Source organism: Myxococcus sp. SDU36 (assembly GCF_030168875.1).
GTDB classification, from domain to species: Bacteria; Myxococcota; Myxococcia; order Myxococcales; family Myxococcaceae; genus Myxococcus; species Myxococcus vastator.
The window spans coordinates 3,849,946-3,961,782 of the sequence record NZ_CP077414.1 but is presented as its reverse complement, the minus strand read 5'-3'; the positions used below and the strand labels follow the sequence as shown (position 1 = coordinate 3,961,782).

Below are 111,837 nucleotides of genomic sequence, written 5' to 3'. Positions count from 1 at the left end.
GCATGCTGGGGTGTCGCTTCAACGCCAAGAACACGCTCGACAAGAACTACCTCCACCTGGCGGAGCGGCGCGGCCTCTGGCTGCACGCGGACACCGAAGTCACCTGGGTGCGGCCGCTGCCGGAAGGGGGCTACGAAGTCGAAGCGCTCCAAGGGGCGCGGCGCTTCTTCCGGAAGAAGGTGCGCTTCACCGCGAAGCAGGTCGTCTTCGCGGGGGGGGTGCTGGGCACCCTGGACCTGCTGCTCAAGTTGAAGGCGCGCCCGGACGGACTGCCGCGCCTGTCGGACCGGCTGGGAGACGGCGTGCGCACCAACTCCGAGGCGCTCGTGGGGGTGGTGAGCGGCCGCAAGGAGCAGGATTTGTCACGGGGCATCGCCATCGGCTCCATCCTGCACACCGATGCCCAGTCCCACCTGGAGCCGGTGCGCTACTCGGCGGGCTCGGGCTTCTTCCGGTTGCTGATGGCGCCGCAGGTGTCTGGCGCCACGATGCTCCAGCGCTTCGCGCGGCTGGTGGGCCTGCTGGTCCGGCATCCGCTGCGCTTCCTCAAGGCGTGGTTCGTCCCGGACTTCGCGCGGCGGACGATGATTCTGCTCTACATGCGCACCCTGGAGGGGCACCTGCGCATGAAGCGCTCGCGGCGGCTGGGGTTGAGCACGGCGCTCCAGGAGGGCCCGGCGCCGAGCGCCAACATGCCGGAGGCCTTCGACCTGGCCCGGCGCGTGGCGGACAAGCTGGACGGCTATCCGATGACCATCGTCAGTGAGACGTTGCTCGGCATCCCGACGACGGCGCACATCCTGGGCGGCTGCTGCATGGGTGACTCGGCGGAGACGGGGGTCATCGACTCGCGGCACCGCGTGTTCGGCCATGAGGGGTTGTACGTGGTGGACGGCTCCGCCATCTCCGCCAATCCGGGCGTCAATCCATCACTCACGATTACAGCGCTGGCCGAGCGCGCGATGACCTTCATTCCCGCGGCCCGGACGGCGCCGCGGGAAGAGGTGGACGCGCCCGCGGTGTCCGTGGCCGTGGGGACCCGCGCGAACTGAGCGCTACAGCCGGACCTGGAGCTCGTAGCGGCGGTTCTTCGCCTTCTTGGCGGCGGTGTCGTCGGGCTTCACCAGCGGCTTCTCGGAGCCGAAGCCCACGGCGATGATTTCGTTCCGGGGGATGCCGCGCGCGATGAGCTCCTTGACGATGGTCTCCGCGCGCTGCTCGCTGAGCTTCTTGTTCTTGGCCGCGTCACCGGTGGAGTCGGTGTGGCCGGAGACCTCGAACTTGTAGGACTTCAGGCCGGCGGCGACGAGCTGCTTCTTGGCGTCGACGAGCGCGTTGGTCAGCTTCTTGAGCTTGGCGTCGCAGCCGGCTTCGAGCGTGGCGGTGCCCGTCTTGAAGCTGCACTGGTTCTGCCGGCCCTCGTCCATCAGCTTGGTGTTGACGCGCTTCTCCACGGCGGACTTGCCGGCATTGCCCGCGGCCTTGGTGAGGGAGCCGAACCCTCCCTGCGCGGAGGCCACGCCGGGAAGGGTGAGTAGCGACACGGTGATGCACAGGGCCTTGAGCTTCATACGTGAGGACGCCTCCGTTAGCGTGGCGGTGTTCGCCGGGCGGGAGGCTGCCCGGGGGCCGCGCCTTCGTCCAGCGGCGCGGTGTCTCATGTGACGGGTGACGGGGGCCCGTCCGCCCGGCTGGTAAAACTTGCCTCGGTGCGTGAGGGGAGCAGCATGCCACCCCGGGTCCCTTCGCACAGCGAGGCAGGCGTGAGCAGCAGCAGGCGAACCGAGTGTTGGCGGCGGCTACTTTCAGGTTACCGGGTGGGCTCGGAGAAGAAGCCGGTGGAAGAGCCGGCGTCCGTCCTGAGTGACATGGACGCGCTGCTCCAGGACGAGCGGACTGACTACGACCGGGACTATGACCGCATCGTCTTCTCCGCGGAGTTCCGCTGCCTGCACGACAAGACGCAGGTGTTTCCGCTGTCCACGAGCGACTACACGCGCACGCGCTTGACTCACAGCATCGAGGCTTCCTGTGTCGGGCGCTCGCTGGGCGCGCTCGCGGGGCGTGGGTTGCTGGCGCGTGACGTGAAGGTGAATCCCTCCCATCTGGGCACCATCGTCGCGGCGGCCTGCCTGGCGCATGACATTGGCAATCCGCCCTTCGGACACTCGGGCGAGGCGGCCATCCAGCATTGGGTGTCACAGCGACTGGTGCCTCCAGATGGACGGCCGAGTCCGTTCGAGACGATGGCGCAGTGGAAGGACCTGGAGTCCTTCGAGGGCAATGCGCAAGGCTTCCGCATCCTCAACCGGCTCCAGTCGCGCGAGCGGCGGGGCGGCCTGCGCTACACGGCGGCGACGCTGGGGGCGATGAGCAAGTACCCGCGCGCGTCGGTGCTGCCGGGCGGGCGGGAGCGAGACAGGGCGCGCGTGTCTGAGAAGAAGTTCGGTTACTTCCAGGACGATGAGGCCCTGGCGCTGGAGGCGTACCGCGCGGTGGGGTTGGTGGAGCGTGAACTCGGTGTGTTCTCCCGGCATCCGCTGGCGTTCCTCGTCGAGGCGGCGGATGACATCTGCTACGCGGTCATCGACCTGGAGGACTCGGCGAAGCTGGGGCTGATTCCCATCAAGGATGCGTGTGAGCTGCTGGACGCGGTGCTGCCTCGGCCGGTGAAGGGGCCCGTGCGCCCGCCGCCGTCGCATCCGGAGACACGGCTGGCGCAGGCGCGAGCGCGGGCCATTGGCGAGCTCATCCAGGCGTGTGTGAAGGTGTTCCTGGATAACGTAGTGGCGATGGAGGAGGGGAAGTGGGAGACGCCGTTGGCCGCTGCATATGACGACGTGGCGAAGCCGTTGAAGGCCATCCGCCACCTCACGCGGCGCTACGGCTATGAGAGCGAGCGCGTGCTCCAGATTGAGAGCGCGGGCTTCAAGACGCTGGGCGGGCTGCTGGACATGTTCGCGATGGCGGTCGTCACCGACACGCCGAACCGCGAGGAGAAGAAGCTGCGGCAATTGCTGCCACTGGACCTCTTCCAACGTCCGGAGCACGCCCGGGACACGGCGGAAGAGCCCTCGTCCCGGGATGAGGCCATCACCGAGGCGGTGGCCCGGCTGTCGAAGTACCAGCGATTGCTGTGCGTGACGGACTACATCTCCGGCATGACGGACGGCTTCGCCGTGGAGTTGTTCCAGCGGCTGTCAGGCATCAAGCTGCCGACGTAGTAGACGTGACGTTGCCTTCCCAAAAGGGTGCCCCGGCGAGCATGCGCTGTTCTTTTGTGCCCAGGGCGGATTGGCTTCTGTTTTGATGTTGCGGCGTTGTCGAGGCGTTTGGGGCGACGAGGCGCTCTTTCAGGGACAGGGTTGCGTGCTTGGAGCGACTTCTGAGAGGTTAGTGGTTCGGCGCATCCGTTCAGGCCCGTCCAGTCAACGTTGAAGTTTTCAAATGATGCAGCGGTGTAATCCATCATCCGTTTGTTCGAATCATCGGATGGTCGCCTCTTTTACAGAGCGCGATAGCCTGCTGATGCCGTCTGGAGGGAAAGGACGTAAGGTGACTGCTATATGCTAGGTGTCTCACGCGTCGCCGCGGTCCTGGAATTGGGATGGACACGCGTTTTCAACGCCAGTACAGGATGTTGGACCGATGAGCCCCGCGTTCGTGGCACCTTCTATTTTGCGGCACGGACCGAAGGAGACATGACGCCCGCTCCCGAGAGGCGAACGCTCGAAGCGCATGGACCGTGCTGGGTAGATAGCGAGAATTCCACGGGCTGTCCGACGGGTACGAGCTATAAAGTCGTGCCTTCCCACTACTGGCCGCAGAGTGCAGGTTGGTCTCGGACGACCCAAGTATCGGTCGGTACCTCCAGCCAGAGCCGATGCTTCAGAAGCCGTTGTACGTCGCCCTTCAGGTCGGCTTGGGGCGCTTGATGTCGACGTATGCGTATGCGGGCAACAACCCGATCATCTTCTCCGACTCCACGGGTTTGGACTTGGAGGGCGACAAGGCATCCTGCTCGGCCGACGCCCTGAAGACCATTGAGAAGCTGCGGAACAAGATTCGGCAGGGCCTTCCCGCTGGTCACTGCAAGACGATTCTCGAGAACGCCAGGATCATCAAGCTCGTGAACAGCGATTCCGTGTTCACGATCTTCTGCACGAAGAAGGACAAGCTGCCTGCCTGCGGCGATAGCGGTGAGGGCTCACATCCCTGTGGCCAGGCGGACCCCGAGAACTACTGCGCTACGATCCGGGAGAAGAATCCGAAGTTTGGCTGTCCAGGGACGGCGCAGTCGGTGCTGCATGAGGCGGCTCACCTCTGCGGTTCGTGGCCCATCGGCACTCCGCACATCCAGGGACACGACAGATACTACAAGGCGATCGAGGCGTGCGCGGTAGAGATCGCGGGGAGCAAGTGATGCAGGGACGTTTCTTGACCTTGGTGTTCGCCCTCGTAATGGTAGCCTGTGCTGGTTCTCGTGCTCAGCGGACCGAGGGCTTCAGTCGAGGCTTGCTGTCCCGGCTCGTGGACGGCGGTTTTAGGATGAAGCAAGGCATCGTCCGCCCTGATGTCCCAACCACAGAACTACCTGCCAATTGCATCAAATATGGCGACCGCGCATACCAGTGCCTTGGGCATGATGTCGCTCGGCCGGTGGAAGTCAATCTCTGGCAGAACGGGACCATCAGGAGCGTTCTCCTCTGGAGAATGCAGGGCCCCGCGTTCTGGACCTGCGATCTCTTCAACTCGCTGTCCAGGGACTTCTCCGCCGTGCTGCGGCAACGTGGTTCTGGAGCAGACTGCGCCTGTAATGGAGTCGCCTGCCTTGCTGGCGGAACCATGCGCTCGTGGCGTGTGGGGCCGAGCAATCTGAAAATCATGCTGGCGACCTCGATGGAGGAGCCGCACGCGCCGGATGGCACCGCAATAGCCACGATTCTGATTACTGTGGTCGCCGCCGAGGATGGCGGCCTGGAGTCGAACACCGCCACGTCCCACTGAGCGGCTCAACCTGCTTCTTCCTCACCGCCCTCCTCCTTCGGGGCTCAGGCCGCTGAATCCAGCCCAGGGGTGTGCTCCAGCGCCCAGGTCCTGGTGAGGGGCCGCCGGGGTGCGCGCAGGGGGTGGGCGGTCTCCCTCTCCGTGCAGAGTGAAGCTGCTGGCGGGTAACTGTTCCTTCGCTCCATGACTTCTTGAGACGCCTCTCTGGGGGATAACCCCCTTGAGAGGTGGATGTGAAGAGGCATCAGAAGCAAGACAGGCGGAATCAGTCCCCCGCGACGGCAATCTGCCAGTCGCCTTCGGGGGTGATACCCACGCGCAGGCCAAGGTAGCTGCCCTGGTCCTTCATCCCCTCGATTTCCTCGTCCGGGTAGACGCCCTTGAGCGCGCCCCAGTCCTTGTCGGAAGTCGCGCCAGTGACGTGGACGGCAGGCCAGAAGTAGAGGTTGTCCTGCTTCGCGTACGGCAGGTTCAGGACCTTGACGATGCGCGCCAGCTCCGGGTTGCCCAGCTTCTCCGCTGCACGCCAGTACTCTCCCGCGTCGGTGCCGTCGCCGAAAGTGAACCGCACGGCCTTGCCATTCTCGTCCGCCAGGGTGTTGAGCGCCGTGTAATCACAGGCCACCGACGCGGCGATGATGCGCTGACGCATCGACTCCACGGGCGCTGGCAACGCCGGAGCGGCTGGCGCCACGCGCGGAGACAAGTTCGCCGCTGAGCAGGTGCCCTTCTCCGCGGCCGGCGCTCCCGTGTACTCGCCGACGCCCGAGTCGGCATTGGCGGCTCCCGCCGTTGCCGAACCCGGCACCGCGGCATCCGAGCTGCCCGCGCCCTGGGGCTCCGTGCTCGGGGCGGGGGAGGGTGTCTGTCCCTTGCCCGGTGCGGCAGGAATGACAGGCGCGGCGGCGGCACCGGAGTCGACTCCGGCGGCGGGGCTGGAGGTGCGCTCGGTGCAAGCGACGAGCGAGGCGGCAACACAGAGGGAAAGCAGTGAAGTCCGGTTCATGGCCCGCCCGTTGTAGTCCAGCGGACAGGCGGCAGGCTTCTGATTCCGTTACTCAGCCGCCGCCTTTGGGTGACTCGATGACGACGGCGAAGGGGTCGAAGGGCTTGTCATCCTTCTTCTTCGTGGTCGGCATCCCGTACTCGCCGGTGGGGTGTTCGGGCCGGACCGACGTGTACGGGTCTATCTTCACCGGAACACCAAACACCTTCGGGTTCTTCTTGGGTCCGTCGCTCATGCCGCCCATGCTACCGCAGCGGCCCCCGCCTGTTCGGCTGTACCGGCAAGGCGTCTTCTTGGGCATTCGGCCCGCCAGGGCGATACTTCCTGCCCATGTGTGGCCGTGTCACCGTTCGAACCTCTCCTGAGCAGATTGTCACCGGGCTGGGCCTCGCGGGCATCCGTACCGCCGTGGAGCGCCCGCGCTTCAATCTCTGCCCCACGCAGTTGATGCCCGTGGTGACCAATGATGGCGCGCGGATGCTGGATGCCTTCCGCTGGGGCCTGGTCCCGTCGTGGGCGAAGGACCCCGCCATTGGCAACAAGCTCATCAACGCCCGAGGCGAAACGGTGGCGGAGAAGCCCAGCTTCCGCTCCGCGCTCAAGCGGCGCCGGTGCCTCGTCGTGGTGGATGGCTGGTACGAGTGGAAGCAGTCCACGAAGCCGAAGACGCCGTTCCACTTCCACCGCAAGGACGGGCAGCTCCTGACGCTCGCGGGGCTGTGGGAGGCGTGGACCGCGCCCGACACGGGCGAGGTGCTCAACACCTGCACCCTCATCACCACCGGCCCCAACGCGCTGATGGCGCCCATCCATGACCGGATGCCCGTCATCCTTGAGCCGGCGGCCCAGGAGGTGTGGCTGCGTCCGGAGCCGCAGGAGGCCTCGGTGCTGCTCCCTCTGCTGGTGCCCTGCGCCGAGGAGTCACTGGACGTCTACGAGGTGTCGCGCGTGGTGAACTCCCCGGCGAACGACACCCCGGCGTGTGTGGAGCGCGTGGCCGCCTGAGCCGCGCGCCTCAGCCGCGGCGGCGGACCTTCGCGTCGAGGCTCCACGGCCCCGCGCCGATGAGCGCGATGCCGGCCATGACGGCGAGGTAGAGCAGTGCCAGCTCCATGCGGCCGAAGGGGTCCGCGCGGTGCCGGTAGAGCGCCACCACCATGGTGAAGCCCGCCATCGCCGCCGCCGGGCGCGTGAAGAGGCCCACGGCCACCAGCAGCCCGCCCAGGAACTCCGCCAGCGTGGCGCACCAGGCGAAGAACGTCGGGAACGGGAAGCCGAGCTGCGCCACGCCCGCCGCGAACCTGCTCATGTCGCCCGTGAGCTTGGACAGGCCGTGTCCCAGCGCCAGCGAGAGACCGAACACCACGCGAATCAACGTCAAACCCACCGCGGACTTGCCCACCATGCCATGGACCTCCCAGGTCGTCCGCGCATCCTCGCACGGCGGCGTGAGTCACGCTGCGTTACGCGGAGCGCTTGGGCGCGCGCATGTCGCTGATGGCCAGCGGGTGCCGGGCGCCCTGAGGCGAGACGAGCGCGGCGCCGAGCACGAAGTCCTGGCCCATGCGGAGCTCCAGCGTGGTGGGGCCCTTGTGGGTGGTGCGCCAGTCCAGCTCGACGCGGACGGTGCCCAGCAGCTCGCGGTCCACGGTGGTGGTGTCCAGCGCTTCGAACAGGGCGATGGAGAGCGGCCCGGGAATCATCGGCAGCTCCAGCGTCACGGACTTCGTCGCGGGCACGGGGGTGTTGGCGGGGATGACCTCGTGCTGCGCGCCACCGGGGACCATGATGCTGATGGGCATGGGCACCACGTCCGCCAGGCCCGAGATTCCGCGCGCCAGGTTCCGGCCGAGGATGGCCGCGCCCACCGCGACGCCGAGCTCCGGGTGGACCTCCTTGTCGGAGGACAGGCGCTTGAAGTGGGAGAAGCGCTGCCGGATGGCGGGCATGCGCGTCTGTCCGCCGACCAGGACGAGCTCGTCAATCTGCTCGGGCTTCAGTTGCGCGCGCTCCAGCACGTCGTCGCAGGCGGAGGCGGTGCGCTCGATGAGCTGGAAGACCATCTCCTCCAGGCGCTTGCGGGTGAGCGTGTAGTCGAAGTCGATGAAGCCGCCGTCCTTCTGGGCGATGCACGGCACGCGGAGCACCGTGGCGTCGCGCTGGCTCAGCGACATCTTCGCGGACTCGGAGGCGAAGACGAGCCGCTGCATCACCACCTTGTTCCCGCGCAGGTCGATGCCGTGCTTCTGCTGGAAGTCGTCCACCAGCATCTCGACGATGCGCTCGTCGAAGTTGGCGCCGCCCAGGAAGGCGTCACCGCCGGTGGCCAGCACCTTCACCACCTTGTTCTGCACCGCGAGCAGGGTGGCGTCGAAGGTGCCGCCGCCCAGGTCGAACACCATCACCGTCTGCTCGGGGTTGCGCAGGTTGGCGTAGTAGAGCGCCGCCGCCGTCGGCTCGTTGACGATGGCGCGCACCTGGAGCCCGGCCTGCTCCGCGGCGTGGCGGACCGCCGCGCGCTGGCGGCTGCTGGCGTGCGCGGGCACGGTGAGCACGCACTCGCGGAAGGGCGTTCCGGCGGCGTGGTTCGCCAGCGTGAGAATCTGCTGGATGATGAGGTGCGCCACGTCCGTCAGCGACGTCTGCTTCCCGTACATCGTCACGGCCGTGTAGCCGTCCTCGGCCTCCACGAGCTCGAAGGCGTACTTGTCCTTGTGCTGCGTGACGTACTCGGACTGGAAGCGGCGGCCCAAAAAGCGCTTGGCGCCGAAGACGGTGTGGCGCGGGTCGTCAATGATTTGCCGGCGCGCGGCGTGGCCGACGATGGCCTTGTCCGCCGCGTGGAACCAGACGACGGAAGGCAGCGTGACGCTCTTGTCCGTCACCGGAACGACGCGAAGCTTGCCGGCCTTGTCGAAGAAGGCCGCGGCGGTGTTGGTGGTCCCGAAGTCGATGCCAAGGATGGAGCCCGTACTCATCACCACGAACTCTCCCACGTCCCGTCGGCGCGTTCAGCCCCTGAAAGCGCCCCCACGCGCCGCGTGGGTGGGTCACTTGAAGCCCGGTGGCTCTTCGCTTCACTCCGTGGCGGCTGTGACAGCTCTGTTGCGAATCGCTGGTCTAGGTTGAATTCAGGTGAAATCACGCACTGCGGCTTGATGGAGGGGAATGTAGGTGGCAGTCTCCGCACTGTAGGTGGACTTTCCACGGACTCAGTGAGGACTTGCCATGACTGGAATTGATCGCTCTTCGTCTTCGAGAAGCTCCCAGCGGGAATCGCGGGTGTCTGGAGGGGACTCCGCTCGCGGCGTGCGGAACGAGGCGAACCGGCGGGAGGACGCGCGGCAGCCGGAGCAGCACCAGGCCAAGGGCTATTCGGTGAAGGACGGCTGGGATTCGCGGCCCGCCCATGCGGCGAAGCAGCTGCAACCGGCGGCCGAAGCCCAGGCTGTGCTGGCGGAGGGTGGAGTTGCCGCCGCGACGGAGCCTGACGTCGACTGGGACTTCATCGCCGAGCAGGAGGGGCGGGCGGTACAGGATGGCTATGTCCCGGACGCGACGGGCAGCAAGAGCGGCGTCACCGTGGGCACGGGCGTGGACCTGGGCGCGCGGGACATGGCCGACCTGGACCGGCTCGGCCTGTCGGACGCGCTGAAGACGAAGCTGGAGCCCTACCTGGGCAAGCAGGGCCAGGACGCCGCGGACTTCCTGGCGGAGAACCCGCTGAACCTGACGGCGGACGAGGTCAAGGAGCTGGACCGGGCGGTGAAGGGCGAGGCCCTGGACAACGTGGTCAATGAGTACAACACCGAGGTCGACCGCCTGAACGCCGCGGACGGTGGCAGCCGGCCGAGGTTCGCGGAGCTGCCGCGGGAGATGCAGACGGTGATTGCCTCCGTGGGCTTCCAGTACGGCTCGCTGAAGACGGCCACGCCCAACTTCTTCGCGCAGGTGACGGAGCAGCGGTGGGACGACGCGAAGGCCAACCTGGAGGACTTCGGTGACCGCTATCCGTCACGCCGGGGCCGCGAGGCGGACCTGCTGGGCGAGGGCATCGCGACCCTGAGCTGAGCCGCCAATTTCAAACGAGGCCCGGAGCGCGGTGGAGACGCCGAGGCTCCGGGCCTTTTCATGGCCGGTGGCATCACCTCGATGTCCACCCGGGCTGTGTGGGAATGAGAGGGAGCCGGTCGTCGGGGAGAATGAATGTCAGACAGTCACGATTCGCTCTGTCCCCGCCGCAAGCCCAAGGCCTTCATCTTCTTGTAGAAGTGCCCCCGCTCCAGGTCGAGCAGCCGCGCGGCCTCCGTCACGTTGTCGTGTGTATGGGCAAGCACGTACTGGATGATCTCCCGCTCCGCGTCCTCCACCTGCTCGCGGAACGTCCGGTCCGCGCGAGCCCGGAAGCCCACGGGCGCGGGAGGCGCTGGCACCACCGGGGCGGCGATGGCGGGCGCGGGCGTGCTGGACGCCAGGGCCACGGCTGCCTCCGACGCAGGAGGGGGCGGGGGGCTTGCGGGCGGCTCCACCGGGGCGGGCGGCGGCACGTTCCGGCCCCGGGGCAGCAGCTCCAGCGCTTCCGTCCGGCTGACGACGGGGCCCTCACACAGGATGGCCAGCCGCTCCACCAGGTTGCGCAGCTCGCGCACGTTGCCCGGATAGTCGTAGGCGCTCATCACCGCCAGCGCGTCGGGGGACAGCGTCAGCGGCCGGCGTCCATTCTTCGCGCAGGCCTCGTCAAGGAACGTCTTGATGAGGTCCGGCAAGTCCTCGCGCCGCTCGCGCAGCGGGGGCGAATGAAGCTGCACCACGTTGATGCGGTAGTAGAGGTCCTCGCGGAAGCGCCCGGCGGCAATCTCCGCCTCCAGGTTCTTGTTCGTCGCCGCGATGACGCGCACGTCCACCTTGAGCGTCTCCGCGCCGCCCACGCGCTCCAGCTCGCCCTCCTGCAACACGCGCAGCAGCTTGGCCTGCATCGCCTGCGGCATGTCGCCAATCTCGTCCAGGAAGAGCGTGCCCTCGTGGGCCAGCTCGAACTTGCCCCGCCGCACGCTCACCGCGCCGGTGAAGGCGCCCTTCTCGTGGCCGAACAGCTCGCTCTCGATGAGCTCGTGCGGCACCGCGGCGCAGTTGAGCTTCACGAACGGCTGCCCCTTGCGCTTCGAGTGCTGGTGCAGCGCCCGCGCGATGAGCTCCTTGCCCGTCCCATTCTCCCCCGTAATCAGCACCCGGCCCTCGGACGGCGCCGTGCGCTGGATGAGCGAGAAGATGCGCTGCATGGCCGGCCCGCTGCCCACCATGTCGTAGCGGCCCAACTGCGCCCGCAGCTCCTGGAGCTCCGCCATGGCCGCCTGGTGCTTGAGCACGTTGCGCAGCGCCACCAGCAGTCGCTCCCGGGCAATTGGCTTTTCCAGGAAATCCCTGGCTCCCAGTTGGGTCGCCTTCACCGCGGTGTCGATGGTGCCGTGCCCGGACATCATGATGACGGGCAGCTCCGGCTTCAGCTCGGTCAGCTTCGCCAGGGCCGTGAGGCCGTCCATGTCCGGCATCTTCACGTCCATCAGCACCGCGTCCACGGGACGGGCACTGACGACATCCAGGGCCACCTGCCCGCTGTTGGCCAGGTGCGTCTGGTACCCCGCCAGTTGGAGCGACTGGCTCAGGGTGAGGAGGATGTTCTTCTCGTCATCGACGATGAGGACGGAGGCGGGCATGACGGGCTTTCCCCGAGGCGGGCCATGGGGCGCGCCACACGCGGGTCAATCGTGACAATCTCACGGAAAATATTTGGACATTCAAGGGTTTCGGCGGCCGGGGAGGTGTCCAGGGAGGGACAAATGTTTTGACTCACCCCCGCCACTGAGACTACACGCCACCCACTACCCCGCGGGCGCGGGCGCGTTTTCGACTACAGAATTCTGGAGGAAATAATGCGTCAGATTTCCCTATTGGCGGGGCTCTCCCTCGCCGTCGCCATCATGGGCGGCTGCACCCCTTCCTATCCGAAGTGCAACGAGGACGAGCACTGCGCGGAGAAGGGCGAGGTTTGCGTCCAGGGCCAGTGCCAGGAGTGCGCCACCGACGCCAACTGCCAGGAGGGGTTCACCTGCCAGGCGAACAAGTGTGCCCCCAAGCCGCCTGAGTGCACCACCGACAGCGCCTGTGGCAGCGGCCGCATCTGCGAGGCCGGCAAGTGCGCCGAGGCCCAGTGCCAGGAGGACACCCAGTGCCCCGGCGGCGGCAAGTGTGAGTCCGGCCGTTGCCAGGCCCCCGAGAACACCTGCGCGTCCAGCGCTGACTGCGGCGAGGGCGAGGAGTGCCAGGCCGGCCAGTGCGTGACGGCCTCCGCGGACCGCTGCGACTGGAGCCCCGTGCCGTTCGGCTTCAACGAGTCCGGCCTGTCCGCGGACGCGCAGCAGCGGCTGTCCGACCTGGCCCAGTGCCTGAAGAGCGCGCCGGGCCGCGTCACCCTGGCGGGCCACGCCGACGAGCGCGGCACCGAGGAGTACAACCTCCAGCTCTCCAACCGCCGCGCGGCGTCCGTCAAGCGCTACCTGACGGACCTGGGCGTCCCGGCCAGCCAGCTGGGCACTGTGGGTTATGGTGAGAACCGCCCGGTGAACACCGCGTCGTCCGAAGACGCGTGGTCCGAGAACCGCCGCGTCGAGTTCCAGCGCTAGTCTGAGGTAGGCTGCGCGGGTGATGGCCGTCCAAGAGCCTGAAGCGCGTCAGTCCTATCTCGTCTTCGCCTGTGGCAGCAGCTGGTATGCGGTGCCCGCGGAGAGCGCGGTGGAGGTGGTCACCTTCCCCGAGCTCACGCGGGTGCCCGGCGCTCCAGCCCACCTGCTGGGCGTGTTCGCGCACCGGGGGGAAGTCATCCCCGTCGTGGACATGGGCCTGCTGGTGGGCGGCGTCAGTCAGGGTTCCCGGAGGGCGGTGCTGGTGCGCCTGCCACGAGGGACCCTGGCCCTCACGGCCAGTACGGTGGCCGGCGTCTCCCCGGTGACGGGCGCGCTGGAGCCCCTGGGCCCCACGGGCGTCCACGTCCACCTGCGCGGCCCCGCCAAGAGCGGCCCCCGGGACGTGGCCGTCATCGACCCGGAAGGGCTCTTCGACCACCTCAGTCAGGGAACCTGAGGCATGGAGCCGCCGGGCCACGTCCGGGGAATGCTCCTGTGCCATGCCGGTCCCCACCGGCTCGCCTTCCATGCGCACGAGGTGGCCTCCATCGCGTCGCCCGCCGGGCACGCGGCGGCCTCCGCGCGCCGGGCCTTCCATGAGACGGCGGGGGCCGCCCGGGTGCTGGTGTCCGCCTCGGGCGGGGCGGTGGGCGTGGACGCATTGGAAATCGACGCCGAGCCGCACCGGGTGCTGTCCGCGCCGCCGGTGGCGGTGCGCGCGTCGGGCGGCAGCCTCCAGGGCTTCGTGATGGCGCGAGGGGCGCTGTGGCCCCTGGTGGGCCTGGCGGACTTCGAGCGCTTCCTGCGCGGGCATTCAGGGGAGGGCGCATGACGGTGCCCGTGGGTTTGAGGGGCCTGGCGCGGTGGACCGCGCGTCCCGCGTTGTTGGGCAGCTCCCTGGGCACGGCGCTGGTGCTGCTGCACTGCCAGCTCACCGACACGGTGCCCGAGGGCACCTGGGGGCCCTTCCTGCTGCTGGTGGGCGTGGCGCTGTCGCTGGCGCTCTGGTTCACCGGCGTGCACGGCCGGCGCGCGCTGCGGGTGCTGTATGCGCTGGGCGAAGGGCGGCTGCCGTCCACGCACGAGGCCCTGCTCAAGGCGCTGCTGGAGGCGCGCTCCTTCCCGGAGCGCAGCTTCGCCTTCGTCCTCCAGTGCTGGCTGCTCGCCTCGCTGGGCGTGGCGCTCGTCTTCGTCCCGCTGGTGGGCGGGACGTGGATGCTGGGGATGCGGCTGGCGCTGATGGGCCTGTTCCTGGGGCCGCTGAGCGCGCTGTTCGTCTATTTGATGGTGGCTCGCCGCGCCCGCAAGGCGGTGGAGCGGGTGGCGGCCCAGGGCCTGTCTCCGCTGGAGGTGGTGGCCACCGCGCCGCCGCGCCGCCTGCACATCCGCCGGCGGATGGTGCTCTTCACGGCCATCGCCGTGCTCAGTCCGTCCTTCTTCATCCTCGACGCGTCGGTGACGCGGGCGATGGACGCGGTGGACGCGATGGTGGGCGCGCCGGACCCCGTCCAGCGCGAGGTGGCGGGGCGGGCCAGTGAGACGCGCGGGCTCGCGGTGGCCGGGCTGGTCGCGGTGCTGGTGATGATGACGGCCTACGTGGGCGGCGCCGTCATCGCCGAGCCGCTGCGCTCCATCACCGAGGACGCCACGCGCATCGCCCAGGGCGACTTCCGCCCGCCGCGCATCATCGCCGCGGAGGACGAGGTGTGGGCCACCTCCGCCGCCTTCGCGCAGATGCAGACGCAGCTGGGACAGGCGCTGGCGCAGCTGCGGCGCGCGGGCCTCCAGATTTCCACCACCACCGAGCAGCTGGTGGCCACGTCCGGTGAGCAGGAGTCCGGCGCGGATGAGCAGTCCGCGTCGCTCAACGTGACGAGCGCCACCACGGAGGAGCTGGCGCGCTCGGCGCAGCAGATCGCCGGCAACGCGGAGTCGGTGTCCGCCATCGCGGAGACGACCTTCGCCGCCGCGCAGACGGGACAGCGAGGCGCCGCCGCCTTCCTGGGCGCGATGCAGCGCATGAAGGAGGACAACCAGGCCATCGCGGACGCGGTGGTGCGGCTCAACAAGCGCGTGCAGCAGATTGGCAAGGTGGTGGAGTTCATCAATGAGATCGCCGACAAGTCCGACCTGCTGGCGCTCAACGCGGAGCTGGAGGGCACCAAGGCGGGCGAGGTGGGCCGGGGCTTCTCACTGGTGGCCGCGGAGATGCGGCGCCTGGCGGAGAACGTCATCCGCTCCACCAAGGCGATTGAGCAGCTCATCGCGGAGATTCGCGACGCGACGCACGCCGCCGTCATGGCCACCGAGGCGGGGCTGAAGACGACGGACGCGGGCACGGTGCTGGCCGCGCAGGTGGACGAAAGCCTGAGCCTCATCCTGGAGCTGGCCCGGCAGACGTCCCACGCGGTGCGCAGCATCTCCCTGGCCACGCAGCAGCAGCAGACGGGGACGGACCAGCTCGCGGCCGCCATGGGCGACATCCTCCGCGTCACCGAGCAGAACTTCGCGGCCACCAAGCAGATGGCGGCGGCCAACGGCGACCTGTCCACCCTGGCGCGTGATTTGAAAGACGCGGTGGAGCGCTTCAATGTCGGGCCGGGAGGTGACGCGTGAGCGCGCAGAAGGGTCCCAGGCGGGCCTCCTTCAGCCGGCACCTCATGGCGCCCGTTCCGCTGGCCAACCTGGTGGGCGCGGCCCTCAGCCTGCGCTTCGCCTCGCTGACCCTGGCCGAGCCGCTGGCGGGCCGGATGGACGTGCTGGGCATCCTGGGCGGCGCGCTCTGTGTGACGGCGCTGGTGTCGGGGGCCGCCGTGTCCCTGGGACGGCAGCGCACCCTGCGCGGGCTGGAGCGCGGGGACGTGCCCACCACGCCCCAGACGCTGGCGTCGGCGGTGGCGGAGGTGACGCGCGCGCCGGACGAGGCCTTCCTGGGCTCGCTGGGCCTGTGGCTGGTCACCACGCTGGCGCTGGGCGGGTGCATGTGGCTGGGCGTGGGCGTGGAGGTGGCGGTGGCCGCGCGCATCGCCGCGCTGGGCCTGCTCTTCGGGCCGCTGACCGCGCTGCTCGTGTACTGCCTCGTCGTGCTTCGTTCGCGCAAGGTGGTGCTGTGGCTGGCGGAGCTGGGCATGACGCACGCGCAGCTCATCGAGGCCATGCCCCGGCGCGCGGAGCTTCGCGCGCGGCTGGTGGCCTTCGCCTTCGTGGCGGTGGTGACGCCCGCGGTGCTGTCCGCGCAGCTCGCGTCGGCGCTGAGCAACCACATCTTCACCCGGCTCATGGCGGAGCGGGACGTCAGCCGTCAGCTGGTGTTGGCGCAGGAGCTCCGGGTCGATGCGCTGATGCAGGGAGGAGGCCTGGTGCTGCTCGTCTTCGCGCTGGCGCTGACGGCCGCCTACCTGGGCGGCACCATGCTGGGGCGGCCCCTCCGGGAGCTGTCGCGCGAGGCGAAGCGCATCGCCGAGGGCGACCTGGCCAGCCCGCGCGTGGTGCCCGCGGAGGACGAGGTCTGGGACGTGTCCGCGGCGTTCACCACCATGCGCGCGCACCTGGCGGACGTGATGTCGCAACTGCAGCGGGCGGGCGCGCAGATTTCGGCGACCACGGAGGAGATTCTCACCACGTCGGGACGCTACGAGGCGGGCGCGACGGAGCAGGCCAGCTCGCTGGACGAGACGAGCGCCACCACGGAGGAGCTGGCGCGTTCGGCGCGGCAGATCGCGGAGAACGCCGGCTCGGTGGCGGAGATCGCCCAGCGCACGCTGGGCGCGGCGCAGCAGGGGCAGGGGAGCGCGGAGGACTTCCTGGGCTCCATGGCGCGCATGCGTCAGGACAACAACGCCATCTCCTCCGCCGTGGTGCGGCTCAACAAGCGCGTTCAGCAGATTGGCAAAATCGTCGAGTTCATCAACGGCGTCGCCGACAAGTCGGAGCTGCTGGCGCTCAACGCCGAGCTGGAGGGCACCAAGGCCAGTGAGGTGGGCCGGGGCTTCTCGCTGGTGGCCGCGGAGATGCGGCGCCTGGCGGAGAACGTGCTGGAGTCCACGAAGGAGATTGAGGGCCTCATCGAGGAGGTGCGCGAGGCCTCCGCCGCCGCGGTGTCCGCCACCGAGGGCGGCGTGCGCGCGGTGGAGACGGGCACCACGCTGGCGCAGCAGGTGTCCGAGTCGCTGCGGCAGATTGTCGACCTGGCCGGACAGACGTCCTACGCGGTGCGCAGCATCTCCCTGGCCACGCAGCAGCAGCAACTGGGCACCGACCAGCTCGCCGACACGATGGCGGACATCCTCCGCATCACCCAGCAGAGCCTCAACGCCACCAAGCAGGTGACGACGGCGAACACGGACCTGCTCGTGCTCGCCAGGGACCTGCAGGGCGTGGTGGAGCGCTTCCAGATTGGGCAGGAGCCGCTGGGGGAGGAGGGCGGGTGACCCCGAGCGCGCGCCTGCTCAGGCAGTTCCGGGACCTGGTGACGGTGCGCCTGGAGCGCATCACCCGGTCCTTGATGGAGCTGGAGTCCGGCGCCAGCGCGGAGGCGGGGCGGGGGGTGCTGCGGGAGCTGCACGGCTTGAAGGGTGAAGCCCGGATGATGGGCTTCGATGACGTCAACGCGCTGGTGCACGAGATGGAGGAGCTGGTCCGCTGCACGGAGCCCCTTCGCTACGCGCTCTCACCCGTGTCCACGGATGCGTTGCTGACCACGGCGGACGCCGTGCTCGTGTTCTCCGGGACGCAGGTCGCCGACGAGCCGCCACCCTCGGTGGAGCGGCTCGTCGCGTGGTTGCAGGAGTGCGTCCGCTCCGAGTCGGTGCGGCTGCCGCCTGGACGTCTCGCGCCCGCGGCCACCGCGAGCCCCGAGGCCGCCGGCGGCGTGGGGACCCCAGGTGGCCCAGCCGCCTCCGTGCCGCCGAACCCGGTGGCTTCTCCGGGGCGGCTGTTGACGGTCCCCGTCGCGGAGGGGAGCCGGCCTCACGCGCCTTCACCGGGCCGAAGCGCGATGCCGAGCCTCGTCTCTCCGCAAGCCCCCGGTACCGCGGCGTCCTCCGGAGCGGGAGCCCGGGCGACGTCCTCTGCTCCGACGGCGAAGGGGGCCAACGGCCTCACGGCGCCCCGGCAGCCCGAGCCTCGGCCGGACACCGCGGTGCGCATCGGCGTGGAGAGCCTGGACCTGCTCACCAGCGCCGTCACCAACCTCACGCAGGTGGCGCGTCGCCGGGAGCTGGCCAATGCCCGGCGCCTGGCCCTGGCCCGTGAGCTGAGTCAGTTGGCCCGCGAGGCGGAGGACCTGGGGCCCGCGGGCGCCGCGCTGGCGGCCCGGCTGGGCTCGGCCAAGGAGATGGCCGCGGTGCTCCACCGCGAATCGAAGCTGCTCTCCAACGCGGAGCTGCGCGACCTGGGCATGCTGGTGGAGGAGGTGCAGACGCTGCGCATGCTGCCGCTCTCCGTCCTCTTCGAGCCCTACCCCCGCATGGTGCGCGACCTGTCCCGCGCGCTGGGCAAGGAGGTGGAGCTGGTCGTCGACGGCGAGGACACTCGCGCCGACCGTGCGGTGGTGGAGGCGCTTCGTGAGCCGCTGATGCACCTGGTCCGCAACGCCCTGGACCATGGCCTGGAGACGCGGGTGGACCGCGTCACGGCGGACAAGAAGCCGCGGGGCTGTCTCACGCTGCGCGCCGCTCGCGAGGGCAACCGCATCATCCTCCGCGTCGAGGACGACGGCATGGGCGTGGACCCCGTCCAGCTCCGCAAGGTGGCCGTGCGCCGGGGGCTGTTCGACGAGAGCGCCGCCAACGCCCTGTCGGACGCCGCGGCCCGTGAGCTCATCTTCCTGCCGGGCTTCACGTCGCGGGACGTCGTCACGGACCTGTCGGGCCGGGGCGTGGGGTTGGACGCGGTCCGCACCTCCATCCAGGCCCTGGGCGGCGACGTCGGGGTGGAGTCGGCACCGGGCTGGGGCACCATCTTCGAGCTGCGCGTCCCCGTCTCCCTCACCGTGGCCCCGCTGCTCTTCATCCAGGTGGGGACGGAGACGCTGGCCCTGAGCGCCACCCACGTCTCGCGGGCCCTGAAGGTGGACTCGGCGGACCAGTGCGAGGTGGCCGGCCGCCCGTCGCTCCTGGTGGAAGGCCGGGTGCTGCCGCTGGCCCCGCTGTCATCACTGCTGGGGCTGGGGCCTTCGCGGCCCGCCCTGGAGGGTGAGCTGGCTTTGGTGGTGAAGAGCCAGAGCGGCGCGGCGGCGCTGGTGGTGGACCGCGTCCTGGAGGAGCGGGTCCAGGCCATCCTCCCCTTGAAGGGCATCCTGGGCCGCTTCGGCCACCTCACCGGGGCCACGTCCCTGGCGGATGGGCGCCTGGCCATGGTGCTCTCGGCGGCCTTCCTCACCGCCAGCGCCCACCATGGCAATGCCCTGCCGCGTCCGCCCCCCTCGGTGGCGCCCGCCCCCGAGGCCCGGCGGCGCCGCATCCTCGTGGTGGACGACTCGCCCCTCACCCGGGAGCTCATCGCCAACCTGCTGGAGGCGGTGGGGTACGACACCGTCATCGCCTCGGATGGCGCGGAGGCCCTGGAGGTCCTGGACGCTCACTCCGTGGACCTGGTCGTCACGGATTTGGAGATGCCGGGGGTGAACGGCCTGGAGCTGGCCCGGCGCCTGAAGGGGCACCCCGTCCATTCGAGGCTCCCGGTCGTCATCCTCACCACCCGTGGGGGCGAGGAGGACCGGCGGCGGGGGTTGGCGGCCGGGGTGGACGGCTACATCACCAAGGGCGACCTGGTGCGCCAGGACCTGGTGGATGTGGTGCGGCGACTGCTGGGCTGACGGGCCCCTGCCGCCGAGCATGCGCCTCGTCCTCACCGACCTGGGACTGAGCATCCTTCGCGGGCCGGAGGTCGAGGCGCTTGCGGTTGATCCGGCCCGTCTGACCTCTTCGGCACGCCGTGGCTTCAGGGAGCCCGAAGCCACGGCGTCTCCGGTCCATCTCAGAAGGAGAACTGACCGCTGCTGCTCTGGGCGTTGATGTTCAGGCCGTACGCTACCCGGAAGAAGTCCTGGGTGAGCTGCTGCAGCGTGGCCCGAGGGTGCGGCGTCCCGTTGATGGTGGCGTAGCGCCAGATGCCCAGGCGCGAGGGCGGGGTGACGCCCGTGCCGCACTGGAAGTTGTCGAAGGCGACGGCCATCACATAGGAGCTGGAGAAGCGGCCCGTCCCGGTGTTGTTGCCACCCCAGCCGCGGTTCTTCACGGCGATATGGCTGGTGAGCTCCAGGGTGTGAATCTGGTGGCTGCTGGACGAGTACGACACGGTGTAGGCGCCGAAGCGTGCCGCGTCGTAGTTCGCATACATGTCCTGCGAGGTGGAGCCGTTGGTGCCGGAGCGGCTGACGAGCCCCGCGAAGGAGCGGATGATGCGGCTGATGAGGTCCCCGCTGATCTGCGTGTAGTCACCCGTCTTGATGATGGCGACGATATCGAGCGCCGACTTCACCAGGTTGGCCACCTCCGTGACGTTGAACGCGGTCTGGTTGGCGTAGTGGCTGACGGCCCCCAGCTTGTCGAAGAGCTTCTGCGAGGCCGCGCCGTTGGGCGGCGTGTACTTGAGCACGGCGCCATCGGCGACGGACGTGTGCGCCGCCTTGTCCCAGATGCCGCTGGTGTCACCATAGGCATACACGCGAGTCCCATACTCCGCGAACGGATACATGCGGGCGGAGCACGAGCCGCTGCAGGCCAGGCCCGTGGAGGTGACGCACGCCAGCTGCGTGCGCAACCGGGTGTAGTGCTGGCGGTTCCGGTCATGCCCGGACGCACCATGGTAGTGGTAGCGATACATGGACCCGGCGTGGGCGGCGCCCTCGGCGGTGGCGGTCCACTGGAACTCCTCCTTCACGTCCTTCCGGTTGGGCCACGCGCGCATGTCGCGGAAGCCCTCGTTCTCAGTGGTGCTGACGGAGGGGTTGGCGCTGATGGCGGCGAGGACGTTGCACTGGCAGCCGGACATGGCCGTCACCGTCTCGGGCGCCTGTGCCGACGAGCGCACCAGCTGCTGGTGCAGCAGCTCCGCCTCGGAGGCGAGCTGGGGCGCGTGCTGCTTCACATAGGAGACGAGGTCCACGGGCACCGCCGCGGTGCCGGACTTCTGGGCCGCGGAGGAGGACGTCTCCTGGGACCAGCGGGCCACCAGGTCGAACAGCTCGGGAGTGACCTCGGTCTGTTGGGCCTGGACCTCGGCGGCGGCGTCAGGCTCCGCGCCGCAGCCGGCCACCAGCAGGCCCGTGGGGAGCAGCAGGGAAGCGACGACACGCTTCAGGCGCTTCGACATGCTTCGATTCCTCCTTGAAATGGCACTCTCGCGAGGCCAGGGGGGTGGGAGCCCGCAGGTGTAGCAGGGAGCGTTGCAAGTATGGAATACCCTGCCTTGTCGGGGAGCCGGCTTCACGTCCGTGTTCTGCCCCGCCACGATGCGTCACGCTCCGTCCGAGCGCTTCATCACGTGGAGGGGGTTGTTGACGTGCCCGGCATCGAGCCGACGAACAACTTCGTCGAGCGCATCTTCACCGCAGTCGCCATGCTCAAGCTGCAAGAGCGGGGCGTACTGGACTTCCTCACGGACACGCTGCGCACGCACCGCCGGAGCCTGCCGCCTCCATCGCTGCATCCCCTTGCGGAGGTCCCTCAGCCCGCGCACGCAGCATGAGCCGGTGAACGGCTACACGACGCATACACCAAGGCCAGGGCGGCAAAGCTCTCCGGCTGTCGGTCATTCATGTGCGCTGAGTCGGATATGAAATGACCATGCTTCGAGCCGGTGCGTGTTGAGTGGTAGTCAATGATTGAATGCCAAGGGTCATCGGGGGTGTTGCTTTTTCGGAGAGAAGTTGGTTGTCATGAGAGGGTTGGGTGGCCGTGTCAGGGATTGCCGCCAAGGCCTCTCACGTATTCGACTTCGAGCAGCGCCCCGCGAGGTGGGGAAGTCTTCCTTGCATGTGCGTCCCAGCGTGACGCAGCTGCGTCCTGGTGCAACGCGGCGAGGCTCGGCTGCGGCCAGGTGGCAGCTCGCGCTCGAACGCGTGTCGTCGTGCGCAGCGGGTGGCATCCAAGTTGCTTGGTGACTCCGCGGAGGGCGCCCGGCGATGTTCAAGTATCTCTGTTACAAGGGCCACGCACTCAGGTCGTGGGTCGGTGAGACGTACACCGCCATCTGTCCCGACTGCGGCAGCAGCCGCATCGGGGCCCGCATCGACTCGCCGGGTGGCGAGCAAGGCTCACCGCAGGGCTCCGCCCCGCCTTCGCGGGGCAACGCGCCCGTCCTGACGCAGGTCATCCAGGGCGTGGAGGAGGTCGACGTCCTCACGCGGGACGAGTTCGACGCCAGCGGCGCCTTCGACTCGGTCCGGGCCCCGCGGCCCTTCCAGAACTACGCGCTCATCGATGACATCCAGGTCACCGAGGGCCGGGATGGTGACCGTTACGAAATCGTGTTCACGACGATTGACGTGAGCTGGTTCGACGCGCTCCCTGACTCCATGGAGGGAATGACGCCCGATTCCTGGCGCCTGTCCGCCCGGCGCTCCAAGCCCGCCCGGCTTGAGCTCATCACCTCGGAGACGCGGCTCCACCAAATCATCGACGGGACCAGCGGAGAGGTGAGCCTCCATGCCGGAAACTGGGTCTTGCTCGAGCTCGTTTCGTACGACCCGGAGACCTTTGATGGCCTGGGGCTTCCCGTGACGGTGTTCCCGAGCACCGGAGATCGCGTCGCGAGCATCGGGCTGGAGGGGCCCTATCCCACGCCCCACCTGATTGTCCGCATCGAGCGCATCCGTCCGACGTCGTTCGGCCTGCGCAAGCTGCACCGCTTCAAGCAGGCCATCTCCATCAAGGAGTGAGGTCCTTCCTCCATGCCCGGTCGACACGTCAAGACTCAAGGTGGGCTCAACACCCTGCTCACGCAGTGGTTTCCCGCGCCGCCCCACGACAAGAAGCCGTGGTTCGTGGTGGTGGCGGACATTGGCCAGGGCAACTGCAACGTCGTCTTCGATGTCGCGGGCAAGCCGCTGGTCTACTTCGACTTCGGCGGTGGCTTCGGGAAGAGCCGCCACACGTATCCGGACCCCGACCTCAAGTTCTGCTACCTGGCGTCGACGCGCTTCATCCTGTCCCACTGGGACCTGGACCACTACCAGACGATGAACCTCCTGCTCGCCAACAAAGAGACGTTCCACAACGCACCCTGGCTGGCGCCGGACCAGGCGTCCTACGACGTCGACAACGACAGCACGGCCACCATCGAGTGGAAGTCGAAGATCATGCGCGGCGTGGAAGCGGATGGCCTCCTCGAGGACCTCGCCAAGGTCGCGGACGTGCACCTCTGGCCTGACGAGCGCCCCGACAACGTCACCGTCCTGCGCGCGTCCGGCGAACACTTCCGGGTCATCAAGGTCACGGGCACCAACCGCAACAACCACGCGCTCGCGCTGCGCGTCAGCAACCCGAACGTCGCCAACGAATACATCCTCCTCACGGGGGATGCCGAGTACCAGGAGGGGACCTTCGACCATCAGGCGGACCAGCGGTGTGTCGGCCTGGTGGCGAGCCACCATGGCTCGCCGGTGGACCACCCGGCGGACATTCCCCGGCCCAAGCCCAACGTGGACGTGCTCATCGCGTATTCCTTCGGGTGGGGCAACGAGTATGGGCACCCGCATCAGGCCCGGGGGGTGCCGGCCTATGAGGGGCGCGGATGGCATGACGAGAGCCGCATGGACACGGGCGGCGCGGAGGTCGCGGCCAAGTACGCCGGACCGCGGGGCAACGTGGGCCTGACGTGGTCTGCCGGCCCCTTGGGACCCGGCGTGGTCGCGGCGCCTGGGGGCGCGCTGGAAATCAACCAGGCCGCCGTGGCCCTCATCGCCACGGCTGTCGCGGAGATTGATACCTACCAGGCGGCGGTGGCCCAACGCGGCGCCATCGCCGTGGCGGCGGCGTACCAGGCCGCTCGCGAAGCCGGAGCGCTCACGGTCGCCAGCGCCATGAAGACGCCCGCCGCGCTGCTGCCGCCCAAGACGCTGCTCGAGGTGGCCGGGGACCAGGGCACGGTGCATGCCTCCCTCCAACTCGCGTTGGGCGACGCGCCGGGTGACGGTGGCGCCGCGGACCAGGCCATGAGTCTGGCCCGGCAGTCCTTGGCGCACGCGGTGGTGGACGCGGTGATGATCGCCTCGGCCCGGGTGGACCAGGTGGTCCGCCAAGTGACCTCCGCGGCGGTCGACACGTGGGTCGAGGAGTTCAAGGCAAAGGACACGAAGGGCCGGGAGCCCACGCTGCCTGACCAGGCGAAGTACGCGCTCTCGAATGCCGCCGACTGCGCCGGCTCCTCGGATACGGAGGAGGATGCCAAGGCCGCCATTCCGGACAGCTTCGCTCAGCGCATCCATGACGCCGCACGCGCGTGCCAGAACGCGCACCTGCCCGCCAGCCTGGACGACATCAAGGCAGACATCGCCCTGGCGGTGACCCGGGCGGCGCTCGAGATGATTGGCAACCGCAAGAGCCGTCAGAGCCAGCCGCCCGCCGTGTCCGAGGAAGCGGTGAATGAGATGACGACGCTCCGCGCCGACCTGAAGGCCGCCATCGGGGCGGCCTCGGGTCTGGCGCCCTTCATTCCCCTCGACCCGAAGGCGAGCGCGCCCTCACAGCTCATCCACAACGAGAACGCGAAGATAGTCGCGCGAGTGGCGGCCCTGGCGGCGGCCGTGGGCGTGGTGCGCGGGGCGGCCCCGGAGGTGGCGGCGCGCGCCGGAGCCGCGGCCGCCCGGGTGGCGCTGGCGGCGGCCCATGGCCTGCCCCAGGTGGCGTGTCACCGGCACCCACGCGCCTGCGACAATGCCAAGGGGCCCTGCACGCTCTCCATCCACTCCGGCATCGGCATGTTCAAGCCGAGGGCGAAGGTCCAGGCCCCAGGCTTCGGTGACCCCCGCGGGCTGGCCTATGACAACCAGTGGAACCTCTACGTCGCGGACGCGGGCCGCCACTGTGTGTACAAGGTGGATGCGGCGGGAAACCGCACCGTCTTCGCGGGGGTGGAGAACACCGCGGGCAATGGAGCGGGGGGCCAGCTCGCCACCGCCACCCAGCTCCGCGCGCCCAGGGACGTGTTCTTCCACCCGGAGCGAGAGAGCCTCTTCATCGCGGACTCGGGCAACCACCGCATCCGCGAGGTGGAGCTGGCCACGGGCAACGCCACCCTCGTCGCCGGCTCTGGCACCGCCGGGTTCCAGCCTGGCACGGCCGCCGTCAACGGACGCTTGAATACGCCCTCCGGGCTCGCGCTCGACCTGGACAACAATGTCCTCATCGCCGACACCGGGAACAACCGCGTGCGCTTGCTGGACCTGGAGCACGGCCTGCTGCGGTCCGTGGCGGGTGATGGCAACACCTCGGTCCTGAACGGCCCGATGGGCGTCGCGGTGGATGACGTCACGGGGCACATCTACGTCGCGGACACCGGCAACCACCGCATCGTCCGGCTGGCGAAGGGAACGCACGCCCGGACCGTGGTGGCGGGGCTGGACACCGCCGCCGCGAATACCGGTGATGGACTCAAGGCCACGGATGCGCGCCTGAACCGGCCCCAGGCCGTGCGGGCCGACGTGGGCGGCCTGCTGTACATCGCGGATACCGGCAACCACCGCATCCGCCGAATCAACCTGAACGCGAATCCCCCTACCATGCACGCGGTGGCGGGGAAGGCGAATGGCACCACGGGCAACTCGCCCGACGGCGCGGCGTTGGCGGCGGTGGAGCTGAATGCGCCCAGAGGGCTCTACGTGGATGCGGCGAGCCGGAACGCGTTCGTGTCGGACGCCGTCAATACGAGGGTGCTCCGGCTGCTGCTCTGAGCGGGGGCTTCGCTCATCGCCCGGGCAGGTTCCGGCGCTCCGTGCCCCAGTCCGGCGTCCATGCGGCGGCGGCCTCCAGGCCGTCCTTTTGCTTCGCGTAGGCCTGCTCGAGGGCGCGCTCCGTGTCAGGGGTGACCGTGCCCGTGGGCTCCAGCCCGAAGCAGGACTGGAACTCGGTGAGGGCCTTCTTCAACTGGGACGCGGGGGCTGCGTCTGCGCCCGGGTCGAAGCCCAGGTTGGCGAGCCGCTGGCGAACGCCGGGGGAGAGCGTCACCGGCCGCAGCTTCTTCAGCCGGAGCTTGAGCACGCGCGGCTCGGACGCCCGGGCCTCGTCCGCCCAGAGTGACAGCGTGGCCTGCTCGACGTCGTCGGGCAGCAGGTGGTCAATGATGCCGTCCGGCGCAATCGTCCCGTCGAACCGGGTGGCGCCCGCTTCGACGCGGTAGGGCAAGCCGACCTCGGCCTTGAAGTAGGCGTCCCGCACCACCAGCCGCAGCCGCTGCCGGCGTCGGGCTTCGCAGGGCAGCACCGTTTGTCCCGGCTGCTGTGCCCCGGTGCCGGGCTCGGCCTGGATGTCCTGGTCCATGGCCGCGAAGCTGGTGGTGGGCTCATCCCGAGGCGTCATGACGGGGCTCCGCCAGTCTCGTGCATCTCGGCCTGCGCGTGCTCGCTCAGTTGGGTCAGCCGCGTGGAGATGGGGCCGGGTGCGGTGAGGTAGGCCCGCGCCCAGGGGAGGGCGGGGTCGGTGTCGAAGTGCTCGCCCAGGAGGAACATCAGGTTGAGGTAGCGCTCCAGGTCCGCCGTCCGGGAGGCGCCGTGGGCCCGTGCCCGCTCGAGGCCCAGGGTGACGCGTGCCGTCAGCCCCGCGGGCCCCAAGGTCTCGCACGTATGGGGCCAGAAGCGCCGCAGCCTGTCTTCGATGCGCCGGACGAAGGTTCCCTCCGCCGCGGCCGTGAACGCTTCGTGCTGCACCTGCCGGATGACGAGCACCGCCAGCCTCCTGAGCCAGGGGAGGAAGTGGCCTCCCCCGCGCGCCAACATGCATGAAGGATACCTGCCACTGAGTTCAGGTTTGACCCAGTTGCAATTGTACAAAACCAATCTCTATACCCGGGCCCTCACGAAGTCCTGTCATCACAGACAGGCCATGAGGGGGTCGTCATGACGCAGAGCACGAGGTGGGACGGCATCTGGAAGCGGATGCCTGGCATCCGGTTGTCGGCCGCGGCGCTGCTGTCGCTGACGGCGTGTGGTGAGACTGGCGCCGCGGAGCAGGAAGCGCTGGGGCAGAACGCCGCCGAGGCGAACGGCGAGTGCCAGGTCCAGCCGCCCTTCAACCCCAACTTCGAGCCGGAGCTGGAGTGGGCCTGGAGCGGAAGCCCCGTCCTGCCGACCCACGTCCAGGTCATGATGACCCCCATCGTCGTGGAGGTGAATGGCGATGGTGTCCCGGACATCGTCTTCAGCACCTTCGTGGGTAGCAACTACACCACCAACGGCGTGCTGCGAGCCATCAGCGGCGCCGACGGCGCCGAGCTGTGGACGGTGACGGACCCGGCCCTGCGCGTGCGCGGCGCCGCGAGCGTGGCCGGCGCGGACATCGACGGAGACGGCCTGGTGGAGCTGTGTGCCATTCCGGAGAGCGGCAATGGCATCCTCTGCTTCGAGAACACAGGCGCGTTCAAGTTCCGGACTTCCATTCCCGCGAACAACTGGGGCGGCGTGGCCTTCGCGGACCTGGAGGGCGATGGCCTGGTGGAAATCATCAATGGCAACCATGTCTTCAGCCACACGGGCGCGCTGAAGTGGGTGGGCGTCGACGGCATGGGTGGCCCCTCCGGCCCCCTCGCGTTCGCGGCGGACATCGACGGTGACGGACTGCAGGAGGTGGTCAACGGCCGGGCCATCTACCGGCATGACGGCACGCTCAAGTGCCGCAACACGAGCATCGGCAACGGTCTGTCCGGGGTGGGGAACTTCGATGGCGACTCCCACGGCGAGGTGGTGGTGGTGTGGTCGGGCCGCGTCTCGCTGCTGGATGACGACTGCACGCTGCTCTGGACCCAGAGCATCCCCGGTGGAGGGAACGGGGGCGCGCCCAACATCGCCGACTTCGACGCCGACGGGCAGCCGGAGATTGGCGTGGCCGGCGCCACGCGCTACGTCGTCTTCGAGACGAACGGCGCGGTCAAGTGGTCCAGCGTCACCCAGGACAACAGCTCGAACGTGACAGGCTCATCCACGTTCGACTTCGAGGGCGATGGCCGCGCCGAGGTCGTCTACGGCGACGAGCGCCGCCTGCGCGTCTACGATGGCGCCACGGGCGCGGTGCGCTTCGACGTGGCGCATTCCTCCGGGACGACCTACGAAAACCCCCTCATCGTCGACGTGGACGGTGATGACAACGCGGAGATTGTCGTCGCCTCGAACAACTATGCCTTCGCCGGCACCGCCGGCATCCGCGTGTACCGCGACCGTAGGGACGGCTGGGTGAACACGCGCCGCATCTGGAACCAGCACGCGTACTCCGTCACCAACGTCAACGACGACGGCACCATCCCCGCTCACCCCGTGGCCAACTGGCGCACCCCGGGCCTCAACACCTTCCGCGCCAACAGCCAGGGCTCGGGCGTCACCAGCCCCTACGCCGCGGCCGACGTGATTGTGACGGGGGTCTCCACCACCTGCGACCGGACGACGGGCACCCTCCTCCTCAGCGCGAACGTCCACAACCAGGGTGACGCCGCCGTCTCCGCCGGCCTCCGCGTGGCGTTCTACCAGGGCAACCCGGCCGCGGGTGGCACGCTGCTGGGCGTGGCCACCCTCCCTGCCGTGCTCTCCGCGGGCAATGGCGCGGTCGCCACCCTCGCGCTGGCCTCCGCCCCCGGAGGCACCGCCGAGCTCTGGGCCGTGGCGGATGACGATGGCACTGGCACCGGCCGCGAGACGGAGTGCGTGGAGACGAACAACGGCGGCAGCGCGCCCGTCAGCCTGGCCTGCTCCAGCAACGCGCCGCCCGTCGCGGTCTGCCGGAACGTCACCCTCCACGCGGAGGCCGCGGCCTGCGGCGCTCCGGCCAGCGTGGACGACGGCAGCCATGACCCGGACCACCAGCCCGGCCCCTTCTCCATCACCCAGACGCCCGCTGGCCCCTTCGGCGTGGGGACCCACACCGTCACGCTGACGGTCTCCGATGGACAGGCGACCGACACCTGCACGGCCACCGTCACCGTGGTCGACGTCACGCCGCCGGTCATCGCCTGCCCGGCCGAGCGCATCGTGGATGCCACGGGCGCGGAGGGCGCCTTCGTCACGCCCGCGGAGGCCACCGTCTCCGACGCGTGCGGCGCGACGGTCAGCGGCCCGTCCGCTGGCGTCTACCCCCTGGGCACCACGGCGGTGACGTACTCGGCCACAGACGCGGCGGGCAACAGCGCCTCCTGCGCCACGGCCATCCATGTGGTGGCCCGTGACGCGACCCCGCCCGCGTTCACCATGTGCGAACCGCCGCGCTACACGTCCGCCGCGCAGGTGAAGGCCTGTGGCTGGGCCGTTGCCAGCCCCGGTGGCGCGGCCATCAGTACGGTGCTGCTGTCCATCGACGGCGGGCCGCCCCAGCGCCTCACCCCGGACAGCGGCGGTGGCTTCGTCTTCAGCTGGGTGGACCTCGCGGAGGGCCACCACCTCATCACCTTCACCGTCATCAGCGTCGATGGCGGCATCACCACCCAGAGCCGGGAGGTGACGGTGGACCGCACCGCGCCCATCCTCCGTGTCCTCTCCCCGGCTCCGGATGAGCCCCAGTCCCCGGTGGTGGAGGTGCGCTCCGAGGTGACGGACCTCAGCCCGGTGCGGGTGACCGTCAACTGGGTCAACAGCACCGACGTGGGCGCGGGCACGAATGTCGCGTCCAACACGGTGACCCTGTCGAACCCCGGGCACAACGTCGTGCTCGTCCGGGCCACGGACGCGGCGGGCAACACCACCGAGCAGGTCGTGCTCGTGCTCGTCGAGTAGCGCGAAGTGAAGTGCGCGGGCCGCGCCGTCCTTCACGGCGGCGCGGCCCACCAGTCGCCTGCGCCCAGGCTACGGCGCCCGGTGCGGCTCACTCCACGGCGAAGTGATAGTTGGAGCCGTAGTTGTTGTCGTAGCGCACGCAGGAGCTGCGGTCCGTGTTGCGGAACCACATCTCCAGGTGGCGGGCGCCGGCCGGAGCGGTGATGGCCGCCGGCACGGACCTGCCGGAGCCGGTGACGACCGTCTCCTGGATGGGGCCGTTGTCGAAGCGGTACTGCGCGACAATCGCCCAGGCCGGGCCGTTGTACGTGGCGCGGCACTCGGGTAGGCGGGCCACGTCGTAGTTGACGATGAACTCCTGGCCGGCGCGCAGCGTGCCCGCCACGGGCTCGTCCCAGTTCGCGTTGAAGGAGAGGGTCGGCGCGCCGATGGGGAAGTGGTAGTTGCTCCCGTAGTTGGAGTCCCAGGCCTGGCAGCCCTGGCTGGAGATGTCGAACCACATCACCAGGGCGCCGCTCAGCCCCGCGGGGAGATGCAGGGTGCGCTGGGAGGGGTTGCCGTCCGGCGCGTGGCCGGCCACCCAGAAGCTCACCACCGGGCCGCGGTTCACCTGGACGTGGCCGGTGATGGTCCAGGTCGGGTTGCCCGAGGAGGTGGTGCCCCGGCACTGCGGCAGGCGGCTGGTGTCGTAGTTGACGACCACCGCGCCGCCCACGGGAATCAGCTCCACCGACGGCGTCTCGTTCCAATACCCATCGAAGGTGATGGAGGTGGGGGTGGTCTGCGCCGCGGCCGTGGACGCCAGCAGCAGCAGCGGCAGGAGGGAGGGAAGAAGTCGACGGACCAAGATGCGCTCCTTTTGAGCGGAAGAGGGACCGGACGGCGCTATCCCGCTCCCGCACATCAGGTCAATGGTCTGGCGCGGGACTTCCGCGTCTTGAAGGCTTGGCGCCTCGCGACGCATCCGGGGGCGCCGCGGGTCCGTGTCATTCTCCTGGACCCTCAGGCTGTCGCATTCGAACATGCCCGTTGAAGCCGCTGCCACCAGTGGGGTCCTCTTCGACAAGGAGTTCTCCGGATGACATTCATCTCGGACCGTTCGTGCGTCGTCCTCCTGTTGCTCATGGGGGGCTGTGGGACGGCGAAGCGGGTGCCGGCGCAGGTCTCTGCCCGCGTGGAGCCGGTCGCCGAGGCTCGCGCGGTGTGGTTGCCGGCGGGGCGCTTCGAGATGGGCTCCCCGGAGGGTGAGGCGGGGCGGGACGCGGACGAGGGGCCTCGGACGAAGGTCGCGCTCGAGCGATTCCAGATGGACGTCACGCCCGTGACGGTGCGCGCCTTCGCGGCGCGAGCCGGACAGGTGCGGGCGAAGGAGCCCCATGCACGATGGTGGACCGACGCGGAGACGCCGGCAGCGTGGCTGGGCCGCTGCAACCTGGGCTCCGCGCGCACGGAGCACCCCATGAACTGTGTGGACTGGCGGGCGGCACGGGCCTACTGCGAATTGGTGGGGGGCACCCTGCCCACGGAGGCCGAGTGGGAGTACGCCGCGCGCGCCACGGCTCCCGCCGCCTATTGGTGGGGCGCGGCGTTCGACGGGGCGCGTGTGGTGAGCTCGGTGGCCTGCGCGTCAAGAGGCTGTCAGGGAGGCACGGCCCCTGTGGTTCACGCCGGGTTGCGCTGTAACGGCTGGGGGCTCTGCGACATGGCGGGGAACGTGTGGCAATGGACCGCCACTGCCTATCGGGAGCAGCTCGGCGAGGCCACGCCCACGGAGCCCTCAGGCGTGCCGGAGAACCCCGTCCTCCGAGGGGGCTCCTGGCTCAATCACGTGCCGTCCTTGTTCCGGTCCGCGCATCGCGGTCTCGCCTATCCGCGGAACGGTTTGACAGGGGTGGGGTTCCGCTGCGTGCACCGGCGCCCTCCCAAGGTCATGAGCCGTCGAACCCATGAATGATTGGAGTCCCCGATGATGCTTTTTCGAATCATCCTCCCGGTTGCCGACATCGAGCAGGCAACTCGCTTCTACGCTCAAGTGCTTGGCCTTCCAGGGGAGCGCGTCTCCCCGGGCCGGCACTACTTCGCCGATGCGGACGCCGGCGGGGCCGTGCTTGCATGCTACTCGCCACGTGAGGATGGCGATGCCTCCGAACACGGCGAGACCTGGCGCCCGCATCCGTTCCAGTACGTGTACTTCTCGACCAGGGACCTCGAAGCCCTCCGCGAGCGCTGCCTTTCGGCTGGCGCTACCGCGGTGACGCCAGTCGAGCACATGCCGTGGGGCGAGACGCTGTTCTATGCGGTCGACCCATTCGGCAATCCCATCGCGTTCGTCGAATCCGGCACCGAGTTCCTCGGTGGCCGTCCCGCGCCATGACAGCCCGGCACGCGGCCGTGGCGGGTTGAGGCCAACGAACTGAAGGTGCGGTTGGCGCGGGGAGCGTCCCTTGCGGAGGGGGCTGAGCCCGCGTGCCTCGTGCCAGGGCGTGTGCGGGAACGGACAGCGACAGCGGGCGGCCCCGCGGGACGATGGCCGCGAGGGGCGTGGGATGCCGACTCATTGGCGCCACGGGTGCCACCGCATGCCTTCTCCCCAAGCCCACAGCTTCCGAGGCCCGCGCCGGGCGTGGACCCTCGCTGTCCGGGGCGCGCTGCTGTCCGTGCTGTGGGCGGTGCTCGTGGAGGCCCATCCGGAGGGGCTGTGGGTGGGGCTGGTGGCGGTGCCGCTGGCGCTGGCGGCGAGCCTGGCCTTGTCTCCACCGGGCCCCACGGGAGTCCGGTGGTGGGCGCTGCTGCGCTTCCTGCCGGGCTTCGCGCGGCGGGCGCTCACCGGGAGTGTCGACGTGGCGTTTCGGGCGCTTCGGCCGGGGCCGCCGGTGTCGCCGGGGTACCTGGACGTGCCGGTGCGGCTGCCAGGCCTGTCCTCGCGCGTGTTCCTCTCCAGCGTCGGCAGCCTCATCCCGGGGACGCTTGGGGTGGACCTGGACGAGGGCCGCCTCACGCTGCACCTGCTGGACGCGCGAGCGCCCGCGCGCGAAGCCGCGCTGGAGGAACTGCGCGCGCTGGAGCGGAGCGTGGCCGCCATCTTCGGCGTCGCTCCGGCGGGAGGGCCGCGGCCATGAGCGCGTTCTTCCTGGGCGTGGCGGTCGTCCTGCTGCTCAACGTCCTGGTGGGCCTGTGGCGGCTGCTGCTCGGGCCCACGGCGGCGGACCGGATGGTGTCCGCCAACCTCTTCGGCACCACGGGGGTGGCCATCCTCCTGCTGCTGGCGGAGGCGGAGGACCGTGGGCCGCTGCGGGACGTGGCACTGGTGCTGGTGGTGCTGGCCGTGGTGTCCACCGCCACCTTCATCACCCGGCCACCGCCCGCGCCCGAGGACCGGTCATGATGGCGCTGGCGCGAGACGTCCTCTCCTCCGCGCTCGTCGTGCTGGGCGCGCTGTTCTTCACCGCGGGGACGGTGGGGCTGCTGCGCTTCCCGGACGTGCTGTGCCGGCTGCACGCGGTGGCCAAGGCGGACGGTGCCGGGCTGGGCCTGGTGGCGCTGGGGCTGCTGCTGCGCGCGGAGTCCGTGGCCGCGGCGCTGAAGGTGTTGGCGGTGTGGCTACTGGCGCTGGTGGCGAGCGCCTCGTCGGGGCAGTTGGTGGGGCGCTTCGCGACGCGGGCGTCCGGACGGGAGCGGCCATGGACGCGGGACTGACGCTGGACGCGCTGCTGGCGCTGGCGCTGCCGCTGCTGGTCTGGCGGGCCGTCTCCGCCCGGGACGTGTTCCAGGCCTGCGTGGTGTTCATCGCATACGGGCTGCTGCTGGCGCTGGCGTGGGTGCGGCTGGGCGCGGTGGACGTGGCGCTGGCCGAGGCGGGGCTGAGCGCGGGCTTCACCGGCGCGCTGCTGCTGGACGCGGCGGTCCGGCTGGGGCGCGCGCGGGAGCGCCCGGTAATCTGGAGACCCTGGGTGGCGCTGCCGTGCGCCGCCGTGGGGGGGCTGCTGCTGTGGGCCTTGTGGACGCTGCCCGCGCCGTCCACGCGGCTGCCGGAGCTCTTGCGCGAGCGCCTGCCGGACAGCGGCGTGAAGAACCCCGTCACCGCGGTGCTGCTCAATTTCCGCGCCTACGACACGCTGCTGGAGGTGGGGGTGCTGTGGCTTGCCGGGCTGGCGGCCTGGGCCGTGCTGCCGGCGAGACCCGCGGGACCGGCGGACGCACCGGTGGACGCGGGCCCGGTGCTGCCGGCGCTGGCGCGGCTGGGCGTGCCGGTGGCGGTGCTGGTGGCGCTGTACCTCCTGTGGGTGGGCAGCAGCCTGCCGGGGGGGGCCTTCCAGGCGGCGGCGCTGCTGGTGGGCGCGGCGGTGGTGCTGCGCGTGTCGGGCAGGCTGCCGCCGGTGGTGACGGACCGGTGGCCCATGCGCCTGGGGCTGGTGGCGGGCACGGCGGTGTTCCTCGCGGTGGCGGTGGGCGCGGGCCTGGGGGGGCGGCTGCTGGAGTATCCGCGCGCCGCGGCCTACGGGCTCATCGTCCTCATCGAGGTGGCGGCCATGGTGTCCATCGCGCTGGTGCTGGCGGTGCTCTTCGCCGGACGGCGGGACGTGCCGGGGACGTGGCGCGGGGAGGCGCCGCGGTGAGCGCGGTGACGCTGTACCTGGGCGCGGCGGCGGCGGTGGTGGCCGTGGCCCTGTACGGGCTGCTGGCGCGGGCGCACCTGGTGCGCAAGCTGCTGTCCGCCAACCTCCTGGGCAGCGGCATCTTCCTGGTGCTGGTGGCCGTGGGGCGGCGCGTGGAGCCGCCGGACCCGGTGCCCTCGGCGCTGGTGCTCACCGGCATCGTCGTGTCGGTGAGCACCACGGGCTTCGCGCTGCTGCTGACGCGGCGGCTCCACGAGGAGACGGGCAAGGCGCACCTGCCCGAGGACGACGGCCCGGGCGGAGGCGGCGCCGCCGCGGGGTGACATGGCCGCGGACCTGTCGAGCGCATGGGTCTGGGTGCCGGTGGCCCTTCCGCTCGCCGCGGCGGGCGTGGCCTTCGTGGCGCGCCGGGCCGGGCCCGCGGTGGGGCTCTTCACGTCGGTGGCCCTGTGCGCGTGCGCGGCGGGGCTGGGGCTGGAGGTGTGGCGGGGCGGGCCGGTGCGCCACGCGGTGGGCGGGTGGGGCGCGCCGCTGGGCATCGACCTGTACGCGGACGGCCTGTCCGCCGTGGTGGTGGCGATGGTGGCCGGCGTGGGCGCGGGCGTCGCCGTGCATGCGTGGCGCTACTTCCCACCGGGCCATGAGCGCGACTTCTTCTGGCCGCTGTGGCTGATGCTGGCTTGCGGGCTGGGCGCGGTGGCGGTGGTCGGGGACGTCTTCAACCTCTACGTCGCCTTCGAGGTGACGTCGATTGCCGCTGTGGGCCTGGTGGCCCTGGGGCACGGCGCGGTGGCGCGCGTGGCCGCGGAGCGCTACGTGCTGGCGTCCCTGGGCGGCTCGCTGGTGTACCTGCTGGCGGTGGCGCTGATGTACGCGGAGTACGGCGTGCTGGACATGGCGGAGCTCGCCGCGCGGGTGCGGCCCTCGCCGGCCACGGGGCTGGCGCTGGCGCTGGCCATGGCGGGCCTGTCCGTGAAGGCGGCGCTGCTGCCGCTGCACGGGTGGCTGCCGCCCGCGCACGCCAGCGCCCCGGCGCCCGCCAGCGCGCTGCTGTCCGCGCTGGTGGTGAAGGCGGCGCTCTACGCGCAGTTGCGGCTGGGCTTCACCGTGTTCGCCGGGGCGCGCACGCCCGCGCTGGACGCGGCGCTGGGGACGCTGGGGGTGGGGGCCATTGTCTGGGGCTCGCTGCTGGCGCTGCGGCAGCGGCGGCTCAAGGGCGTGGTGGCGTACTCCACGGTGGGGCAGCTGGGCTACCCGTTCCTCGCCTTCCCCCTGGCGGGCACCGCGGGGGCGGGCGCGGCCCTGTCCGGGGCCGTCTACTTCCTGCTCGCGCACGCGTGCGCCAAGGCGGCGCTCTTCCTGGCGGCGGGCAACGTGCAGCGCGCACTGGGGCATGACCGGGTGGAGGAGCTGCGGGGCGCGAGCGCGGCGCTGCCCATGACGTTCCTGGCCTTCGCGCTGGCGAGCCTGAGCCTGATGGGGCTGCCGCCCAGCGGCGGCTTCGTGGCCAAGTGGCTGCTGCTGCGCGGCGCGCTGGAGGCGGAGGCCTGGGCGCTGGCGGTGGTCATCGTCGGCGGCGGGCTGCTGGCGGCGGGCTACCTGCTGCGGGTGCTATCGCTCGCGATGGCCGTGCCCTCCGGGCCTCCGCCGGCGGTGGCGCGGGTGCCGCGCACCCTGGAGGGGGTGGCGCTGGCGCTGGCGCTGGCGGCGGTGGCGCTGGGGCTGGTGTCGTCCGCGCCGCTGGCGCTGCTGGAGGTGGGGGCGCCGGAGCCACCGGGGGCGCCCAGGCGGAGGGGGCCATGAGCGGGTGGAACACCTGGCTGCCGATGCTGGTGCTGGGCACGTCGTTGGTGACGGGCGCGATCATCTTCTGCATGCCCGAGTCGTGGCGCCGCGCGCGCACGGCGCTCAACGTGAGCGGGGCCACGCTGAAGGCGGGCCTGGTGGCGGACATGGTGTGGGGCGTCTTCCATGGCCAGCGCTACGAGACGCGGCTGGGGCTGGGCCTGGGGCCGGGGCTGGAGCTGGTGCTGAGCAGCGACTCGCTGAGCATGCTCTTCGCCACGCTGTCTTCGCTGCTGTGGCTCGTCACGACGCTGTACGCGGTGGGCTACCTGGAGGGCACGCACCACCTGCGGCGCTTCTTCGGCTTCTTCAGCCTGTGCGTCACCGCGACCATGGGCATCTCCTTCGCGGGCAACCCCATCACCTTCCTCCTCTTCTACGAGCTGCTGACGGTGAGCACCTACCCGCTGGTGGTGCACGAGGGCACGGACGAGGCGTTGCGCGCCGGGCGCGTCTACCTGCGCTACACGCTGACGGGCGGGGCGGTGCTCTTCCTGGCGGTGGCCTGGCTGTACGCGCTGGCGGGGCCGGTGGCGTTCACCGTGGGCGGCGTGCTGGCGGGGCTGGGGTTGGGGCGGGGCGAGGCGGTGGGGCTGTTCGCGCTCTTCATCGCGGGGCTGGGGGTGAAGGCGGCGCTGGTGCCGCTGCACGGCTGGCTGCCGGCGGCCATGGTGGCGCCCGCGCCGGTGAGCGCGCTGCTGCACGCGGTGGCGGTGGTGAAGGCGGGAGCGTTCGGCATCGTCCGCGTCGTCTATGACGTGTTCGGCGTGCGCTACGCGCAGTCGCTGGGCGTGACGGACCCGCTGGCGGCGCTGGCGGCCTTCACCATCCTCTATGGCTCCGTGCGCGCGCTGTCGCAGCAGAACCTGAAGCGGCGGCTGGCGTACTCCACGGTGAGCCAGGTCTCGTACATCGTCCTGGGCATCGCCATCGTCGGCCCGGTGTCCACCGTGGCGGCCCTGTCCCACCTCGTCCACCAAGGGCTGATGAAGATAACCCTCTTCTTCTGCGCGGGCAGCCTGGGCAAGGGGCTGCACATCCACGAAGTGAACGAGCTCAAGGGCGCGGGGCGGCGCATGCCGTGGACGATGGCGGCCTTCTCGGTGGGGGCGCTGGGGATGATGGGCGTGCCACCCGTGGCCGGCTTCGTCACCAAGTGGTACCTGGGCCTGGGCGCGGTGAGCGAGCGGGGCCAGTCCTGGGCGCTCTGGGTGCTGGTGGGCAGCACGGTGCTCAACGCCACCTACTTCCTGCCGCTGCTGAAGATGGCCTGGTTCGACGCGCCGGACGCGGAGCACGCGGGCCCCGCGCCACGGTGGGAGGGCCACCCGCTGCTGCTCTTCCCGCTGCTCGCCACGGCGCTGCTGTCGCTGGTGGTGGGGCTGCTGGCGCACTCGCCCATCAGCCCGTTGTCCTGGGCCTGGCTCATCTCCCAGCGGGAGTTCCGGCCATGAGCGCCCGGGGCCTGCTGCTCGTCGCCGTCTTCCTGCCGCTGGTGGCCGCGGGGCTGGCGGCCGTGCGGGGGCCGCGGCGGTGGAGCGGCGCGTTGGCCTCGGTGGCGGCGCTGCCGGCGCTGGGGCTGGCGCTGGCGGCGGGGCGCTCGCCGTCGCTGGAGGTGGAGCTGCCGTGGCTGCTGCTGGGCACGCGGCTGGGGCTGGACGCCACCAGCCGGCCCTTCCTCCTGGCCACGTCGCTGCTGTGGACGGCGGCCGGGGTGTACGCGGCGAGCTACCTGGCGGAGGACCCGCGGCGGCACCGCTTCCACGCGCTGTTCCTGGCGGCCCTGGCCGGCAACCTGGGGCTGGTGCTGTCGCTGGACGTCGTCAGCTTCTACACGGCCTACGCGGTGATGAGCTTCTCCACCTACGGGCTGGTCATCCACGCGGGCGGGCCGGAGGCGGAGCGCGCCGCGCGGGTGTACATGGGCTTCGTCGTCTTCAGCGAGGTGCTGGTGCTCGCCGGCCTGGTGTTCGCGGTGGCGGCGGCGGGGGGCGCGCTGGACGTGCGCGCGGTGGCGGCGGGGCTGGGGGCCTCCGCCTGGCGTGACATGGCCCTGGGGCTGCTGCTGGCGGGCTTCGGGGTGAAGGCGGGCGTGCTGGGGCTGCACGCCTGGCTGCCGCTGGCGCACGCGCTGGCGCCCACCCCGGCGAGCGCGGTGCTCAGCGGCGCCATGCTCAAGGCCGGGGTGCTGGGCTGGCTGCGCGTGCTGCCGCCGTCCCCGCTGCCCTCGTGGGGCGCGGTGCTGGTGGGGGTGGGCCTGGCGGGAGCGTTCGCGGGCGCAGGGGTGGGCTTCACCCAGCGGCGGCCCAAGGCGGTGCTGGCCTACTCCAGCGTGAGCCAACTCGGCATCATCACCGTGGGCGTGGGCCTGCTGCTGTCGGGCGGCACGGGCGCGGTGGGGGCGGTGGCGCTGTACGCGGTGCACCACGCGCTCGCCAAGGGGGCGCTCTTTTTGGGCGTGGGCGTGGCACAGGCCGCTGACGGCCGGGCGCGGCGGTGGCTGCTCGGGGGGCTGGCCCTGCTGAGCCTGTCCCTGGCGGGGGCGCCGCTGACGGGAGGGGCGCTGGCGAAGGCGGCGCTGAAGGGCGCGGGGGCCGGCCCGGCGGTGTCGCTGGCATTGTCGGTGGCGGCCGTGGGCAGCACGCTCGTCCTGGCCCGCTTCCTGTGGCTGGTGCCGCGCCCGGAGGAGGGGCGCCACGCGCACGGCGGGCCGAGGTTGTGGGGGCCCTGGGCGGCGCTCACCGTGCTGGCCTTCGCGGCGGTGTGGGGGCTGGCGCCGGACAAGGCGGTGGCCAAGGTGCTGTCGGGGAACGGGGCCTGGGCGGCGCTGTGGCCGGTGCTGGCCGGGAGCGCGGTGGCGGTGGCGCTCTGGCGCTGGCGGCCGCGCGACGGGTGGTGGCTGCCGGAGGTTCCCACGGGCGACGTGGCGCTGGTGCTGCTACGAGCGGGCGCGTGGCTGCGGGACGTGGGGCGAAGGCTCCCGCTGGCGCGGCCACGGGTTCAGGGTCGCGTGCGCTTCGCGAAGACGTGGAGCCTGGCCAGGGGGCCCTGGGCGGAGGCCATGGAGGCGCGGCTGGGGGCCTGGCGTACGCTGGGGCTGGCGCTGCTGGTCCTCGTGGGGCTGTACGTGGTCCTGCTGGCCACGGGTTGAAGGGGGCGCGCATGAGCGCGTGGCAGGGGGGGGCTGTTCGTGGTGGGGCTGGGGTTGCTGGTGGGCGGAGCGGAGTTGCTGGTGAGGGGCGCGTCGAGCCTGGCCCTGGCGACGGGCATCTCCCCGCTGGTGGTGGGGCTGACGGTGGTGGCGTTCGGCACCAGTTCGCCGGAGCTGGCGGTGACCCTCTCCGCGAGCCTGCGCGGGCAGCCGGACCTGGCGCTGGGCAACGTGGTGGGCAGCAACATCTGCAACGTGCTGCTCATCCTCGGGGGGGCCGCGTTGGTGACGCCGCTGGTGGTGGTGCGGCAGTTGGTCTGGCGCGAAGCGCCCATGATGGTGGGCGTGTCCGGGGTGCTGCTGCTGATGTGCCTGGACGGCCGGGTGTCGCGCCTGGACGGCGCGCTGCTGGTGGCTGGGGGCGTGGGCTACACGGCGTGGACGGTGGTGGCCAGCCGGCCCGGGGCGAGGCGCTGACCCGGCTGGCCGCCATGGCCGCCCATGAGGTCCGCAACCCGCTGGGCGTCATCCGCGGCACCGTAGAGCTGATGCGCGAGCGCAGCGGCGCGTCCCTGGGCGAAGGGGAGCTGCGGCTGGTGGCCGGGGTGGACGCGGGTGGGGTGCGGGGGCGGGTGGAGGACGACGGGCCGGGGGGGCCGCCCGGGCTGCGCGAGCGCCTCTTCGAGGTCTTCGTGACGGGGCGGACCGAGGGGACGGGGCTGGGGCTGGCCCTGTGCCGACGGCTGGTGGAGTAGCACGGTGGCCCTGGTGGACGAGCCGCGCCGGGGCAGCACCTTCGAGGTCCGGCTCCCCGCAGCGCGGGGCAGGGAGGCCACATGAGACAGGCGCCGGGGCATGCTGGCCGCCGGGCCGGGAGAGGATGAAGCCAATGGCCCGGGTGCTGGTGGTGGATGACGAGGTGAAGCCTTCCTCACCGCCAGCGCCCACCATGGCAATGCCCTGCCACGTCCACCCCCCCTCGGTTGCGCCCACCCCCGAGGCACTGGAGGTCCTGGAGCTGGCCCGGCGCCTCAAAGGGGCACCCCGTCCATTCGAGGCTCCCGGTGGTCATCCTCACCACCCGTGGGGGGGGAGGAGGACCGGCGGCGGGGGTTGGCGGCCTGGTGCGCCAGGACCTGATGGAGGGGGGGCGGCGACTGCTGGGCTGACAGGCCTCCGCATTGGCTATACTCCCGGGCTCGCGCACGGGGTATGGACAGGGCATGGGCAAGAAAGTGTCGGTGCTGGTGGTCGATGACTCCCTCATCTGCCGACAGCTCATCTGCGAGGCGCTGAGCAAGGACCCCGATATCGAAGTCGTGGGCACCTGCGCGGACGGCAAGCAGGCCGTGGAGATGACCCGGGAGCTGCGTCCCCACGTCATCACCATGGACGTGGACATGCCCGTCATGGACGGGCTCACGGCCACCGAGCACATCATGGCCGAGTGCCCCACGCCCATCCTGGTGCTCACGGCCGACCCGCGCTCGCAGGCGCCGGAGCTGACGTACCGCGCGCTGGAGCTGGGGGCGCTCGCCCTGCAAATCAAGCCCGCCATCGACGCCGGGCCGGACGCGTGGAACCTGGTCCGCGAAATCCGGCTGCTGTCCTCGGTGCGCGTCATCCGCCACCTGCGCCGGCCTCAGCGCGGCCCGCTCTTGCCGCCTCGGGTGGCCACGTCGGTGCTGCCAGCGGTGTCCATGGGCGTGGTGGTGGTGGCGGCGAGCACGGGCGGGCCCCAGGTGCTCTTCAAGATGCTGTCGGAGCTGCCGGCGGACTTCCCGGCGCCCATCGTCATCGTCCAGCACATCAACTCCGCCTTCGCGGAGTCCCTGGCGGGGTGGCTGGCCGGGGCCAGCAAGCTGAAGGTGCGGCTGGCGCGGGACGGAGAGCCGCTGATGCCGGGGCACGTCCTCATCGCTCCGCCGGGGCAGCACACCGTCATCCCCTTCCGGGGGCGCGTGGGGCTCAAGCCAGGCGTGGAGCGGGACGGGCACATGCCGTCCGGCACGGTGCTGCTGGAGAGCGCCGCCCGCACCTATGGCCGGCGCGCGGTGGGCCTGGTGCTGACGGGCATGGGCGCGGACGGCGCGGAGGGGCTGCTGGCCATCAAACAGGCGGGTGGGCTGGCGGTGGCGCAGAACGAGGAGTCCTGCGTGGTGTTCGGCATGCCGGGCACGGCGGTGGAGCGCAAGGCGGTGGACCACCTCATCCACGGTGACGATGTCGCGGCGACGTTGGTGCGGCTGGCGCGGGGAGAGTCCCTCGCGGTGGGGCGCTGAGCCCGGGTGGCTGACGGCGCGCCATGGGCCGGAGTGCGCGCCTTCCTGTCGGCGCGGACGGGGATGGCCCTGAGTGGCCCCCAGGTCCGCCGGCTGGATGAGCGGCTGGCGGCGCGCAGCCAGGGCCTCACGCCGCACCAGTACCTGATGTTCCTCCAGTCCCCGTCGGGCGTGACGGACCTGGAGGACCTCATCGCCGCGGTGGTGGTGAACAAGACGGACCTCTTCCGCGACGAGGTGCAGCTCGCCGCGTTCCGGGCGCAGGTCCTCACCCCCCTGGTGACGCGGAATCGGCGGCCCCTGCGCGTCTGGAGCGCGGGCTGCGCCACGGGCGAGGAGGTGGCCACGCTGCTCGTCCTGCTCGCGGAGGCAGGGGCCGACCCGGACAGCACGGTGCTGGGGACGGACATCGCCGGGGACACCCTGCGCCGCGCGCGGTGGCTGGCCTACAGCCGGGAGCAGCTGCGCCGCGTCCCACCCGAGCTGCGCTCAAGGTACTTCGTCCGGTCCGGCGCGAGAGAAGCCCTGGCGCCCGCGCTGAGGGAGCGCGCGAGCTTCCAGTGCCACAACCTGATGGAGTCGCCGTATCCGGTGGCGCCAGGGGGAGGCGGCTTCGACGTCATCTTCTGCCGCAACGTCCTCATCTACTTCACCGAGGAGGCCTTCCAGCGCACCGTGGAGGCGCTCGCGCGGAGCCTGGCGCCCGGCGGCGTGTTGGTGCTGTCCGCGTCCGAGCCGCTGCTCCGGGTTCCGCCCACGCTGCGGGTGCAGCGCGGCGAGCAGGCCTTCTTCTACGTCCGGCCGGAGGAAGGGGCCTCCGAGGCGCCGCCTGCCCAGCACTCCTGGAGCGGCGCTGCGTCTCCTCCGAAGACGCGTGGCACGACCGCGCCCCCCGAGCGCGCCCGCCCCGACGCCCACCAGGGGCTCGCGGTCGTCACCACACCCGAACCCGGCCCGGAGGCCCGCGCGGAGGCGGACCTCCTCTTCGCGTGCGTGCTGGATGGCGCCGCCTCGGGGGTCTCCGACGCCGTGGCGGAGCGCGACCTGCGTCGCTGCCTGACGCTGGACCCGGACCACGCGGCCGCCCGGTACCTGCTCGGGCTGCTCCTGGAGCAGTGCCGCCGCACCGCCGAGGCGGCCTCCGAGTACCGCCGGGCCTTCCAGGCCCTGGAGTCGGGCCGCTCACGCCCCGTGGCCTTCTTCCTCAACCCCGACCGCCTCCGGGTGGCCTGCGCGCATGCTGCCGAACGGCTGGAGTTTTCCGTCAGGAAGCGGTGACCGGCCAGCCGGGCAGGCCCGTGGGGAGCTGGGACGGGGCGAGAGAAGTCCAGACGGGCAGGGCGTTTGCGCCTAAGATGGCGCCCGATGCGAAGCTTGGCGCTGATATCCCTGCTGGCCCTCCCTGGTTGCTTCTATCCCGCTGACCGCGGCCGCGCCCTCGAGGCGAAGGTCGACCGGCTCGGCACCGACTCCGCCCAGATTCAGACGGAGCTGAAGGAGACGCGCGAGCAGCTCGCCGCCACGCTCCCGAAAATCGACGAGAAGGTCGCGGAGGTCACCAAGGCCCTCAAGGGGCTGGACACCGCGGCGCGCCGCAAGGACGCGGACATCGGCGTGCAGTTCCAGAAGACGGTCGAGGACCTCGCCCAGCTTCGTGGCCAGGTGGAGACGTACCTCCACAAAATCACCGAGCTGGAGACGGCGCTGGCCGCGCAGGACCAGAAGCTCCTCGCCATGCAGGGCGAGACGGCGCTGAAGGAGGCCGAGGCGAAGAAGAAGGCCGAGGAGCTCAAGCGCCCCACGGACAAGAAGGCGTTCCTGGCGCTCGCCAAGGAGAAGGCCCAGGCCGGCGACGTGCTGCTGGCGCGCCAGCTCTACAACGAGTTCATGAAGAAGTGGTCCAAGGACCCGCTGGTGGGGGACGCCCACTTCGGCCTCGGTGAGACGTACTTCACCGAGTCCAAGTGCCGCGAGGCCCTCTTCGAGTACGGCAAGGTGCTGCAGGACTTCCCGAAGGCGGAGTCCGCGCCGGAGTCGTACCTGCGCTCGTCGGACTGCTTCGCCCAGCTGAAGATGAAGGAGGAGTCGCGGCTGGCGCTGGAGGAGCTCATCAAGAGCTACCCGAAGTCCGCCGAGGCGAAGACGGCCAAGGCGCGCCTCGCCGACATGGACAAAAAGGCGGCGCCCGCCAAGAAGGCCAGGAAGTGAGCCCGCGTCCGGTGAACCTGGCCGCGCTGGCGCTGCTGCTCCTGCTGCCCCTGGTGGCGGGCGCGGCGCCCAGGCAGCTCGTCCTCCTCTTCACCGGAGACAATGGGGGCGAAGTCGCCCCCTGTGGTTGACGGCACAACCCCTCTGGCGGTCTGGCCAGACGAAAAGTCGCGATTGAGAAGGAGCTCAAGCAGGGCGCGCCGGTGCTCGTGCTGGACGCCGGCAATGCGCTCTTCAAGAGCCGGGACAGCGCACTGGCGCCGGATGCCCGGGCGCGCGCGGAGCTCGTGCTGTCGCAGATGGACGCGCAGGGCACCGCGGCCATGGCCGTGGGCGCGAGGGACCTCGGGCTCGGCGTGGGCTTCCTCCGGAAGCAGACACGGCGGGCGAAGCTGAAGCTCCTGTCGGCGAACCTCGCGGACGCCCAGGGCAAGCTGCTGTTCCCCGCCTCGTTGGTGACGACGGTGGGCGGCGTGAAGGTGGGCGTGGTGGGCGTCTCTCCCGCCATGGCCAGACCCACGCCGGTGGGGCTCGCCGTTCCGGGACAGGCCCAGGAGCAGGTCCGGGGCCTGCCGGCGCAGCCCGCCGTGGCCGCCGAGGTGAAGCGCCTGCGTGAGAAGTCGAAGGTGGCGCTGGTGGTGGTGCTCGCGGCGGTGCCCCACGCGGAGGCGCTCCAGTTGGCCGACCAGGTGGAGGGCGTGGACTTCGTGGTGCAATCCCACGAAGGCCGGGGCCAGGGCATCGCCCAGCGGCAGGCTCAGGCCACCGTGATTCCCTCCGGGGCCCGGGGCCGCGAGCTGGCGAAGCTGGTGCTCCAGTTGGAGGGGACGGGCCGCTTCGCCGACGCCTCCGTGCAGGAGCGCACCCGGCAGCAGTTGCGCCTGCTCGAAGGCAACCTCACCCGGGCGAAGGCGCGGCACGCGGGCACGCGGGCTCCGGCGGAGCAGCGGCCCCTGGAGGAGACGATTGCCCGCCTGGAGGCCACGCGAGCGGCCTATGAGAAAGAGCTGTCCGGCGGCGCAACGGACGCCGGGCGCACGCATCTATTGTCGTACATCCAGCTCGGCAGTGACGTCCCGGCGGATCCGGCCGTCCAGAAATGGGTGGAGCGCGTCGAGCCCCCCGGCTCGGCGGCCCATTGAGTCGTGCTGGCCTTGTGAAGCGGCCCAAGCGCCATTATAAGCGCCGGCCATCCCTCAGCGCCGGACCTCCTACCCGCGGGCGGGTGGGGGCAAGGCATACTGGAGAGCGCCATGAAGTCCGACATCCATCCCGTCTACCCTCCGGCACGCGTGACCTGCGCGTGCGGCCACAGCGTGGAGACGAAGTCCACCCGCGGCTCGTTCTCGGTGGAAATCTGCTCGAACTGCCACCCCTTCTTCACGGGTAAGTACAAGCTCGTGGACACGGCCGGCCGCATCGACCGCTTCCGCAAGAAGTACGGCGCGTCGCCCACCTCCGCCAAGAAGGCGTAGGCCGCGAAGGGCCTCTCATGGGCCCCGCCACAGTCCAGGCAGTCCCCGTCGAGCAGGGTGTCGGAGGGCCTCCAAGCGAGGCGCTCCCGCCCTGCTCGCGGCGCTTCTACGGCCTGAATCACCCGTCAAGTTTCAGGGTGCTACAGGCCAGAAATTAGACGTAGCACCGAAGCGACCGCACAGTCCGCCGCGTCCACGACGAAGAGTCCGACGGAGGCGAGATGTCCGCGCACGCTGCAGCAGCCCCTTCCCTGAAAGTCGTCCGCCGTTCGCTCAACGAGAGCGTCTACGCGAAAGGGGAGGCCTATACGCTGCTGCACGGCGACAGCCTGGCGCTGATGTCGCAGTTCGAGCCCCAGACGTTCGACATGATTTTCGCCGACCCGCCGTACTTCCTCTCCAACGGCGGCACCACGTGCAAGGGCGGCAAGCGCGTCTCGGTGGCCAAGGGCGGCTGGGACGTGTCGCGCGGCGTGGAGGAGGACCACCAGTTCACCACCGAGTGGCTCGCGGCCTGCCAGCGCCTGCTCAAGCCCACCGGCACGCTGTGGGTGAGCGGCACCCAGCACGTCATCTTCAACGTCGGCTTCGCGATGCAGAAGCTCGGCTACAAGCTGCTCAACACCGTCACCTGGTTCAAGCCCAACGCGAGCCCCAACCTGGCGTGCCGCTACTTCACGCACTCCACGGAGCTGCTCATCTGGGCCTCGCCGAAGTCCGGCGGCAAGCTGCAGCACACGTTCAACTACGCGCGCATGAAGGCGGAGAACGGCGGCAAGCAGATGCGCGACGCCTGGGCGCTGCCGCCCTCTGGTGACGCCGAGCTGACGGCGGACGGCGAGGGCCGGCTGTGGACGCTCGCCGTCCCGCGCGGCGGCGAGGAGAAGGCCTTCGGCAGCCACCCCACGCAGAAGCCGGTGGCGCTGCTGGAGCGCATCCTGGAGGCGAGCTGCCCCCCGGACGCGCTGGTGCTGGACCCCTTCAACGGCAGCGGCACCTCGGGCGTGGCGGCCCTCAAGCTGGGCCACCGCTACGTGGGCATCGACATGGACGAGAACTACCTCGCCCTGTCGGAGAAGCGCCTGCGCGCGGCGGCGTCGAAGTAGCGTGTGTCCCGCCTCGCGCGCGCTCAGGCGCGCGACAGGATGAGCTCCACGCCCTGACGGGCGATGGGGTGGTAGCGCTCCCCGTGCTTCTTGAAGAGAGCGCGCGCCAGGCTCCGGTGCGCGTGCGACGCGGAGAGCACCCCGTACAGCGGCTTGAGGTACTTCATCCGGCCCACCTCGCCGAGGAACGTCTCGGTGCGGGCCACGGCCGGCTCCCAGCCCGCGCGCAGCGCCGACACCAGCCACGCCACCAGCACCTCCGAGTTGCGGCTCTGGGTGAGGCTGAAGCGCGCGTCGAGCTGCTGGAAGACGTCCCGCGGCGTCTGCTGGGGCAGTGACTCCAGGTAGAGCTGCCACTCGGCCGGCGTCCAGTCCTTCGCCTGCTCCGACGTGGGCACCTTGCCGCGCAGCGCGTCCAGGGTCTCCAGGCGCAGCGAGCGCGGTGACGGCGCCCCCGGGGGCACGCCGGGACGGTGCAGGTACGCCTCCGCGTCCACCTTCGTCAGCACCCCGGGCAGCTCCTTCTCCGCGAAGGCGACGAACTCCTCGGTGGTGAGCGCGCGGAAGCGGTAGGTGGCCAGGTAGCGGCGGAGGAACTCGTCGAAGGCGGGCCGCCCGGCCGCGTCCTCCATGGCGCGCAGCAGCAGGTAGCCCTTCTCGTAGGGAATCTGGGAGAAGGCCTCGTCCGGGTCCACGCCGGCCAGGTGCGTGCGCAGCGACGTGAGCTGCGGGTGCGCGCGGAAGTGCTGCAGCGCGGAGTCCAGCGCGCGGCGGCCCAGCGCGCCGTGCAGCGCCGACACTTCCGGACCGGCCAGGGCCTCCAGGATGCGGCGCTCGGCGAAGACGGTGAAGCCCTCGTTGAGCCAGAAGTGCTCGGCGGAGGCGTTCGTCACCAGGTTGCCCGTCCACGAGTGCGCCAGCTCGTGCGCCACCACGTTGACCAGGCTCTTGTCCCCGGTGATGAGCGTGGGCGTGAGGAACGTCAGGCGCGGGTTCTCCATGCCGCCGTAGGGGAACGAGGGCGGCATGGTGAGCAAATCGAACCGCTCCCAGTCATAGGGACCGAAGAGCGACTCGGCGGCGCGCAGCATGTCGTCCACGCCGGAGAACTCCTCCGCCGCCTCCTCCAGCAACTCCGGCTCCGCCCACACGCGCGAGCGCGGCCCCAACTCCTTCGGCGCCAGGCTGCCCACCGCGAAGGCGAGCAGGTAGGGCGGCACCGGCTGGGGCATCTCATAGTGCTCCTCCGCCTCCACGCCGTGCTCCTCGCGCCGCAGGAAGCTGGCGGCCATGACGGCCTTGAGCGCCTTGGGAATCCGCAGCGCCGCCGTATAGCGGATGCGGATGCGCGGCGTGTCCTGGAGCGGCACCACGCTTCGGGCGTGGATGGCCTGGCACTGACTGTAGAGGAAGGGGTGCTGCCCCCCGGCCGTCTGGGGGGGCGTCAGCCACTGGAGCGCGCTGGCGTGCGGCGCCGTGCGGTAGCGCACCGTGAACTGCCGCAGCCCCACCGGCAGCTCGATGCGCAGCCGACTGCCGAGAATCGGCTCGGAAGGGGCGAGGATGTAGGGCAAGGGACGACCCGCGGCGTCGACGACGTCACGGATTTCCAAATCCCGGGTATCCAGGTCCAGCGGCCCGGCCGAGGCTTCCTTGAGGGTGTGGGTGACCTCCGCGTGGAGCCGCTGCGTCTTGAAATCGACGCGGGCCCTCCAGTCCAGGGTTTCCGTCTCAGGCTGCGTGCTGTCGTTGTACGAGTGCGGGTCGAGGCGCGCCATGGAGGGCCGGTTTCTAGTCGGCTTGTCCTCTGGTGGCGAGCGCCCTGGCCATCCGAACCGATTGACTTTCGGGTCAATCGCCTACATTTGTGCAGTCCCCTCCTTCCCAACAGGGAGCCTTTCCCACATGACGACGCGGATCCGAAAAGTGGCTGTGCTGGGCGCCGGAGTAATGGGCAGCGGCATCGCCGCGCACCTGGCCAACTCGGGCGTGCGTGCGCTCCTCCTGGACATCGTTCCGCCCAAGGCCGCGCCGGGCGAGGACACCTCCTCGAAGGCGTTTCGCAACAAGTTTGCCCAGGGCGCGCTGGCCAACCTGCGCAAGCAGAAGCCCAGCCCCATCGTCTCCGCGGAGGTGTTCACCAACATCGAGGTGGGCAACTTCGAGGACGACCTGCACCGCATCGCCGAGTGCGACTGGGTGGTGGAGGTGGTGAAGGAGGACCTGAAGATCAAGCAGGACCTGTTCGCCAAGGTGGAGAAGCTCGCCCGTCCGGGCACCATCATCTCGTCCAACACCTCCGGCATGTCGATTGTGGGCATGACCGAGGGCCGCGGCGCGGACTTCAAGAAGAACTTCCTCGTCACGCACTTCTTCAACCCCGTCCGCTACATGAAGCTGCTGGAGTTGGTGGCCGGCAAGGACACGGACCCGGAGGTGCTGAAGACGCTGCACCGCTTCGGCGAAGAGGTGCTGGGCAAGGGCATCGTCTACGGCAAGGACACGACCAACTTCATCGCGAACCGCATTGGCGTGTACGGGATGATGCGGACCATCGCCGCCATGGACAAGGCGGAGCTGTCCATCGAAGAGGTGGACAAGATTTTCGGACCGGCCATGGGCCGCCCCAAGTCCGCCGTCTTCCGCACCGCGGACATCGTGGGCCTGGACACGTTCACCCACGTGGCGAAGAACTGCTACGACACGCTGACGCACGACGAAGAGCGTGACGTGTTCGCCAGCCCGGCGTTTCTCCAGAAGATGGTGGAGAAGAACATGCTGGGCGACAAGAGCGGCGGCGGCTTCTACAAGAAGCAGGGCAAGGAGATCCTCGCGCTCGACCTGAAGTCGCTGGAGTACCGGCCGCAGGCGAAGGTGCGCTACGACTCACTGGGCGCCGCGCGGGACATCGAGGACGTGCGCGAGCGCGTGGCCTCGGTGATGAACGCCGAGGACAAGGCGGCGAAGTTCGCCGAGAGCGTCACCCTGGACGTGCTGGCCTACACCAGCCGCCGCATCCCGGAGATCGCCGACGACGTGGTCAACGTGGACCGCGGCGTGCGCTGGGGCTTCGGTTGGGATTTGGGGCCCTTCGAGGTCTGGGACGCCTACGGCGTGAAGAAGGGCGTGGAGCGGATGAAGGCCCTGGGCCTGAAGCCGGCCGCGTGGGTGGAGCAGATGCTGGCCGCGGGCCGCACGTCCTTCTACGGCGTGGAGAAGGGCAAGGACACGTACTGGGACATCCCGTCCAAGTCCGTGAAGGTGGTGCCGGAGAACGCCCGCACGCAGCGCGTGGAGTACCTCAAGCGCGGCAACAAGAAGATCGCCGGCAACGACGGGGCCACGCTGTGGGACCTGGGCGACGGCGCGACGCTGCTGGAGTTCCACACGAAGATGAACTCCATCGATGACCAGATCATCGAGATGATGAACACCGCGCTGGACGAGACGGAGAAGAACCACAAGGGGCTCGTCATCGGGAACGACGGCTCCAACTTCTCCGCGGGCGCGAACATCGTGGCGCTGCTGTGGGCGGCCAAGAGCGGCGAGTTCGAGTCCATCCGCAAGCTGGTGACGGGCTTCCAGGCCGTCAATCAGCGCATGCGCTACAGCCCGGTGCCGGTGGTGACGGCGCCCTTCAACCTCACGCTCGGCGGCGGCGCCGAGGTGACGATGGGCGGCAACGCCATCCAGGCCAGCGCCGAGCTGTACATGGGCCTGGTGGAGGTGGGCGTGGGCCTCATCCCGGGCGGCGGCGGCAACATGCAGCTCTTGCGCAACGTGTACGGCCCCTTCGGCACGGACAAGGACTTCGACTTCTTCCCCTTCCTGAAGAAGATCTTCCTCACCATCGGCATGGCGAAGGTCGCCACCAGCGCCGAGGAGGCCCGTGAGAGCGGCTTCCTGACGCAGGCGGACGGCATCAGCGCCAACCGGGACTTCCTGCTGTCCGACGCGAAGGCCCGCGTGCTGGGCATGGCGGACGCCGGCTTCAAGGCGCCCCGTCCCTCGCGCTTCCGCCTGCCGGGCGTGAGCGGCGCGGCCACCATCGACATGATGCTCTACGACATGGAGCTCAACGGCCAGGTGAGCGCGCACGACCGGAAGATCGCCAAGAAGCTGGCGACCGTGCTCACGGGTGGCAACACCAGCCCGTCGCTGCTGGTGACGGAAGAGCGCTTGCTGGAGCTGGAGGCGGAGGCCTTCCTGAGCCTGTGCGGCGAGGAGAAGACCCAGGACCGCCTGCAGCACATGATCGAGAAGGGCAAGCCGCTGCGGAACTGACGGCCGGCCAGTATCCATAGGCTACTGAACCTGAGATTCGCTGACTGCCCGGGTGCCCCCCGGGCAAGGAGACATCAAAATGGCTGGTCGAGTCGTGATTGCCAGCGCGGTCCGCACGCCCTTCACCCGCGCCCACAAGGGAGAGTTCAAGGACACCCGGCCGGATACCCTGGCCGCTGTCGCCATCAAGGAGGCCGTTGCCCAGGTCCCCGGCCTGAAGCCGGAGGACATCGGTGACGTCGTCCTGGGCTGTGCCATGCCGGAGGCCGAGCAGGGCATGAACGTGGCCCGCGTGGCCACGCTGCTGGCGGGCCTGCCCGTCACGGTGCCCGCGATGACCATCAACCGGTTCTGTTCCTCCGGTTCGCAGGCCATCGCCCAGGTGGCCCAGGCCATCCAGGCGGGGATGTACGACGTGGGCATCGGTGGTGGCACCGAGTCCATGACGATGGTCCCCATGGGCGGCAACAAGGCGAGCGCCAACCCCGAGGCCATGGAGCGCCTGCCGGAGATCTACACCTCCATGGGCGCCACCGCGGAGAACATCGCGTCGCGCTACGGCGTGTCGCGTGAGGACTCGGACAAGTTCGCCGCCGAGAGCCAGCGCCGCGCCGCCACCGCGCGCGAGCAGGGCAAGTTCAACGAGGAGATCGTCCCCGTCACCACGACGTACTACGACGACGACGGCGCGGCGAAGGAAGTCACCGTCACCGTGGACACCATCCTCCGCCCTGAGACGACGCAGGAGGGCCTGGCCAAGCTGCGCCCGGCCTTCAACCCCAAGGGCGTGGTGACGGCCGGCAACGCGTCGCCGCTGACGGACGGCGCCGCCGCCGCGGTGGTGATGAGCGAGGCCAAGGCGAAGGAGCTGGGCGTCAAGCCGCTGGGCTACTTCGTGGACGCCGCGGTGGCGGGCGTGCCCCCGGAAATCATGGGCATTGGCCCGGTTCCCGCCGTCCGCAAGCTGCTGGAGAAGAACAAGCTCAAGGTCGAGGACATCGACGTCTTCGAGCTGAACGAGGCCTTCGGCGCGCAGGCGCTGTACTGCGTGCGCGAGCTGGGCATCCCCGCCGACAAGGTGAACCCCAACGGCGGCGCCATCGCCCTGGGTCACCCGCTGGGCGTCTCCGGCGCGCGCATGGTGGCCACCATCCTGCGCGAGCTGAAGCGCCGCAACGGCCGCTACGGCGTCGTCTCCATGTGCATCGGCGGCGGCATGGGCTTCGCGGCCCTCATCGAGGCGCCCAGGTAGTCACCGCTTCGGCGTGAGCCGCTGCTTCAAGCGCGGGCCTCGGGGGAAACCCCGGGGCCCGCGTCGTTGCGGGCTCAGCGCGCCGCCGCGGCTTCGTCCGGGTCGTCCACGGGGACGCCCGCCAGGCGCAGCACGCGCAGGGCGTTGGTGGTGTCCACCACGCCCTGGCGCAGCTTGTAGTCGAACAGCATCTTCCCGGCCTCCAGGTGGTCCCGGAAGTGGACGTTGACGACGTGCGCGCCCGGCTCGTCCGCGAGCACCGCCAGGGACAAGTCATGCGTCGTCACCGCGCCAATGGCGCCGGTGCCCAGCAGCAGGCGCAGCACCTCGCGCGAGGCAATCTGCCGCTCGCGGGTGTTCGTCCCCAGGAGGATTTCGTCCAGGAGGAACAGCACCTGCCCGTGCGCGGCCTGTGCCGCGTCCAGCACCGCTTTGATTCGCTGCACCTCCGCGTAGAAATAGGAGACGCCGCGCTCCAGCGAGTCCTTCACCCGCATGCTGGTGAGCGTCTGGAGCGGTGACAGACGGAAGCGCGTCGCGCTCACCGGCGCGCCGGCCAACGCCAGCACCACGTTGGCGCCCACCGCGCGCATCAGCGTCGTCTTGCCGCTCATGTTGGAGCCGGTGATGAGCAGCGCGTGCCGGGGGCCGGGCAGGGACACGTCGTTGGGGACCGGCGCGTCCAGCAGCGGGTGGCCCAGCGCCGTGGCCTCCACGCACGGGCCACTGGCGGCCATGACGGGCCAGGTGAAGTCCGGCCGGTCATGCGCGAGTCCCGCGACGCAGGACAGGGCCTCCAGCTCGGCCAGGGCCTCGAACCACTGACGCAGCTGCTTGCCGTGGGCCTCGCGCCAGCGCTCCAGCGCGAAGTGCGCGTGGATGTCCCAGAGCGTGAGCCAGTGAATCAGGGGGTGGAACTGGTGGCGCTTGAACTCGATGAAGGAGAACAGCCGGCTGAAGCGCTTGAAGTGCTCGGACACGGGCGGCTGGCCGGGCTGCTGGAGGCCGGACTGCAGCGTCTTCAGGCGCGGGTGCTCGAAGCGCTGGGCCTCCACGCGCTCGAAGATGGGGGCGTAGCGCACGAAGCCGCGCTCACCCACCTCCACGCCCTCGTCCATGACCCTCAACGGGCGGCGGGTGATGACGGCCACGCCCAGCTGCGCCGCAAGCCCCACCCAGAAGGCGGACTCCGGCAGCACCTCGAGCTTGCCCAGGACGTAGACGGCCAGCGTCACCAGGGGCAGCACCACCGCCACCGGCTTCGCCCAGCGGATGGCGTTCAGCTGCGGCCCCAGCTCCGCCCACTGGATGAACAGCGCCGGGTCCGCCTTCTCGCGCGAGGCGTCCCGCGCATCCACGCAGAGGTCCTGACGGAAGTCCAGGTTGGGCGCCAGCTCACGCGCGGCGCCCTGTCTGGCTTCGACCTCCGGGGCGGAAGCGGGGGTGGAGAGCCACGCCGCCAGCCGCTCCTCTCCGGCGCGCGTGGCCGTCTCGTTGAGGAGCTGGAAGAGGCTTCCCTGGCCGAAGACGTCCAGGTCCGGGGTGTACAGGTGGCTGGGGGACAGGAAGCGCTCCCCGCGCTCGGTGAAGTCGTGCCAGCCGGGCCCCAGTCGCGCCAGTCCGCGCTCGTTGAGCGTCACGTACAGCTTCGCTCGGGCTTCGCGGCGGAAGACCTGGTGGTGGAGGATGGCGAGCACGCCGTAGAGCACCAGCGCGGCGGCGCTGGCCCACCACCACACCTTGGGCAGACGCCCCGCCAGCACGAAGCCCGCGAAGCCGGCCGCGGCCAGGAAGGCGAGTGTTCGTAAATTGGCGTAGCGGGCGCTCACGCGGTCCAGGGCGGTCAGCTCCGCCTGCGCGGCGGCGCGGCGCTCGGTGTACGTACGATGCGGGGATGGGGGCTCGGCGGTGGCGGACACGATGGGCACGCATGCTGCGGTCGCGCGGCGTCCAGGGCAAGCGGCAGGTGCGATTGCGTGACGACGGGTCGACGAAGGCCCGTCCATTCCCCCGGTTCCAGGCCCGTTTCATGTCAGACCCGGCGCGTAGATTTGCCTTTGTCGGCGGTCACGAGGGGGCACCGGAATGAGCACGTCAGTCATTGATAACCGCGTCGAAGTCGTCTTCAGCTTTGACACCACCGGCAGCATGTATCCGTGCCTGGCGCAGGTGCGGAAGAAGCTGCGGGGCACGGTGTCCCGGTTGATGAAGGAGATTCCGGGCATCCGCATCGGCATCATCGCTCACGGGGACTACTGCGACGCGGGCTCCACGTATGTCACCAAGCTGCTGGACCTGACGGACGACGAGGGCGCCGTCGTCCGCTTCGTGGACCGCGTGGAGCAGACGGGCGGGGGCGACGCGCCCGAATGCTACGAGTTCGTGCTGCGGCAGGCGCAAAGCCTGTCCTGGACGGTCGGGTACACGCGGGCGCTGGTATTGATTGGTGACGACGTGCCCCACGGGCCTTCGCGGAATCCCCACCAGTTGGATTGGCGCAAGGAGGTGGCCGCGCTGGGGCGGATGGGCGTGCCGGTGTATGGCGTGCAAGCCCTGGCGCGCCGCCACGCGACGGCCTTCTACAAGGAGCTGGCGGAGAAGTCGGGCGGCTTCCACCTGAGCCTGGACCAGTTCGCCCACGTCACCGACCTGCTGCTGGCCGTCTGCTACAAGCAGTCCTCGGACGCGCAGCTCCAGTCGTTTGAGCAGGAAGTTGCGCGCGAGGGCCGCATGAGCCGCGGCCTCGATGTGATGTTCAGCACCATGCTCCAGCGCACGGCGCCGCCCCTCCATGGCGAGGCGGACCTGCGCGCGGTGCCTCCGGGCCGCTTCCAGGTGCTGGATGTGGACCGGACCCAACCCATCAAGGACTTCGTTCAGGAGAACGGCCTGGGCTTCAAGACGGGGCGGGGCTTCTACGAGTTCACCAAGACGGAGACCATCCAGGGCCGGAAGGAGGTGGTGCTCATGGACCGCAAGACGGGTGACCTCTACAGCGGGGAGCGGGCCCGGGAGATGCTCGGACTGCCGCCCGGGGAGACGGTCCGCATCCGGCCCGCCAGCCTGGAGAAGTACGTCGTCTTCGTGCAGAGCACCTCGGCCAACCGGAAGCTGATGGGCGGCTCGAAGTTCCTCTACGAGGTCGAGGACTGGGAGGGTGCCCGGTCCGCCGCGGCGTAGCGGCCGTGTTGCGTCAGTGGCTGTCGCCCCTCCCTGAGTCCGCTTCGGTGGGCTGCCTGAAGTACAGGGTCCGTGGCGCGTCCGCGCCCGTGAGGACGTCCCGGGTCAGCTCCAGGCGGAAGGAGCGCGGCACGTCGTTGGAGGCGGGTGGCGCGGGGGTGACGGTGAAGGCCGTGCTTCGCTCGGGCGCGCCCTCGGGGCGGATGTGGAGGTGGTCTCCGATGGCGGTGTACTGGAAGACGTGGAGGCGGCTGGCGGTGTCCAGGTGCTCCAGGTGTCCGCCTTCGTAGAAGTAGACGCGCTCCGTGGCGGGGTGGCGTTCGGGGGACGTCAGCCACTCGGCCACGCTCTGGCCTGTCCGCGCCGGGTCGAAGAGGTGGCGCTCGGCGGGGGAGGCCGCTTGCGTGAGGTTCTCTGCTGCGCCCTGCTGTTGTTCGAGCGCCGTGGCGAGCTCCCGCAGGACCGCTGAATCCCGTTCGGTGGCTTGATGGGCGCGCAGGGCTTGAAGGGCCTCTGGGCTGGCGTCGCGGCCCAGGGTTCGCACGGCCATCCGCCGGACCTCGGGCGCTGCGTCCTCAAGCGCGAGCAGAAGGGCGCGGTGGCCCACTTGTTGGCTGCTGTTCGCCAGGGCCAGGGCGATGGCCATCCGCACCTCGGCGTCGGGCTCGTCGCGCAGTCGCGCCATCAGCACAGGGGTTGCGTCCTGGGGCGCGGCATCCGAGGCCCAGGCCGAGACAGCGGCGCGTCGAACTCGCGGGGCCGCGCCCGACAGCTCCTTGCGAAGGGCCTCCCAGGCCTCGTGTCCACCGAGTCTGCCCAGCGCGGTGACGAGGTCGGCCCGTTCATCCTCGTCTCGCGTCCGGGCCAGCATCTCCAGCAGTGAGTCCGTCGCTCCGATGCAGCCGAGCTCCCCGGTGGCGAGGATGGCACGTCTCCGGAGTGACGACTCGGGCGCCTCCAGGAGCCGGACAACGGGGTCGCACGCGCTCGCGTCTCCACGCAGGACGAGTGCCTGGAGTGCCTGTTCCCGGACCTGCGCCGTGGACGCCGCGGAAAGCAGCGGCACGAAGACGCTGGCGGGAACCCGCGGACGGCGGGACAGCGCGCGGAGGGCTTCGAGCCGCACAACGTCGGCGGCATCCATGAGGGCCTGCACGAGGAGTCCATCCGTCGCCTCGCCTTCCCGCGCGAGCAGGGCCACGGCAGCGGCTCTGGTGGTGGCCTCCGAGGAGGCCAGGCCCAGGCGGGCCAGGGACTCGGCTTCAGGGAGCCGCAGGCGCTGCGCGGTGGCGAGCGCGCTTCGCTTCTCCTCCTCCGGCGCACGTTCGAAGCGCTCGCGGAAGAGGGCGCCCGCGGCCGCCGGGTCCATCCTCGCGAGCGAGTCCATGACGGCGAGCTGCACGGAGGGCTCGGCAGCGTTCAGGGCTTCCTGGAGGCCCTGCCAGTCCGTGTCGTCCCGCGAACGGGCCAGCGCCCGAGCCGCCATGGCCCGAACCGGCGCCGCTTCGTCATGCAGCGCGAGCCGGGCCAGCCCAAACGCATCAGGCGTGGCCAGCTCCCGAAGCGCACGCAAGGCCGTCATCTTCTCGGCAGGTGTGCCTGAGCGCAGCACGTCCCTGACGGTGTGCATGACGTCCACGCGCGCGCACAGCGCAGCGAGGTCTTCCTGCGTGCTCCCGGAGGGCTTTCCAGCCGCCCACCGCAGCAGCTCCAATGTCGACAGAGGTGCGCTCACGACACCGCCGTCACACGCGAGGCGAGGTGGGCGCCGGTGGCATCCCGAGTCCCGTTCATATGGCGCGTGAGAATGGCTGCTCCTTGTCGCCGCGCGCTCCGAAACCCGGCGGCGCATTCCGTGGAAGCATATGGAGGCCGACGTTAGCGTGCGTGCGTGCGCGTCTGGGTGACATTGCTGCTGGTGTGCGCGGGCTGTGGCGCCTTCGAGTTCCACCCCTATGAGCTCCGGGGGACCCACCGGGACTTGCATGCCCGCTCATTGGAGCGGCTGCTCGGAGCGGAACCGAAGCAGGCCTTTCGCTTCGCGGTGGTGGGCGACATGCAGTTGTTCCTGGATGACTCCGCGGCGGCGATGCGGGACCTGGAGCAGCGCGGCGTCGACTTCGTGGTGCAGATGGGCGACCTGACGGAGTTCGGCAGCACGCAGGAGTACGAGTGGGGCGTCGAGCTGCTGTCCCGCTTGAAGGTCCCGTTCTTCGTGGTCATGGGCAACCATGACGCGCTGGGCATGGGGCAGAAGCTCTACCGGCGCACCTTCGGGCCGGAGTCCTTCTCCTTCACGTATTCGGGCACCCGCTTCGTCTTCTTCGACTCCAACTCCCGCGAGTACGGCTTCCCGGGCGACATCCCGGACCTGCAGTGGCTGAAGACGGCGCTCGCGCCGGAGCCCGCGGTGCACAACACCTTCACCTTCTCCCACGTGCCTCCTGGGAACGGGGACTTTGACGATGCGCTCGTCGAGCCCCTGGTGAAGCTGCAGCAGAAGCAGGGCGTCGCCATCTCCTTCCACGGCCACGTCCACCAGTACCACGACGTCCAGGCGCACGGTGTCCGGTACGTCACCACCGATTCGATGAAGGGCCGGAGCTACCTCTGGGTGGACGTCGATGGCGCCTCGGTGCAGGTGCGGAGGGCCACCTTCTGATGGCCGCGCACGGGGGGCTCCGAGCCTCGCTGCTGGCGGCGTTGCTGTTGGCGGCGCGGGAGGCCCGGTCGGCGCCGGCGCACGAGGCGTCACCCTGGTACGTGCCCGACCATGCGGCGATGCAGCTCGCGGGCTCCATCGGCTTTCTCTCCGCGGGGCCGGGCTGGAGCTTTCGCGACGACACCGTGGAGACCGCGCTGCTGGTGGGCTGGGCGCCGCCCGCGTTGGCGGGGGAGGACTTCCTCACCTTCACGCTGAAGGGGCAGTGGCGGCCCTTCCGGCTCGCCGCGGCGGGGTGGGCCGTCCGCCCGCTCATGGTGGGCGCGATGCTCAGCTACACGGTGGGCGACGACTACTTCGCGGGCCTGCCCAGCCGCTACGAGCGGGGCTACTACTGGTTCCGCACCGCCCTCCGCCCCGCGCTGTTGCTGGGGGCCAGCGCGGGGCGCCCGGTGGAGGCGCTGAACCTGCGGCTCGTGGAGGGGTACTTCGAGCTCGTCGCCACCGACTACCGGCTGGTGCAGTTCGTCCGCAATCCCGCCACGGTGAATGTCGAACTCTTCACGCTCGCCCTGGGTGTGAAGCTCCGGTTCTGAAGCGGCGCGTGCGAGCGCCGCCCCGGGGCCTGTGACGAGGCGCCGTCAGTGCATGTCCGTGGCCGTGGCGGCATCGGGAAGCGTCGTCTCCGACGTCCCTCTCAACCGGCGGAGGATGTGCGGGGCCTCGGCCGCGAGGCGCTCCTTGCCATCGGCCAGGGGCCGGTCCCTCAGGTCGGTGATGACGGTGCCGGGCCGCCCCGCGCCGAAGTGGACCTTCAGCTCCTGGCTGATGAGCGCGTAGCGCGCCTCCCAGCCCACGGTGGTGAGGAGGTAGCGCCGCGGGTCCGGTCTCGTCATGGGGATGCCGTCACCCAGCATCGCCGGGCTGTGCGTGTCTCCCAGCAGGTCGAAGAGCGTGGAGACCACGTCGATGTGGCCGGTGACGGCGTTGACCTGGCCCACGGGAAGCTGCTCGTCGAACACGAGCATGGGCACGTGGAGCTGGGAGGCCGTCACGTCGCTGGCATGGCCCACGCGGCCGTGCTCGCGGAACTCCTCGCCATGGTCGCCGGTGAAGAGAATCAGCGGACGCGTGCCGCGCAGAGACTCGATGCGCGCCAGCAGCTCCTCGACCTTGGTGTCCACCTCGTAGGCCGCGTTCCACGCGCGGGCCTTGAGATGCTCGGGGGGCACGCGCGCCGTGGAGAGCCCGCCCTTGCCATTCCATGCGGGCGAGAAGACGGCGGAGCGCGGCGGGTAGTCGTAGTCGAAGTGCGTGCCGGCGAAGAACACGAACAGGAACAATGGCGTGTCCTGGGGCGTGGCCTCCACGGCCGCCAGCGCGTCGCGGACCATGGCCTCGTCCCGCGCGTGGCTGCGGCCCGTGTAGTCCGTGCGCAGGCCTCCCTTCACGTCTCGGAAGACGGTGTCCTTGAGGCCCATCCAGTCCACGGAGGACGCGGCGAAGAAGGACTGCTGGTAGCCGTTGTGGGCCAGGGCGGGGAAGAGGAGGGGCGCGCGGCCCGCGCCCACCACGGCATTGCGGCGCTGGGCCTCCAGCCCGAAGAACATGCTGAACAGCGAGTAGTCCGTGGAGCTGGCCGCGCTGTGGTGATGAAGGAAGCGCGTGCCGCTCCGCGCCCTGCGCCACAGGTTCGGCATGACGTCGGCGGTGAAGAAGTCGTCACGCAGGCTCTCCACCAGCACGACGACGATGTCGGGACGGCGGGTGAAGCGCACCGACGCCGGGTCGATGCTCGCCGCGGGCACGCCCGCCTCGGGGCTCACGCCCAGGCGCAGGCCGGACGCGGGCGCCTTGCCGGTGACGCGCGTGAGGAAGGTGTTCATCCGCACCGGTGCCTGGAGGGGCAGGGTGGTGGTGGCGTGCTGAACGGCGCCGCCATGGGCGAAGACGAGGGACGCGCTGACCAGTCGCTCGGTGGTGCAAAGGGCCGCCATCATCACCACCGTGCGCGCCACCCGGCGAGGGCCAAAGCCCCGGCGCAGGAACCAGATGCCCGCCGCCGTGTCGAGCGTGAGGGTGGCGACCATCGCCGCGGCCAGCAGCGCCAGCTCCGAAGAAGACAGCCCCGTCTCCGCCAGGGCGTGCGGCTGGAGCGCCACCGCCAGCACCAGGCCGTTGATGTGGAAGCCCAGCGAGTCGAGCACCAAGGCGTCCAGCCCGAGCAGCACGCCGCCCACCGCCGTCAGCAACGGGAGCGCGAAGCGGTAGCGGTGCCCGAGCAGCAACGCCAGGGGCAGGGTTCCAACGAAGGCCACCAGCCCCAGGAACAGCGCCTGGGCGAAGCTCCCCGCGAGCAGGAGGGGACGCAGCCCCGGCGCCAGCCGCTCCACGGCCACCCGCAGCGCGCCGCCGAAGTACATCAAGGCGACGAGCCCGTGGAGCAGGCACCACGTCAGCGCGGTGCTCAGGTAGGGCCGCGCTGCTTCGAAGCGCTGAAGAGAATTGGCGACCGCGGTGGACGCCGCGTCAGACATCCGTGACATTGGGCGGTGCAGATATTCTGGATACCGGAATTTCGCAAGCCTCAATGAAGTTCGGCGGCGCGTCCCGCTGATGGCGGCGTGCGAGGATGCCGCGCATGCCTCCGCGCAAGCTCGTCCGGCATCTGGTCTGGTTGGAGTCCTTCGCCGCCGCCGTGGAGGCGGGCAGCATCGAGGCCGCCGCCGAGCACCTGGGCGTGGCGCGCTCGGTGGTGAGCGAGCACGTCCGCGCGCTGGAGCTGGCGCTGGCGGATGGCGCACCGTTGTTGGAGCGCGGGCCCGGACGTCGCCTGCAGCTCACCGCTCGGGGGGAGCGGCTCTTCGCGGGCACCCAGACGCCGCTGCATCAACTGGACATGAAGCGGCTGCGTGACCTGGCCAGCGCCGAGCCCGTGGTGCGCCTGGGCCTCAACCCGACGCTGTCCTTGTCCCTGGTGGGCGACGTGGCGCGGGACGCCGCCGCCGCGGACCTCAAGCTGGTGCTCAGCTTCGGCGGGCCCCATGAGCTGACGCGCCAGGTGCAGACGCGGCAGCTCGACCTGGCGCTCGACTTCACGCCCCTGCCCACCCATGAAGGCGTGGAGTCGGAGTCGCTGCTGCGCATGTCCTTCGTGGTGCTCGCCGGGCCGGACAACGCGCTCACGCGGCAGGCCGCGGCCCGCAAGTCGCTGCGCGTGAAGGACCTGGAGGGGCAGCGCTTCGTGGACTGGCTGCGCGATGACCCCTACGGCGGCGCCAACAGCGCCCGCTTCGCCGCCCACGGCGTGACGGTGGAGGAGGTGGGGCGCGCGGAGAGCTTCCTCCTCCTCTATGAGCTGCTGCGCGCGTTCCGCGCCTGCGCCATCACTCCGGACCTGCGCCCCATGCACCCGTTTCCGCCAGACCTCCACGCGTGGCCCCTTTTGGAAGAGGAGCCCCAGGCCGTGGAGGTGGTCGCCTTGTGGCCCTCCGGCGCGCTCAGCCCCGGCGCCCGTCTGGTGCTGGACGGACTTCGCCGCCCGTCAGGCTAGTTCGACGCTAAAACGACGAAGATGTCGATTTATGTCGGATTTCCGTTCGACCGAAGAAGGGATATCTTCAAAGACTAGAAGATTCTGCCCGGGGTGAACGATGACGACTTCCACGGAACGGACGATTGCTCGCCTGCCTGCGCATCTGCGTCGCTACGTGGTGGGCCAGGACTACGCGGCGTACACGTCGCGGGACCAGGCCGTCTGGCGGAACATCCTGGGCTCCCTGAGGGGCCACCTGGCGGACAAGGCGCACCCCGTCTACCTGGAGGGCCTGGAGGCCACGGGCATCGGCTCGGAGTGCATCCCCAGTCTGGATGAGATGAATGACAAGCTCGCGGGCCTGGGGTGGGCCTGTGTGGGGGTGCGCGGCTTCATTCCGCCCGCCGTCTTCACGGAGCTCCAGGCGATGGGCGTCCTGGCGATTGCCGCGGACATCCGCACCCACGAGCACATCGAATACACGCCGGCGCCGGACATCGTCCATGAGAGCGCCGGGCACGCGCCCATCATCGCCAACCGCCGCTACGCGGAGTACCTCAAGGCGTGCGGGCTGGTGGGGTTCAAGGCCATTGCCAGCGTGGAGGACCAGGCCGTCTTCGAGGCCATCCGGAACCTGTCGGTGGTGAAGGAGGACCCGGACGCCAGCGAGGAGGAAGCGGCGCACGCGCAAACCCGGCTGGAGGCCGCCAGCGCGAGCCGCCGCTACGTCAGTGAGAGCACCCGGGCCAGCCGCCTGTACTGGTGGACGGCGGAGTACGGCCTCATCGGGAGCGTGGCGTCGCCGCGCATCTACGGCGCGGGGCTGCTGTCCAGCATTGGCGAGGCGCAGCACTGCCTGACGCCGGCGGTGAAGAAGCTGCCGCTGAGCGTGGCCTGCGCGGACATGGACTACGACATCACCCGCATGCAGCCGCAGCTCTTCGTGGCGCGGGACTTCGAGCACCTGTTCGAGGTGCTGGCGGAGTTCGAGTCCACGCTTTCGTGGAAGCGGGGCGGCGACTTCGGCCTGACGGAGGCGCTGCGCGCGCGGACCGTCAACCACCTGGTGCTGGCGGATGGCCGCGAGGTGACGGGCCGGGTGCTGGAGCTGCTGGCCGCGCCGCGCGCGGTGGCGCCGGGCCTGGGCACCGCGCTCGTCTGCATGGAGGGGCCCATCATGGCTTCGCGTGGCGGACGCTCCCTGGACGACAAGCCGTGGAGCGGGCCGGCGCTGGTGGCGTTCGGCGCGGGGGCGCTGCCGGAGCGCGGGCCCTTCAAGCTGTCGCTGGAGAGCGGGCTGGAGCTGGAGGGCTTCGCCACGGACGGCGGTCAGGTGCTGGCGCTGCGCGGCCGGCTGGCGGGGCGCGAGCTGGCGCTGCCCGCGGTGGCGAAGCTCTTTGTCAGCACGCACCTGTCCTCGGTGGCGGGCGGGCCTTCGGACCCGGAGACGTGGGATTGCTGGTACGGCGAGCTGAGCGCCTTCGCGGCGGGCGACGGCGAGGAGAAGGCCCGCACGCGCAAGGCCCTGGCGCTGCACCCGGCGCTGGCCGCGCTCTACCGCGAGGTCCGGAAGATGCGGGAGACGCACGCCGTGAAGCCGGAGCGGCTGAGCCAGATTGCCGCGGCCGCAACGGACTTCCCGGACGACTGGCTGCTGCGCGCCGAGGTGGAGGAGCTGCGCCGCCGCGTCTGAGTCAGCGCCCCCAGTCCTTCTCCTCCAGGCCCTCCCGGAGGACCCAGCGCAGGTGCTCGTCGAAGTCGAAGGTGCAGCCCGAGACGTCGGGCGCTTCGTCCAGCAGCCACGTCGCCAGCTCGAAGTCGTCGTGGCGCGCCGGGAAGATGAGCGGCCCGGTGTCGCGACGCAGCCCCGTGTCGAAGTAGTAGTAGTCGCTCACGTTCGTGGCGGCGACGTACTGGAAGGGGATGAGCCGCTCGCGGAGCTTCTTCTCGAGGATGGCGGCCTCCAGCTCATCCTCGTTGTCGCCGAAGCAGCCCTCCTCGATGGTCTCCCTGGACCACTGGAGCGCCTCCAGCAACTCGGTGGGATTCAACATCCGGGCCCGGTCGTGTCCCTGCCAGTCCACCGCGGACAGCAGGCCGTGCCGGGAGACGAAGTCGAGGTAGGGCGGGGGAAGCAACGCGCCCACCGCGGCCTCCAACCTGTGGAGGTCCTGGGTGGCCACCGGTGTCAGCGACACGGACCGGAGTGGGAGCTTCGTCTCGTGCTTCAGCCGCTCCTGGAGCGCGAGGATGGAGTCAATGGCGCCGGACATGCACGCCATCCTAACGCACACGCGCGGGCGCACCGTTCGCTGGAAACACCACGGGCCGCGGGCGCGGGGGACTACTTCTCCTTGCCGGCGATCTTCCGCAGGGCCTTCTGGTCCCTCACGCAGAGGATGCGGCCGACGTTGCCGAGCACGCCCTCGCGCTTCATCTCGTTGATGAGCGTGGACACGAAGGAGCGGGAGGCGCCCACGAGGTCCGCGAGGTCCTGCTGGGTGATGCCGCGCAGGTCCGTCTCGCCGCCGTGCGGGCAGCGCTCGCCGTGCGCTTCCACCAGGGTGAGCAGGGTGTCCGCCAGGCGGGCCGGAACCTCCTTGAACGTCAGCCCCAGCACGCGCTTGCGCAGGGCACGCACGCGCTCGGCGTAGGCGCGGACCACGTCCACCGCCAGGGCCGGGCGGGCCTCCAACTGGGCGCGGAAGTCGCGGCCCTCGATGCTCCAGACCTCCGCCTCACCGGCGGCGATGGCCATCTCCTCAATCGGCGTGCCCTCGGGGCGGAACAGCTCGCCGAAGAGGTCGCCCGGGCGGAGGATGGACACCACGGAGCGGGTGCTGTTCTTGCCGATGCGCATCAGGCGCACGCGGCCGGACTTCAGCAGGTAGACGCGGTCGGTGTTGTCACCGGGGCGGTAGATGGTCGAGTTGTGCGGGAAGGACTCGACCTTGAAGTACCCCTTGAAGTCGATGGCCTCCTGGCCGGGCACCAGCTTGTTGGCGGTGACCATCATCCCGGAGCTGGTCGTCTGCAGCGGCGCCACGACGTTGGAACCGATGGGGCCGAGGGGGCGGTTGAATCCGTGCATGGCATTACTCCTGGGAAGGAAGGGTGGGGAAGTCGGGCCGGCTGCTTCAGCGGCGAACGGGACTTCCCTTCTCCAAGCTTCGTGCCAACGGGAATTGAAGTGCCGCCGGGCGAACACCTCCTGAAATGCCGGGTACTTAGCGCTACAGGCCCGCACCAGCCCCCGTCCTGTGTCCAAAACCTGAAACAGAACGTTCAAACAGTCTGATCAATTTGAACGAAACGTTCAAACCGGGGGCATGAGTGTCGGAGCAGCGACACTGTCCAGGAGTGCTCAGGACGCATCCTTCACGGGGAAGGTGTGCACTGGAGTGCTCTGGCCCTGTGCAAGAGCGTACTTCTGGAGCTTGCGCTCCAGGGTGGGGCGGCTGATTCCAAGGATCTGGCAGGTGCGACCCTTGTGCCCCTTGGTGACGGTCATCGCACGGGCGATGAGCTGGCGCTCGGCCTCTTCCAGAGTGGGAATCAGGCTGGCGTCGTCCTCGGCCGGGGCGGCGAACATGGCCCCGGCGGTGTGCGCGGAGGCCGCGCGGCCCGGCTCCGGCGAGGGGTGGGGGGACTCCAGGGCGGGCAGGTCGTCACCGCGCAGGACGTCACCGGGGGCCAGCACCACGGCGCGAATGAGCACGTTCTCCAATTCGCGCACGTTGCCGCGCCAGGGCAGGCGGGTGAGGCGCTCCATGACCTCGCCGGGCACGCGGGTGACGCGCTTGTGGACCTTCTCGTTGATGCGCTCGAGCAGGTGCTTCACCAGCGGGGGGATGTCCTCGCGCCGCTCGCGCAGCGGCGGAATCTGGAGGGTGATGACCTTGAGGCGCTGGTAGAGGTCCTCGCGGAAGCGGCCGGCCTCCACCTCCTCCACCAGGGCCCGGTGGGTGGCGGCGATGACGCGGGCGCGCAGCTTGATGCGCTTGACGCCGCCCACGCGCTCGAACTCGCGCTCCTGGAGCACGCGCAGGAGCTTGGCCTGGAGCATCAGCGACATGTCGCCAATCTCGTCCAGGAACACGGTGCCGTCCTCGGCCACCTCGAACTTGCCCGGCTTGCCCGCGGTCGCGCCGGTGAAGGCGCCCTTCTCGTGGCCGAATAGCTCGCTCTCCAGCAGCGTGTCGACGATGGCGGAGCAGTTGATGCCGATGAAGGGCCGCGGCTCGTCGTAGGAGTAGTTGTGGATGACGCGGGCGATGAGCTCCTTGCCGGTGCCGCTCTCGCCCGTAATCAGCACGGTGGCGTGGCTGCCGGTGACCTTTCCAATCTCCTTCACCAACTGCTGCATCAGCGGGCTGGTGCCCACGATGTCGCCCAGGCGGGCGGCGGCGTTCTCCCGGTGGACCTCGTCCGCGCGGCGCGACAGCTGGCGGTACTCCAGCGCGCGCTCCACCACCAGATCCAGGGCGGCCGGGTCCGGGAAGGGCTTGTGGATGTAGTCGAAGGCCCCGGCCTTCATGGCCCGGATGGTGGTCTCCATGTCGTGGTACGCGGTGACCAGGATGATGCGCGCGTCCCCGCACAGGCCCTTCATCTCCTCGATGATTTCCAGGCCCGTGCGGTCCGGGAGCATCATGTCGAGGATGACCACGCTGGGCATGGCCTCCTGGGCGGCGCGCAGCCCGGCCGCCGCGCTGGTGGCGGTGGACACCTGGTAGCGCGGCTGGCCGTCGTCCTCTATCTCCTCGAAGTGCATCTTCAGCGTTTCGAGGAGCGAGACGTCGTCGTCGACGATGAGAAGGGTCTCCATGGCGCTCTCAGGTGGCGAACGTCAGCGTCAGCACCACGCCCGGCTCGGCGCTGCCCCGGGCGGCCACGTCTCCCCCCACGCCCATCATCACCCGGCGCAGGGCGGCCAGGGACAGCCCGGCGCCCCGGGCCAGCCGGGAGCCGAAGGGCTCGAAGAGGGAGCCGTTCTCCTCCGGGGGCAGGGCGGCGGCGGGGTCGTGGAGGACCATCTTCACCTGGTGGGGACCGCTCCGGCGCAGGGCCACCTCCACCGGGCTGCCCTCCGCCTGGCCCATGGCGACGTTGAGCAGCACCTGGGCCAGCACGGGCCGCAGCCGCGTCGGGTCCACCCGGACGCGGGGCAGGTCGGGCTCCTCGTCCACGAGGACCTCCACGCGCCGCTCGGCCAGTTCGGGGGCCACCATCTCCGTGGCCTCCTGCACCACCCCCCGCAGCGGATGGGCGTCCAGCTTCGGGCTGGTGTCGCGGCCGTATTCGGACAGGAGCCAGAGCATGCGCTCCATGGTGCGAATCTCCCGGTTGGCGATGGTGAGCCGCCGCTTGTCCCTTTCATTGAGGCCGGTGTTCCGGGCCAGCGTCTGCACCGCCATCTTCACCGAGGAGAGGGGGTTGCGAATCTCGTGGCTGAGCGAGGAGGACAGCCGTGAAATCTGCACCGGGGGGGCGCCGTCCAGCACGGCGTTGAGGTCCAGCACGGTGGCGCTGGCCTCGCCGCCGTCCAGTCCCAGGGACAGCCGGAGGGGGGACGCGTCCTCGCCGCCGAGCTGGGCGGAGACGAACTCCACCGCGCGGCGGTCCTCGCGGGCGCGGGCGTCCAGCTCACGGGCGCGCCTGGGCGACACGCCGAGGACCTCATGGAGCGGCTGCTCCAACAGGGCCCCCACGGGGCGGCGCAGGATGCTGGAGAGGTCGCCTTCGGCGCGTGTCACCCGCAGGCTTGGAGTCCAGGCGAGCATCGCGGCTTGCAGGAGATGGGTGTTCATTTGATGGGCCTGAAACATACCGACTAAGGTTCCGCGCTGTCCCCATGTCATCTACGGCGCGTTTTCCTAAGAACCTTGTGGCCTGCCTCCTCTTCATGTCCGGGGGCACTGCGCTCGTCTACGAACTCGTCTGGTCCAAGTACCTCGGGAATGTCCTGGGGAACAGCGGCCAGGCGCATGCCGTGGTGCTCGCCACGTTCATGGGCGGGCAGGCGCTGGGGGCATTTGTTTTCGGGCGGACAGCCGACCGGGCCAGGAACCCCCTGGCGCTGTACGGCCTGCTGGAGCTGGGCGTGGGTCTGTACGCGTTCGCCTTCCCCTATGTGCTCGACGTGCTGGGGGCGCTGTGGCTGAGCGTGGCCCCCTCCGTGCCGGAGGGCTGGCGGCTGGGGCCCCGGCTGGTGGTCTCCGCCACGTCGCTGCTGATTCCCACGCTGCTGATGGGCGGCACGCTGCCGGCCCTGGTGCGGCACTTCGCCTCCAGCCTGTCGGGGGTGCGCTACGAGCTGGCGCGGCTGTACGCCGTCAACAGCCTGGGCGCGGCGGTGGGCGTGTTCATCGCCGGGACGAAGCTGGTGCCCGCCATCGGCCTGTCCTCGTCGGCGGGGCTGGCCGCGGGGCTCAACATCTTGCTGGCGCTGGCCGCGTTGGCGCTGGCCCGGCGCTTCCCACCCGCGCTGATGCCGGGACAGACGCCTCCTCCGGAAGCGGGCGAGGCGGAGGTGTCCTATCCGCGCGTGGCGGTGCGGGCGGCGCTCATCGGCGTGCTGCTGTCGGGCTTCACCTCCATGCTGTACCAGGTGACGTGGATCCGCCTGCTGTCCATCGTCCTGGGCGCGTCCACCTACGCCTTCACGCTCATCCTCACCGCGTTCATCATGGGCATCGGCCTGGGCAGCTTCTGGCTGATGACGCGCAAGGGACAGGTGGACTCGCTGCGCCTGTTCGGCCGGCTCCAGGTCGCGCTGGTGGCCAGCATCTGCGTGGCGCTGCCGCTCTACGTCCGGCTGCCGCACCTGTTCCGCAAGGCGCAGTGGATGATGACGCGCTCGCTGGACACCTGGCCGCTGTTCCAGGTGCTGACCTTCAGCTTCTGCTGCCTGGTGCTGCTGGTGCCCACCTTCTTCATGGGCGCGGCCTTCCCGGCGGCGGCGCGCGTGGCCACGGCCAAGGTGTCCGAGGTGGGGCGCCAGCTGGGCGGCGTCTACCTGTGGAACACGGTGGGCACGATTACCGGTTCGGCGCTGGGCGTGCTGGTGCTGATGCCGTGGTGGGGCATGGAGGGCAACTTCATCGCGGGCGTGGCGGCCAACCTGCTCGGCGCGGGGCTGGCCTTCCACGCGGCGCCGGGCCGGCCCGCGCAGCCGGCGCGCGCCTTGTGGCCGGTGGCCGCCACGGCGGTGCTGGCGCTGGGGGTGCTGGGCGGGATGAGCGGCTGGGCGGTGCGGTTGTCGGGTATCGCCTCCATCCGCTCCCATGAGAAGCCGCCGGAGAGCTACGCGAAGCTGGTGGCGGACACGGAGGCCATCATCCGCCCCATCTTCTACCAGGACGACACCTTCGCCACGGTGATGGTGGCGGACGCGCCGGTGGAGAACCTGCGCTTCATGAAGCTCAACGGGAAGATTGACGCGTCCAACGGCGGGGACGCGGAGACGCAGGTCGTGGCCGGCCACCTGGGCGCGCTCCTGCATCCACGCGAGCCGAAGACGGTGCTGCTGGTGGGCGCGGGCGCGGCCATCACCGCGGGCAGCGTGCTGGCGCACCCCGTGGAGCACCTGGACATGGTGGAGATTGCCCCGGCCGTCATCGACGCAGCGCGCCTGTTCAAGGCGGACAACCGCAACGCGGTGGACGACCCTCGCACGCACGTGCACGTGGACGACGCCAAGACGTTCATGGCGCTGTCTCCGCGCAAGTACGACCTGGTGGTGAGCGTGCCCTCCAACCCGTGGGTGGCGGGCGTGTCCGGCCTCTTCACGCGGGACTTCTTCCAGACGGTGGACCGGCACCTGGCGGACGACGGCGTGCTGGTGCAGTGGATTCACACCTACGAGAGCAACGAGGACCTCATCAAGCTGGTGGTCCGCACCCTGCGCGACACCTTCCCGCACGCCACCACGTGGCTGGGGCCGCATGACCTGGTGATGGTGGCCAGCCGCAAGCCCCTGGCCTTCGACGCGGCGCGCTTGGCCGAGCGCATGGGACATCCGGAGGTGCGCAAGGACTTGTCCCGCGTGGGCATCAACGACGTGTTCGCGCTGCTGTCCAAGCAGGTGCACAGCGAGGCCGGCCAGCTCGAGTTCGCCGGTGAGGGGCCCATCAACACCGACGACCACAACCTGCTGGAGTACGCGTCGCCCATCGCCTTCTTCGTGTCGAACCTGGACGTGCGGGTGCGGGACGAGCGGCGCGCGCCGGAAGGGGCGGACCGCCTCTTCGTGCACGACTACGTCCAGCAGCACCCGCCCACCGCGGAGCAGGCCGCCGGGCTGTACCGGAACATCGAGCGCTACCACGCGCCCAATGACCCCATGGTGCGCGGCGCGGCCGCCCAGTGGCGGCGGCTGGCCCCCGACAGCCCCGAGTCCGCCCTGGCCCTGGGCAAGGCGGCGCTGGCCCAGCAGGATTTGACGCTGGCCGCCTCGCTCCTGGAGCCCGAGGTGGCGCGGGGGGGCCGCGAGCCCGCCCTGGTGACGGCGTACCTGCGGCTCGTCACGGCGCGGACCTGGGCCTCGCGTACCCTGTGGACGCCTGTCGGTGCCCTGCACGACACCGTGGCCCTGGGGCGCGAGGTCGCCTCCCGCCACCCGGACGACGAACACCTGGCTCGGGCGCTGCGCTCGCTGTGCGAGGCGCTGCCCCGTTCGAGCTGCGAGGGCACCGCCCCGGCGCCCGTCGCCGCCCCTGGGGGCCCCTGAAATGGGGCCGTGGATCAGCAGAAACGGGCCAATCGCCTGGAATCACTGAGAATTCCTGGCATCCTCCCGATGACGGATGGAGGTGCAGGTGGGATCTGCCCTAGGGTACGAATCACCCAAGCAGCAGGGTGTCTTTTCCACCACTGCAATCCCCGGAGAGTTCCATGAAGGCGATCTCGAAGAAGCAGCAGCTCCGCAAGGCTCGTGGCCAGGGCATGACCGAGTACATCATCATCGTCGCCCTCATCGCGATCGCCGCCATCGGCGTGGTGACCCTGTTCGGCGACAACATCCGCAAGCTGTTCGGCGCCTCCGCCGACGCGCTGGCCGGTAACGCCGCCGTCGAGTCCGAGGCGACCGAGCGTCAGCGCAACCTCGAGAAGAAGACCATCAAGACGTTCGGCCAGAACAACGCGTACTGAGCCGTGTCCTTCCGGGGGGAGCCAAACCTGCTTCGCGCGGGTGGCTCCTCTCGGGCGGCCGAGGTCGAGGGCTGAGTCGTCAGCCCCGTGCCCGGCCGGAAGTGGCAGCACCCCCGCCCAGGGGGTTGACCCTCACGCGACGTGAGGCCCTACACCTCCTCATCACGAGGTGGAGATGGCCCTGACGGTGAGCCAGGTCGCCCGGCTGGCGAAAATCAGCATCCGCGCGCTGCACCATTACGACGAGCTGGGCCTGCTGTGTCCTTCGGACCGCAGCGAGGCCGGCTACCGGCTCTATTCGCAGGCGGACCTCCAGAAGCTCCAGCAGGTGCTCTTCTTCAAGGAGCTGGGCTTCCCGCTGGAGGACATCCGCCGCATCCTGGGCGACCCCACCTTCGACCTGCGCACCGCGCTGCGGATGCAGCGGCAGCTCCTGACGGAGCGGGCCGCCCGTCTGGACGCGCTGGTGCATGCCGTGGACTCAGCGCTGGACGCGCTAGAGAAGGGGACGCACGTGGACAAGGACGCGATGTTCGAGGCCTTCGGCGACTTCGACCCCTCGAAGTACGAGGAGGAGGCGAAGCAGCGCTGGGGGAACACGGAGGCCTACAAGGAGTCCGCCCGGAGGACGGCGCGCTACAAGAAGGAGGACTGGAAGCGCATCAAGGAGGAGGGGGACGCCCTCTTCCAGGCGCTGGCGGACCTGCTCGCGGCGGGCACCAGCGCCGGGTCAGCCGCGGCCCTGGACCTGGCCGAGGCGCACCGGCGATACCTGGGCAAGTGGTTCTACGCGTGCCCGCCCGCCATGCACCGAGGCCTGGGGGAGCTGTACGTGGCGGACTCGCGCTTCATGGAGAACATCGACAAGGTGCGCCCTGGCCTGTCGCTGTTCCTGCGGGACGCCTTCGCGGCGAACGCGGAGCGGCAGGGGGCCGCCGCCGCGCCCCGCGGCTAGCTGAAGCCCAGCCGCTTCAACATCACCGCGCGGATGGAGGGAATCCGGAAGCGGTAGATGAGGGCGTCCGCGAAGTAGTGCGCCAGCACGCACGCGAAGCCCAGGGACGTCATGACGCGAAGCAGGGGATGCGTCTCCGCCATGCCCATGTTGCTGCCCAGCGCGCCGCGCACCACGCCCTGCTGGAGCAGGCCGTGCACCGCGCCCAGCGCCAGCAGGGGCAGCATGGACGCAATCATCGCCGGGACGATGAACTTCCGCGGCAGCCGGGGCGCGTCACCCTCGCGCGGCTCCAGCATCCGCGCGGTGAGCATGTAGTACTCCAGGCCGTGCATGCCGGGCAGCATGACGTAGCCCCAGGTGGGCGCCACCAGCACCAGCCCGGTCGCCGTCGCCATGGCCAGGAGGTAGAGCACCTTGGGCCCGCTGACAGCCTCCGCGCGCAGCACGGCGCGGAACAGCAGCATGAAGTAGCCCAGCCACACCGCCAGCAGCACCCCCAGCGCCCCGTGCGGCAGCACGTGGCCCTGGCCCACGTCCAGGTACGCCGGCGCGTCGGGACCGGGGGCCTCCGGCACGAAGAAGATGCGCACCAGCAGCAGCGTGAGCAGCAGCGGGACGTACATCTGCTGCAGCTTGCGTTCCAGCGCCGACGCGCCGGGCAGGCCCGCCTTGCCCGCGCGCAGCCCGTGGAGGGACCAGAGGCCCCGGTGCTGGGACAGGGTGTGGTGCGTGCCGAAGACGTTGAAAATCACCGCCACGCCATACGTGTGCGCCGTGCGCTCCGCGTAGAAGGTGAAGAAGAGCACCGTGCCCACCGCGAGCATGGCCAGCGAGCCCGCCAGCACCTGCCGGGGCTGCCCCGGAGCGGACGTCAGCACGTCCCGGTGCACCGCGAAGAGCAGGAACGTGAGGATGACGTGGGTGGCGTTGCCGAGCAGGTTCTGCGCCGTCCAGGCTGAGAGGCGGTGCGCGCCCTCCGCGGCGCCCGGGGCCAGCCAGACGTTGGCGGCCGCCGTGCACAGGGCCAGGGCCAGGGGCAGGGCGACGATGAGGGCATCCGCCCGCGGCGAGAAGAGCCACAAGCCTCGGAAGGCCAGCGCCCCTCGCTGAGAGGGAGCCGTCACGGGAGACGGGGAGTTCACGGCGGGGCTCAGCGGCGTCATACCGTACGGACCCTAACATGCTCGCGGGTCGCCGCGCCGCTCGCGCCGCGCCGGGCCCGTGGTAGAACAGGGCTTTCATGGAAGGCCGCCTGCTTCTGAAAGACTGTGCCGTGTTCAGGGCGGACGGACGCGTCCGCCATGGCATGGCCGTGGTGGTGGAAGGCAACACCATCCGCCGCGTGGCTCCGGACGCCCAGGTGCCCGTGCTGCCCGGGGACTGGGAGGTCGCCTGTCACGGCCGGCTGGTGGCGCCGGGCCTGGTGGACTGCCACACGCACCTCGTCAACGGCCAGCTGCTGCCGCCCACGGGGCACTTCCTGATGCTGCCGCCCCGCGAGCGCCTGGACCGGCTCCGGAGCGTGGCGCGCCTCCTCACGAACGAGGACGTGGAGGCCCTCACCCGCTACGCGGCGGCCCGTGCCCTGCGCCACGGCGTCACCCTGGCGGTGGAGCACCTGTCCTGCCAGGACGTGGCCGGCGGGCTCGCCGCTCAGGCGCGCGCCGCGGAGGCGGTGGGCTTGCGGCTGGTGACGAGCCACTCCACCCACGGGCTGGACGGCGCGGCGCAGGCGCAGACGTGGCTGGACGCCAACGCGGACTTCACGCGCGCGCAGCGGGACCACCCGCTGGTCCGGGGCGCGCTCGGCTTCCATGCGTCATTCACGTGTGATGACGCGCTGCTGCGCCGCATCGCGGAGCTGAGCCGGGTGCTGGACGCGCCCACCGTCTTCCACCTCGCGGAGAGCGAGGACGACCTCTCCTCCACCTACGCGCAGCACGGCAAGCGCGTAGTTCCGCGGCTGGATGCGCTGGGGCTGCTCGGGCCGCGGGCCATCGCGGGTTATGCGCGCGTGCTGGACAGCGCGGAGGCGGAGCTGCTGGAGCAGAGCGGGGCCTTCGTGGCGCTGGCGGCCCGGGGCGTGCGCACGCTGGAGCGGGGCGCGGACCCCATGGACGCGGTGCTGTCGCGGGTCCACCTGCTGGGGCTCGGCACGGGGGGCCATGGCAGCCTCCAGGACGAGCTGCTCGCCGCGCTGGTGGGCGTGCTGCGCATCTCCCGTTCGGGACGGATGCCGGACGTGGATGGCGCGGTGGCGCACCTGCTGGTCAACGGCCCGGCGGAGCTGTGCACGCGGCTGTTCGGCCTGCCCTCCGGGAATGTGGAGGAGGGGTGCATCGCGGACCTCGTCGTCTATGACGTCGTGCCCACCGCGGACCCGGAGACGGGCTATTCGCCCTATCTGATAGGGCAGCTGGCGCATTCACCGGTGGGGTGGACCATCGTCAATGGTCGGGTCTGTGTGCGGGAGGGCCAGGTGCTGGGGTTTGACTACGTGGCGCTTTCCCGCGCGGCGACCCAGGCGCTGGAGCGTGTCTGGACGCGCGCGCGTCTGGGCAGTTGAGCGGCGGCATGAGCGCATTGCCTTCTTCCCTGGTGGAGACGCTGCGCGCCTCGCGCGGCCGGCGTGGTCCGCTGCTGGGCGACGCGCGGACCACGGCCTGGCGCGTGGTGAACGCCGAAGCGGACGGCGTGCCGGAGGTGACGGCGGATGTGTTGGGTGACGTGTACGTCATCAGCCTCTATCGGGACTTCACGCCGGCGGAGGAGGAGACGCTGCTCGACGCGGCCGTGGCCGCCTGGGCGCCGCGGAGCCTCTACCTCAAGCGGCGTCCCCGGGAGGCGCGGATCCTGGCCAACGTGGCGAAGGAGTCGCTCGCGCCCGAGGCTCCCGCCCGGGGCGACGCGGTGGAGTCCTTCACCGCGCTCGAGAACGGACTGAAGTTCCTCATTCGTCCGGCGCAGGGGCTGTCGGTGGGGCTGTACCTGGACATGCGGTACACGCGGGCGTGGCTGCTGTCGCAGGCGCGGGGCCTCACCGTGCTCAACCTCTTCTCATACACCTGTGCCTTTGGCGTCGTGGCCATGGCGGGCGGCGCGAAGCGGGCGCTCAACCTGGATGCGAGCCGGCGCGTGCTGGAGTGGGGCGAGGAGAACGCGCGCCTCAACGGGCAGACGGTGGACCGGTACGACTACGTGGCCGGCGACGTGTTTGACTGGCTGAAGCGGCTGGCGAAGAAGGGGGAGTCCTTCGACATCGTCATCTCGGATCCGCCGTCGTTCTCCACGACGCGCAGCGGCCGGTTCTCCGCGGCGCGGGACTACGCTCGGCTGGCCGAGGCCGCCGCGCGCGTGGTGAGTCCGGGCGGGCAGTTGGTGGCGTGCTGCAACCACGCCGGGCTGCCTGCTCGCCGCTTCGAGGCCATGGTGCTCGAAGGGGTTTCCCAGGCGGGACGGCAGGGGAAGGCGCTGGGCTCGCTCGGGCCTTCCGCGTTGGACTTCCCTCCGCCGCCCGGGCAGGAACCCGCGCTGAAGGTGCACCGGGTTCAGGTCCGGTAGCAGGCGTGCGAGCGTCGACGACGGCGGTCCGTCAGGGCTGGGCTGGACGGGGTGTGCGTCGCCCAAGTTTGTTGCCACTCCGCGGCTCGGCACAGGTAGGCTCGCCGGGCCATGCCTCCCGCCGCCCCGCAGCGCGACACCGGCCGCTTTGGAAAGTACCGCCTCATCGACCGCATCGCCGTGGGGGGCATGGCCGAAATCTTCCTCGCGTATCAGCAGCAGGATGACGGCCGCGAGTCCCCCGTCGTCATCAAGCGCATCCGCCCGCACCTGTCCAAGCACACGGCCTTCGTGAAGATGTTCCTCAACGAGGCCCGGCTCGCCGCGCAGCTCAACCATCCCAACGTCGTGCAGATTCACGACCTGGGAAAGATTGCCGACAGCTACTTCATCGCCATGGAGTACGTGTCCGGCCGGGACATGCGCCGCGTCGTCCCCAAGGCGGAGGCGCTGGGGATTCCCTTCCCGCTGGTGTACGCGGTGAAGATTGCCTCGTGCGTCTGCGCGGGCCTGCACCACGCGCACACCAAGGTGGACCTGTACGGCAACCCGCTCAACATCGTCCACCGGGACGTGTCACCGGAGAACATCGTCGTCGCCTTCGATGGCTCGGTGAAGATTCTGGACTTCGGCATCGCCAAGGCCGCCAACCAGATGGAGCAGACGCGCAACGGCGAAATCAAAGGCAAGCTCAGCTACATGAGCCCGGAGCAGTGTCTGGGCAAGCCGCTCGATTGCCGCAGCGACGTCTTCTCCCTGGGCGTGGTGCTCTACGAGTGGCTCACCGGCTTCAAGCTCTTCACCGGCGAGTCCGAGGCCGCGGTGATGCGCAGCATCACGGACGGGAAGATCTACGCGCCGTCGTACTTCCGCGAGGACCTGCCGGAGCGCCTGGAGAGCATCCTGATGCGGGCGCTGGAGCGCGACCGGGACAAGCGCTACCTGACGGCCGCGCAGATGCAGAAGGACCTGGACGCCTTCCTGGACGCGTACGACTTCACGCCCACGGCGCTGCACCTGTCCAACTTCATCAAGCAGCTCTTCGAGGAGGAGCTGGCCGCCGAGCAGCGCCGCCTGGCCGTGCGCGCCGCCGCCGCGCCCACGTCGGAGGAGGCCCTGGAGCTGTCGGAGGTGGCGGACGCGCTCGACACCGCGAAGGCCATGCCCGCTCCGGAGCCGGAGCCCCCGGCCCAAGATGGCCGCACCGAGCCACGCACCCTGGCCGTGCCGCTGAGCCCCGCCGTCTCGGAGGCGCTGGAGGCGGTGGCCCGCCGCAACAACGTGCCCGCGGGCCGCATGGTGGCCGAGCTGCTCGAGTCCTGGCTCAAGTACCGCTGACCCATGCCCCGGCTGAAGCTGACGCTCGAATACGAAGGAACGCGCTACGTGGGCTGGCAGGTGCAGCCCAACGGGCCCTCCATCCAGTCCGTGCTGGAGTCGGGACTGGAGCGGCTGTTGGGGGCGCGGGTGTCGGTGGCGTCGGCGGGGCGCACGGATGCGGGCGTGCATGCCTCCGGGCAGGTGGCCTGCTTCGACGCGCCCCGGGTGTTGCCGATGAAGGCCTACGTCATGGGGCTCAATGGCCTGCTGCCGCCCGACGTGGCCGTGGTGGACGCGGTGGAGGTGGCCGAGGACTTCGACCCGCGCCGCTGGTCCCGGGGCAAGCGCTACCGCTACCGCGTGAGCAACCGGCGCACGCGCTCGCCCCTGCGGCGGATGACGCACTGGGAAGTCTTCGCGCCGTTGGACGTGGAGGCCATGCGGCGGGCGGCCGCGCACCTGCTGGGGCGGCACGACTTCTCCGCCTTCAGGGCCGCGGACTGCCAGGCGAAGCACGCGGTGCGCGAGCTTCGGAGCCTGACGGTGGAGGGCGCTTCGGGGGACGCCGTGTCCTTCGTGGTGGAGGGCACCGCGTTCCTGAAGCACATGGTGCGAAACCTGGCGGGGACGCTGGTGGAGGTGGGGAAGGGCCGGCGGCCCGAGTCCTGGGTGGCGGAGGTGCTGGCCTCCAAGGAGCGCAAGCGCGCCGGGCCCACCGCTCCGCCCCAGGGGCTGGTGCTGGAGGCGGTCTTCTACGGGGACGGCCCGCCTGCCCGCACGTCGAGGGGAACGGCCGACTTGGAAGAGGATGAGGGCTGAAGTGGAGTAGGCTGCCTGCCCGTGAGCTCCAAGACGAGTGTCCTCGAACCGCTGCGCGTCCGTGTCCGTCGCTTCCAGTTCATCATGGGACTGGGGTTCATCGCGCTCATCGCGGGGTCGATTCTGAGCGTGGCGCTGACGCTCCGGCTGAGCGTGCGCATCCAGGCGGTGCCCGTGGGCGTGCTGCGGTTGGCGCTGGCGGTGCTGCTGGAGAATCTGTGGGTGCTCGGGGTGTTGCCGGTGCTGTGCTACGGCGCCGCGCGGGTGATGGAGTTGCGTCCGTGGACCACGGCGGGCGGCGCGGCGCTCACGGGCGCCGTCTTCCTGAACGCGATGGCCTTCATCCAGAGTGGCGTGTACGGGCTGTGGGCCGGGGATGTCGGCTCGCTGTTCAGTCTGGCGGCCTTCGCCGGAGGTGTCGTGCTCAGCGCGCGCGCGGTGATGATGGGCCGGGACGCCGCGGCACAGCAGTCGGTGAAAACCCAGGTCAAGGCAGAGGAGCGCAAGTCCGAGTACGACGAGTTCCTCCGCGCGGCGGAGCAGGGCGGGGCGCGGCTGGAGCAGCGCGAAGCCCAGTCCACCGCCGTGGCTGGAGGCGCGCTCACGGGCGCGGCCCACGCGGCGACGGCTGCCCCCGAGGTGGCTCAGGCGCCCGCTGGCGATGCGAACGCCGCTGCATCGCAGGCGCAGGACCCCGGTGGCTCGGAGCCCATCGCGGCGGAGGGGACCGGCGCGGCGCCAGCGCGGTCCGCTGGCGCTTCGGAGTCCGACATCAAGGTAGACAAGGCCCCCTCGGCCTGAGTCCGCGCGGGCGGAGGGCCTTCACGCTACTCGCCGGACTCGGCCTCGCGGACGACGAGCACGTCGCACTTCGCCTCACGAATGAGGTCCGTCGCGACGCTCCCGAGCAATGCGAACGCCACCCCGGAGCGCGCCCGGGTGCCCAGCGCCAGCAGGTCCGCGCCCTGGTCGTCCACGAACTCGAGGACGATGGAGCGTGAGCCGCCGTTCTCCATCACCAGGTGGTACGGGACGTCGACCGCGTCGAGCTCCTGCTGCAACGCCTTGAGCTTGCGCTCCGCGGACGCCTTGAACGTCTGCTGGTAGTGCTTGTGCTCCTTCGTCGTCAGCCCGGGGAACACCGCGTACTCCAGCGGCACGTCATACGCGTGCACCAGCGTCAGCTCGGCGCCGGGCGTCATCAGCGTGGGAACGAAGCTCGCCGCGCGCTTGGACGCCTCGTCCGCGTCCACGGCCACCACGGGCCGGAGGTAGGGCCCGGGGGCGCGCCGGTTGACGATGAGCACGGGCAACTCGCCACCGCGGATGACGTTCTCCGCCGTGGAGCCCAGGAACATGTTGCGCAGCGGCTTGTCGCCATGCCGGCCCAGGATGATGAGCTCCGCGCCAAAGGCACGGGCCCGCCGCAGGATGGCCTCCACGGGCTTTCCTCGAGCGATGCGCGTCTCGACGGTGGCCGAGCGACCCTCGGCACGCAGCACCTTGCGCAGCCGCTCGGCGACCCGCTCCAGCTCGCGCGCGGTGGCCTGGAGCGCTCGGGTGCCCAGCTCCGCGGGCATGCGGCTGGGGAGGGCGTGTGTCACCAGCACCTTCGCGCCGTCCGCGAGTGGCAGGTGTCCAGCCCTGCCCACCGCGTGGGTGCTCGCCTCCGAGAAATCAGTGGCGAGCAGCACTCTGCAAAGTCGCCGCGGGAACGCCTGCTTTCGTGGTTTCACCCACGAGAATCTAGCAGGTTGTCTCGTGCCGACGGAACGCGCCGCGTTCTCCTGGGACGCAGCGGTGGAGGCCCCTCCGAGGATGTTGCCCAGGTGACCCCGCTACGACAACCAGGGCATCGACAGCCTGATGCTGGCGTACGCCGCCTCCGAATCCCCGCCCACGCTCATCATCTCCGACGTGAGCACGCAGAGCCCCGGATGTACGACGCCCCGGAGAACCCGACGAAGCGCGGCTGGGTGACGCTGAAGGGTGTCTCGTGGATGGCGTACGGGCTGTTCGCGTTGACGCTGGCCTCCCGCGGCCATCCTCGCGTGGCGCGGCTTTGAGACGGCCAGCCAGGGAAGGTGGGCGCCTCGCGACTCCTTCCTGTACCTCATCCCTGGCGTGCTGACCGCGGCGGTCGCCACGTCGCGGGTCTGGGCGCGGGCACGGCTCAACGACGTCATGGCGCTGCTGGACGACAGCCAGTTCACCGCCGTGGAGTCCGCGGGCGCGGCGACCCTCTACGAGCGGCTGCGCCAGCAGTGGGTGGTGCTCAACCAGGAGCGTGCCCAGCCCCAGGTCCAGCAGCCCGTGGCCGCCTGAGGTCCCCGCGGCGTGGGCGAGCCCGGGTGAATCAGGCGCTCGCGGCGCTCGCGGGCGCCCCCTCGTCCTCCGGGACGTGGCTCTCGGCGGCGTCCGCGGCGGCGATGCGGTCATCCAGCTCCCCGGTCAGCCGCTCGAAGGCTTCCTTGCCAATGGTGGCGGACTGGTAGGCCTTGAGCAGCGAGGCCTTCTCCACCATCAGGACGCGGCGGATGGCCTCCTGGTGCTCCTCTTCGTGGAAGCGCGTCGACTGCTGCTTGAGCGCGGCCAGCTCCTTCTCCGCGATGGACTCCTTCTCCTGGTAGTCCTTCTCCAATCGCGCCGCGACGTCTCCCGGAATCTCCCGGGTGCGGCGCATGCCCTCCAGCGCGGCCAGCGCCGCGTGAATGGTGCCCAGGCGGCCTCGGGCCAGCTCGTACTGCTCCTGGAACTCGTCCTTGAGGCCGGTGATGCGCAGCTTGCGCAGCAGCGGCGCCATGGTGAGGCCCTGGAAGATGATGGAGAGCACCACCACGCCGAACGTCATGTTCACCAGCAACTCGCGGTGGGCGAAGCTGGCGGGGAGGCCGAGCACCAGCACCATGGAGATGGCGCCGCGCAGTCCGCTCCAGGTGAGCACCGCGCTCCAGGCCCAGGGAATCCGCTCGGAGGAGAAGCGCAGCAGGGCGGACACGCCGTACACGACGAGCGCCCGGGCGACCATCACCACCACGTAGGCCACGAGGATGGGCTTCCATGACGCCAGCAGCGACTCGATGTTCACCTCCAGCCCGATGAGGAGAAACACCACGGAGTTGAGCGCGAAGGCCAGGTACTCCCAGAAGCTCGCCACCGCGATGCGGGTGGCCGGGCTCATGCCCTGGTTCGAGGCCCAGTTCCCGCACAGCATGCCGGCCACCACCGTCGCGATGACGCCCGAGTAGTGGAAGTGCTCGGCCACCACGAACGAGCCATAGGCCGCGATGACGGTGAGGGTGATTTCCACCATCGCGTCGTCCACGCGCTTGATGACCTGCGAGGCGGCGAAGCCCACCACGCTGCCCACCAGCACGCCCATGCCGAAGACCTTGATGAAGGTGACCAGGGCGCCGCCCACCGTGAAATGGGTGCCGGTGGTCGTCGCCACGATGAGCGTGAAGAGCACGACCGCCGCGCCGTCGTTCAGCAGGCTCTCTCCTTCCACCAGAAGGAGCAGCCGCTTGGGCGCGCCCAGGGATTTGAAGAGCGCGACCACCGCGATGGGGTCGGTGGCCACGATGACGGAGGCGAACACCAACGCGGACAGCATCCCGAAGCCCTCGACGAAGTGCAGCCCCTCCACCACGCCGATGAGGAAGAACGCCGTCAGGCCCGTGGCGGCCACGAGCCCGGGGATGGCCATGGCGTGGATGGCCAGCTTGTTCTTCCAGAACTTGCGGAACTCGACGTGGAAGGCCGCTTCGAAGAGCAGCCCCGGCAGGATGACGGCGAAGAGCAGCTCCTTCGTGAGGTGCGGCGGCTCGAACGCCTTGAACGCGCCCAACAGCACACCCGCGACGACGAGCGCGACCGTATAGGGGAATTTGAAGTACCGCGCGGCGATGGCCACGGCGGTCGCGATGGCGAAAATCAGTACGAAAGCCAACTCGAAGTGCATCGTCCCTTACCCGTCTGAATCAAGGCGCCGGACCATAGCGCAGGTGCGCTGAGCAGGGCCGGGTGCCGCTCTCGCGGAAGGCATTGCGAAACGCCAGGGTGAGGTGAAATGCAAGGCGGCATGGCCCTCGCCTGGCTGCTCTTGCCTTCCCGCGTGACGCTTCCCAGCTTTGAGCCATGTCCAGACACCCCCGCTCCAAGGGAGGACGGCTGAGCGCGGGTCTCAAGCTCATCGGGCCGCTCTGCGTCTCCGTCGGTCTGCTCGTGGGGCTGCGGCTGTTGGGGCCGCAGTATCTGGATCAACAGACGCTGTCAGGCTGGCTGCGACCCCTGGGCGCGCTGGCGCCCCTGGCCTTCATCCTGCTCCTCGCGGTGCGCCCGGTGACGCTGCTGCCCGGACAGCTCTTCACGGCGGTGGGCGGCATCCTCTTCGGCATGGCCGCGGGCACGGCCTATGCGCTCGTCGGGGCGCTGCTGGCCACGGGCCTCATCCACTGCCTGGCGCGCGGGCTGGGCCGCAAGCCCATGCGGCGGCTGGCGGGGGACAAGCACCCGCTGTTCCAGCGCGCGGCGCGCGAGCACGGCTTCCAGTTGGGCTTCCTGGCCTGCGTCAACTCGGTGGTTCCGGCGGATGTGATGCTGGCGACGGCGTCCGCGTCAGGCGCCCGCTACGTCCCCCTGGCGCAGGGCGCCGTGGTGGGCACCCTCCCCGGGACGCTGCTGACGGCGCTCTTCGGCAGCTCGCTGGGGCAGGGGAAGACGTGGATGACGGCCGTGTCCGCCACCGGCATGGGGGTGAGCCTGCTGCTGGGGCTCGTCCTGGGACGCAAGCTGATGCGGGAGCTGCTCGCGAAGGAGGCGCCCCTCGCGAGCGGCGAGCCCGGGCGCGTGCGCCCAGGCCCGGGGGACGCGCGGCCTACGGGTAGCAGGCGGCCTGGCGCAGCGCCGTGTCTTCCGGCAGCCCCAGCGCGACGTTGAAGTTCTGCACCGCCTGGCCGGCCATGCCCTTCACCAGGTTGTCGAGCGCCGCCATGACGGCCACCGAGCGGCCCTTGGTGGCCACCGCGATGTCGCAGAAGTTGCTGCCGGCCACCGCGGCGACGCGCGGCGTGCCCTCGACGATGCGCACGAACCTGGAGCCCTCGTAGTAGCGGCGGTACTTCTCCATCAGCGACGCCGTCACCACCGCGCCGCCGTGCTCGGGCCACTCGAACTGCACGGTGGCGAAGATGCCGCGCACCATGGGCGCCGAGTGCGGCACGAAGGCCAGCCGGTGCCGCTGCGCGCCGTGGGCCACCAGCATGACCTCCACCTCGGCCTCGTGCTGGTGCTCCAGCGGCTTGTACGCGCGGAAGTCGTGCGCGCGCGTCGGGTGGTGCGTGCCCTCACCGGGCAGCGAGCCGGAGCCGGACGAGCCCGTGACGCCGGACACCGCGAGCAGCCCCAGGCCCGGCGTGGAGGCGATGGGCAACAGCGCCAACTGCACCGCCGTGGCGAAGCAGCCCGGGTTGGCGATGCGCTTCGCCGTCTTCACCGCGTCGCGCTTCCACTCGGTGAGGCCGTAGGTGAAGGTGCCCAGCAGCTCGGGGGACGGGTGGGGCCGGCCGTAGGCGCCCGCGTAGCGGCCCGGGTGGTCCAGGCGGAAGTCGGAGGACAGGTCCACCAGCAGCAGGCGCTCGGCGATGCCGACCTCCGCCCACTGCTTCTCCAGGCCCGCGAACTGCCGGGCCAGGTCGCCGTGGCCCAGCGCGCTGAAGACGACGGGCTGCTGGCAGTCCGCCAGCCACTTCCAGTCGGGCTCGCCCTCGAAGCGGCCCTCCACCAGCCCGCGCAGGTGCGGGTGGACCTTGTGGATGGGCTCGCCGGCGTGGTGCCGCGACACCGCGCGGATGCTGCCCACCGCCGGGTGGCCGGAGAGGATGCGCAAGAGCTCGCCGCCGCCAAAGCCGGAGGCGCCCAGGATGTAGATGTTGACCTGCGTCATGACTTCCTCCCCGCGCCCAGCTTGGGGGCGAGCTTTTCCAGGATGAGTCCGCCCAGCGCCGCCGCGTCCGCGCGAGCGTTGCGGGCGGGGATGCCCACCACCTGCTCCACGAAGCGCACGCCCACGGCGTTGTCCGTGGCCGGCCCGGCCACCACGTCCACTTCGATGCCGTACGTCTCGCGCATGTGGCGCACGCCGCCGGACGCGCCCACCGGGTCGTTGGCGCACAGCACCCACGCGCCCGCCAGGCTCTTGAGCTCCGGGTCCGCCAGGATGCCCTGCACGCCGTACTCACCCATGATGCCGTCGCCCGTCTCCGCGACGATGACGTCCACGTTCTCCGCCGCCAGCTCGGAGAAGAGCACCCGCGCCACGCGCGCGCCCGTGCGGGGGCCCGTGCAGACGATGCCCGCGTCCGTGAAGTCCATCACCACGTCCGCGCCGGAGTCCTGCATGCTCAGCGTGTCGCGCATCAGCGACACCCCCGTCAGCTTGGCGCCGCCCACGCGGAAGCCCGCCTGCGCGAGCTTGCGCACCATGGCCGCCGCGGCGAACGTCTTGCCCGCGTTCATGCAGGTGCCCACCACGTAGACGACGGGGCACTTCACCGGCGCCGTCGTGCCCTTCAGCGCGCCGGAGGACACGTGCGCCGGCTGCCCGGTGCGCGACATCAGCTCCGGGAACTCCAGCACCTGGCCCAGCACCTCCGCCTCGAAGGGCAGGCCCACGCCGTGGTTGTGCGACGTGCACTTGCCGATGACGCCGCCCATGTTGAGCACGTGCAGCCGCTCGCCCACGGTGACGGACGTGGGCACCACGCCCTCGTAGCCGTGCAGCGCGTTGCGGTGGCCCAGCGCGCCCACGACGATGTCCCCGGCGTGCAGCGTCACCAGGCGCCCGTGCACGTCCTCGAGCTGGTTGTACGAGCTCTTCTCTCCGTGGATGCGCACGGCCACCACCGCGCCCTCCTCGGCCTTCACCTCGGGCGCGAGGTGGACCGTCCTGCCCAGGCCGAGGTTGCGGGTGACACTGCCCACCTTGTCGACGAAAACCTTCATGGCACCCTCACTTCGCCCGATGCGAGAGCATCTGCGCGACGCCGTACAGCTTGGCGAAGCCCGCCGCTTCCGAGCCGTTCCACAACACGTTGGCCTCTCCGTACGTCGCCACCTTCGCATCCATCAGCGAGTGCGGCGAACGCACGCCCTCCACCACCTGCGTGCGCGGGTGCAGCACCAGCCGCACTTCGCCCGTCACGCGCTCCTGCGACGAGGTGAGGAACGCCTCCAGGTCCTTCACCAGCGGGTCGAAGAAGTGGCCCTCGTGCAGCAGCGAGCCGTAGAGGTTGCCCATCGACTCCTTCCAGAAGAGCTGCTTGCCGGAGAGCACCAGCTTCTCCAGCTCGCGGTGCGCGGTGACGAGCAGGTGCGCCGCCGGCGCCTCGAAGCCCACGCGGCCCTTGATGCCCAGAATCGTGTCACCCAGGTGCACGCCCCGACCGATGCCGTAGGTGCGCCCCAGCGCGTTGAGCGCCTCCACCAGCTTCACGGGGCCCAGCTGCTCGCCGTCCAGCGCCACCGGGACGCCCTTCTCGAAGGAGACCGTGAGGGGACGGGGCTTCAAGTCCTGGGGCAGCTCGCCGCCGGGGAAGGCCGCCTCGGGCAGCGCCTTCCAGGAGTCCAGCGTCTCGCTGCCGCCCACGGAGGTGCCCCACATGCCCTCGTTGACGGAGTAGGCGCCCAGCTTCGGCGGCATGTGGACGCCGCGCTCGGCCAGGTAGGACAGCTCCTGCTGCCGGCTCAGGGCCAGCGTGCGGATGGGCGTGAGCAGCTCCAGCTCCGGCGCCAGCGAGCGGAAGGCCACGTCGAAGCGCACCTGGTCATTGCCCGCACCCGTGCTGCCGTGCGCCAGCGCCTGGGTGCCCTTCTCGCGCGCCACGCGGACCACCTCCACCGCCTGGCAGGCCCGCTCCGCGGACACGCTCAGGGGGTAGACCTGGCCGCGCAGCACGTTGCCCGCGATGAGGTAGCGCAGGTAGCCCTGGAAGAGCGTCTCGCGCGCGTCCACCGTCACGTGCTCCACCGCGCCCAGCTGCCTGGACAGCGCGGCGATGCGCTCCAGTTGCTCGGGCGGGAAGCCGCCGGTGTCCACCGTGACGGTGGTGACGTCATAGCCCTGCTCGCGCAGGTAGACGGTGCAGAAAGCGGTATCGAGTCCGCCGGAGAAGGCCAGCACCACGTTCTTCTTGTTGCTCATGATTCGCTCCTCACGGGGATGCCGTTCAAACCGTCCAGACGCGCCCGGCGGCGTCGGCCACCGAGCGGTGCGTCTCATCGAGCCAGGCGCGCGAGGCGGCCAGCTCTTCCCGGGCCTGGGGCAGGCCCAGGTTGCCGGCGCCACCCAGGTGGGTGGCCGTCAGGGCGCCGCGGTCTGGATGGAACGTTCCTTCCACCAGCTCGCGGCCCACCTGCTTGTAGGCGTCACGGAAGGCCTGTCCCTGGGCCACCAGCGCATAGGCGTGGTGCGCCGCGTACAGCGTGTCGTCGCTGGCGCGCGCCGCCGCGTCCGCCTTCACCTGGAGCGCCGGCACCAGCCGGGTGAGCACGTCCAGCAGCGCCTTCGTGGAGTCCAGCGCCGTCAGGGTGGGGGACTTCAGCAACTGGAAGTCGCGGTGGTAGCTGGAGGGCAGTCCGCCCGCGACGGCCTCCACCTGATGCGCCAGCCCGCGCAGCTCGCGGCAGCGGCCCCGGGCCAGCTCCACCACGTCCGGGTTCTTCTTCTGCGGCATGATGGACGAGCCCGTGGTGTACGCGTCCGGCAGCCCGAGGAAGCCGAACTCGTCCATGCTGTAGAGCTGCACGTCCCACAGCCACTTCTCCAGCGTGCCCGCCACCGAGCAGGCCCAGCCCAGCACCGCGGACTCATGACGGCCGCGTCCGTTCTGCACGTCGATGGGGCTGCGCTGCACGCGCGAGAAACCGAGCAGCGCGGCCACGTACTCCCGGTCGATGGGCAGCGGCACGCCGAAGCCCGCCGCCGCGCCCAGCGGGCAGCGGTCCAGCCGAGCCCACACGCCGCGCAGGGCCTCCAGCTCCTCCAGCAACCCCTCCGCGAAGGCCATGCCCCACAGGCCGAAGGTGGACGGCATGGCGCGGCGCAGGTGCGTGTAGCCCGGCAGCGCCACGCCCTGGTGCGCCTGCGCGAAGTCCAGGAAGGCCCCCGTCAGCTCCGCCGCCCGCGCGCCCAGCGTGAGCACCTCCTCGCGCAGCAGCAGGCGCAGGGCCAGCTGCACCTGGTCGTTGCGAGAGCGCCCCAGGTGGATGCGCTTGCCCGGCTCGCCCACGCGCTCCACCAGCGCCGCCTCCAGCGCGGTGTGGCCGTCCTCCTGCTCGGGGCGGATGACGAACGCGCCCGCGCGGGCCTCGTCGTGCAGCGCCTTGAGCGCCGTCACCAGGGCCTGGGCCTCCGCGTCCTTCAGCAGGCCCACGCGCGCCAGCATCCGCGCGTGCGCGGCCGAGCCGAGCGCGTCATGCGGCGCCAGCGCCAGGTCCACCACCGGATCATTGCCCACCGTGAAGCGGTGGATGGCCGCGTCCAGGGGAAGGCCCTTGCCCCACAGCGTGTCAGCCACGCGCCACCTCCTCGAAGTAACCCCGAACCAGTCGCGTGTAGAAGGCGGCGCCGGCGTCCAGCTCCGCCCGGGTGATGAACTCGTCCGCCAGGTGGCTGCGCAGCGTGTCACCAGGGCCCACCTTCACCGCGGGGACATCCCCCAGGAAGGCCCAGTCCGACGCCGTGCTGGAGCCCACCGGCTGCGCGCCCGACGCGGCCACCGCCGCGCGGACGATGGGCTGCTCCGCCGCCGTCGCCTTCGGCAGGTAGCGCTCCGAATGGACCTTCACCTCGCTCTTCAGCGCGCCCGCCACCTGCCGGGCCACCAGCGCGTGCTCCATGCCCGGCGTGGTGCGCAGGTCCACGAAGAACTCGCACACGTCGGGCACCTGGTTGCGCGCCAGCCCCCCCGACACCTGCGTCACCTGCGCCCGGGCCTCGCCCAGGAGCGGGTGGGGCGGAAAGCGCAGCTCGGCCAGCACCGCGATGTCCGTGGCCGCCAGGTGGATGGCGTTGGCGGCCTTCGTGGCGTGCGCGTGCGCGACGTGCGCGCTCTTGCCGTGCGCCGTGCAGCGAAGCAGCAGCATGCCGCGCTGGGCGGTGCAGGGCTTGAGGCTGGTGGGCTCGCCGACGATGGCGGCGTCCAGCGGACCCAGCCTTGGCAGCAGCGTCCCCAGTCCCTGGCCTCCCGTCTCTTCCTCCGCGGTGAACGCGAACACGACTTCAGCGCCCGTGGGCGCGCCTTCGGCGAGCAGCGCCTTCGCGGCGAGCAGCAGCCCCGTCACGCAGCCCTTGGCGTCGTTGCTGCCCAGGCCGTACAGGCGGTCCTCGCGCCACACGGGCGCGTGGGGCTCGTACGTCCACCCGGCGCACGGCTTCACCGTGTCCAGGTGTGAGTTGACGAGCAGCCGGCGCGGCCCGCTCCCCACGGAGAACCACACGTTGTGGCCCTGCCGCTGGACGCGCGCGCCCCAGCCCTCCGCCCACCCGGACACGGTGTCCGCGATGCGGCCCTCGTCACCCGACACGCTGGGGATGGCCACCAGCACCTGGAGCAGCTCCGCCGCCGTCATCCCACCGACCCCGCGGGCTTCTGGGCGTTCTCACGCACGACCATGGTGCCGCTGCCCTCGTTGGTGAAGACCTCCTCCAGGAGCGCGTTGGGCTGCACGCCGCTGACCAGGTGCACGCTGCCCACGCCGCCCACGAGCGCGTGGCGGATGGCGTGCGCCTTGGGCTTCATGCCGCCCGCGATGGCGCCGGTGCGCTCCATGGTGCCCAGGTCCGTGAGGTTGGCCAGCGTGACGAGCGACGACGGGTCGCTCACGTTGCGCAGCAGGCCCGGCACCTGGACCAGGAAGAAGAGCTTCTCGGCGGACAGCGCCACCGCCAGCGCCGCGGCCACGGTGTCCGCGTTGGTGTTGTACACGGCACCGTCCGCGCCACCCGAGAGGGGCGCGATGACGGGCACGTAGTCGGCCGAGCGCAGGTGCTCCACCACGCGGGTGTCCACCTGCTCGATGTCGCCTACCAGGCCGTAATCCACCAGCTTGCCCTCGGTGGCCCCGGCCTCCGTCACCATGACGGGCGGGCGCTTGCGCGCCTTGATGAGGCCCGCGTCCACGCCGCTCAGGCCCACCGCGGGCACGCCCGCCGCCTGGAGGTCCGCCAGCAGGTCCGTGTGCAGCTTGCCCGCGAGCACCATCTTCGCCGCGTCCAGCACGGGCGCGGAGGTGACGCGGCGGCCGGCCACCTTCTCCACCGGCAGGTGGAGTGCGTCACACAGCGCGTCCAGCTCCGGTCCGCCGCCGTGCACCACGACGGGGCGGATGGAGAAGGTCCACAGCAGGGCAATCTGCTCGCAAGCGGCGCGGCGCAGACGCGGGTCGCTCAGCATGGCGCCGCCGAGCTTCACCACGAACGTCTTGCGGCGGAACTGCTGCACGTACTTCGCCGCGTTGCGAAGGGCGGAATAGGGGTCGGGCGAAAGGGGCACGTGAGACCTCGAAGTCAGGAAAGGAAGTATGCGGAGGGACCGCTCAGCGCGAACGCAGCCAGTGCAGCAGCGCCCGCTGGACGTGGTAGCGGTTGCCGGCCTCGTCCACGACGCGGCTGCTCGGATGGTCCAGGACCTCATCGGCTACTTCCACGTTCCGGCGCACGGGCAGGCAGTGGAGGAAGGCCGCGTCCTTCTGCGCGCGCGACATCGTCAGGCGGGTGGGCATCCAACCGGAGTAGGACGCGAGCAGCGCGTTGACGTCGTTGGGTGAAAACGCCGCCGCGGCCGTGGGGCCCCACGACTTGGCGTAGACGGCGCGGCTGCCGGCCAGGGCCTCGTCCTGGTCGTGCGTATAGGTGACGCTGCCGCCCGTGGCCCTGGCGTAGGCCTCCGCCTCGGCGCGGACGGCCGGATGCAGGTCGAACCCAGGAGGGTGGGCCACGCGAACCTCACAGCCCGCCGCCGCCGCGCTCAGCAGGAAGGAGTTGGGCACGGCCTTGGGCAGCGGCTTGATGTGCGGCGCCCACGTCAGCGTCACCGGCAGCTTCTTCGTGCCGCCGAACGTCTCGCGCAGCGTCAGCAGGTCCGCCAGGCCCTGGCAGGGGTGCTCGCGCGCGGACTCCATGCTCACCACCGGCACGGTGGCCCACTGGCGGAACGCGTTGATGACGGGGTCCACCTCGTCCTCCTCGTCACCGCCACCCTGAGAGAAGGTGCGCACGCCCAGCACGTCCACGAAGCGCGACAGGACGGGCGCGGCCTCCTTGAGGTGCTCGGCCCGGTCCGCGTTCATCACCGCGCCTTCGCGGTGCTCCAGCTTCCAGACGCCCGCGCCCACGTCCAGGATGATGGCGTTGCCACCGCCGCGCAGCATGACGGCCTCGAACGAGGTGCGCGTGCGCAGCGACGGGTTGAAGAACACCATCCCCAGCAGCGTGTTGGCGAAGAGCGCGTGCTCCGGGCCCTTCTGCTTCCACGCCGCCGCCTGCGCGAGCACCGCCTCCACGCCTTCGGGCCCCAGATCCTTGATGTGCGTGACGTGCTTCATGGGCCTGTCCTCCCCGGCAGCGGCTGCCTGCATATTCGCGATGAATATGCGTGAAAATGCGTGCATTGCCGCGAAAAGGCGGCGGATATTATGCAGAAAGACGCGCCGCGCAAGCGTAATATTCGCAACAAGCACATGCATGTTCTTGCATGAATATTCACGGGGATGCATGTTGGTGGGAATGAACCTGGACGAGGCCATCCTGCGGCTCATCACCGAGCGGGAGATCGGCGATCAGGCCGTGCTGCAGCAGCTCCTGGAGGCGGAGGGCCAGGCGCCGAGCCAGTCGACGCTGTCGCGGCGGCTGAAGAAGCTGGGCGTGTTGAAGGTGGGCGGGCGCTATCAGCGCGCGCCGGCCCCGCCCGCGGTGATGCCGGAGCGGCCCCGCGTCACCATCCTGGAGGCGCCGCCCAATCTGCTGGTGATTCGGACGTCGCCGGGGTTCGCGCCGGTGCTCGCGCTGGCGTTGGACAAGGAGCGGGAGCTGCCGGGGCTCGCGGGGACGGTGGCGGGGGATGACACCATCTTCGTCGCGGTGACGGACCCGGCGCTGCTGCGCGACGTTCGCGCGGCGGTGGAGCGGCTGCTGTCGCTGGGGCCGTGAGGGGCGCGCCACGGCCCGACGTCAGCGGGTGAACGCCTCACGCTGTAGGCCTCTGTCGTTTCCCAACCCCTCCGGTCAGGGGAAACGTTGCGCCGTGGAGGGTATCTGCCCCAGTTTTCCAAGTTTTCTCGTTGAGAGCGTAGTTTCTGTGGGGGCGGCGGACCCGTCTGGCCTGGAGGTGAATGTGGGCATGTCGGAGCTGACAGAGCTACTGGACCACGCGCGCAAGGGCGAGCAGGGCGCGCGGGATGCGTTGATGGCGGCGGCCTACCAGGAGCTGCGGGACATGGCTCAACGGGCCATGTCCGACGGGGCCTCGACGCCGTCACTCCAACCCGCCGGGTTGGTGAAGGAGGCTTGGCTGCGCCTGTTCAGCGCGGGGGCCCCGCTGGAGGCGCGGCGTCACTTCTTCAGCGCCGCGGCGCAGGCCATGCGGCGGGTGATGGTGGACCGGGCGCGGCTGCGCCGGGCGCAGGTCCGCGAGGCCCGGCTGGAGCGGGTGAGCCTGGGGGACGTGGAAGCGGATGTCCCAGCGGGCTTGAGCATGGAGGTGCTGGAGCTGGACCGGGCGCTCTCGGAGCTGGACACGTTCCAGCCGCGGCTCGCGCGCATGCTGGAGCTGCGCTACTTCGTGGGCCTGGACCTGCTGGACACCGCCGCGGTGCTGGGCGTGTCACCCGTCACCGTGAAGCGTGACTGGGCCTACGTCCGGGAGTGGCTGCTGACGCGGCTGGGCAACTGACGGCCCGCGCGTCCACGCGGGCCGGGTTGTCATGAGGGGGCGTCGGGCTCAGCGCTTGCGGCGGGCCCGGCCCAGCAGCGCCAGCGCCGCCAGCCCCAGGGCCTGGACGCCCGCGCCGCCGCCGCTGCAACCACAGCCGCTGGGCGCGTCGCCCTTGTCCTCCGTCGGAGGCGGCGTGGGGGAGACCTGCAGCGACACGCTCCGCTCCGCCGTCTGGTTCGCCGAGTCCGTCACCCGCACCGTCAGCGGGAAGGTGCCGCTGGCGGTCGGAATCCCGCTGAGCACGTAGGCGCCGTCGCGCTGCTGAAGCGTCAGGCCGCCGGGCACGGTGCCGCCGCCCAGGCTCCACGTATACGGCGCCCGGCCGCCCTGGACGGTGAAGCGCGCCTCATACGCGGTGCCCTGGGTCGCGGACGCGAGCGCGTCGCTGGAGATGCTCAGCGTGCCCACCACGTCCACGCTGTACGTGCGCGCCGCCACACCGCCGCGCGCGTCGCGGACCCGGACGGTGACGGCGGTGCTGCCGGACTGCGCGGGCGTGCCGGTGAAGGTACCCGTCGCGGGAGTGAACGTCAGTCCCGAGGGCAGCGTGCCCTCCAGCTCGAACGTCAGGGTGCCCGAGCCGCGCGTGCTCAGCGCCACGTTGGCGGCCGTGCCCAGCCGGAACGGGGGCAGCGTCTCCGTGAGGAGCTCCGGCAGCGGCCAGGGGCGGCGCGTGGCCACCAGCAGGCGCTGCCGGCTCACCGCGACCACCGACGTCTCACCCGTGGCGAAGGCCGTGGACGCATAGTTGCCGCCCGCGCCCGTCGGGTGCGCCGTCCACTCCTTGCCATCCGCCGACACCTGCAGCTCGAACGAGGGCAGCTCCTGCACGCTCTGCGGGTCGACGGACGTCCAGCTGACGACGAAGCTCTGGTCCACGAACGCCACCACCGGCGTGAACGACGGCGCGTTGACGGGGTAATAGAGGTTCTCCACGTACGTCCAGGTGCTCCCGAGGTCCTCGGAGAGGAAGAAGCCGAACCTCGGCTCCTCCGCCTTGAGCGCCAGGCCCGGCGGAGGCGTCTGGTCAGGCTGAACGAAGGCGAGGAAGCGGCCGTTGCCGGCGGTGAGCTGGGCGATGGTGAGCCCGGACAGCGTGGCGGGCTGGAACACCTCCCAGGCGCCGCCAGCGGCCTGGGGCCGCACGAGGACGGGGAGCTGGGAGGGCGCGCCCGCCATCGGGTGGGCCACGGCGAGGAAGCTGCCCTGGCCGGGCACCAGCGTCACGACGTCATAGGCGCGGTCGATGCTCTCATCGGTCCAGCTCACGCCGTCCGTGGAGCTGGCGATGAGGCCCGCGGTGCCCACCGCGACCAGCCGGTTGCCGCTGAGCGCGAGCTCCAGGAAGCGCCGGCCCTCCGCCTCACCCTCGGGCGCCGGGTCCTGGTAGGCGGGGGCCCAGGTATGCGCGTTGTCGGACGAGACGACGATGCGCCCGTTCGACAGGCCGAACCACTTGCGCTGGGAGTAGACCAGCCGCTCCAGCGGGAGGGGCGACGTGGTCCCCTCCGACACGGGAACGAAGCCCGTCCACTGGCGCCCGTCCGGGGAACGCAGCAGCTCCGTGTTGCCCGTGGCCGCCGCCAGGAACGTCCCATTGCCGTGCCAGGCGTGCGTCACGGACGGCGTCACCAGGATGCCGGTGGCGACGCCCGCTTGCCAATCGTCGAAGGTGGTGGCGGGGGCCACGTTGACGTGGAGCGGGCGCTCCAGGCGTCCCGAGAAGTCCGTGGGCTGGTAGGGCGGCGCCTGCTCCCCTTCCTCCGGAGGCGTGACATCGCGGAACCCGCTCTGGTACCGCACCCGGTAGGCCCCCTGGGCCACCGCGGGCACGGGGAGCGTGAGCTGCGCGGCGGATTGGACCTCCTGGTTCGTCGTGGTCACGTCTTCCGACACCAGGCAGTGCCAGGTGGCGCCGTCGACCGGCCAGGCGGCCTGGGCCTCGGCGGAGAGCTCCGGGCCGCCCGGCCGCGCGGCGGTGGCCGCTGCGCCGGCATGGGTGTAGCTGCCGCCCGGCGCTTGCCAGCCCTGGGGCAGGGCGAGGCAGGCCACCAGTTGGCCGGTGCGCGCGGAGGTCTCCCCGGGCCCGAAGGTGACCTGGAGGCTCAGCGGGACGGAGGTGCCGCTGCGGACGGTGCCTTCGTGACTGACGAAGGCCTCGGACTGGCAGCCGGAGACGAGCCACCACAGCGAAGCCCCCAGCAGGGCTCGCAGGGAATGGTTGCGATTGAGCAAGGAGGACATCCTGTCGCGATGCGAGAGGAGGCCTGTCTACGGTTCCGCATTCCCCCGAGTCAAATCAGCGTGGGCCTCTCGCGCGCTCCGCCGCCGAGCAGGTGGCGGCCTGGGTGCAAGGCGCCGCGCGCTTCCTGGCCTTCACGGCTTGTCGAACAACTCCAGGGCGGCGGTGGTCAACGTGGTGACGCCCGTGCGCAGCGTGCGCTCGCGGTCCGGCGCGAAGAGCGGCGAGTGCATCGACGGCAACGCCGTCCCCTCGGTCTTCGCCTGGGCGTATTTCCGCGGCTCGGTGGAGCCGAGCCAGAGCATGACGGCGGGAACGCCTGCTCGCCCATACTCGGAGAAGTCCTCGCCGCCCATGACGGGGGGCGCCTCCTGGAGGTTCTGCTCGCCCAGGACGCGGGACACCGCGCCCACCAGCCGCCGGGTGAGGTCGGGGTCGTTGAAGGTGGAGGGCGTGCCCTCGGTGATGGCGACCTCGGGCGGCCGGGGCGCGCCGGAGGCCATGGCCTCCGCCTTGACGATGCGCTCGATGCCGTCCAGCAGGGCCTTGCGGACCTCGGGCTTGTACGAGCGCACGGTGAGGTGGAGCTTCACGTCATCGGGGATGATGTTGTGCTTGGTGCCGCCATGAATGGCGCCGACCGTCACCACCGCGGGCTCCAGGGGGTTCTTTTCGCGGCTGACGAGCGTCTGGAGTGACAGCACGACGCGCGCCGCCATCACCACCGGGTCCACGGTGGTGTGGGGATAGGCGCCATGGCCTCCCTTGCCATGTAGGGTGACTTCAACGGAGTCCACGCTGGCCATGGCATAGCCGGGGGTGAACTCCACCGAGCCCGCCGCGGCGGTGTTGACGTGGAGCGCCACCGCGAAGTCCGGCTTGGGGAAGCGCTTGAAGAGGCCGTCCTGGAGCATCCGCCGAGCGCCCGCGCCCACCTCTTCCGCGGGCTGGCCCACCAGCATCAGCGTGCCGCGCCACCGGTCCTTCGCGCGGGCCAGCAGCGTGGCCGTCCCCAGCAACGACGTCATGTGCACGTCATGGCCACACGCGTGCATGACGGAGGTCGTCGTGCCCGCGGCGTCCTTTACCGTCTGCTTGCTCGCGTAGGGCAGGCCCGTCTTCTCCTGGACGGGCAGCGCGTCCAGGTCCGCGCGCAGCATCACCGTGGGCCCCGGTCCGTTGCGCAGCAGGGCCACGATGCCGTGCCCGCCCACCTTGGGTGTCACCTCGAAGCCGAGCTTGCGCAGGCGCTCGGCCAGCTTCGCCGCCGTCCTGGCTTCCTGATTGGACAGCTCCGGCGTCTGGTGCAGGTCTCGGTAGAGCGCGTCCAGCGCGGGGTAGAGCGCGTCGAGCCCACCCAGCACGGGCGGTGTCTCCGCGGCGCGCACGCGGCCACCGGGCGCGGCCAGTGAGATGAGCAGCAGGGGAAGCAGGTGGGAGGTCTTCACGGGGGCCACTACAGCACACCTGACGTGCCGGAAGGGGACAGGCCCGCGGGTCCCGTTGCCCATGGATGTGTGGGATTGACGGCGAGGAGGCAGAGCGCGTCTGCTTCACGCATGCCCGAATCTGGTTCTCCCGCGGCGGCCGCGCTGCCCGGGGCGCGTCCGGTGGATGCCTCCGAGCGAGTCGTCTTGCTGGACGCCTTGCGTGGCTTCGCGCTCTGGGGCGTCTTCGTGTCCAACAGCCTCATGTGGCTGAGTGGCCGGGCCTTCATGCCCACGGAGGCCGCGTCCGAGCTGTACGTCCCGCTGCTGGAGCAGGTGGTCGGCTCCGTCTACCAGCTCTTCGTGACGCAGAAGTTCGTCACCATCTTCTCGTTCCTCTTCGGCCTGGGCTTCTCCATCCAGCTCGCCCGCGCGGAGGCTCGGGGCGTCTCCGCCGTGCCGCTCTTCAGCCGGCGGCTGCTGGTGCTCTTCGGCATCGGCCTGGCGCACGCGCTGCTGTTGTGGACGGGCGACATCCTCCACACCTACGCGATGGTGGGCTTCCTGCTGCTGGCCTTCCGAGCCCGCGCCAACCGCACGGTGCTGTTCTGGGCGCTGGGGCTCGTCACCGTGATGCCGTTCCTGGTGCCCGCCGCCATTCGCTACACGCCCATCCTGCTGCACGGCGCGGAGGCCGCGGCCGAGGCCGCGAAGGCCAGCCGGGCCCGGGACATGGCCTTGAAGGCCGACACCCTGCTGGCGCTGTCGAGCGAGTCGTTCTGGACGGCGCAGGCGGGCAACGCGCGGTTCTTCCTGGAGAACATGGGCGGCGGCTTCCGGCGCGTGCTCTGGATGAGCCTCATCCTGGGCCGCTTCCTGCTGGGGATGCTGGCGGGGCGTCTGCTCCTGTTGCAGGACGTGGAGCGACACCGCGCGCTGCTGCGCCGGATTCTGCGGTGGGGCCTGGCCGTGGGCCTGGTCATCAATGGCAGCGGGCTGGTGCTCTACCGCCTGCGCAAGGCCGGCGTGCTGGAGTGGGACCCGCAGGGGCCCTGGATGATGCTCCTCAACAGCATGCAGGAGCCGGGCTACATCGCCATGGGCGCGGCCTACGTGGCGGCCTTCGCGCTGCTCTTCCAGCGGGAGCGCTGGCGCCGCTGGCTGGGGGGCCTGACGCCGGTGGGCCGCATGGCGTTGACGAACTACCTGATGCAGTCCGCGGTGAGCATCTGGATTTATGACGGCTGGGGCCTGGGCTTCATCGGCAAGCTGCCCCCGTCGCGCATCGTCGTCATCTGCTGCGTCATCTTCGCGGCGCAGGTGGTGCTCAGCCACCTGTGGCTGGCGCGCTTCCGCTTCGGTCCCGCGGAGTGGCTGTGGCGCTCGCTCACGTATGGAAAGGCCCAGCCCATGCGACGTCCGGCCGGGGACGGGGACGCCCCCGGTGTCGCGGCCTCCTGACGCGAGGCGCGTGGGGCCGCTCAGAGCGATTCGAGGAACGTGAGCAGCGCCTGCCGGTCCACGAGCGGCAGGCGCGTGTAGCGCTCCTGGGCGGGCGCGGCCTCGCCGCCATGCCACAGCACGGCCTCTTCCAGGTTGCGCGCGCGCCCGTCGTGCAGGAAGCGGGTGTGGCCATTCACGACCTTCACCAACCCGATGCCCCACAGCGGCGGCGTGCGCCACTCGGTGCCAGAGGCGAGCCCGTCCGGACGCCCATCCGCCAGCCCTTCGCCCAGGTCGTGCAGCAGCAGGTCCGTGTACGGATAGATTTTCTGGTGCGACAGCTCCGGGAAGCCGGGCACCTCCGCCGTCTCGAAGGGCGTGGCGAGGTGGCAGCCGCCGCACCCGATGGCCTCGAACACCGCCTTGCCGCGCAGCGTGGCGGGCGCGCTCCAGTCACGCCGCTTCGGAGGGGCCACCAGCCGCGCATAGAAGAGGAGGGAGTCCAAATCCTCCGGGCTCACCTCGGGCGCGTCGGCGGCGTCCCGCGTGTCGTGTCCTTGCGCATGGGGATACAGCGTCGTGGTCAACCCCATGTCCGCTGCCAGCGCGTGCGCGACCTGCTGACGAAGCGTGGGCTGGTTGGCCTTCCACCCGAAGCGGCCCAGCCGCGTCTGGCCCTCCTCCACGTCCATCACCCGGTTCGCCCGGCCGGAGATGCCATCCTGGTTTCGGTCGTCCGGGTCCTCGTGGGCCAGCAGCGCCGCTTCGGGAACCGCCTCCAGGAGCCCCAGCCCGAAGTTCACCGGCGCGACGCGAGGCGAGAAGCGGACCCCGGCCTCGAGCGGTCCCTTCGTCAGGGCCGCGAAGGTGTAGCGCGGACGGAGCAGCGCGTAGGCCTCCCCCGAGGAGAACCTGCCGGAGACCTCGTCGTAGCGGACCTCGACGGTGCCCTCCGCGCCCGTCCCCTCCAGGTGCCGCACGTCGAGCTGGACGCCGTAGCGGGGATGGGGCCCGTGGCCCTCCGGTCCCGTGAGCTGGAACGCCAGCGAGACGGGCGTCTCCTCCGGGGAAGCGGGCGGCTGGCCGCGTCCGTCCTTCACGTGGCACGTCATGCAGGAGGCGGCGTTGAACAGCGGCCCCACCTGGACCGGTCCGTCTACGTCCGTCCAGTCGCGGTCGAAGATGCGCTTGCCGGCGTGGAACCCGGGCCAGCGGGCGCGCGCCAGGTTCATGGGCGAGCGCCCGAAGGCGTTCCGTCCCGGGTCCGGCACGGTGGTCGCTCCGCCGGACAGCTCCTCTCCGGGCTCCAGTCTGGCCGCGAGCTCCCCCAGCTCGAGCGGCGGTGGCAGCCGGTGCGTGTTCGCCCACAGGGCGACGAGCACGACGACTCCGACACAGACGCCCAGGAGGTACAGCCGCCCTTTCATCGAAGAGACTCCAGAAGACCCGGGATGGAACGGACTACCTGAAGGGCCCCGGGCAGGACGGCTTCCCTGCCCGGGGAGCTGCCCGTGCGTGGCACGGGCAAAGCAGCCTACTTGCTGCCCGCGACAATCGTCTCGCCGAGGATGGTGAACTCCTTCGCGGCGGCGTTCACGTCAATCCCCGTGAAGAGGTTGTACGGGTAGTGGCCGTTCTCAATCTCCTCGATGAACTCCACCTCGTCACCGCTGACGGTGGTGCCGTCCTCGAGCTGGACCTTGAATTCGCGGTCATCCGCGCGCAGCCGCCACCCGCAGGCGCCCACGTTGGACGGCTCCGCCATCTGCGCCACGCCGTTCTTCCAGAAGATGATGTCAATCTGGAAGAAGTCCGCGTGCGCGACGAGGTAACGGATGAAGTCCCACCAGTTGTAGAAGGTGATCATCCGCGCGGCGGGGTTCGTCGTCGAACCCTGCAACTGGCCGTCACGGTAGACGTTCATCCGGTAGTTCGAGCCGCCCGGCGCGCCGGTGAAGTTCGGCGTCACCTGCACCGAGCCCGGCTCGCGGCCCGCGCTGACCTGCAGGGTGCTGACCACCTGGTCCCCGGAGCGCGCGGCCAGGTGCAGGCCCCCGCGGTTGCCGCCGAAGTTGATGCCCGTCGTCTGCGACCACGACGACGCCCGCTGGAAGCGGCTGGCAACGCCGTCCGACTTCACATTCTCCAGCCCGGAGACGCTGATGCCCGACTCCGTCGCCTTCAGCTCCGCCGCGCCCGTCGGGCAGTGGGTGACGCCGTCGAAGCGCGTCACACAGCCGCTCTTCGCGTCGGACTCGGCGGAGGCCATGCTCGCGGAGTCCTGTGCCTCGTCCCCCTGACATCCGGCTGCGACGCTCAGCATCGCGACTGCCAGCAGGCGGCTCGTCATCTTCATCTCCATGATGTCCTACCTCGGTGCGTTGTGGATGGGGTGTTGCACCCCTGCCGCAATGCACCGTTCACGCCACTCCGGACGCGGCGTGCCCGCCCTCGGTGTCAGAGGGGCGGCGCGCGTCGCGGTGTAGCGCGGCTCGTTACAAACGGGCGCTGGCTGTACCCAGCGCCGTTACAAGCCTGAGCGGCGGGCTCACTCCGCCGCTGCGAGCCGCGCGTGCGCCTGCGCCGTCAGCTCGAAGGAGCGCAGCCTCGCGGCGGGGTCGTAGACCATTCCCGTCACCATCAGCTCATCGACCCGCGTGAGGCGGATGAACGCCGCCAGTCCCTGCTGGACGGCGTCGGGCGCGCCGATGACGGAGTACTTCAGCGCATGGTCCGCGCTCGCGCGGTCCACGGGAGATGCCACCGCGTCGATGTCATCCACCGGCGGAGGAAGCTGACCGGGTGTGCCGCGGCGCAGGCGGATGAACTGCTGCTGCACGGACGTGAAGAGGCGCTGTGCCTCCTTGTCCGTCTCCGCGGCGAAGACATTCACGCACGCCATGGCATACGGCCGCTGGAGCGACTCGGACGGCTTGAAGCGCTCCCGGTAGATGTCCAGGGCCTGCAGCAGGGCATCCGGCGCGAAGTGGGAGGCGAAGGCGAACGGCATGCCCAGCATCGCCGCGAGCTGCGCGCTGAACAGGCTGGAGCCGAGCAGCCAGATGGGCACCCGCAGGCCCGCGCCCGGCACCGCCTGGATGAGCTGGCCCGGCTCGGTGGGCTCGAAGAAGGACTTCAGCTCCACGACGTCCTGGGGGAACGTGTCCGCGCTCGCCGCCAGGTCCCGCCGCAGGGCGCGCGCCGTCAGCATGTCCGTGCCCGGCGCCCGGCCGAGCCCCAGGTCGATGCGCCCCGGGTAGAGCGTCTCCAGCGTGCCGAACTGCTCCGCGATGACCAGCGGCGCGTGATTCGGCAGCATGACGCCGCCCGAGCCCACCCGGATGTGCTTCGTCCCCCCGGCCACGTAGCCGATGACCACGGACGTCGCCGCGCTGGCGATGCCCGTCATGTTGTGGTGCTCGGCCAGCCAGAAGCGCTTGAAGCCCCAGTCCTCCGCGTGCCGCGCCAAATCGAGCGTGTTCCGGAGCGCGTCTGCCGCGGTGGAGCCCTGCGTGACGGGCGAGAGGTCGAGGACGGAGAAAGGAATCATGAGGCCCCTCCTAACGCCGTCCCTGGGGCCTCCGCTTGCCCATGAACAGGGTATGCCGCGTCCCCTGGGTGCCATGGGCCGCCGGGTGCAGCACCTGGACGGTGAAGCCCGCCTGCTCCATGCGGCGCTCGAAGGCGGGGGAGGGCCCGGCGCTCCACACGCCCAGGACGCCTCCTGGCCGCAGCGCCTGGACGGCGTGGGCCAGCCCCACGCGCCCGTAGAGGCCGTGGTTGTCGGGGTGGGTGAGGGCGGTGGGGCCGTTGTCCACGTCCAGCAGGATGGCGTCATACGCGCCGGACTGACGGGCCATGTGCTTGCCCACGTCGAGCTCCACCACGGTGACGCGCGCGTCCTCCAGGGGCGCCCCGGCCAGCGGCGCGAGCAGCCCCCGGTTCCACGTCACCACCACGGGGAGCAGCTCCGCCACCGTGACGCGCGCGTCGGGGCCCAGCCGGTCCAACACGGCCCGGGCGGTGTAGCCAAAGCCCAGCCCGCCCACGAGCACCCGGACGCCGCTTCGGCCCGCCAGCCCCTCGCAGCCCGCGTTTGCCAGCGCTTCCTCGGAGCCGTGCTGCCGGCTGGACATCAGCGTCTGTCCCCGCACGCGGAAGACGTACTCGTCTCCGCGCCGGACCAGGGTGATTTCCCCCACGTCCGGGACCTCTGCGCGCTCCAGCGTCTCCCAGGGCTTCATGGCCGGGCTCTTCGCGCGGAGGCGGCCCGGCGTCAAGCCATGACGCCGGGCCCCACCACACCTCCGTGTCCGCCCGGGCTCAGGCCGAGCGCTTCACGTTCTTCGAGGCGTCCACCAGCACCTTGGCGAAGGTGAGCCCGTCCGGGCCCACATCCGCCTGGATGTGGTCGCCCGGGACGAACTCGCCGCCCAGGACCTTGAGGGCCAGCGGGTCCAGCAGGTTCTTCTGCACCGCGCGCTTCAGGGGCCGCGCGCCGTACGTCGGGTCGTAGCCGCGCTCGGCGAGCAGCTCCCGCGCCTTCTCCGTCAGCTCCAGCGTGAGCCGCTTGTCGGCCAGCAGCTTGGACAGCCGCGCCAGTTGCAGGTCGACGATGCGGTAGATGTCCTTCTTGCGCAGCGGCTCGAAGAGGACGACCTCGTCCACGCGGTTGAGGAACTCCGGCCGGAAGTGCGCGCGCAGCGCGTCCATCACCTCGTTGCGCGTGCGCTCGTCCAGCTCCTCCTTGCCCGCCATGCCGACCTGGATGTCCTGCGAGCCGATGTTGGACGTCAGGATGAGCACCGTGTTCTTGAAGTCCACCGTGCGGCCCTGGCTGTCCGTCAGCCGGCCCTCGTCGAGAATCTGGAGCAGCACGTTGAAGACGTCGTGGTGCGCCTTCTCGATTTCGTCGAAGAGGACCACCGTGTACGGCCGCCGGCGCACCGCCTCGGTGAGCTGGCCGCCTTCCTCGTAGCCGACGTACCCCGGCGGCGCGCCCACCAGCCGGGCCACGGCGTGCTTCTCCATGTACTCGGACATGTCGATGCGGACCATGGCCGAGTCGTCATCGAAGAGGAACTCCGCCAGCGCCTTGGCCGTCTCCGTCTTGCCCACGCCCGTGGGGCCCAGGAAGATGAACGAGCCGATGGGGCGGTTGGGGTCCTGCAGTCCGCTGCGCGCGCGGCGCACGGCGTTGGACACCGCCTCAATGGCGCTGCGCTGGCCAATCACCCGCTTCGCCAGCCGGTCCTCCATGTGGACCAGCTTCTGGACCTCGCCCTCCATCAGCCGCGAGACGGGGATGCCCGTCCACTTGGCCACCACCTGGGCGATGTCCTCCGCGTCGACCTCTTCCTTGAGGAACTTCTGGTTCTTCTGCAGCTCGGCCAGCTTCTCGTTCTGCGCCTTCAGCTCCTTGTCGAGCGAGGGGATGACGCCGAACTTCAGCTCCGCCGCGCGGTTCAGGTCGCCCTGACGCTCGGCCGCGGCCTGGTCGTTCTTCGCCTTCTCCTGCTTCTCCTTCAGGCTCCGGATGGCGCCGATGGCCGCCTTCTCCGCGTCCCAGTGCACCTTGAGCGCGTTGAACTTCTCGCTCAGGTTGGCCAGCTCCTTCTCAATCTGGCCCAGGCGCTCCTGCGAGTGCGGGTCCGTCTCCTTGCGCAGGCCCTCCCGCTCAATCTGGAGCTGCGTCATCTTCCGGCGTACGTCGTCCAGCTCCGTGGGCATGGAGTCGATTTCGATGCGCAGGCGGCTGGAGGCCTCGTCGACCAGGTCAATGGCCTTGTCCGGCAGGAACCGGTCCGCGATGTAGCGGTGGCTCAGCGTGGCGGCGGCCACCAGGGCGTTGTCCTGGATGCGCACGCCGTGGTGCACCTCGTAGCGCTCCTTCAGGCCGCGCAGGATGCTGATGGTGTCGTGCACGCTCGGCTCGCCCACCACGACGGGCTGGAAGCGCCGCTCCAGCGCGGCGTCCTTCTCGATGTGCTTGCGGTACTCGTCCAGCGTGGTGGCGCCAATGCAGTGCAGCTCGCCGCGCGCCAGCGCAGGCTTGAGCATGTTGCCCGCGTCCATGGCCCCCTCGGCCTTGCCCGCGCCCACCAGCGTGTGGAGCTCGTCGATGAAGAGGACGACCTCGCCCGCGGCGTCGGCAATCTCCTTGAGGACGGCCTTGAGGCGCTCCTCGAACTCGCCGCGGTACTTCGCGCCGGCCACCATGGCGCCCAGGTCCAGGGACACCAGGCGCTTGTTCTTCAGGCCCTCCGGCACGTCGCCGTCGACGATGCGCCGCGCCAGCCCCTCCGCGATGGCCGTCTTGCCCACGCCAGGCTCGCCGATGAGCACGGGGTTGTTCTTGGTGCGCCGGCTCAGCACCTGGATGCACCGGCGAATCTCCTCGTCACGGCCGATGACGGGGTCGAGCTTTCCGGAGCGCGCCGCCTCCGTGAGGTCGCGGCCATACTTCTCCAGCGCCTGGTAGGTCGACTCGGCGTCCTGGCTCGTCACGCGCCCGGAGCCGCGGACGTCCTTGAGGCCGGACAGCACGCGCTCCCGCGTCACGCCCGAGGACTTCATCACCTCGCCCACCGCGCCCTTGTCGTGGGTGAGCGCGAGCAGCAGGTGCTCCGAGGAGATGAACTCGTCCTTGAGGGCCTTGGCCTCGTCCTCGGCCTTGTCGAAAGTCTTGAGCAGCCGCTGGCCGAGCAGCGCGCTCTCGCCACCCTGCATGCGGGGCAGCTTCTGGAGCGCTTCGCCGAGCCGCGCGGCGAACAGCTTCACGTCCGCCCCAATCTTCCGGAGCAGGGGGTCGACGATGCCGTCCTTCTGGCCAAGCAACGCCGCGGCCAGGTGCTCGGGCTCGTACTGGGGATTATCCGCCCGACGGGCCAGGCTCTGACCCTCGTGAATCGCCTCTTGCGCCTTCACTGTGTACTTGTCGAGTCGCATGTCTCCAACGTAAGAGTCGGACACCCCTTGGCAAGCAGCGCACGTGGCGCGACGATTTTGCTTGCCCTGAATTTGTTTGACCTCCTGGAAACCACCTGCTTTTCAAGGTGCGGGAGTTGCCAGCGGGTATGATGCCGGGTATAGGCGGCGCCCAATCCCCTGGGGGGCTGACACTGCAAGCGCACGGCGGATATCTCCTGAGACTCGAAAGCTTCGGCGGCCTGGAGCTGCTCCGGCTGGCGCGTGAAGCGCTGGCGCTGGACGGCGCGATGGGCGCGACGGGGCTGAAGGTGTCCGTCAACCGGCGCCGCAAGGTGGTCCGTCTGGCGTACGTGGCACCCTTCACGGCGGGACGGCAGGGCGCGCACTGGTATGCGGCCCACCATGCGCTCCCCCGGCTGCTCTCCCGGGCGGCGAACGCCGCCGTCCAGGCCTACGTCTATGACCCGGACGAAGGCGAGCAGGTCATCGCGTACGGCAACGGCCGGCGCGTGGGCGGTGAGCGGGTCGTCTACGAGGACGTGGAGCTCCCGGTGCCGCTGGACCAGATGGACGACGCGGCCTTCAAGCACATGCAGGAGCGCTGGCCGGTGGGGCACCTGGCCTACGTGTTCGGCCTGACGCGCAAGGAGCTGCTGCGGCTGCCGCGCGTGGCCCCCAGCCACGAGCTGTCGCTGGAGGGCCGTGACGCCGAGGGCGCCGCCATCCTGGAGGCCCTGCTGCCGACCTGCCAGGTGACGCTGCCGGAGTCCGACGCCCTCTAAAAGGAGGGCTACTCCTCCTGCGGCCCGTCCTGCACGGCCACGGCCTCGCGGACGCCCTGGCTGCGGAAGTACTGCCCCAGGAACGCGAAGGTGCCCGCCACCACCACGGTGCCGAAGATGGCGCTCCCCGCGCCCATCGCGCTCAGGATTTCACGAGAGGCCTCGACGGTGATGTCCGGTGGGAACTCGGGCATCTTGCTCATCGGCTCCGCCAGCGCCGCGAACAGGCGCTGCTTGGCCACGGACATCTGCGCGCCGTCGATGGTGCGCAGCCCGGCGGCGATGATGGCCGCGCGGCTCAGGACCCGGCGCATGGCGTCGCGGGGCAGGTTCTCCGGATTCAGCATGCGCGCCGCGGACACGCTGACGAAGGCGCAGGCCACGGCGAGCAGGCCCAACAGCACCGCGCGGGGCTCCCGCATGGGCTCCAGCGCCGCGTAGTAGACCTCGAGCGTCTTCGCGTCGAGCGCCGGGGCGCCGGGAATCCGAGGCAGCTCCTGCTCCATCCGGAGCGAGCGCGCTTCGTAGAAGTTCACCATCTCGACGGCTTCCATCAGCGCTGCCCAGCCCGTGAGGATGGAGAGCACGAGGCCCACGATGGCGGCGAAGCGGATGCCGCCGGGCAGGCCCTTCCTTCCAGAGTGCTTCACCGCTTGGTCGCCTCCACGTAACGCAGGCGGAGGTCCGCGAGCAGCCCGTCGAAGAGCTTCTCTTCCTCGGCCGTGAGGTTGCCCCGCGTCTTCACGCGCAGCATGGACAGGAGGTCCAGGTTCTGCCGGGCCAGCGGCAGGTCCTTCGCCTTCTGACCCGTTTCAGGATTGGGCGCACCTCCCAGGTGGATGAGCACCGCGGTGCCCAGCCCCACGATGAAGGTGCTGAAGGAGATAGACTCCTCGGACGCGGAGCGCGCTTCCCCCCGCATCACGAAGGTCTCGCCGCGCTTCCCGTCCTCGGAGCTCATGCGGAGACCGGCCCCTCGTCGTCGGGGGTCTCGTTCGAAGTGGTGTCGGCGGCGGCGTCGCCCTCGTCGCCCTCGTCGCCCTCGGCCTCGTCGTCGTCCGCACCGGCCTCGGCGGCGTCGCCATCCGTCGACTCCGCGGCGGCGGACGTCACTGCCTCGTCGCTGTCGTCGGACGTATCGTCGTCCTCATCCTCGTCGTCGAAGTCATCCTCTTCGTCGTCGAAGTCGTCGGCGTCGTCGTCGAGCATGTGCGTCTCCACGGGGACGGACTTCTCCGCCACGTCGGGCAGGCCCTGGAGATGGCGCTCGTACTCCGCCTCGCCGAGCTGGCCAGAGCGCACGTACCGCTCCGCGGTGCGCTTATCGAGGTACTTCGGGTCCGCCGAATCCGCCATGGTTCAAATCCTCAGAATTGCTTGGAAAACAGCGCGGCACCTTATAGCAGGGTGGCCATCTGTCAACGCCGCCGTCCCGCCTTCCAGAGCCGATGAACGCACCGTCCCGCCCGCACCTTCCCCGCGGTCTCTACCTGCTGTGTGACGACGCCGTCCTGCCGGAGCTTTCACTGGCGGACAAGGCGGCTCGCCTGGTGGCCGGGGGGGCCCGGGTGGTGCAACTGCGCATGAAGCGCACCCCGGCCCGTGAAGCGCTGGCCGCCGCGCGGCAGGTGGTGGCGCTGTGCCGCCGGGAAGGCGCGCTGTGCCTGGTGAACGACCGGGTGGACCTGGCGCTGCTGTCGGACGCGGACGGCGTCCACGTGGGGGATGAAGACGTGCCCGCCCAGGATGCGCGCGCGCTGCTGGGGCCTGGCCGTCTGGTGGGCGTCACGGTGCGAGACGCGGCGGGCGCGCGGGTGGCGCAGGCGGCGGGGGCGGACTACGTGGGCCTGGGGCCCATCTTCCCCACGTCGACGAAGCAGGTGCCCGCGCCGGTGCTGGGCCTGGAGGCCTTCGCGGCCGTGGTGCGTGACAGCCCGCTGCCGGTGGTGGGCATTGGTGGGGTAGGGCTGGCGAACATCGCGAGCGTGGCGGCGGCCGGGGCGTACTGCGCGGCGGTGGTGTCCGACGCGCTGCTCGCCGCGGATATCACCGAGCGTGTGAGGCGGCTGGCGGGCGCGTTTGAACGGGGTCGCGCCGGGGCATAGCCTCGACGCCAGGAGCTTCCATGAACAACCATCCGCGTCACCACGGGCCGGCGCCGCGCCGCCCCAACATCGGCATCACCCCGGACTGGAGTCCCGCTGGAGAGCAGCCCTTTGCCCGCTACGAGCTGAAGGTGCCGTACGCAGACGCCGTCCTGCGCGCGGGGGGGCTGCCCTTCGTGTTGCCGTACTCGGACGAGCCGGCCTGCGTGGAGTCCTACCTGGACCGCATCTCCGGGGTGCTCGTCACGGGCGGCGCGTTCGACATCCCTCCGTCTGCCTACGGCGAGGATGCGCGCGAGGGCCTGGGGGCGCTGAAGGAAGGGCGCACCGCCTTCGAGGCGGCGCTCATGCGCGGCGCGCTCAAGCGCAACATGCCCGTGCTGGGCATCTGTGGCGGCATGCAGTTGCTCAACGTCATCCTGGGCGGCACGCTGTACCAGGACATCGGCCGTGAGGTGGAGGGGGCCCGCGAGCACGAGCAGAAGCACGACCGCGCCCACCCGCAGCACCCGGTGGACGTGAAGAGCGGCACGTTGCTGGCGGAGGCGGTGGGGCATGGCCAACTGATGGTCAACTCCACCCACCACCAATCGGTGCGCGGCGTGGGCAAGGACGTGACGATTACCGCGGCGGCGCCGGACGGCGTGGTGGAGGCCATCGAGTCCTCCGTGCACACCTTCGCCGTGGGCGTGCAGTGGCACCCCGAATACATGTCCACGTCCATTCCCGTGCACGTGGGGCTCTACAAGGCGTTCGTGCAGAAGGCGCGCGAGCACCGCCGGTGAGCGCTCGCGTCCTCCTGCTGGCCGGGCTGGAGCCCACGGGACGGGCGGGGCTGCTGGCGGACGTCGCCGCGGTGCGCGCGCTGCGGGGGCAGCCGGTGGCGGTGCCCACCGCGCAGACGGCGCAGGGGGTCCGCACCTTCACCTGGACGGCTTCTCCGCCGCGCGTGCTGTCCGCGCAGGTGGCCGCCGCGCGCGAGCTGGGGCCGGTGCACGCGGTGAAGTGCGGCATGGTGCCCGCTCGCGCGCAGCTCGTGGCCGCGCAGCGGGCCTTGGAGGACACGGGCGCGTGGTGGGTGGTGGACCCGGTGGTGCGCACCTCCCGGGGCGAGCCGCTGACGCGCCTGTCCGCGCGGGCCTACCTGGCCCTGGCCGGGCCGCGCGTGGTGCTCACGCCGAACCTGGACGAAGCGGGCTGGCTGCTGGGGCGCCCCGTCGCGCGCACGGTGGCCGACGCCGCCGAGGCGGCTGAGGCCCTGGCGCGGTACGGCTTTGGCGCGGTGCTGGTGAAGGGCGGGCACCTGCCGGACACGCAGGGGCTGGGGGACGTGCTGGCGACGCCGGGCCGTGTGCGGGTGCTGGAAGGCCGGAGGCTGGCGCGCGCGCCCGAACGCCGAGGCACCGGGTGCCGGCTGGCCTCCGCGCTGGCCACGGAGCTGGGCAGGGGACGCACGCTGGAGACGGCGGTGCGGACGGCCCGCGCGCTGGTGGTGCGCTACCTCAGGACGGGCACGGAGTAGGGCGCCGCGCTACTCGCTCCGCGACCGGCTCTCGAAGCGGGTGTACTCGGCCAGGAACACCAGGTCGATGGAGCCGATGGGGCCGTTGCGCTGCTTGGCGACGATGAGCTCCACGGGGATGACGGTGTTCGACTGCTGCGCTGGCTGCGCGTCGGGGCCTTCGTCATCCGCCACCTCGCGGTGGATGAACATCACCACGTCGGCGTCCTGCTCGATGGAGCCGGACTCACGCAGGTCGGACAGCATGGGCTTGCCGCCCTTGCGGTCCTCCACCTTTCGGCTGAGCTGGCTGAGCGCGATGATGGGCACCTCCAGCTCCTTGGCGAGCTGCTTCAGCGCGCGGGAGATTTCGGCGACCTCCAACTGGCGGCTCTCCACCTTGCCCTTCTGATGCATGAGCTGGAGGTAGTCGATGACGATGAGCGACAGGCGCGGGTCGCGCTGCTTCACGCGGCGGGCCTTGGCGCGCAGGTCGAACGGGGACAGGCCGCCCGAGTCGTCGATGTAGATGGGCGCGTTGTAGAGCGCGCCCGCCATCTCCTGGAACTTCTCCTCGTCGTGCGGCGACAGCCGGCCGCCACGCAGCTTCTTCATGTCCACGCGCGCGGTGGAGGCCAGCAGACGCATCAGCAGCTGGTCGGCGGGCATTTCCAGGCTGAAGATGCCGACGGCCTTGTTCTCCTTCAGCGCCGCGTGCACCGCGATGTTCATCGCGAAGGACGTCTTGCCGATGCCGGGACGCGCCGCGAGGATGATGAGCTCGCCGGCGTGCAGGCCGGTGAGCTGGTTGTCCAGGTCGATGTAGCCGGTGGACAGGCCGGTGATGCCCGTGGCCGCCGCCTTCATCTTGTCGAGCAGGTCGAGCGTGTGCTCCATCAGCTCGCTGACCGGGCGCAGGTCGCCCTCGCGCTTCTTCTCCGCGAGGAGGAACACCTTGCGCTCGGCCTCGTCGAGCAGCACCTCCAGCTCGCCCGTCTCCTGGCTGGCGAGGTCTTGAATCTCCCGGCCCGCCTGGGCCAGGCGGCGGCGGATGGCCTGGTCCTTGACGATCTGCGCGTACTGGACCGCGTTGGACGCGATGGGCACCACCTGGTCCAACCGCATCAGGTAGGCCGGGCCGCCCACCGACACCAGGTGGCCCAGCACCTTCAGCTCCTCGGCCAGCGTCAGGTGGTCCACCTGTCTCGACTGGCCGTCGAGCTTCAGCATCGCCTCGAAAATCTGGGCGTGGGCGGGGCTGGAGAAATCCTCAGGGTGGACGACCTCGCCTACCGACGCGATGAGCGTGTTGTCCGCCAGCACGGCGCCCAGCACGGCGCGCTCCGCGGCGAGGTCCTCGTGGACCTTCCGACCCTCTCTGAACTCGTGGACGTTCTCCATGGCGGCCCGCCCACTCTACAGGCAGGGCTGACACATCCAAATTCGCTACCACAGCCCTGTAGCAGCGCCGCTTACCCTTCCAGTCCCCGCTGCTGGAGGAGCGCCGCACGCCAGGGACGCGAAAAGGCCGCCCGGGTTGCCCCGGACGGCCCTCTCTCACTTCAGTGAAGCCCGCGCGGAGGATTACTCCGGCAGGACCTCGAGCTTGATCTTCGCGACGACTTCGCGGTGCAGGCGCAGCTCCACCTCGTAGTTGCCCAGGGCCTTGATGGGCTCGGGCAGGTGGATGTGGCGGCGGTCGATGCTCTGACCCTCGGCGGCGACCGCCTCCGCGATGTCCAGCGCCGTGACGGAGCCGAACAGCTTGTCCTGGTCGCCCACGCGGCGCTTGATGCTGACCTTGATGGCGCCAATCTTCTTCGCCTGCTCCTCGGCCGCGCCCTTCAGCTTGGCGTTCCGAGCGACGATGACCGCCTTCTCATGCTCCAGCTGGCGTAGGTTCTGCTCGCTGGCCAGCACCGCCTTCTTGCGGGGCAGGAGGAAGTTGCGGCCAAAGCCGTCCTTCACGGTGACGAGCTCCCCGGACTTGCCCAGGTGCTCGATGTCCTCACGCAGAATGACCTTCATGTTCAGTCTCCTGTGCGGACCGGCGGACTAGCCGACCACCGCGTTGTAGGGGAGGAGCGCGATGCCACGGGCGCGCTTGATGGCCACCGCCACCTCGCGCTGGTGCTTGGCGCAGTTGCCGGAGATGCGGCGGGGGATGATCTTGCCGCGCTCCGTGACGAAGTACTTCAGCGTCGCCTGGTCCTTGAAGTCCACCGACGCGTTCTTCTCCGCGCAGAAGCGGCAGACCTTCTTGCGGCCGAACCCGCGGCCACCGCCGCGCTTGTCGTCGTCACCGCCCAGCCCGCCGCCGCGGTCGCCGCGATCACCACCGCGATCACCACCGCGGTCACCCCGGTCACCACCGCGCGAACCACCACCGCCGAAGCCACCACCGCTGCGGGCGGGGGGGGCAGAGGCCGTCTTGCTATCCGTTCCGTTGCTCATGAGCGTTCTCGTATCCTGGAATGGTCTCTAGCGAATTGACCCAGGCGGCCCTCAGGCCTCCTCGGTCGACTCCTCCTCGGAGTCGCCGCTCTGCTCCTCGGCACGGAAGCCACCCTCGCGCTCCGCGGGAGCACCCGGGCGGGCCTCCTCCACGTCGCCGGCCAGCTTCACGTCCTCGAGCACCGGACGCGTCTCGGGGTCCACCTCGTCCGCCAGCTTCACGGAGATGTAGCGGGTGACCTCGTCCAGGTTGCGGAGGTTGCGCTCGATTTCCGCCACCAGCTTCGCGCCGCCCAGGAAGTGGGTGTGCACGTAGATGGCGCGGGGCTGCTTCGCCACGGGGAACAGGGTCTTCTTCTTGCCCCACACCGTGAAGCGAATGACCTTGCCACCCTCACGGGAAACGATGCCGCGGACGCGCTCCTTGAGCTTGTCCACGTTGTCGTCCGTCAGGTCCGGCTTGACCAGGAAGATGGTCTCGTACTCACGAAGCCGCGTAGCGGCCTGCGTCTCAGACATTGTTTTCTCTCCCCTTGGGGTCGAGTGCCCTCCGGTGAATCCAGAGAGCGGGGAAACGGCCAGCGGACCAGAAGAGGCCCACCGCCGGGGACGGGAAACCGCGCGCCCGTCACCTTCGCGCTACGTCCCGTGTACCAACACGGGAAGCTGAAAAAGAACATCCCACCGGGTCATCCCCGATGAGGGAACGGGCCTTCTATGGGGGGGCCCCCGCCAAGTCAAGCGGCCGGGCGCCCTGTCCGTCGGCCGGAGGGGGGGCCGCCTCAGGCCTTCCGGTTGAACCGGTTCATGGCCACCGACAGGCCTTCGCGAAGCCAGAGCTCCGTCATGTCCATGGCCCGGTCGATGAGCGTCTCCAGCTCCCGGCGCTCGCCGTCGTCGAAGTTGGACAGGACGTAGCCGGCCACGCGCTCGCGGGCGTTGGGGCCCTCCGGCTTGCCAATGCCGAAGCGCAGGCGGATGAAGGCCTCGTCGCCCAGGCTGGAGACGATGCTCTTGAGGCCGTTGTGGCCGCCGCTGCCACCGCCGGCCTTGAGCTGCAGCCGGCCCAGGGGCAGGTCCAGCTCGTCGTGGATGACGAGCACGTCCGCCACCGGCACCTTGAAGAAGCGCGCCGCCTCCGCGACGGAGCGGCCCGACAGGTTCATGAATGTCTGGGGCTCCACGAAGAGGACACGCTCGCCCGCCAGGGTGCCCTGGCCGACCCTGGCCGCGAACTTCTCCTGGTTCAGCGCCGCGCGTGCCCGGGACAGCAGCGCCTCCACCACCATGAACCCGATGTTGTGCCGGTGCCGCTCGTACTCGCGCCCCGGATTGCCCAGCCCGACGATGAGCTTCATGACGTGGCTCCCGAAACGAGAAACGGGGCCAGCCCCTTGCCGGGCCGGCCCCGCTCCAGAAGGACCGCTGAAGGCGACAGCCTACTTCTTCGCCGGGGCCTTCGCGTCCTTGGCCGGCGCCGCCTTCGCGTCCTTGGCCGGCGCCGCCGTCGCGGCAGCCGCCGCGGCCGGACCCGCCTCCGCGGCCTCCGGCGCGCTGATGACGGCCAGGGTGTAGTTGACGCTCGTCTTCACCGACACGCCCTGGGGCAGCTTCAGGTCGTTGATGTGGAGCACCTCGGCGATCTTCATCGCCGTCACGTCCACCTCGATGCGCTCGGGGATGGCGGCGGGCAGCGACCAGACCTCGATTTCACGGCGGGCCTGGGTGAGCAGACCGCCGTCCGCCACGCCCTGCGCGCGGCCGGTGAGCACCAGCGGCACGTTGACCTTCACCTGCTCGTTGGGGTGCACGTGCAGGAAGTCGGCGTGCAGGATGGCGCGGGTGACGGGCTCCATCTGGTAGTCCTTCAGGAGCACCTGGCGGTCGCCGCCCTCCACCTTGATCTGGATCAGGGTGTTGAACTTGTGCGGGGTGTTGATGGCCTGGCGG

At 70.4% G+C, this 111,837-nt stretch carries 103 protein-coding genes and 1 pseudogene (2 of these 104 cut by a window edge); 60 read left to right on the top strand and 44 right to left on the bottom strand.

Going from position 1 to position 111,837, the window contains the following annotated elements:
* A protein-coding gene (locus KGD87_RS15540) for a GMC family oxidoreductase (RefSeq protein WP_284668194.1) crosses the window boundary here: on the top strand, nt 1-1,052 show its 3' portion. Its footprint begins 565 nt before the window's first position; the window shows 1,052 of its 1,617 coding nt (coding positions 566-1,617); the start codon falls outside the window, past its left edge; the stop codon is at nt 1,050-1,052.
* 3 nt (nt 1,053-1,055) lie between these two features.
* On the opposite strand, the gene KGD87_RS15535 is transcribed toward KGD87_RS15540, so the two are convergent.
* The gene (locus tag KGD87_RS15535) at nt 1,056-1,571 is read right to left on the bottom strand and encodes an OmpA family protein (protein WP_176419201.1); all 516 of its coding nucleotides are present in this window, start codon (nt 1,569-1,571) and stop codon (nt 1,056-1,058) included.
* 246 nt (nt 1,572-1,817) lie between these two features.
* Between KGD87_RS15535 and dgt the strand changes: the two genes are divergently transcribed.
* From dgt to KGD87_RS15520, 3 genes are all read left to right on the top strand, one after another.
* On the top strand, nt 1,818-3,224 hold the full coding sequence (dgt, locus tag KGD87_RS15530) for a dGTP triphosphohydrolase (RefSeq protein ID WP_284668193.1): 1,407 nt from the start codon (nt 1,818-1,820) through the stop codon (nt 3,222-3,224).
* A gap of 611 nt (nt 3,225-3,835) precedes the next feature.
* Entirely contained in the window at nt 3,836-4,423 is a 588-nt protein-coding gene (locus KGD87_RS15525; RefSeq protein ID WP_284668192.1) for an RHS repeat-associated core domain-containing protein, read from the top strand.
* 125 nt (nt 4,424-4,548) lie between these two features.
* Complete coding sequence (locus KGD87_RS15520; RefSeq protein WP_284668191.1) at nt 4,549-5,007, top strand: hypothetical protein; 459 nt, start codon at nt 4,549-4,551, stop codon at nt 5,005-5,007.
* Nucleotides 5,008-5,272: 265 nt separating this feature from the next.
* Here KGD87_RS15520 and KGD87_RS15515 read toward each other — a convergent pair whose 3' ends face one another.
* The gene (locus KGD87_RS15515; RefSeq protein ID WP_284668190.1) at nt 5,273-6,013 is read right to left on the bottom strand and encodes a hypothetical protein; all 741 of its coding nucleotides are present in this window, start codon (nt 6,011-6,013) and stop codon (nt 5,273-5,275) included.
* A gap of 52 nt (nt 6,014-6,065) precedes the next feature.
* Nucleotides 6,066-6,248: a hypothetical protein gene (locus KGD87_RS15510; RefSeq protein ID WP_284668189.1), complete on the bottom strand. Its 183-nt coding sequence runs from the start codon at nt 6,246-6,248 to the stop codon at nt 6,066-6,068.
* Between the two features lie 95 nt (nt 6,249-6,343).
* Between KGD87_RS15510 and KGD87_RS15505 the strand changes: the two genes are divergently transcribed.
* Nucleotides 6,344-7,018: an SOS response-associated peptidase gene (locus tag KGD87_RS15505; protein WP_284668188.1), complete on the top strand. Its 675-nt coding sequence runs from the start codon at nt 6,344-6,346 to the stop codon at nt 7,016-7,018.
* 10 nt (nt 7,019-7,028) lie between these two features.
* Here KGD87_RS15505 and KGD87_RS15500 read toward each other — a convergent pair whose 3' ends face one another.
* Both KGD87_RS15500 and KGD87_RS15495 read right to left on the bottom strand, forming a co-directional pair.
* The gene (locus KGD87_RS15500; protein WP_284668187.1) at nt 7,029-7,418 is read right to left on the bottom strand and encodes a DoxX family protein; all 390 of its coding nucleotides are present in this window, start codon (nt 7,416-7,418) and stop codon (nt 7,029-7,031) included.
* Nucleotides 7,419-7,476: 58 nt separating this feature from the next.
* Complete coding sequence (locus tag KGD87_RS15495) at nt 7,477-8,991, bottom strand: Hsp70 family protein (protein ID WP_284668186.1); 1,515 nt, start codon at nt 8,989-8,991, stop codon at nt 7,477-7,479.
* Nucleotides 8,992-9,322: 331 nt separating this feature from the next.
* Between KGD87_RS15495 and KGD87_RS15490 the strand changes: the two genes are divergently transcribed.
* Nucleotides 9,323-10,084: a pesticin C-terminus-like muramidase gene (locus KGD87_RS15490; protein WP_284668185.1), complete on the top strand. Its 762-nt coding sequence runs from the start codon at nt 9,323-9,325 to the stop codon at nt 10,082-10,084.
* Nucleotides 10,085-10,230: 146 nt separating this feature from the next.
* Here the strand turns inward: KGD87_RS15490 and KGD87_RS15485 are convergent, their stop codons facing one another.
* On the bottom strand, nt 10,231-11,727 hold the full coding sequence (locus KGD87_RS15485) for a sigma-54-dependent transcriptional regulator (RefSeq protein ID WP_284668184.1): 1,497 nt from the start codon (nt 11,725-11,727) through the stop codon (nt 10,231-10,233).
* A 216-nt stretch (nt 11,728-11,943) separates the two neighbouring features.
* On the opposite strand from KGD87_RS15485, the gene KGD87_RS15480 reads away from it, so the two are divergent.
* Genes KGD87_RS15480 through KGD87_RS15455 form a run of 6 tightly spaced genes read left to right on the top strand, consistent with a single transcriptional unit; the run spans nt 11,944 to nt 19,510 of the window.
* Nucleotides 11,944-12,693, top strand: a complete 750-nt coding sequence (locus tag KGD87_RS15480) for an OmpA family protein (protein WP_284668183.1) — start codon at nt 11,944-11,946, stop codon at nt 12,691-12,693.
* Between the two features lie 22 nt (nt 12,694-12,715).
* Nucleotides 12,716-13,150: a chemotaxis protein CheW gene (locus KGD87_RS15475; RefSeq protein WP_284668182.1), complete on the top strand. Its 435-nt coding sequence runs from the start codon at nt 12,716-12,718 to the stop codon at nt 13,148-13,150.
* Between the two features lie 3 nt (nt 13,151-13,153).
* A complete protein-coding gene (locus KGD87_RS15470; protein ID WP_284668181.1) occupies nt 13,154-13,525 on the top strand; it encodes a protein CrdC in 372 nt (123 codons plus the stop codon).
* Nucleotides 13,522-15,309: a methyl-accepting chemotaxis protein gene (locus KGD87_RS15465; RefSeq protein WP_284668180.1), complete on the top strand. Its 1,788-nt coding sequence runs from the start codon at nt 13,522-13,524 to the stop codon at nt 15,307-15,309. Before KGD87_RS15470 ends, KGD87_RS15465 begins: the two co-directional genes overlap by 4 nt.
* Nucleotides 15,306-17,123, top strand: a complete 1,818-nt coding sequence (locus KGD87_RS15460; protein WP_284668179.1) for a methyl-accepting chemotaxis protein — start codon at nt 15,306-15,308, stop codon at nt 17,121-17,123. Before KGD87_RS15465 ends, KGD87_RS15460 begins: the two co-directional genes overlap by 4 nt.
* Nucleotides 17,120-19,510, top strand: coding sequence for a hybrid sensor histidine kinase/response regulator (locus KGD87_RS15455; RefSeq protein ID WP_284668178.1), 2,391 nt, complete (start codon nt 17,120-17,122; stop codon nt 19,508-19,510). The genes KGD87_RS15460 and KGD87_RS15455 overlap by 4 nt, the downstream gene beginning before the upstream one ends.
* 161 nt (nt 19,511-19,671) lie before the next feature.
* On the opposite strand, the gene KGD87_RS15450 is transcribed toward KGD87_RS15455, so the two are convergent.
* The gene (locus tag KGD87_RS15450; RefSeq protein WP_284668177.1) at nt 19,672-21,009 is read right to left on the bottom strand and encodes a hypothetical protein; all 1,338 of its coding nucleotides are present in this window, start codon (nt 21,007-21,009) and stop codon (nt 19,672-19,674) included.
* 183 nt (nt 21,010-21,192) lie between these two features.
* Between KGD87_RS15450 and KGD87_RS15445 the strand changes: the two are divergent.
* The 3 genes and pseudogenes from KGD87_RS15445 to KGD87_RS15435 form a co-directional block, all read left to right on the top strand.
* Nucleotides 21,193-21,384 (top strand): annotated as a pseudogene (locus KGD87_RS15445) (IS66 family transposase); the annotation flags it as partial.
* A gap of 436 nt (nt 21,385-21,820) precedes the next feature.
* Nucleotides 21,821-22,576 (top strand): hypothetical protein, encoded by a 756-nt coding sequence (locus KGD87_RS15440; RefSeq protein WP_284668176.1) that lies wholly within the window; start codon nt 21,821-21,823, stop codon nt 22,574-22,576.
* Nucleotides 22,577-22,588: 12 nt separating this feature from the next.
* Nucleotides 22,589-25,588 (top strand): NHL domain-containing protein, encoded by a 3,000-nt coding sequence (locus KGD87_RS15435; RefSeq protein ID WP_284668175.1) that lies wholly within the window; start codon nt 22,589-22,591, stop codon nt 25,586-25,588.
* Nucleotides 25,589-25,601: 13 nt separating this feature from the next.
* On the opposite strand, the gene KGD87_RS15430 is transcribed toward KGD87_RS15435, so the two are convergent.
* Nucleotides 25,602-26,213, bottom strand: a complete 612-nt coding sequence (locus KGD87_RS15430; protein WP_284668174.1) for a peptidoglycan-binding domain-containing protein — start codon at nt 26,211-26,213, stop codon at nt 25,602-25,604.
* Entirely contained in the window at nt 26,210-26,629 is a 420-nt protein-coding gene (locus tag KGD87_RS15425; protein WP_284668173.1) for a hypothetical protein, read from the bottom strand. The genes KGD87_RS15430 and KGD87_RS15425 overlap by 4 nt, the downstream gene beginning before the upstream one ends.
* A gap of 120 nt (nt 26,630-26,749) precedes the next feature.
* On the opposite strand from KGD87_RS15425, the gene KGD87_RS15420 reads away from it, so the two are divergent.
* Nucleotides 26,750-29,605, top strand: coding sequence for an FG-GAP-like repeat-containing protein (locus KGD87_RS15420; protein WP_284668172.1), 2,856 nt, complete (start codon nt 26,750-26,752; stop codon nt 29,603-29,605).
* A gap of 88 nt (nt 29,606-29,693) precedes the next feature.
* On the opposite strand, the gene KGD87_RS15415 is transcribed toward KGD87_RS15420, so the two are convergent.
* Nucleotides 29,694-30,452 (bottom strand): DUF6209 family protein, encoded by a 759-nt coding sequence (locus KGD87_RS15415; RefSeq protein ID WP_284668171.1) that lies wholly within the window; start codon nt 30,450-30,452, stop codon nt 29,694-29,696.
* Nucleotides 30,453-30,683: 231 nt separating this feature from the next.
* Between KGD87_RS15415 and KGD87_RS15410 the strand changes: the two genes are divergently transcribed.
* The 19 genes from KGD87_RS15410 to KGD87_RS15320 all read left to right on the top strand — a co-directional run bounded on the left by KGD87_RS15410 (nt 30,684) and on the right by KGD87_RS15320 (nt 46,288).
* Entirely contained in the window at nt 30,684-31,559 is an 876-nt protein-coding gene (locus KGD87_RS15410; protein WP_284668170.1) for a formylglycine-generating enzyme family protein, read from the top strand.
* A gap of 12 nt (nt 31,560-31,571) precedes the next feature.
* Complete coding sequence (locus tag KGD87_RS15405) at nt 31,572-31,979, top strand: VOC family protein (RefSeq protein WP_284668169.1); 408 nt, start codon at nt 31,572-31,574, stop codon at nt 31,977-31,979.
* 205 nt (nt 31,980-32,184) lie between these two features.
* On the top strand, nt 32,185-32,724 hold the full coding sequence (locus KGD87_RS15400; protein WP_284668168.1) for a Na+/H+ antiporter subunit E: 540 nt from the start codon (nt 32,185-32,187) through the stop codon (nt 32,722-32,724).
* Complete coding sequence (locus KGD87_RS15395; RefSeq protein WP_284668167.1) at nt 32,721-32,990, top strand: MrpF/PhaF family protein; 270 nt, start codon at nt 32,721-32,723, stop codon at nt 32,988-32,990. Before KGD87_RS15400 ends, KGD87_RS15395 begins: the two co-directional genes overlap by 4 nt.
* Nucleotides 32,987-33,301, top strand: coding sequence for a cation:proton antiporter (locus KGD87_RS15390; RefSeq protein ID WP_284668166.1), 315 nt, complete (start codon nt 32,987-32,989; stop codon nt 33,299-33,301). The genes KGD87_RS15395 and KGD87_RS15390 overlap by 4 nt, the downstream gene beginning before the upstream one ends.
* Nucleotides 33,286-34,221 carry a hydrogen gas-evolving membrane-bound hydrogenase subunit E gene (gene mbhE, locus KGD87_RS15385; protein ID WP_284668165.1) on the top strand — a complete coding sequence of 312 codons (936 nt, stop codon included), beginning with the start codon at nt 33,286-33,288 and terminating at the stop codon, nt 34,219-34,221. Before KGD87_RS15390 ends, mbhE begins: the two co-directional genes overlap by 16 nt.
* The gene (locus tag KGD87_RS15380) at nt 34,218-34,544 is read left to right on the top strand and encodes an NADH-quinone oxidoreductase subunit K (protein ID WP_284668164.1); all 327 of its coding nucleotides are present in this window, start codon (nt 34,218-34,220) and stop codon (nt 34,542-34,544) included. Before mbhE ends, KGD87_RS15380 begins: the two co-directional genes overlap by 4 nt.
* A 1-nt stretch (nt 34,545) precedes the next feature.
* Nucleotides 34,546-36,024, top strand: a complete 1,479-nt coding sequence (locus KGD87_RS15375; RefSeq protein ID WP_284668163.1) for a complex I subunit 5 family protein — start codon at nt 34,546-34,548, stop codon at nt 36,022-36,024.
* Nucleotides 36,021-37,520 carry a proton-conducting transporter transmembrane domain-containing protein gene (locus KGD87_RS15370; protein ID WP_284668162.1) on the top strand — a complete coding sequence of 500 codons (1,500 nt, stop codon included), beginning with the start codon at nt 36,021-36,023 and terminating at the stop codon, nt 37,518-37,520. The genes KGD87_RS15375 and KGD87_RS15370 overlap by 4 nt, the downstream gene beginning before the upstream one ends.
* Entirely contained in the window at nt 37,517-39,217 is a 1,701-nt protein-coding gene (locus KGD87_RS15365; RefSeq protein ID WP_284668161.1) for a complex I subunit 5 family protein, read from the top strand. The genes KGD87_RS15370 and KGD87_RS15365 overlap by 4 nt, the downstream gene beginning before the upstream one ends.
* Nucleotides 39,218-39,256: 39 nt before the next feature.
* Nucleotides 39,257-39,694 (top strand): sodium:calcium antiporter, encoded by a 438-nt coding sequence (locus KGD87_RS15360; RefSeq protein WP_284668160.1) that lies wholly within the window; start codon nt 39,257-39,259, stop codon nt 39,692-39,694.
* Nucleotides 39,655-39,972, top strand: a complete 318-nt coding sequence (locus tag KGD87_RS15355) for an ATP-binding protein (RefSeq protein ID WP_284668159.1) — start codon at nt 39,655-39,657, stop codon at nt 39,970-39,972. The genes KGD87_RS15360 and KGD87_RS15355 overlap by 40 nt, the downstream gene beginning before the upstream one ends.
* A gap of 468 nt (nt 39,973-40,440) precedes the next feature.
* Complete coding sequence (gene cheB / locus KGD87_RS15350; RefSeq protein ID WP_284668158.1) at nt 40,441-41,499, top strand: chemotaxis-specific protein-glutamate methyltransferase CheB; 1,059 nt, start codon at nt 40,441-40,443, stop codon at nt 41,497-41,499.
* A gap of 6 nt (nt 41,500-41,505) precedes the next feature.
* Entirely contained in the window at nt 41,506-42,777 is a 1,272-nt protein-coding gene (locus tag KGD87_RS15345; RefSeq protein WP_284668157.1) for a CheR family methyltransferase, read from the top strand.
* Nucleotides 42,778-42,864: 87 nt separating this feature from the next.
* Entirely contained in the window at nt 42,865-43,707 is an 843-nt protein-coding gene (locus KGD87_RS15340) for a tetratricopeptide repeat protein (RefSeq protein WP_284668156.1), read from the top strand.
* Complete coding sequence (locus KGD87_RS15335) at nt 43,704-43,838, top strand: hypothetical protein (protein WP_284668155.1); 135 nt, start codon at nt 43,704-43,706, stop codon at nt 43,836-43,838. Before KGD87_RS15340 ends, KGD87_RS15335 begins: the two co-directional genes overlap by 4 nt.
* A gap of 72 nt (nt 43,839-43,910) precedes the next feature.
* A complete protein-coding gene (locus tag KGD87_RS15330; RefSeq protein WP_284668154.1) occupies nt 43,911-44,849 on the top strand; it encodes a metallophosphoesterase family protein in 939 nt (312 codons plus the stop codon).
* Between the two features lie 111 nt (nt 44,850-44,960).
* The gene (rpmE, locus tag KGD87_RS15325) at nt 44,961-45,182 is read left to right on the top strand and encodes a 50S ribosomal protein L31 (RefSeq protein ID WP_163781613.1); all 222 of its coding nucleotides are present in this window, start codon (nt 44,961-44,963) and stop codon (nt 45,180-45,182) included.
* A 221-nt stretch (nt 45,183-45,403) separates the two neighbouring features.
* Complete coding sequence (locus KGD87_RS15320; RefSeq protein ID WP_163781615.1) at nt 45,404-46,288, top strand: DNA-methyltransferase; 885 nt, start codon at nt 45,404-45,406, stop codon at nt 46,286-46,288.
* A gap of 23 nt (nt 46,289-46,311) precedes the next feature.
* Here the strand turns inward: KGD87_RS15320 and KGD87_RS15315 are convergent, their stop codons facing one another.
* On the bottom strand, nt 46,312-48,066 hold the full coding sequence (locus tag KGD87_RS15315) for a M1 family metallopeptidase (RefSeq protein WP_284668153.1): 1,755 nt from the start codon (nt 48,064-48,066) through the stop codon (nt 46,312-46,314).
* A 127-nt stretch (nt 48,067-48,193) separates the two neighbouring features.
* Between KGD87_RS15315 and KGD87_RS15310 the strand changes: the two genes are divergently transcribed.
* A complete protein-coding gene (locus tag KGD87_RS15310) occupies nt 48,194-50,572 on the top strand; it encodes a 3-hydroxyacyl-CoA dehydrogenase/enoyl-CoA hydratase family protein (RefSeq protein ID WP_284668152.1) in 2,379 nt (792 codons plus the stop codon).
* Nucleotides 50,573-50,651: 79 nt separating this feature from the next.
* A complete protein-coding gene (locus KGD87_RS15305) occupies nt 50,652-51,824 on the top strand; it encodes a thiolase family protein (protein WP_284668151.1) in 1,173 nt (390 codons plus the stop codon).
* Nucleotides 51,825-51,898: 74 nt separating this feature from the next.
* Here the strand turns inward: KGD87_RS15305 and KGD87_RS15300 are convergent, their stop codons facing one another.
* The gene (locus KGD87_RS15300; protein WP_502888026.1) at nt 51,899-53,830 is read right to left on the bottom strand and encodes a MutS-related protein; all 1,932 of its coding nucleotides are present in this window, start codon (nt 53,828-53,830) and stop codon (nt 51,899-51,901) included.
* A gap of 79 nt (nt 53,831-53,909) precedes the next feature.
* Here KGD87_RS15300 and KGD87_RS15295 point away from each other — a divergent pair, with 79 nt between their 5' ends.
* Nucleotides 53,910-55,004, top strand: a complete 1,095-nt coding sequence (locus KGD87_RS15295; RefSeq protein WP_284668150.1) for a vWA domain-containing protein — start codon at nt 53,910-53,912, stop codon at nt 55,002-55,004.
* A gap of 13 nt (nt 55,005-55,017) precedes the next feature.
* Here KGD87_RS15295 and KGD87_RS15290 read toward each other — a convergent pair whose 3' ends face one another.
* Nucleotides 55,018-56,739, bottom strand: coding sequence for a HEAT repeat domain-containing protein (locus tag KGD87_RS15290; protein WP_284668149.1), 1,722 nt, complete (start codon nt 56,737-56,739; stop codon nt 55,018-55,020).
* 156 nt (nt 56,740-56,895) lie between these two features.
* On the opposite strand from KGD87_RS15290, the gene KGD87_RS15285 reads away from it, so the two are divergent.
* Together KGD87_RS15285 and KGD87_RS15280 are read left to right on the top strand one after the other, a co-directional pair.
* Nucleotides 56,896-57,666, top strand: a complete 771-nt coding sequence (locus tag KGD87_RS15285) for a metallophosphoesterase family protein (protein WP_284668148.1) — start codon at nt 56,896-56,898, stop codon at nt 57,664-57,666.
* A complete protein-coding gene (locus KGD87_RS15280; protein ID WP_284668147.1) occupies nt 57,666-58,262 on the top strand; it encodes a hypothetical protein in 597 nt (198 codons plus the stop codon). The genes KGD87_RS15285 and KGD87_RS15280 overlap by 1 nt, the downstream gene beginning before the upstream one ends.
* Nucleotides 58,263-58,307: 45 nt before the next feature.
* Here KGD87_RS15280 and KGD87_RS15275 read toward each other — a convergent pair whose 3' ends face one another.
* Complete coding sequence (locus KGD87_RS15275; RefSeq protein WP_350102546.1) at nt 58,308-60,203, bottom strand: sulfatase-like hydrolase/transferase; 1,896 nt, start codon at nt 60,201-60,203, stop codon at nt 58,308-58,310.
* Between the two features lie 95 nt (nt 60,204-60,298).
* Here KGD87_RS15275 and KGD87_RS15270 point away from each other — a divergent pair, with 95 nt between their 5' ends.
* Together KGD87_RS15270 and KGD87_RS15265 are read left to right on the top strand one after the other, a co-directional pair.
* The gene (locus tag KGD87_RS15270) at nt 60,299-61,219 is read left to right on the top strand and encodes a LysR family transcriptional regulator (RefSeq protein ID WP_284668145.1); all 921 of its coding nucleotides are present in this window, start codon (nt 60,299-60,301) and stop codon (nt 61,217-61,219) included.
* A 100-nt stretch (nt 61,220-61,319) separates the two neighbouring features.
* Nucleotides 61,320-62,894, top strand: a complete 1,575-nt coding sequence (locus KGD87_RS15265) for an aromatic amino acid hydroxylase (RefSeq protein ID WP_284668144.1) — start codon at nt 61,320-61,322, stop codon at nt 62,892-62,894.
* 1 nt (nt 62,895) lies between these two features.
* Here the strand turns inward: KGD87_RS15265 and KGD87_RS15260 are convergent, their stop codons facing one another.
* From KGD87_RS15260 to KGD87_RS15245, 4 genes are all read right to left on the bottom strand, one after another.
* A complete protein-coding gene (locus KGD87_RS15260; RefSeq protein ID WP_284668143.1) occupies nt 62,896-63,474 on the bottom strand; it encodes an SMI1/KNR4 family protein in 579 nt (192 codons plus the stop codon).
* Nucleotides 63,475-63,545: 71 nt separating this feature from the next.
* Entirely contained in the window at nt 63,546-64,292 is a 747-nt protein-coding gene (gene mrpC / locus KGD87_RS15255) for a Crp/Fnr family transcriptional regulator MrpC (protein ID WP_002634092.1), read from the bottom strand.
* Between the two features lie 273 nt (nt 64,293-64,565).
* The gene (locus KGD87_RS15250; protein ID WP_284668142.1) at nt 64,566-66,029 is read right to left on the bottom strand and encodes a sigma-54-dependent transcriptional regulator; all 1,464 of its coding nucleotides are present in this window, start codon (nt 66,027-66,029) and stop codon (nt 64,566-64,568) included.
* A gap of 7 nt (nt 66,030-66,036) precedes the next feature.
* A complete protein-coding gene (locus KGD87_RS15245) occupies nt 66,037-67,011 on the bottom strand; it encodes a sensor histidine kinase (RefSeq protein ID WP_350102280.1) in 975 nt (324 codons plus the stop codon).
* Nucleotides 67,012-67,106: 95 nt separating this feature from the next.
* On the opposite strand from KGD87_RS15245, the gene KGD87_RS15240 reads away from it, so the two are divergent.
* The 3 genes from KGD87_RS15240 to KGD87_RS15230 all read left to right on the top strand — a co-directional run bounded on the left by KGD87_RS15240 (nt 67,107) and on the right by KGD87_RS15230 (nt 71,309).
* Entirely contained in the window at nt 67,107-69,932 is a 2,826-nt protein-coding gene (locus KGD87_RS15240) for a fused MFS/spermidine synthase (RefSeq protein ID WP_284668140.1), read from the top strand.
* Between the two features lie 164 nt (nt 69,933-70,096).
* Nucleotides 70,097-70,354, top strand: a complete 258-nt coding sequence (locus KGD87_RS15235) for a hypothetical protein (protein ID WP_176411347.1) — start codon at nt 70,097-70,099, stop codon at nt 70,352-70,354.
* A gap of 175 nt (nt 70,355-70,529) precedes the next feature.
* Complete coding sequence (locus KGD87_RS15230; protein WP_284668139.1) at nt 70,530-71,309, top strand: MerR family transcriptional regulator; 780 nt, start codon at nt 70,530-70,532, stop codon at nt 71,307-71,309.
* Here the strand turns inward: KGD87_RS15230 and KGD87_RS15225 are convergent.
* Nucleotides 71,306-72,436, bottom strand: coding sequence for a hypothetical protein (locus tag KGD87_RS15225; protein WP_284668138.1), 1,131 nt, complete (start codon nt 72,434-72,436; stop codon nt 71,306-71,308). The genes KGD87_RS15230 and KGD87_RS15225 overlap by 4 nt on opposite strands.
* Nucleotides 72,437-72,552: 116 nt before the next feature.
* On the opposite strand from KGD87_RS15225, the gene KGD87_RS15220 reads away from it, so the two are divergent.
* The 5 genes from KGD87_RS15220 (at nt 72,553) to KGD87_RS15200 (ending at nt 77,813) form a co-directional block, all read left to right on the top strand.
* Nucleotides 72,553-73,878, top strand: coding sequence for an amidohydrolase family protein (locus KGD87_RS15220; protein WP_284668137.1), 1,326 nt, complete (start codon nt 72,553-72,555; stop codon nt 73,876-73,878).
* A gap of 8 nt (nt 73,879-73,886) precedes the next feature.
* The gene (locus KGD87_RS15215; RefSeq protein WP_284668136.1) at nt 73,887-74,873 is read left to right on the top strand and encodes a class I SAM-dependent rRNA methyltransferase; all 987 of its coding nucleotides are present in this window, start codon (nt 73,887-73,889) and stop codon (nt 74,871-74,873) included.
* Nucleotides 74,874-74,984: 111 nt separating this feature from the next.
* Nucleotides 74,985-76,211, top strand: coding sequence for a serine/threonine protein kinase (locus KGD87_RS15210; RefSeq protein ID WP_284668135.1), 1,227 nt, complete (start codon nt 74,985-74,987; stop codon nt 76,209-76,211).
* Between the two features lie 3 nt (nt 76,212-76,214).
* Nucleotides 76,215-77,012: a tRNA pseudouridine(38-40) synthase TruA gene (truA, locus tag KGD87_RS15205; protein ID WP_176417913.1), complete on the top strand. Its 798-nt coding sequence runs from the start codon at nt 76,215-76,217 to the stop codon at nt 77,010-77,012.
* A 21-nt stretch (nt 77,013-77,033) separates the two neighbouring features.
* Nucleotides 77,034-77,813 (top strand): hypothetical protein, encoded by a 780-nt coding sequence (locus tag KGD87_RS15200; RefSeq protein ID WP_284668134.1) that lies wholly within the window; start codon nt 77,034-77,036, stop codon nt 77,811-77,813.
* 26 nt (nt 77,814-77,839) lie between these two features.
* On the opposite strand, the gene KGD87_RS15195 is transcribed toward KGD87_RS15200, so the two are convergent.
* Complete coding sequence (locus KGD87_RS15195; RefSeq protein WP_284668133.1) at nt 77,840-78,706, bottom strand: universal stress protein; 867 nt, start codon at nt 78,704-78,706, stop codon at nt 77,840-77,842.
* A gap of 243 nt (nt 78,707-78,949) precedes the next feature.
* Here KGD87_RS15195 and KGD87_RS15190 point away from each other — a divergent pair, with 243 nt between their 5' ends.
* Together KGD87_RS15190 and KGD87_RS15185 are read left to right on the top strand one after the other, a co-directional pair.
* Complete coding sequence (locus KGD87_RS15190; RefSeq protein ID WP_284668132.1) at nt 78,950-79,078, top strand: hypothetical protein; 129 nt, start codon at nt 78,950-78,952, stop codon at nt 79,076-79,078.
* Nucleotides 79,079-79,136: 58 nt separating this feature from the next.
* Nucleotides 79,137-79,337 (top strand): hypothetical protein, encoded by a 201-nt coding sequence (locus tag KGD87_RS15185; RefSeq protein ID WP_284668131.1) that lies wholly within the window; start codon nt 79,137-79,139, stop codon nt 79,335-79,337.
* Nucleotides 79,338-79,368: 31 nt separating this feature from the next.
* On the opposite strand, the gene KGD87_RS15180 is transcribed toward KGD87_RS15185, so the two are convergent.
* Nucleotides 79,369-80,973 (bottom strand): Na+/H+ antiporter, encoded by a 1,605-nt coding sequence (locus KGD87_RS15180; RefSeq protein WP_284668130.1) that lies wholly within the window; start codon nt 80,971-80,973, stop codon nt 79,369-79,371.
* Nucleotides 80,974-81,149: 176 nt separating this feature from the next.
* Between KGD87_RS15180 and KGD87_RS15175 the strand changes: the two genes are divergently transcribed.
* Nucleotides 81,150-81,950 carry a TVP38/TMEM64 family protein gene (locus tag KGD87_RS15175; RefSeq protein ID WP_284668129.1) on the top strand — a complete coding sequence of 267 codons (801 nt, stop codon included), beginning with the start codon at nt 81,150-81,152 and terminating at the stop codon, nt 81,948-81,950.
* Here the strand turns inward: KGD87_RS15175 and argC are convergent.
* From argC to KGD87_RS15140, 7 genes are read right to left on the bottom strand one after another with little or no spacing between them, the layout of a single operon-like run.
* Nucleotides 81,889-82,956 carry an N-acetyl-gamma-glutamyl-phosphate reductase gene (gene argC, locus KGD87_RS15170; protein WP_284668128.1) on the bottom strand — a complete coding sequence of 356 codons (1,068 nt, stop codon included), beginning with the start codon at nt 82,954-82,956 and terminating at the stop codon, nt 81,889-81,891. The two genes, KGD87_RS15175 and argC, sit on opposite strands and share 62 nt — an antisense overlap.
* On the bottom strand, nt 82,953-84,014 hold the full coding sequence (locus KGD87_RS15165; RefSeq protein WP_284668127.1) for a hypothetical protein: 1,062 nt from the start codon (nt 84,012-84,014) through the stop codon (nt 82,953-82,955). Before KGD87_RS15165 ends, argC begins: the two co-directional genes overlap by 4 nt.
* Nucleotides 84,015-84,021: 7 nt before the next feature.
* Entirely contained in the window at nt 84,022-85,212 is a 1,191-nt protein-coding gene (argG, locus tag KGD87_RS15160) for an argininosuccinate synthase (protein WP_284668126.1), read from the bottom strand.
* Nucleotides 85,213-85,237: 25 nt separating this feature from the next.
* Nucleotides 85,238-86,587, bottom strand: a complete 1,350-nt coding sequence (gene argH, locus KGD87_RS15155) for an argininosuccinate lyase (protein WP_284668125.1) — start codon at nt 86,585-86,587, stop codon at nt 85,238-85,240.
* Nucleotides 86,580-87,641, bottom strand: a complete 1,062-nt coding sequence (locus KGD87_RS15150; RefSeq protein ID WP_284668124.1) for a M20/M25/M40 family metallo-hydrolase — start codon at nt 87,639-87,641, stop codon at nt 86,580-86,582. The genes argH and KGD87_RS15150 overlap by 8 nt, the downstream gene beginning before the upstream one ends.
* The gene (argB, locus tag KGD87_RS15145) at nt 87,638-88,564 is read right to left on the bottom strand and encodes an acetylglutamate kinase (protein WP_176411339.1); all 927 of its coding nucleotides are present in this window, start codon (nt 88,562-88,564) and stop codon (nt 87,638-87,640) included. The genes KGD87_RS15150 and argB overlap by 4 nt, the downstream gene beginning before the upstream one ends.
* Before the next feature lie 43 nt (nt 88,565-88,607).
* Nucleotides 88,608-89,615, bottom strand: coding sequence for an N-acetylornithine carbamoyltransferase (locus KGD87_RS15140; protein WP_284668123.1), 1,008 nt, complete (start codon nt 89,613-89,615; stop codon nt 88,608-88,610).
* A 169-nt stretch (nt 89,616-89,784) separates the two neighbouring features.
* Here KGD87_RS15140 and KGD87_RS15135 point away from each other — a divergent pair, with 169 nt between their 5' ends.
* Both KGD87_RS15135 and KGD87_RS15130 read left to right on the top strand, forming a co-directional pair.
* Entirely contained in the window at nt 89,785-90,219 is a 435-nt protein-coding gene (locus KGD87_RS15135) for an arginine repressor (RefSeq protein ID WP_163779667.1), read from the top strand.
* Nucleotides 90,220-90,409: 190 nt separating this feature from the next.
* Nucleotides 90,410-90,961: a sigma-70 family RNA polymerase sigma factor gene (locus tag KGD87_RS15130; protein ID WP_284668122.1), complete on the top strand. Its 552-nt coding sequence runs from the start codon at nt 90,410-90,412 to the stop codon at nt 90,959-90,961.
* Nucleotides 90,962-91,009: 48 nt separating this feature from the next.
* Here the strand turns inward: KGD87_RS15130 and KGD87_RS15125 are convergent, their stop codons facing one another.
* Both KGD87_RS15125 and KGD87_RS15120 read right to left on the bottom strand, forming a co-directional pair.
* Nucleotides 91,010-93,247, bottom strand: a complete 2,238-nt coding sequence (locus KGD87_RS15125) for an Ig domain-containing protein (protein ID WP_284668121.1) — start codon at nt 93,245-93,247, stop codon at nt 91,010-91,012.
* 132 nt (nt 93,248-93,379) lie between these two features.
* Nucleotides 93,380-94,693, bottom strand: coding sequence for an amidohydrolase (locus KGD87_RS15120; protein ID WP_284668120.1), 1,314 nt, complete (start codon nt 94,691-94,693; stop codon nt 93,380-93,382).
* 111 nt (nt 94,694-94,804) lie between these two features.
* On the opposite strand from KGD87_RS15120, the gene KGD87_RS15115 reads away from it, so the two are divergent.
* A complete protein-coding gene (locus KGD87_RS15115; RefSeq protein WP_284668119.1) occupies nt 94,805-96,133 on the top strand; it encodes a DUF418 domain-containing protein in 1,329 nt (442 codons plus the stop codon).
* Between the two features lie 20 nt (nt 96,134-96,153).
* Here KGD87_RS15115 and KGD87_RS15110 read toward each other — a convergent pair whose 3' ends face one another.
* The 5 genes from KGD87_RS15110 to clpB form a co-directional block, all read right to left on the bottom strand.
* Nucleotides 96,154-97,542 (bottom strand): di-heme oxidoreductase family protein, encoded by a 1,389-nt coding sequence (locus KGD87_RS15110; RefSeq protein WP_284668118.1) that lies wholly within the window; start codon nt 97,540-97,542, stop codon nt 96,154-96,156.
* A gap of 107 nt (nt 97,543-97,649) precedes the next feature.
* Nucleotides 97,650-98,477: a hypothetical protein gene (locus KGD87_RS15105; protein WP_284668117.1), complete on the bottom strand. Its 828-nt coding sequence runs from the start codon at nt 98,475-98,477 to the stop codon at nt 97,650-97,652.
* A 186-nt stretch (nt 98,478-98,663) separates the two neighbouring features.
* Nucleotides 98,664-99,665, bottom strand: a complete 1,002-nt coding sequence (locus tag KGD87_RS15100) for an LLM class flavin-dependent oxidoreductase (RefSeq protein ID WP_284668116.1) — start codon at nt 99,663-99,665, stop codon at nt 98,664-98,666.
* Nucleotides 99,666-99,675: 10 nt separating this feature from the next.
* Entirely contained in the window at nt 99,676-100,359 is a 684-nt protein-coding gene (locus KGD87_RS15095; RefSeq protein WP_284668115.1) for a spermidine synthase family protein, read from the bottom strand.
* A gap of 79 nt (nt 100,360-100,438) precedes the next feature.
* Complete coding sequence (gene clpB, locus KGD87_RS15090; protein ID WP_284668114.1) at nt 100,439-103,063, bottom strand: ATP-dependent chaperone ClpB; 2,625 nt, start codon at nt 103,061-103,063, stop codon at nt 100,439-100,441.
* Between the two features lie 128 nt (nt 103,064-103,191).
* On the opposite strand from clpB, the gene KGD87_RS15085 reads away from it, so the two are divergent.
* Nucleotides 103,192-103,827 carry a hypothetical protein gene (locus KGD87_RS15085; RefSeq protein WP_284668113.1) on the top strand — a complete coding sequence of 212 codons (636 nt, stop codon included), beginning with the start codon at nt 103,192-103,194 and terminating at the stop codon, nt 103,825-103,827.
* 8 nt (nt 103,828-103,835) lie between these two features.
* On the opposite strand, the gene KGD87_RS15080 is transcribed toward KGD87_RS15085, so the two are convergent.
* From KGD87_RS15080 to KGD87_RS15070, 3 genes are read right to left on the bottom strand one after another with little or no spacing between them, the layout of a single operon-like run.
* Nucleotides 103,836-104,477 (bottom strand): hypothetical protein, encoded by a 642-nt coding sequence (locus tag KGD87_RS15080; RefSeq protein ID WP_284668112.1) that lies wholly within the window; start codon nt 104,475-104,477, stop codon nt 103,836-103,838.
* Nucleotides 104,474-104,788 (bottom strand): DUF1844 domain-containing protein, encoded by a 315-nt coding sequence (locus tag KGD87_RS15075; RefSeq protein WP_284668111.1) that lies wholly within the window; start codon nt 104,786-104,788, stop codon nt 104,474-104,476. The genes KGD87_RS15080 and KGD87_RS15075 overlap by 4 nt, the downstream gene beginning before the upstream one ends.
* On the bottom strand, nt 104,785-105,183 hold the full coding sequence (locus KGD87_RS15070; RefSeq protein ID WP_284668110.1) for an RNA polymerase subunit sigma: 399 nt from the start codon (nt 105,181-105,183) through the stop codon (nt 104,785-104,787). The genes KGD87_RS15075 and KGD87_RS15070 overlap by 4 nt, the downstream gene beginning before the upstream one ends.
* Before the next feature lie 92 nt (nt 105,184-105,275).
* Here KGD87_RS15070 and thiE point away from each other — a divergent pair, with 92 nt between their 5' ends.
* From thiE to thiD, 3 genes are read left to right on the top strand one after another with little or no spacing between them, the layout of a single operon-like run.
* A complete protein-coding gene (gene thiE, locus KGD87_RS15065) occupies nt 105,276-105,932 on the top strand; it encodes a thiamine phosphate synthase (RefSeq protein ID WP_284668109.1) in 657 nt (218 codons plus the stop codon).
* Between the two features lie 20 nt (nt 105,933-105,952).
* Entirely contained in the window at nt 105,953-106,717 is a 765-nt protein-coding gene (locus tag KGD87_RS15060; protein WP_284668108.1) for a gamma-glutamyl-gamma-aminobutyrate hydrolase family protein, read from the top strand.
* Nucleotides 106,714-107,454: a bifunctional hydroxymethylpyrimidine kinase/phosphomethylpyrimidine kinase gene (gene thiD, locus KGD87_RS15055; protein ID WP_284668107.1), complete on the top strand. Its 741-nt coding sequence runs from the start codon at nt 106,714-106,716 to the stop codon at nt 107,452-107,454. The genes KGD87_RS15060 and thiD overlap by 4 nt, the downstream gene beginning before the upstream one ends.
* 9 nt (nt 107,455-107,463) lie before the next feature.
* Here thiD and dnaB read toward each other — a convergent pair whose 3' ends face one another.
* The 6 genes from dnaB to KGD87_RS15025 form a co-directional block, all read right to left on the bottom strand.
* Nucleotides 107,464-108,834: a replicative DNA helicase gene (gene dnaB, locus KGD87_RS15050; protein WP_163786729.1), complete on the bottom strand. Its 1,371-nt coding sequence runs from the start codon at nt 108,832-108,834 to the stop codon at nt 107,464-107,466.
* 183 nt (nt 108,835-109,017) lie between these two features.
* Nucleotides 109,018-109,461 carry a 50S ribosomal protein L9 gene (rplI, locus tag KGD87_RS15045; protein WP_176421027.1) on the bottom strand — a complete coding sequence of 148 codons (444 nt, stop codon included), beginning with the start codon at nt 109,459-109,461 and terminating at the stop codon, nt 109,018-109,020.
* 27 nt (nt 109,462-109,488) lie between these two features.
* Nucleotides 109,489-109,887, bottom strand: a complete 399-nt coding sequence (rpsR, locus tag KGD87_RS15040; RefSeq protein WP_284668106.1) for a 30S ribosomal protein S18 — start codon at nt 109,885-109,887, stop codon at nt 109,489-109,491.
* A 51-nt stretch (nt 109,888-109,938) separates the two neighbouring features.
* Nucleotides 109,939-110,406, bottom strand: coding sequence for a 30S ribosomal protein S6 (rpsF, locus tag KGD87_RS15035; protein ID WP_163784674.1), 468 nt, complete (start codon nt 110,404-110,406; stop codon nt 109,939-109,941).
* Nucleotides 110,407-110,669: 263 nt separating this feature from the next.
* Nucleotides 110,670-111,245: an aminoacyl-tRNA hydrolase gene (gene pth / locus KGD87_RS15030; protein WP_284668105.1), complete on the bottom strand. Its 576-nt coding sequence runs from the start codon at nt 111,243-111,245 to the stop codon at nt 110,670-110,672.
* 81 nt (nt 111,246-111,326) lie between these two features.
* Nucleotides 111,327-111,837: the 3' portion of a 50S ribosomal protein L25/general stress protein Ctc gene (locus KGD87_RS15025; protein WP_284668104.1), read on the bottom strand. Its footprint extends 155 nt past the window's final position; 511 of the gene's 666 nt are visible here — the last part of the coding sequence; its start codon lies beyond the right edge, outside the window; the stop codon is at nt 111,327-111,329.

Excerpts from the sequence above, each read along its gene's own strand:
- KGD87_RS15535 (WP_176419201.1), bottom strand. The coding sequence starts at position 1,571 with ATGAAGCTCAAGGCCCTGTGCATCACCGTGTCGCTACTCACCCTTCCC.
- KGD87_RS15520 (WP_284668191.1), top strand. The coding sequence starts at position 4,549 with ATGAAGCAAGGCATCGTCCGCCCTGATGTCCCAACCACAGAACTACCT.
- KGD87_RS15515 (WP_284668190.1), bottom strand. The coding sequence starts at position 6,013 with ATGAACCGGACTTCACTGCTTTCCCTCTGTGTTGCCGCCTCGCTCGTC.
- KGD87_RS15510 (WP_284668189.1), bottom strand. The coding sequence starts at position 6,248 with ATGAGCGACGGACCCAAGAAGAACCCGAAGGTGTTTGGTGTTCCGGTG.
- KGD87_RS15505 (WP_284668188.1), top strand. The coding sequence starts at position 6,344 with ATGTGTGGCCGTGTCACCGTTCGAACCTCTCCTGAGCAGATTGTCACC.
- KGD87_RS15500 (WP_284668187.1), bottom strand. The coding sequence starts at position 7,418 with ATGGTGGGCAAGTCCGCGGTGGGTTTGACGTTGATTCGCGTGGTGTTC.
- KGD87_RS15495 (WP_284668186.1), bottom strand. The coding sequence starts at position 8,991 with ATGAGTACGGGCTCCATCCTTGGCATCGACTTCGGGACCACCAACACC.
- KGD87_RS15485 (WP_284668184.1), bottom strand. The coding sequence starts at position 11,727 with ATGCCCGCCTCCGTCCTCATCGTCGATGACGAGAAGAACATCCTCCTC.
- KGD87_RS15480 (WP_284668183.1), top strand. The coding sequence starts at position 11,944 with ATGCGTCAGATTTCCCTATTGGCGGGGCTCTCCCTCGCCGTCGCCATC.
- KGD87_RS15475 (WP_284668182.1), top strand. The coding sequence starts at position 12,716 with ATGGCCGTCCAAGAGCCTGAAGCGCGTCAGTCCTATCTCGTCTTCGCC.
- KGD87_RS15470 (WP_284668181.1), top strand. The coding sequence starts at position 13,154 with ATGGAGCCGCCGGGCCACGTCCGGGGAATGCTCCTGTGCCATGCCGGT.
- KGD87_RS15465 (WP_284668180.1), top strand. The coding sequence starts at position 13,522 with ATGACGGTGCCCGTGGGTTTGAGGGGCCTGGCGCGGTGGACCGCGCGT.
- KGD87_RS15450 (WP_284668177.1), bottom strand. The coding sequence starts at position 21,009 with ATGTCGAAGCGCCTGAAGCGTGTCGTCGCTTCCCTGCTGCTCCCCACG.
- KGD87_RS15440 (WP_284668176.1), top strand. The coding sequence starts at position 21,821 with ATGTTCAAGTATCTCTGTTACAAGGGCCACGCACTCAGGTCGTGGGTC.
- KGD87_RS15435 (WP_284668175.1), top strand. The coding sequence starts at position 22,589 with ATGCCCGGTCGACACGTCAAGACTCAAGGTGGGCTCAACACCCTGCTC.
- KGD87_RS15430 (WP_284668174.1), bottom strand. The coding sequence starts at position 26,213 with ATGACGCCTCGGGATGAGCCCACCACCAGCTTCGCGGCCATGGACCAG.
- KGD87_RS15425 (WP_284668173.1), bottom strand. The coding sequence starts at position 26,629 with ATGTTGGCGCGCGGGGGAGGCCACTTCCTCCCCTGGCTCAGGAGGCTG.
- KGD87_RS15420 (WP_284668172.1), top strand. The coding sequence starts at position 26,750 with ATGACGCAGAGCACGAGGTGGGACGGCATCTGGAAGCGGATGCCTGGC.
- KGD87_RS15410 (WP_284668170.1), top strand. The coding sequence starts at position 30,684 with ATGACATTCATCTCGGACCGTTCGTGCGTCGTCCTCCTGTTGCTCATG.
- KGD87_RS15405 (WP_284668169.1), top strand. The coding sequence starts at position 31,572 with ATGATGCTTTTTCGAATCATCCTCCCGGTTGCCGACATCGAGCAGGCA.
- KGD87_RS15400 (WP_284668168.1), top strand. The coding sequence starts at position 32,185 with ATGCCTTCTCCCCAAGCCCACAGCTTCCGAGGCCCGCGCCGGGCGTGG.
- KGD87_RS15395 (WP_284668167.1), top strand. The coding sequence starts at position 32,721 with ATGAGCGCGTTCTTCCTGGGCGTGGCGGTCGTCCTGCTGCTCAACGTC.
- KGD87_RS15390 (WP_284668166.1), top strand. The coding sequence starts at position 32,987 with ATGATGGCGCTGGCGCGAGACGTCCTCTCCTCCGCGCTCGTCGTGCTG.
- mbhE (WP_284668165.1), top strand. The coding sequence starts at position 33,286 with ATGGACGCGGGACTGACGCTGGACGCGCTGCTGGCGCTGGCGCTGCCG.
- KGD87_RS15375 (WP_284668163.1), top strand. The coding sequence starts at position 34,546 with ATGGCCGCGGACCTGTCGAGCGCATGGGTCTGGGTGCCGGTGGCCCTT.
- KGD87_RS15370 (WP_284668162.1), top strand. The coding sequence starts at position 36,021 with ATGAGCGGGTGGAACACCTGGCTGCCGATGCTGGTGCTGGGCACGTCG.
- KGD87_RS15365 (WP_284668161.1), top strand. The coding sequence starts at position 37,517 with ATGAGCGCCCGGGGCCTGCTGCTCGTCGCCGTCTTCCTGCCGCTGGTG.
- cheB (WP_284668158.1), top strand. The coding sequence starts at position 40,441 with ATGGGCAAGAAAGTGTCGGTGCTGGTGGTCGATGACTCCCTCATCTGC.
- KGD87_RS15340 (WP_284668156.1), top strand. The coding sequence starts at position 42,865 with ATGCGAAGCTTGGCGCTGATATCCCTGCTGGCCCTCCCTGGTTGCTTC.
- rpmE (WP_163781613.1), top strand. The coding sequence starts at position 44,961 with ATGAAGTCCGACATCCATCCCGTCTACCCTCCGGCACGCGTGACCTGC.
- KGD87_RS15320 (WP_163781615.1), top strand. The coding sequence starts at position 45,404 with ATGTCCGCGCACGCTGCAGCAGCCCCTTCCCTGAAAGTCGTCCGCCGT.
- KGD87_RS15315 (WP_284668153.1), bottom strand. The coding sequence starts at position 48,066 with ATGGCGCGCCTCGACCCGCACTCGTACAACGACAGCACGCAGCCTGAG.
- KGD87_RS15310 (WP_284668152.1), top strand. The coding sequence starts at position 48,194 with ATGACGACGCGGATCCGAAAAGTGGCTGTGCTGGGCGCCGGAGTAATG.
- KGD87_RS15305 (WP_284668151.1), top strand. The coding sequence starts at position 50,652 with ATGGCTGGTCGAGTCGTGATTGCCAGCGCGGTCCGCACGCCCTTCACC.
- KGD87_RS15300 (WP_502888026.1), bottom strand. The coding sequence starts at position 53,830 with ATGGACGGGCCTTCGTCGACCCGTCGTCACGCAATCGCACCTGCCGCT.
- KGD87_RS15295 (WP_284668150.1), top strand. The coding sequence starts at position 53,910 with ATGAGCACGTCAGTCATTGATAACCGCGTCGAAGTCGTCTTCAGCTTT.
- KGD87_RS15280 (WP_284668147.1), top strand. The coding sequence starts at position 57,666 with ATGGCCGCGCACGGGGGGCTCCGAGCCTCGCTGCTGGCGGCGTTGCTG.
- KGD87_RS15275 (WP_350102546.1), bottom strand. The coding sequence starts at position 60,203 with ATGTCTGACGCGGCGTCCACCGCGGTCGCCAATTCTCTTCAGCGCTTC.
- KGD87_RS15270 (WP_284668145.1), top strand. The coding sequence starts at position 60,299 with ATGCCGCGCATGCCTCCGCGCAAGCTCGTCCGGCATCTGGTCTGGTTG.
- KGD87_RS15265 (WP_284668144.1), top strand. The coding sequence starts at position 61,320 with ATGACGACTTCCACGGAACGGACGATTGCTCGCCTGCCTGCGCATCTG.
- KGD87_RS15260 (WP_284668143.1), bottom strand. The coding sequence starts at position 63,474 with ATGTCCGGCGCCATTGACTCCATCCTCGCGCTCCAGGAGCGGCTGAAG.
- mrpC (WP_002634092.1), bottom strand. The coding sequence starts at position 64,292 with ATGCACGGATTCAACCGCCCCCTCGGCCCCATCGGTTCCAACGTCGTG.
- KGD87_RS15250 (WP_284668142.1), bottom strand. The coding sequence starts at position 66,029 with ATGGAGACCCTTCTCATCGTCGACGACGACGTCTCGCTCCTCGAAACG.
- KGD87_RS15245 (WP_350102280.1), bottom strand. The coding sequence starts at position 67,011 with ATGAACACCCATCTCCTGCAAGCCGCGATGCTCGCCTGGACTCCAAGC.
- KGD87_RS15240 (WP_284668140.1), top strand. The coding sequence starts at position 67,107 with ATGTCCGGGGGCACTGCGCTCGTCTACGAACTCGTCTGGTCCAAGTAC.
- KGD87_RS15235 (WP_176411347.1), top strand. The coding sequence starts at position 70,097 with ATGAAGGCGATCTCGAAGAAGCAGCAGCTCCGCAAGGCTCGTGGCCAG.
- KGD87_RS15230 (WP_284668139.1), top strand. The coding sequence starts at position 70,530 with ATGGCCCTGACGGTGAGCCAGGTCGCCCGGCTGGCGAAAATCAGCATC.
- KGD87_RS15220 (WP_284668137.1), top strand. The coding sequence starts at position 72,553 with ATGGAAGGCCGCCTGCTTCTGAAAGACTGTGCCGTGTTCAGGGCGGAC.
- KGD87_RS15215 (WP_284668136.1), top strand. The coding sequence starts at position 73,887 with ATGAGCGCATTGCCTTCTTCCCTGGTGGAGACGCTGCGCGCCTCGCGC.
- KGD87_RS15210 (WP_284668135.1), top strand. The coding sequence starts at position 74,985 with ATGCCTCCCGCCGCCCCGCAGCGCGACACCGGCCGCTTTGGAAAGTAC.
- truA (WP_176417913.1), top strand. The coding sequence starts at position 76,215 with ATGCCCCGGCTGAAGCTGACGCTCGAATACGAAGGAACGCGCTACGTG.
- KGD87_RS15190 (WP_284668132.1), top strand. The coding sequence starts at position 78,950 with ATGTACGACGCCCCGGAGAACCCGACGAAGCGCGGCTGGGTGACGCTG.
- KGD87_RS15180 (WP_284668130.1), bottom strand. The coding sequence starts at position 80,973 with ATGCACTTCGAGTTGGCTTTCGTACTGATTTTCGCCATCGCGACCGCC.
- KGD87_RS15175 (WP_284668129.1), top strand. The coding sequence starts at position 81,150 with ATGTCCAGACACCCCCGCTCCAAGGGAGGACGGCTGAGCGCGGGTCTC.
- argC (WP_284668128.1), bottom strand. The coding sequence starts at position 82,956 with ATGACGCAGGTCAACATCTACATCCTGGGCGCCTCCGGCTTTGGCGGC.
- KGD87_RS15165 (WP_284668127.1), bottom strand. The coding sequence starts at position 84,014 with ATGAAGGTTTTCGTCGACAAGGTGGGCAGTGTCACCCGCAACCTCGGC.
- argG (WP_284668126.1), bottom strand. The coding sequence starts at position 85,212 with ATGAGCAACAAGAAGAACGTGGTGCTGGCCTTCTCCGGCGGACTCGAT.
- KGD87_RS15150 (WP_284668124.1), bottom strand. The coding sequence starts at position 87,641 with ATGACGGCGGCGGAGCTGCTCCAGGTGCTGGTGGCCATCCCCAGCGTG.
- KGD87_RS15140 (WP_284668123.1), bottom strand. The coding sequence starts at position 89,615 with ATGAAGCACGTCACGCACATCAAGGATCTGGGGCCCGAAGGCGTGGAG.
- KGD87_RS15135 (WP_163779667.1), top strand. The coding sequence starts at position 89,785 with ATGTTGGTGGGAATGAACCTGGACGAGGCCATCCTGCGGCTCATCACC.
- KGD87_RS15130 (WP_284668122.1), top strand. The coding sequence starts at position 90,410 with ATGTCGGAGCTGACAGAGCTACTGGACCACGCGCGCAAGGGCGAGCAG.
- KGD87_RS15125 (WP_284668121.1), bottom strand. The coding sequence starts at position 93,247 with ATGTCCTCCTTGCTCAATCGCAACCATTCCCTGCGAGCCCTGCTGGGG.
- KGD87_RS15115 (WP_284668119.1), top strand. The coding sequence starts at position 94,805 with ATGCCCGAATCTGGTTCTCCCGCGGCGGCCGCGCTGCCCGGGGCGCGT.
- KGD87_RS15110 (WP_284668118.1), bottom strand. The coding sequence starts at position 97,542 with ATGAAAGGGCGGCTGTACCTCCTGGGCGTCTGTGTCGGAGTCGTCGTG.
- KGD87_RS15105 (WP_284668117.1), bottom strand. The coding sequence starts at position 98,477 with ATGGAGATGAAGATGACGAGCCGCCTGCTGGCAGTCGCGATGCTGAGC.
- KGD87_RS15100 (WP_284668116.1), bottom strand. The coding sequence starts at position 99,665 with ATGATTCCTTTCTCCGTCCTCGACCTCTCGCCCGTCACGCAGGGCTCC.
- KGD87_RS15095 (WP_284668115.1), bottom strand. The coding sequence starts at position 100,359 with ATGAAGCCCTGGGAGACGCTGGAGCGCGCAGAGGTCCCGGACGTGGGG.
- clpB (WP_284668114.1), bottom strand. The coding sequence starts at position 103,063 with ATGCGACTCGACAAGTACACAGTGAAGGCGCAAGAGGCGATTCACGAG.
- KGD87_RS15085 (WP_284668113.1), top strand. The coding sequence starts at position 103,192 with ATGATGCCGGGTATAGGCGGCGCCCAATCCCCTGGGGGGCTGACACTG.
- KGD87_RS15075 (WP_284668111.1), bottom strand. The coding sequence starts at position 104,788 with ATGAGCTCCGAGGACGGGAAGCGCGGCGAGACCTTCGTGATGCGGGGG.
- KGD87_RS15070 (WP_284668110.1), bottom strand. The coding sequence starts at position 105,183 with ATGGCGGATTCGGCGGACCCGAAGTACCTCGATAAGCGCACCGCGGAG.
- thiE (WP_284668109.1), top strand. The coding sequence starts at position 105,276 with ATGAACGCACCGTCCCGCCCGCACCTTCCCCGCGGTCTCTACCTGCTG.
- KGD87_RS15060 (WP_284668108.1), top strand. The coding sequence starts at position 105,953 with ATGAACAACCATCCGCGTCACCACGGGCCGGCGCCGCGCCGCCCCAAC.
- dnaB (WP_163786729.1), bottom strand. The coding sequence starts at position 108,834 with ATGGAGAACGTCCACGAGTTCAGAGAGGGTCGGAAGGTCCACGAGGAC.
- rplI (WP_176421027.1), bottom strand. The coding sequence starts at position 109,461 with ATGAAGGTCATTCTGCGTGAGGACATCGAGCACCTGGGCAAGTCCGGG.
- rpsR (WP_284668106.1), bottom strand. The coding sequence starts at position 109,887 with ATGAGCAACGGAACGGATAGCAAGACGGCCTCTGCCCCCCCCGCCCGC.
- rpsF (WP_163784674.1), bottom strand. The coding sequence starts at position 110,406 with ATGTCTGAGACGCAGGCCGCTACGCGGCTTCGTGAGTACGAGACCATC.
- pth (WP_284668105.1), bottom strand. The coding sequence starts at position 111,245 with ATGAAGCTCATCGTCGGGCTGGGCAATCCGGGGCGCGAGTACGAGCGG.